The organism is Amycolatopsis anabasis (assembly GCF_009765355.1).
Classification (GTDB): Bacteria; Actinomycetota; Actinomycetes; order Mycobacteriales; family Pseudonocardiaceae; genus Amycolatopsis; species Amycolatopsis anabasis.
Genome location: NZ_VTHK01000021.1, coordinates 56,632 through 153,002, shown reverse-complemented (window position 1 = coordinate 153,002; position 96,371 = coordinate 56,632). Strand labels below are relative to the sequence as shown.

General features: G+C 69.6%; 92 protein-coding genes and 1 pseudogene (1 of these 93 running past the window's edge). 39 read left to right on the top strand and 54 right to left on the bottom strand.

Annotated elements, in window-relative coordinates; genetic code table 11:
- Window positions 1–213: 213 nt before the first annotated feature.
- From FXO23_RS26575 to FXO23_RS51110, 5 genes are all read right to left on the bottom strand, one after another.
- Window positions 214–402: a hypothetical protein gene (locus FXO23_RS26575; protein WP_158888156.1), complete on the bottom strand. Its 189-nt coding sequence runs from the start codon at window positions 400–402 to the stop codon at window positions 214–216.
- 34 nt (window positions 403–436) lie between these two features.
- A complete protein-coding gene (locus FXO23_RS26570; protein ID WP_158888155.1) occupies window positions 437–1,066 on the bottom strand; it encodes a DUF2267 domain-containing protein in 630 nt (209 codons plus the stop codon).
- Window positions 1,063–1,515 carry a PNPOx family protein gene (locus FXO23_RS26565; protein ID WP_179956878.1) on the bottom strand — a complete coding sequence of 151 codons (453 nt, stop codon included), beginning with the start codon at window positions 1,513–1,515 and terminating at the stop codon, window positions 1,063–1,065. The genes FXO23_RS26570 and FXO23_RS26565 overlap by 4 nt, the downstream gene beginning before the upstream one ends.
- A 111-nt stretch (window positions 1,516–1,626) precedes the next feature.
- On the bottom strand, window positions 1,627–1,956 hold the full coding sequence (locus tag FXO23_RS26560; protein WP_158888154.1) for an acyl carrier protein: 330 nt from the start codon (window positions 1,954–1,956) through the stop codon (window positions 1,627–1,629).
- A 12-nt stretch (window positions 1,957–1,968) separates the two neighbouring features.
- Window positions 1,969–2,247: a hypothetical protein gene (locus FXO23_RS51110; protein ID WP_158888153.1), complete on the bottom strand. Its 279-nt coding sequence runs from the start codon at window positions 2,245–2,247 to the stop codon at window positions 1,969–1,971.
- Between the two features lie 182 nt (window positions 2,248–2,429).
- On the opposite strand from FXO23_RS51110, the gene FXO23_RS26550 reads away from it, so the two are divergent.
- From FXO23_RS26550 to FXO23_RS26535, 4 genes are read left to right on the top strand one after another with little or no spacing between them, the layout of a single operon-like run.
- Window positions 2,430–3,536, top strand: coding sequence for a 4Fe-4S dicluster domain-containing protein (locus FXO23_RS26550; protein ID WP_158888152.1), 1,107 nt, complete (start codon window positions 2,430–2,432; stop codon window positions 3,534–3,536).
- Window positions 3,533–3,973 (top strand): Crp/Fnr family transcriptional regulator, encoded by a 441-nt coding sequence (locus FXO23_RS26545; protein WP_158888151.1) that lies wholly within the window; start codon window positions 3,533–3,535, stop codon window positions 3,971–3,973. Before FXO23_RS26550 ends, FXO23_RS26545 begins: the two co-directional genes overlap by 4 nt.
- Window positions 3,970–4,650: a hypothetical protein gene (locus tag FXO23_RS26540; RefSeq protein ID WP_158888150.1), complete on the top strand. Its 681-nt coding sequence runs from the start codon at window positions 3,970–3,972 to the stop codon at window positions 4,648–4,650. Before FXO23_RS26545 ends, FXO23_RS26540 begins: the two co-directional genes overlap by 4 nt.
- Window positions 4,650–5,183, top strand: a complete 534-nt coding sequence (locus FXO23_RS26535) for a flavodoxin family protein (protein ID WP_158888149.1) — start codon at window positions 4,650–4,652, stop codon at window positions 5,181–5,183. Before FXO23_RS26540 ends, FXO23_RS26535 begins: the two co-directional genes overlap by 1 nt.
- On the opposite strand, the gene hypE is transcribed toward FXO23_RS26535, so the two are convergent.
- From hypE to hypF, 4 genes are read right to left on the bottom strand one after another with little or no spacing between them, the layout of a single operon-like run.
- Window positions 5,166–6,218: a hydrogenase expression/formation protein HypE gene (hypE, locus tag FXO23_RS26530; protein ID WP_158888148.1), complete on the bottom strand. Its 1,053-nt coding sequence runs from the start codon at window positions 6,216–6,218 to the stop codon at window positions 5,166–5,168. The genes FXO23_RS26535 and hypE overlap by 18 nt on opposite strands.
- Window positions 6,215–7,330: a hydrogenase formation protein HypD gene (gene hypD, locus FXO23_RS26525; protein ID WP_158888147.1), complete on the bottom strand. Its 1,116-nt coding sequence runs from the start codon at window positions 7,328–7,330 to the stop codon at window positions 6,215–6,217. Before hypD ends, hypE begins: the two co-directional genes overlap by 4 nt.
- Entirely contained in the window at window positions 7,327–7,590 is a 264-nt protein-coding gene (locus tag FXO23_RS26520) for a HypC/HybG/HupF family hydrogenase formation chaperone (RefSeq protein ID WP_246257838.1), read from the bottom strand. The genes hypD and FXO23_RS26520 overlap by 4 nt, the downstream gene beginning before the upstream one ends.
- Window positions 7,591–7,607: 17 nt before the next feature.
- On the bottom strand, window positions 7,608–9,917 hold the full coding sequence (gene hypF / locus FXO23_RS26515) for a carbamoyltransferase HypF (protein WP_158888145.1): 2,310 nt from the start codon (window positions 9,915–9,917) through the stop codon (window positions 7,608–7,610).
- Window positions 9,918–10,111: 194 nt separating this feature from the next.
- Here hypF and FXO23_RS26510 point away from each other — a divergent pair, with 194 nt between their 5' ends.
- Genes FXO23_RS26510 through FXO23_RS26500 form a run of 3 tightly spaced genes read left to right on the top strand, consistent with a single transcriptional unit; the run spans window position 10,112 to window position 12,812 of the window.
- A complete protein-coding gene (locus tag FXO23_RS26510; protein WP_158888144.1) occupies window positions 10,112–11,404 on the top strand; it encodes a Ni/Fe hydrogenase subunit alpha in 1,293 nt (430 codons plus the stop codon).
- Complete coding sequence (locus tag FXO23_RS26505; protein ID WP_158888143.1) at window positions 11,401–11,883, top strand: hydrogenase maturation protease; 483 nt, start codon at window positions 11,401–11,403, stop codon at window positions 11,881–11,883. Before FXO23_RS26510 ends, FXO23_RS26505 begins: the two co-directional genes overlap by 4 nt.
- A 5-nt stretch (window positions 11,884–11,888) precedes the next feature.
- Window positions 11,889–12,812, top strand: a complete 924-nt coding sequence (locus FXO23_RS26500; protein WP_158888142.1) for a universal stress protein — start codon at window positions 11,889–11,891, stop codon at window positions 12,810–12,812.
- Here FXO23_RS26500 and FXO23_RS26495 read toward each other — a convergent pair.
- Window positions 12,802–13,035 (bottom strand): SHOCT domain-containing protein, encoded by a 234-nt coding sequence (locus tag FXO23_RS26495; protein ID WP_158888141.1) that lies wholly within the window; start codon window positions 13,033–13,035, stop codon window positions 12,802–12,804. The two genes, FXO23_RS26500 and FXO23_RS26495, sit on opposite strands and share 11 nt — an antisense overlap.
- 182 nt (window positions 13,036–13,217) lie before the next feature.
- Here FXO23_RS26495 and FXO23_RS26490 point away from each other — a divergent pair.
- A pseudogene (locus tag FXO23_RS26490) lies at window positions 13,218–14,246 on the top strand (acyltransferase family protein); the annotation flags it as partial.
- Window positions 14,247–14,297: 51 nt separating this feature from the next.
- On the opposite strand, the gene FXO23_RS26485 reads toward FXO23_RS26490, so the two are convergent.
- The 4 genes from FXO23_RS26485 to gap form a co-directional block, all read right to left on the bottom strand.
- On the bottom strand, window positions 14,298–15,044 hold the full coding sequence (locus tag FXO23_RS26485; protein ID WP_158888140.1) for a CPBP family intramembrane glutamic endopeptidase: 747 nt from the start codon (window positions 15,042–15,044) through the stop codon (window positions 14,298–14,300).
- A 137-nt stretch (window positions 15,045–15,181) separates the two neighbouring features.
- Window positions 15,182–16,330: a site-2 protease family protein gene (locus tag FXO23_RS26480; RefSeq protein WP_158888139.1), complete on the bottom strand. Its 1,149-nt coding sequence runs from the start codon at window positions 16,328–16,330 to the stop codon at window positions 15,182–15,184.
- A 16-nt stretch (window positions 16,331–16,346) separates the two neighbouring features.
- Entirely contained in the window at window positions 16,347–17,465 is a 1,119-nt protein-coding gene (gene fbp, locus FXO23_RS26475) for a fructose-1,6-bisphosphate aldolase/phosphatase (protein ID WP_158888138.1), read from the bottom strand.
- Window positions 17,466–17,480: 15 nt separating this feature from the next.
- Complete coding sequence (gap, locus tag FXO23_RS26470; RefSeq protein WP_158888137.1) at window positions 17,481–18,488, bottom strand: type I glyceraldehyde-3-phosphate dehydrogenase; 1,008 nt, start codon at window positions 18,486–18,488, stop codon at window positions 17,481–17,483.
- 203 nt (window positions 18,489–18,691) lie between these two features.
- Between gap and FXO23_RS26465 the strand changes: the two genes are divergently transcribed.
- Complete coding sequence (locus FXO23_RS26465) at window positions 18,692–19,291, top strand: Rv1733c family protein (protein ID WP_158888136.1); 600 nt, start codon at window positions 18,692–18,694, stop codon at window positions 19,289–19,291.
- A 13-nt stretch (window positions 19,292–19,304) separates the two neighbouring features.
- Complete coding sequence (locus FXO23_RS26460) at window positions 19,305–19,637, top strand: OsmC family protein (RefSeq protein WP_158888135.1); 333 nt, start codon at window positions 19,305–19,307, stop codon at window positions 19,635–19,637.
- A 111-nt stretch (window positions 19,638–19,748) separates the two neighbouring features.
- Here FXO23_RS26460 and FXO23_RS26455 read toward each other — a convergent pair whose 3' ends face one another.
- From FXO23_RS26455 to FXO23_RS26445, 3 genes are all read right to left on the bottom strand, one after another.
- Entirely contained in the window at window positions 19,749–20,537 is a 789-nt protein-coding gene (locus tag FXO23_RS26455) for a hypothetical protein (protein ID WP_158888134.1), read from the bottom strand.
- Window positions 20,534–20,935, bottom strand: a complete 402-nt coding sequence (locus FXO23_RS26450; protein WP_246257836.1) for a nitroreductase/quinone reductase family protein — start codon at window positions 20,933–20,935, stop codon at window positions 20,534–20,536. Before FXO23_RS26450 ends, FXO23_RS26455 begins: the two co-directional genes overlap by 4 nt.
- A gap of 156 nt (window positions 20,936–21,091) precedes the next feature.
- The gene (locus FXO23_RS26445) at window positions 21,092–22,084 is read right to left on the bottom strand and encodes an Acg family FMN-binding oxidoreductase (protein WP_158888133.1); all 993 of its coding nucleotides are present in this window, start codon (window positions 22,082–22,084) and stop codon (window positions 21,092–21,094) included.
- A gap of 166 nt (window positions 22,085–22,250) precedes the next feature.
- Between FXO23_RS26445 and FXO23_RS26440 the strand changes: the two genes are divergently transcribed.
- From FXO23_RS26440 to FXO23_RS26415, 6 genes are all read left to right on the top strand, one after another.
- Window positions 22,251–23,138: a universal stress protein gene (locus FXO23_RS26440; protein WP_246257834.1), complete on the top strand. Its 888-nt coding sequence runs from the start codon at window positions 22,251–22,253 to the stop codon at window positions 23,136–23,138.
- Between the two features lie 305 nt (window positions 23,139–23,443).
- Entirely contained in the window at window positions 23,444–24,319 is an 876-nt protein-coding gene (locus FXO23_RS26435; protein ID WP_158888132.1) for a universal stress protein, read from the top strand.
- Entirely contained in the window at window positions 24,316–26,682 is a 2,367-nt protein-coding gene (locus tag FXO23_RS26430) for a phosphoketolase family protein (protein WP_158888131.1), read from the top strand. The genes FXO23_RS26435 and FXO23_RS26430 overlap by 4 nt, the downstream gene beginning before the upstream one ends.
- A gap of 7 nt (window positions 26,683–26,689) precedes the next feature.
- The gene (locus FXO23_RS26425) at window positions 26,690–27,787 is read left to right on the top strand and encodes an acetate/propionate family kinase (protein ID WP_158888130.1); all 1,098 of its coding nucleotides are present in this window, start codon (window positions 26,690–26,692) and stop codon (window positions 27,785–27,787) included.
- 20 nt (window positions 27,788–27,807) lie between these two features.
- On the top strand, window positions 27,808–28,437 hold the full coding sequence (locus FXO23_RS26420; protein WP_158888129.1) for a CBS domain-containing protein: 630 nt from the start codon (window positions 27,808–27,810) through the stop codon (window positions 28,435–28,437).
- The gene (locus FXO23_RS26415) at window positions 28,434–29,306 is read left to right on the top strand and encodes a universal stress protein (protein ID WP_246257833.1); all 873 of its coding nucleotides are present in this window, start codon (window positions 28,434–28,436) and stop codon (window positions 29,304–29,306) included. The genes FXO23_RS26420 and FXO23_RS26415 overlap by 4 nt, the downstream gene beginning before the upstream one ends.
- Window positions 29,307–29,310: 4 nt before the next feature.
- Here the strand turns inward: FXO23_RS26415 and FXO23_RS26410 are convergent, their stop codons facing one another.
- Window positions 29,311–29,958 carry a response regulator gene (locus FXO23_RS26410; RefSeq protein WP_158888128.1) on the bottom strand — a complete coding sequence of 216 codons (648 nt, stop codon included), beginning with the start codon at window positions 29,956–29,958 and terminating at the stop codon, window positions 29,311–29,313.
- A gap of 226 nt (window positions 29,959–30,184) precedes the next feature.
- Between FXO23_RS26410 and FXO23_RS26405 the strand changes: the two genes are divergently transcribed.
- Window positions 30,185–30,556, top strand: coding sequence for a hypothetical protein (locus FXO23_RS26405; RefSeq protein WP_158888169.1), 372 nt, complete (start codon window positions 30,185–30,187; stop codon window positions 30,554–30,556).
- Here the strand turns inward: FXO23_RS26405 and FXO23_RS26400 are convergent.
- Complete coding sequence (locus FXO23_RS26400) at window positions 30,540–30,785, bottom strand: hypothetical protein (RefSeq protein WP_425484908.1); 246 nt, start codon at window positions 30,783–30,785, stop codon at window positions 30,540–30,542. The genes FXO23_RS26405 and FXO23_RS26400 overlap by 17 nt on opposite strands.
- Window positions 30,786–31,238: 453 nt before the next feature.
- Between FXO23_RS26400 and FXO23_RS26395 the strand changes: the two genes are divergently transcribed.
- Together FXO23_RS26395 and FXO23_RS26390 are read left to right on the top strand one after the other, a co-directional pair.
- Window positions 31,239–31,442, top strand: a complete 204-nt coding sequence (locus FXO23_RS26395; RefSeq protein WP_158888127.1) for a hypothetical protein — start codon at window positions 31,239–31,241, stop codon at window positions 31,440–31,442.
- On the top strand, window positions 31,442–31,843 hold the full coding sequence (locus FXO23_RS26390) for a pyridoxamine 5'-phosphate oxidase family protein (protein ID WP_158888126.1): 402 nt from the start codon (window positions 31,442–31,444) through the stop codon (window positions 31,841–31,843). The genes FXO23_RS26395 and FXO23_RS26390 overlap by 1 nt, the downstream gene beginning before the upstream one ends.
- Window positions 31,844–31,848: 5 nt before the next feature.
- On the opposite strand, the gene FXO23_RS26385 is transcribed toward FXO23_RS26390, so the two are convergent.
- Window positions 31,849–33,555: a sensor histidine kinase gene (locus FXO23_RS26385; protein WP_179956877.1), complete on the bottom strand. Its 1,707-nt coding sequence runs from the start codon at window positions 33,553–33,555 to the stop codon at window positions 31,849–31,851.
- 152 nt (window positions 33,556–33,707) lie between these two features.
- Here FXO23_RS26385 and FXO23_RS26380 point away from each other — a divergent pair, with 152 nt between their 5' ends.
- From FXO23_RS26380 to FXO23_RS26370, 3 genes are read left to right on the top strand one after another with little or no spacing between them, the layout of a single operon-like run.
- Window positions 33,708–34,703, top strand: a complete 996-nt coding sequence (locus tag FXO23_RS26380; protein WP_158888125.1) for an Acg family FMN-binding oxidoreductase — start codon at window positions 33,708–33,710, stop codon at window positions 34,701–34,703.
- A complete protein-coding gene (locus FXO23_RS26375; RefSeq protein ID WP_158888124.1) occupies window positions 34,700–35,653 on the top strand; it encodes an Acg family FMN-binding oxidoreductase in 954 nt (317 codons plus the stop codon). Before FXO23_RS26380 ends, FXO23_RS26375 begins: the two co-directional genes overlap by 4 nt.
- Complete coding sequence (locus FXO23_RS26370) at window positions 35,650–36,543, top strand: universal stress protein (protein WP_158888123.1); 894 nt, start codon at window positions 35,650–35,652, stop codon at window positions 36,541–36,543. The genes FXO23_RS26375 and FXO23_RS26370 overlap by 4 nt, the downstream gene beginning before the upstream one ends.
- Window positions 36,544–36,598: 55 nt before the next feature.
- On the opposite strand, the gene FXO23_RS26365 is transcribed toward FXO23_RS26370, so the two are convergent.
- Window positions 36,599–37,861 (bottom strand): NAD(P)/FAD-dependent oxidoreductase, encoded by a 1,263-nt coding sequence (locus FXO23_RS26365; RefSeq protein WP_158888122.1) that lies wholly within the window; start codon window positions 37,859–37,861, stop codon window positions 36,599–36,601.
- Window positions 37,862–38,049: 188 nt separating this feature from the next.
- Between FXO23_RS26365 and FXO23_RS26360 the strand changes: the two genes are divergently transcribed.
- Genes FXO23_RS26360 through FXO23_RS26335 form a run of 6 tightly spaced genes read left to right on the top strand, consistent with a single transcriptional unit; the run spans window position 38,050 to window position 46,155 of the window.
- A complete protein-coding gene (locus FXO23_RS26360) occupies window positions 38,050–39,423 on the top strand; it encodes an amino acid permease (RefSeq protein WP_158888121.1) in 1,374 nt (457 codons plus the stop codon).
- Window positions 39,420–40,625 carry an arginine deiminase gene (locus tag FXO23_RS26355; RefSeq protein WP_158888120.1) on the top strand — a complete coding sequence of 402 codons (1,206 nt, stop codon included), beginning with the start codon at window positions 39,420–39,422 and terminating at the stop codon, window positions 40,623–40,625. Before FXO23_RS26360 ends, FXO23_RS26355 begins: the two co-directional genes overlap by 4 nt.
- Window positions 40,626–40,638: 13 nt before the next feature.
- Entirely contained in the window at window positions 40,639–41,574 is a 936-nt protein-coding gene (argF, locus tag FXO23_RS26350; protein WP_158888119.1) for an ornithine carbamoyltransferase, read from the top strand.
- A 5-nt stretch (window positions 41,575–41,579) separates the two neighbouring features.
- Complete coding sequence (locus FXO23_RS26345) at window positions 41,580–42,497, top strand: carbamate kinase (protein WP_158888118.1); 918 nt, start codon at window positions 41,580–41,582, stop codon at window positions 42,495–42,497.
- A complete protein-coding gene (locus FXO23_RS26340; protein WP_158888117.1) occupies window positions 42,494–45,148 on the top strand; it encodes a bifunctional acetate--CoA ligase family protein/GNAT family N-acetyltransferase in 2,655 nt (884 codons plus the stop codon). The genes FXO23_RS26345 and FXO23_RS26340 overlap by 4 nt, the downstream gene beginning before the upstream one ends.
- Before the next feature lie 14 nt (window positions 45,149–45,162).
- The gene (locus tag FXO23_RS26335; protein ID WP_246257829.1) at window positions 45,163–46,155 is read left to right on the top strand and encodes a universal stress protein; all 993 of its coding nucleotides are present in this window, start codon (window positions 45,163–45,165) and stop codon (window positions 46,153–46,155) included.
- Here FXO23_RS26335 and FXO23_RS26330 read toward each other — a convergent pair.
- From FXO23_RS26330 to FXO23_RS26315, 4 genes are all read right to left on the bottom strand, one after another.
- Window positions 46,152–46,340, bottom strand: coding sequence for a KOW motif-containing protein (locus FXO23_RS26330; RefSeq protein ID WP_158888116.1), 189 nt, complete (start codon window positions 46,338–46,340; stop codon window positions 46,152–46,154). The two genes, FXO23_RS26335 and FXO23_RS26330, sit on opposite strands and share 4 nt — an antisense overlap.
- A 145-nt stretch (window positions 46,341–46,485) precedes the next feature.
- Window positions 46,486–48,717: a phosphoenolpyruvate synthase gene (gene ppsA, locus FXO23_RS26325; RefSeq protein ID WP_158888115.1), complete on the bottom strand. Its 2,232-nt coding sequence runs from the start codon at window positions 48,715–48,717 to the stop codon at window positions 46,486–46,488.
- A complete protein-coding gene (locus FXO23_RS26320) occupies window positions 48,714–49,334 on the bottom strand; it encodes a hypothetical protein (protein ID WP_158888114.1) in 621 nt (206 codons plus the stop codon). The genes ppsA and FXO23_RS26320 overlap by 4 nt, the downstream gene beginning before the upstream one ends.
- A gap of 75 nt (window positions 49,335–49,409) precedes the next feature.
- Window positions 49,410–49,835 (bottom strand): Hsp20/alpha crystallin family protein, encoded by a 426-nt coding sequence (locus tag FXO23_RS26315; RefSeq protein WP_158888113.1) that lies wholly within the window; start codon window positions 49,833–49,835, stop codon window positions 49,410–49,412.
- A gap of 198 nt (window positions 49,836–50,033) precedes the next feature.
- On the opposite strand from FXO23_RS26315, the gene FXO23_RS26310 reads away from it, so the two are divergent.
- Genes FXO23_RS26310 through FXO23_RS26295 form a run of 4 tightly spaced genes read left to right on the top strand, consistent with a single transcriptional unit; the run spans window position 50,034 to window position 51,962 of the window.
- The gene (locus tag FXO23_RS26310; RefSeq protein WP_158888112.1) at window positions 50,034–50,630 is read left to right on the top strand and encodes an Rv1733c family protein; all 597 of its coding nucleotides are present in this window, start codon (window positions 50,034–50,036) and stop codon (window positions 50,628–50,630) included.
- A gap of 10 nt (window positions 50,631–50,640) precedes the next feature.
- Entirely contained in the window at window positions 50,641–50,898 is a 258-nt protein-coding gene (locus tag FXO23_RS26305; RefSeq protein WP_158888111.1) for a DUF1918 domain-containing protein, read from the top strand.
- Between the two features lie 21 nt (window positions 50,899–50,919).
- Window positions 50,920–51,486, top strand: coding sequence for a CBS domain-containing protein (locus FXO23_RS26300; protein WP_158888110.1), 567 nt, complete (start codon window positions 50,920–50,922; stop codon window positions 51,484–51,486).
- A complete protein-coding gene (locus FXO23_RS26295; RefSeq protein WP_158888109.1) occupies window positions 51,483–51,962 on the top strand; it encodes a universal stress protein in 480 nt (159 codons plus the stop codon). The genes FXO23_RS26300 and FXO23_RS26295 overlap by 4 nt, the downstream gene beginning before the upstream one ends.
- 171 nt (window positions 51,963–52,133) lie before the next feature.
- Here FXO23_RS26295 and FXO23_RS26290 read toward each other — a convergent pair whose 3' ends face one another.
- The 6 genes from FXO23_RS26290 to FXO23_RS26265 form a co-directional block, all read right to left on the bottom strand.
- On the bottom strand, window positions 52,134–54,740 hold the full coding sequence (locus FXO23_RS26290; RefSeq protein ID WP_158888108.1) for a cation-translocating P-type ATPase: 2,607 nt from the start codon (window positions 54,738–54,740) through the stop codon (window positions 52,134–52,136).
- 87 nt (window positions 54,741–54,827) lie between these two features.
- The gene (locus tag FXO23_RS26285) at window positions 54,828–55,439 is read right to left on the bottom strand and encodes a DoxX family protein (protein ID WP_158888107.1); all 612 of its coding nucleotides are present in this window, start codon (window positions 55,437–55,439) and stop codon (window positions 54,828–54,830) included.
- Window positions 55,440–55,595: 156 nt separating this feature from the next.
- Window positions 55,596–56,495 carry a hypothetical protein gene (locus FXO23_RS26280; RefSeq protein WP_484476994.1) on the bottom strand — a complete coding sequence of 300 codons (900 nt, stop codon included), beginning with the start codon at window positions 56,493–56,495 and terminating at the stop codon, window positions 55,596–55,598.
- Window positions 56,492–57,943, bottom strand: coding sequence for a bifunctional aminoglycoside phosphotransferase/ATP-binding protein (locus tag FXO23_RS26275; protein WP_158888106.1), 1,452 nt, complete (start codon window positions 57,941–57,943; stop codon window positions 56,492–56,494). Before FXO23_RS26275 ends, FXO23_RS26280 begins: the two co-directional genes overlap by 4 nt.
- A gap of 3 nt (window positions 57,944–57,946) precedes the next feature.
- Window positions 57,947–58,633: a CBS domain-containing protein gene (locus FXO23_RS26270; RefSeq protein WP_158888105.1), complete on the bottom strand. Its 687-nt coding sequence runs from the start codon at window positions 58,631–58,633 to the stop codon at window positions 57,947–57,949.
- A complete protein-coding gene (locus FXO23_RS26265; protein ID WP_158888104.1) occupies window positions 58,630–59,535 on the bottom strand; it encodes a universal stress protein in 906 nt (301 codons plus the stop codon). Before FXO23_RS26265 ends, FXO23_RS26270 begins: the two co-directional genes overlap by 4 nt.
- Before the next feature lie 164 nt (window positions 59,536–59,699).
- Between FXO23_RS26265 and FXO23_RS26260 the strand changes: the two genes are divergently transcribed.
- Together FXO23_RS26260 and FXO23_RS26255 are read left to right on the top strand one after the other, a co-directional pair.
- Window positions 59,700–60,974 carry a SulP family inorganic anion transporter gene (locus FXO23_RS26260; RefSeq protein ID WP_158888103.1) on the top strand — a complete coding sequence of 425 codons (1,275 nt, stop codon included), beginning with the start codon at window positions 59,700–59,702 and terminating at the stop codon, window positions 60,972–60,974.
- 612 nt (window positions 60,975–61,586) lie between these two features.
- Window positions 61,587–62,048 carry a hypothetical protein gene (locus FXO23_RS26255; protein WP_158888102.1) on the top strand — a complete coding sequence of 154 codons (462 nt, stop codon included), beginning with the start codon at window positions 61,587–61,589 and terminating at the stop codon, window positions 62,046–62,048.
- 421 nt (window positions 62,049–62,469) lie between these two features.
- Here FXO23_RS26255 and FXO23_RS50810 read toward each other — a convergent pair whose 3' ends face one another.
- Window positions 62,470–62,700, bottom strand: coding sequence for a hypothetical protein (locus FXO23_RS50810; RefSeq protein WP_179956876.1), 231 nt, complete (start codon window positions 62,698–62,700; stop codon window positions 62,470–62,472).
- A 433-nt stretch (window positions 62,701–63,133) separates the two neighbouring features.
- Between FXO23_RS50810 and FXO23_RS26250 the strand changes: the two genes are divergently transcribed.
- The gene (locus FXO23_RS26250; protein WP_246257821.1) at window positions 63,134–65,677 is read left to right on the top strand and encodes a BTAD domain-containing putative transcriptional regulator; all 2,544 of its coding nucleotides are present in this window, start codon (window positions 63,134–63,136) and stop codon (window positions 65,675–65,677) included.
- Between the two features lie 369 nt (window positions 65,678–66,046).
- Here the strand turns inward: FXO23_RS26250 and FXO23_RS26245 are convergent, their stop codons facing one another.
- The 6 genes from FXO23_RS26245 to FXO23_RS26220 form a co-directional block, all read right to left on the bottom strand.
- Window positions 66,047–67,099: an alpha/beta hydrolase gene (locus tag FXO23_RS26245; protein WP_158888101.1), complete on the bottom strand. Its 1,053-nt coding sequence runs from the start codon at window positions 67,097–67,099 to the stop codon at window positions 66,047–66,049.
- The gene (locus tag FXO23_RS26240) at window positions 67,099–68,661 is read right to left on the bottom strand and encodes a flavin-containing monooxygenase (RefSeq protein ID WP_158888166.1); all 1,563 of its coding nucleotides are present in this window, start codon (window positions 68,659–68,661) and stop codon (window positions 67,099–67,101) included. The genes FXO23_RS26245 and FXO23_RS26240 overlap by 1 nt, the downstream gene beginning before the upstream one ends.
- 154 nt (window positions 68,662–68,815) lie before the next feature.
- Window positions 68,816–70,021 carry a PucR family transcriptional regulator gene (locus tag FXO23_RS26235; RefSeq protein WP_246257819.1) on the bottom strand — a complete coding sequence of 402 codons (1,206 nt, stop codon included), beginning with the start codon at window positions 70,019–70,021 and terminating at the stop codon, window positions 68,816–68,818.
- 158 nt (window positions 70,022–70,179) lie between these two features.
- Window positions 70,180–70,992: a phytanoyl-CoA dioxygenase family protein gene (locus FXO23_RS26230; protein WP_218952166.1), complete on the bottom strand. Its 813-nt coding sequence runs from the start codon at window positions 70,990–70,992 to the stop codon at window positions 70,180–70,182.
- Between the two features lie 370 nt (window positions 70,993–71,362).
- On the bottom strand, window positions 71,363–73,372 hold the full coding sequence (locus FXO23_RS26225; RefSeq protein WP_158888098.1) for an oxidoreductase: 2,010 nt from the start codon (window positions 73,370–73,372) through the stop codon (window positions 71,363–71,365).
- Window positions 73,373–73,770: 398 nt separating this feature from the next.
- Complete coding sequence (locus tag FXO23_RS26220) at window positions 73,771–75,237, bottom strand: MFS transporter (RefSeq protein WP_158888097.1); 1,467 nt, start codon at window positions 75,235–75,237, stop codon at window positions 73,771–73,773.
- Between the two features lie 464 nt (window positions 75,238–75,701).
- Here FXO23_RS26220 and FXO23_RS26215 point away from each other — a divergent pair, with 464 nt between their 5' ends.
- A complete protein-coding gene (locus FXO23_RS26215; RefSeq protein WP_218952165.1) occupies window positions 75,702–76,865 on the top strand; it encodes a PucR family transcriptional regulator in 1,164 nt (387 codons plus the stop codon).
- Window positions 76,866–76,989: 124 nt separating this feature from the next.
- Here the strand turns inward: FXO23_RS26215 and FXO23_RS26210 are convergent, their stop codons facing one another.
- The 11 genes from FXO23_RS26210 to FXO23_RS26160 all read right to left on the bottom strand — a co-directional run bounded on the left by FXO23_RS26210 (window position 76,990) and on the right by FXO23_RS26160 (window position 88,811).
- Window positions 76,990–78,522, bottom strand: a complete 1,533-nt coding sequence (locus FXO23_RS26210; RefSeq protein ID WP_158888095.1) for a class I adenylate-forming enzyme family protein — start codon at window positions 78,520–78,522, stop codon at window positions 76,990–76,992.
- Window positions 78,523–78,580: 58 nt separating this feature from the next.
- Entirely contained in the window at window positions 78,581–80,068 is a 1,488-nt protein-coding gene (locus FXO23_RS26205; RefSeq protein ID WP_158888094.1) for an aldehyde dehydrogenase family protein, read from the bottom strand.
- Between the two features lie 46 nt (window positions 80,069–80,114).
- Window positions 80,115–81,572 carry an APC family permease gene (locus tag FXO23_RS26200; protein ID WP_218952164.1) on the bottom strand — a complete coding sequence of 486 codons (1,458 nt, stop codon included), beginning with the start codon at window positions 81,570–81,572 and terminating at the stop codon, window positions 80,115–80,117.
- Between the two features lie 62 nt (window positions 81,573–81,634).
- The gene (locus FXO23_RS26195; RefSeq protein WP_158888092.1) at window positions 81,635–82,828 is read right to left on the bottom strand and encodes an NAD(P)/FAD-dependent oxidoreductase; all 1,194 of its coding nucleotides are present in this window, start codon (window positions 82,826–82,828) and stop codon (window positions 81,635–81,637) included.
- A 34-nt stretch (window positions 82,829–82,862) separates the two neighbouring features.
- Entirely contained in the window at window positions 82,863–83,966 is a 1,104-nt protein-coding gene (locus FXO23_RS26190) for a Zn-dependent alcohol dehydrogenase (protein ID WP_158888091.1), read from the bottom strand.
- Between the two features lie 24 nt (window positions 83,967–83,990).
- The gene (locus FXO23_RS26185) at window positions 83,991–84,368 is read right to left on the bottom strand and encodes a hypothetical protein (protein WP_158888090.1); all 378 of its coding nucleotides are present in this window, start codon (window positions 84,366–84,368) and stop codon (window positions 83,991–83,993) included.
- A gap of 31 nt (window positions 84,369–84,399) precedes the next feature.
- A complete protein-coding gene (locus tag FXO23_RS26180; RefSeq protein ID WP_158888089.1) occupies window positions 84,400–85,203 on the bottom strand; it encodes an SDR family NAD(P)-dependent oxidoreductase in 804 nt (267 codons plus the stop codon).
- 36 nt (window positions 85,204–85,239) lie between these two features.
- A complete protein-coding gene (locus FXO23_RS26175; RefSeq protein ID WP_158888088.1) occupies window positions 85,240–85,995 on the bottom strand; it encodes an enoyl-CoA hydratase/isomerase family protein in 756 nt (251 codons plus the stop codon).
- A gap of 93 nt (window positions 85,996–86,088) precedes the next feature.
- Window positions 86,089–86,991, bottom strand: coding sequence for an NAD(P)-dependent oxidoreductase (locus FXO23_RS26170; RefSeq protein WP_158888087.1), 903 nt, complete (start codon window positions 86,989–86,991; stop codon window positions 86,089–86,091).
- A gap of 1,232 nt (window positions 86,992–88,223) precedes the next feature.
- On the bottom strand, window positions 88,224–88,502 hold the full coding sequence (locus FXO23_RS26165) for a hypothetical protein (RefSeq protein WP_158888086.1): 279 nt from the start codon (window positions 88,500–88,502) through the stop codon (window positions 88,224–88,226).
- Window positions 88,503–88,553: 51 nt separating this feature from the next.
- Window positions 88,554–88,811 carry a hypothetical protein gene (locus tag FXO23_RS26160; RefSeq protein WP_218952163.1) on the bottom strand — a complete coding sequence of 86 codons (258 nt, stop codon included), beginning with the start codon at window positions 88,809–88,811 and terminating at the stop codon, window positions 88,554–88,556.
- Between the two features lie 438 nt (window positions 88,812–89,249).
- On the opposite strand from FXO23_RS26160, the gene FXO23_RS26155 reads away from it, so the two are divergent.
- Entirely contained in the window at window positions 89,250–91,262 is a 2,013-nt protein-coding gene (locus FXO23_RS26155; protein ID WP_246257818.1) for a DUF6461 domain-containing protein, read from the top strand.
- 157 nt (window positions 91,263–91,419) lie between these two features.
- Entirely contained in the window at window positions 91,420–92,313 is an 894-nt protein-coding gene (locus FXO23_RS26150) for an aminoglycoside phosphotransferase family protein (RefSeq protein WP_246257816.1), read from the top strand.
- A gap of 77 nt (window positions 92,314–92,390) precedes the next feature.
- Here FXO23_RS26150 and FXO23_RS26145 read toward each other — a convergent pair whose 3' ends face one another.
- Together FXO23_RS26145 and FXO23_RS26140 are read right to left on the bottom strand one after the other, a co-directional pair.
- Window positions 92,391–93,365: an NAD-dependent epimerase/dehydratase family protein gene (locus FXO23_RS26145; protein WP_158888084.1), complete on the bottom strand. Its 975-nt coding sequence runs from the start codon at window positions 93,363–93,365 to the stop codon at window positions 92,391–92,393.
- Window positions 93,366–93,576: 211 nt separating this feature from the next.
- Window positions 93,577–94,284: a DUF6545 domain-containing protein gene (locus FXO23_RS26140; RefSeq protein ID WP_158888083.1), complete on the bottom strand. Its 708-nt coding sequence runs from the start codon at window positions 94,282–94,284 to the stop codon at window positions 93,577–93,579.
- A gap of 167 nt (window positions 94,285–94,451) precedes the next feature.
- On the opposite strand from FXO23_RS26140, the gene FXO23_RS26135 reads away from it, so the two are divergent.
- A complete protein-coding gene (locus tag FXO23_RS26135; protein WP_158888082.1) occupies window positions 94,452–94,715 on the top strand; it encodes a hypothetical protein in 264 nt (87 codons plus the stop codon).
- Here the strand turns inward: FXO23_RS26135 and FXO23_RS26130 are convergent.
- The 3 genes from FXO23_RS26130 to FXO23_RS26120 all read right to left on the bottom strand — a co-directional run.
- Complete coding sequence (locus tag FXO23_RS26130) at window positions 94,693–95,349, bottom strand: ImmA/IrrE family metallo-endopeptidase (protein ID WP_158888081.1); 657 nt, start codon at window positions 95,347–95,349, stop codon at window positions 94,693–94,695. The two genes, FXO23_RS26135 and FXO23_RS26130, sit on opposite strands and share 23 nt — an antisense overlap.
- Window positions 95,350–95,515: 166 nt before the next feature.
- Window positions 95,516–96,052 carry a helix-turn-helix domain-containing protein gene (locus FXO23_RS26125; protein WP_158888080.1) on the bottom strand — a complete coding sequence of 179 codons (537 nt, stop codon included), beginning with the start codon at window positions 96,050–96,052 and terminating at the stop codon, window positions 95,516–95,518.
- A gap of 164 nt (window positions 96,053–96,216) precedes the next feature.
- Window positions 96,217–96,371, bottom strand: partial view of an NAD(P)H-binding protein gene (locus FXO23_RS26120; protein ID WP_158888079.1) — the 3' portion only. 682 nt of this gene lie beyond the right edge of the window; only the last 155 of its 837 coding nucleotides appear in the window; its start codon lies off the right edge, out of view — the gene reads right to left on this strand; its stop codon occupies window positions 96,217–96,219.

The window sequence follows — 96,371 nt, the reverse complement described above, 5'->3', positions numbered from 1 at the left end:
GGGGGCCCTCCGACGTCCCCGGCCCGGTGACGCCGGATGCCCCGCCCCCACCCCCCGGCGGTGAAGCACCGTGCCGGACGGAACGTATAACCGTGGTGACAGTTGTCGTGGCTGCGTGACCGGCTATCTGTGCGTTCCTTGTACGCCTTGACTTTCGGTGGCGTGTTGATCCTTGCCGGCCGATGGCACGGGGAGCTGAAGACTTGCCATCGGTCAGCACGGCGGGACGCTCGAGGAGTGCCGCCGCGAGGCGCGGGGCATCTCACGACCTCCCGCGATGGCGGCGACCACCGCGCGGATCTGTTCACGGGTAACCCGTTGCTCGAGGGCGAGGAACGCCGCGTCGAGCGGCGACAACTTTTCCACGCCGGTGGTGTCGTGCCGGGGAACCATGGCGCTCATCCCTTCCCAGCTGCCGGTCGCGGCGGCACGACCGTCAGGAGGCTTCGCGTGCCAGCAGAATCCGGTGCACCGCGCGGGCCGCTTCGGCCCCGCGCCGGTTGCCGGGTTCGTCGGTCGGGATTTCCTCCAGGCCGCGCGCGAGGGTGGCGATCGCGTCGGCAAGCAGGCCCAGCTCTCCCTTGAGCTGGTGCACCTGTGCGGACAGGCGTCGCTCGGCGGATTTGTCCTGGACCGGTGCGGGCGCTCCCGCGTCGGTCAGTGCGTCGCGCAGGTGTTTCGGGAGAAGCGTGAGTGCGTGGTCGAGTTGGCCCGGCGAGAACAGTTCGCGCAAGGATTCGGAGATCGCGCTGGCGGTCATGGGCACTTCGGCCGAGCCGATGCCTGCTTCGGCGGCGAAGCGGTGGATGAATTCGTCGGCGTCGTAGCGGATCGGTACGCGGCTTGGTTTCCAGCCGTCGAAGAAGGTGCCCCGGAGCAGTTCCGGGAGTTGTGCCGCCAGATGCGCGGCGGCGTCCACGGTGAGGCGGTCCCGGACCAGGTGCAGCCAGGCGCGCAGCGATCGGTAGGTGTAGCGGTGGTCGTCGGTGCCCAGCCGGTTGGCGATCGCCGACAGCCATTCGTGTGCGGAATGTTGCGCGGGGGCGAGGGGGTCGGTGTGTGTCATGGCTCCTCCGAGAAGGTGAATCCACTTCCTCCAGCATCGGCGTGGTCCGCGGCCCAGCACAGGGTCCAAAGATGTCGGCCAAGGGCCGTTGGCCCCCGCGTCGGGAAGGCATCCGGCGGACCGTTCGGGCTCGCGCCTTCGGGTTCAGGAGTCCGCCAACCGGAGCTTGTGGTCGCCAGGCCCGACGCGAGCACATCTCGCAGCCAGTTGACCCCCGTGCCGTAGGGAAGGGGAACGATGAAGCCATCCCCGGCCCGAACCGCCACGACCGGCGTGGCGTACTCCTTGCCGGTGCGGCGTCCGGTGTGCCGGATCGCGGCCGCGTACCAGTGCCGCCGCCCGGCCAGCCGCATCATCACCGGGTTGAGGACACATTCGTTGGACGCGCGCATCGCGTTGTTGAGCGGGCGCGTCTGGTTTCCTGCTCGGGGACGGTTCTCAGTGGACACCGGTGGCCTCCGTGATAGCGCTTGACGTTGACTCGCATTCCGGCTCAGGCTCCGGAACAAATCACGTTCCGGGTGATCTCGAAGCGGAGGCGACACTCGGGCTTCCCGATCTCACCTTCCGTGGTTGGTCAGGAATGCGATGCCGGATTCGATGGTCGCAAGCCGGTCGTAGTCGTCCTCGTCGATGCGTTGCCCGAGGCCGGCGGAGAGCCGCTCGATGAAGGTCAGGAAGTCGAGCGAGTCCAACTCCAGCGTTTCACGCAGGTTCTCGTCGGGCGCGAGTGCGCCCAGTTCGTTGTCGGTGGCGAACCCGCGCAGGGCGTTGAGGAAGCGCGCGCCGGTGGCGCCGAGGTTGGTCACGGTGATCGTGGCGGAGGTCAGTTCCGAGGAGCGGAGGCTGCCGGAACGGGTCCGGGACACCAGGTCGCGTAGCCGCCGCATGGTCTCCGCCGGTTAGAGCTGGTCCGCGTCCTTGAGCGCGAGGGCGACCAGCCCGCCGCCGCGCAGCGACACGGCCACGCCGACGTGGATTCCGTCGCCCGGGGAGAACCCGTCGTCGATCCGGTTGGTCCGCTCGGCCAGTTCCGCGTAAGTGAGGTCGCGGACCATCGGTTCGGCGTGCGCGCCCCAGCCGAAGGTCAGGCCCCGCACCGCGATCCCGGTCGTCGCCGGTTCCGCGATTTCGCCGATCCGCTTCGCGGCGGTACCCGGAATCGCATCGCTAGGGACCACCGTGCTCGGCCGGGGCGAGGATCAGCAGGGCTGGAAGTCATCCGTTCCGATGGCCAGAAGTCCCCAGAGCCGGCCACCGCGCGGAGTGAGGCAGTCGGTCGGTTCCCGCGGGGACGTTCGGCCCTAGGAGTGCTGGTCGCGTGGCGGCCAGAGTGGTGAGCCGATGCGGAGGTGACGCCACGATGAGCGAAGAACGGGCCGCGGTTCTGGATCGGGTGGGCTTGGATCGGTTGTTCGAGGTGCTCGTCGAGGACGGGTACCGGGTGGTGGGTCCGACCGTGCGCGACGAGGCGATCGTGCTGGAGGAGCTGGACTCGGCGGCCTGGTTGCCCGCGGGCTGGGGTGTGGACACCGCGCCGGGGCGGTATCGGCTGCGGCGACGGGAGGACGCGGCGGTGTTCGGGCATTCCGCCGGGCCGCAGTCGTGGAAGAAGTATCTGCACCCGGCGCGTCGGCAGCTCTGGTCGACTGGCGACGACGGCGAATTCCGGTCCGTGGCCGACGAACCACGCCGGTATGCGTTCTTCGGTGTCCGCGGGTGCGATCTGGCCTCGATCGCCGTCCTGGGCAGGGTGCTCGGTGATGGCGGGCATCCGGACGGAGCGTTCGCCCGCAGATGTCGTGGGTTGTTCGTCGTGGCGGCGAACTGCACCGAGCCGGGGGAGGTGTGCTTCTGCGCTTCGATGGGTACCGGTCCGGAGGCAGGGCCGGGGTACGACCTGAGTCTCACCGAGCGGATCGACGGTGCTGGGCATCGGTTCCTGGTCGAGATCGGCTCTGCGGAGGGTGCGCGGATCCTCGCCCGGGTCGGCTGCCGCGATGCCGCGGAGGAGGAGATCTCTTCGGCTCGTGCCGAGGTCGCCGCGGCGGCGGGACGGATGCGCCGGACCATGCCGGACGGCTTGCCCGCGCTGATGCGGGGTTCGTACGACTCGCCGGTGTGGGCCGCGGTCGCGAGCCGGTGTCTGACCTGCGCGAACTGCACGATGGTGTGCCCGACCTGTTTCTGCACCACGACCGAGGACGTCACCGATCTCACCGGGGAGCACGCGGAACGCTGGCAGCACTGGGCTTCCTGTTTCGAGCTGGATTTCTCCTATCTGCACGGCGGCAGTGTGCGTACGTCCGGTGCGAGCCGGTACCGGCAGTGGATGACGCACAAGCTGGGCACCTGGCACGACCAGTTCGGCGGTTCCGGCTGCGTGGGGTGCGGGCGGTGCATCGCCTGGTGCCCGGCCGGGATCGACATCACCGAGGAAGCGGCGAAACTGGCCGGGGAGCGGCCATGAACGATGACGGCGTGCTCGGGCGACTAGGACCTCAGGAGCGTGCGCTCGTCTCCCGCGCGGCGCGAAAGGTGCGGTTGGACGCGGGGACCAGGCTGTTCACCGACGGCGAGCGCGCACGAGGCTGCTGGGTGATCCGGACCGGCCACATCGCGCTCGATCTGAGCGTTCCGGGGCGTGGCCAGGTGGTGGTGCAGACACTCGGCGGCGGTGACGTGCTGGGCTGGTCGTGGCTGGTGCCGCCGTTCCGCTGGGAGTTCGGTGCGGTGGCCGTGACGGAGACGACCGCGGTGGAGCTGGACACCGACCGGTTGCACGCCCTCGCCGGGCAGAATCCGCGGTTCGGCTACGCGCTGACCCGCGCCCTGTTCGAGGCGCTCGCGCGGCGACTGCACGCGACCCGGGCGCGACTCCTCGATTTGTACGGGGTCCCGAAATGAGCGTCGACCCGATGGTGCCGGTGCCGTACCGGGTGATCCGCCGGACGATCGAGACCCACGACTCGGCCACCTTGGCGCTGGAGCCGGTGCGATCGGCCGGGTGTTCCGCACCTTCAACGCCGCCGCGCCGGGCTTCGAACCGGGTGGCGACCGGCGGTGACCAGGGCCAAGGTCCCCGGGGAAGGGGACCGGCGACCCCAGCCCGGTCGTGGTCGAACCCGGATCGTGAAGACATGAACGGAATCGACTGGAAGACCGCCTGGCGGAACCCGCCACGCACCACGCGCAGGCGTCCCTGGCTGGCTGCGGGCACCGGGATCATCGCGGTGAACGCGCTCGCCGCCGCGGCGGGTCTGCTCTTCGGCGGCCTCGACTTCGGAACCGCGATCGACGCGGACCTGCCCTGGCGCAGCAAGCCCCTGGCCGGGCTGGCCCTCGCCGTAGTCGTCGGGCTGCCGATGACCACGACCACGGTACTCGCCGCGAAGGGCTCCCGATGGACCGCGATGGCAGCCACCCTGTCCGGCGCGCTGCTGCTCGGCTGGATCGTGGTGCAACTCGGGTTTCTCGGCCCGGTGAGCTGGATGCAGCCGGTCACCGCGTTCGCCGGTCTGGCGGTGATGGTGGCCGGGCTCCGTGACTTCCCCCGGATCCCCCGCGCGATGAGGAGGTCGTGATGCGGTCATTGGTGGTCTACGAATCGATGTTCGGCAACACCGAACTTGTCGCCCGCGCGATCGCCGAGGGGTTGTCGCCCTTCGCCGAAGTCGAGATATCCAATGTGGACAACGCGCCGGGCGATCTGAACGGTGGGGTGGACTTGCTGGTGATCGGCGGGCCGACCCACGCGCACGGGATGAGCCGGAAAGCGACGCGCGCGGATGCGGCGCGGCAGGTGAACGGCGCGGTGCGATCCCGGCGCCGGGGAATCCGCGAGTGGCTCGAGGAGTTCTCCTGCACACCCGCTGGTATCGCAGTGTTCGACACCCGGGTCAAGGCGGCTTCGTGGCTCGTGGGGTCGGCCGCGCGCGGCGCGGCCAAGCTGTTGCGCCACAACGGGATCCACCTGGTCACCGAACCGGAGAGCTTCTTCGTCGACGGCGGATCGGCCCCGGGCGAACTGCTGACCGGCGAGCTGAACCGGGCCCGTGGCTGGGGCGAGAAACTCGGCGAGCTGATGCGTGCCGCGCGGTCAGCAAATGCGGGGTAGTTGTTCGCCGACGAGCATGTCGACCACTCGGGTGGCGCCGACCAGGGTGCGTGCGGTGACGCGCCCGGCCGGGCCATCGGTGATCGTGCCGATGACGCGGGCCTCTCGTCCGGCCGGGGTGCTGCGCATCGCGGTGAGGGTGGCTTCGGCCGCTTCCGGGGCGACGAAGGCGACCAGGCAGCCTTCGTTGGCCACGTGCAGGGGGTCCAGGCCGAGTAGTTCGCAGGCGGCGGCGACCTGGGGCGGTATCGGGAGGTCGGCTTCGGTGAGTTCGACGGCGACGTGCGAGGCGGTGGCGAGTTCGTTCAGCGCGCTGGCCAGGCCGCCGCGGGTGGCGTCCCGCAGGGTGTGCACGGCGGTTCCGGCCGCTTCGATCATGGCGGCCACGAGTTCGTGCAGCGGTTTGCTGTCGGATTGGATCTCGGCGTCGAAGCCGAGGTCTTCGCGGGCGCTGAGGATGGCGGTGCCGTGCGCGCCGATTGGCCCGGATACCAGTACGACGTCTCCGGGGACGGCGTTGCTCGCCGAGGGGCGGGCGTGGGGGAGGCGGATGCCGATGCCGGTGGTGGTGAGGTAGATCCCGTCGGCGGCCCCGCGGCCGACGACCTTGGTGTCCCCGGTGACTACCCGGATGCCGCATTCCCGGGCGGCGGTCGCGACCGAGGCGGTGATTGCCCGCAACTCGGCCAGCGGCAGTCCTTCTTCGAGGACGTAGGCCAGCGCGAGCGCGACCGGGCGGGCGCCGCGCATGGCGAGGTCGTTCACGGTGCCGTACACGGCGAGCGAGCCGATGTCGCCGCCGGGGAAGAACCGGGGGGTGACCACGAAGCTGTCGGTGCTGAACACGACCTTGGTGCGGTCCAGGTCGACGACGGCCGCATCTTCCAATGGTCCGGTTTCCCCCAGTTCGTTCCCGATCACCTGGTCGAGCAGTTCGGCCATGAGCTGCCCGCCGGATCCGTGGCCGAGCAGCACCCGCTCGGTCTCGGCGCGCGGGACCGGGCAGGTGGCGCGCAGCGGATCGATGGTGGTCATCGTGGTTCCTCCAGAGTGGACAGTGCGGGGCGGCGGCCCGCGTTGTGGAAGGCGGCGCAGGTTCCCTCGGCCGAGACCATCGGCGCCCCGAGCGGGGTGCGCGGGGTGCAGCGGGTGCCGTAGGCCGCGCAGTCGGTGGGCAGTTTGGTGCCCTGCAGGATGGCGCCGGCGATGCAGTCGGGGTTCTCCTCGGCTCGGATGGAACCGGTCGAGAATCGGGTCTCGGCGTCGTGGCTGGTGAACTCCGGGGCGAGGGTGAGGCCGCTGGCCGGGATCGGTCCGATGCCGCGCCAGGCGCGTTCGGTGACCTGGAAGACGCGGCGCACGGCATCCTGTGCCGCGGTGTTGCCGGTGCGCCGGACCGCTCGGGCGTACTGGTTCTCCACCTCGGCCCGGCCTGCTTCGAGCTGGCGCACGGCGAGCATGATGCCTTCGAGCAGGTCTAGGGGTTCGAAGCCGGTGACGACGATCGGCACCCGGTAGCGGGCGGCGATCGGTTCGTATTCGGTCCAGCCCATGACCGCGCAGACGTGCCCGGCGGCGAGGAAGGCTTGCACCTGGTTGTCGGGTGCGTCGAGGATGGCGGTGATCGCGGGCGGTACGAGGACGTGGCTGACCAGCACGCTGAAGTTGGTGATGCCCGCGTTGGCGGCGTGCAGGACGGCCATCGCGTTGGCGGGTGCGGTGGTTTCGAAGCCGACCGCGAAGAAGACCACCTGGTGGCCGGGGTTCTCCCGGGCGATGCGCACGGCGTCCAGCGGGGTGTAGACGACCCGGACGTCGCCGCCGCGGGCTTTCACCCCGAGCAGGTCGCCGGTGCTGCCGGGGACCCGGAGCATGTCGCCGTAGCTGGTGAAGATCACTCCGGGGCGGGCGGCGATGGCCACCGCCTTGTCGATCATCTCCAGCGGGGTGACGCAGACCGGGCAGCCGGGGCCGTGGATCATCCGGACTCCGGCCGGGAGCAGTTCGTCGATGCCTTGGCGCACCAGGGTGTGCGTTTGCCCGCCGCAGACTTCCATGATCGCCCAGGGCCGGGTGGCGGTGGCGCGTAGTTCGGCCAGCAACCGGCGGGCCAGGGCCGGGTCGCGGTACTCGTCGAGGTATTTCATCCTGCTGCCTCCGCATCGGGGCCGAGTTCGGTGGCGAGCGCGTCCGGTATCGCCCGGATGATTTCGAGGGTCTTGGCGGCCTCGATCTCGTCGACCTGGCTGATCGCGAAGCCGACGTGCACGATCACGTAGTCGCCCACCCCGGCCGCGGGTGTGTAGGCCAGGCACACCGGCCGCCGCACGCCGTCGAAGTCGACCGTGCCCATGCGAAGATCGGCCGGGTTCTCGTTCCGCGGCAAGGAAACAATCCGGCCGGGCACGCCAAGACACATGCGAATCAACTCCCGTTCATCCGGGCGGCGGCGATTGCCGCTTGGCCGTAGCTGATGCCGCCGTCGTTCATCGGGATCCGCTCCCCGGCGAAGGGGCGCAGCCCCGCGTCGAGCAGTCCGCTGGTCACCTCGGTGGTGAGCAGGGCGTTCTGGAAGACCCCGCCGCCGAGGCAGACCACGTCGGTGCCCAGTTCCGACGCGGCCTTCGCGGCGAGCGCGACCACGACCTCGGCGATCGTGCGGTGGAACCGCGCCGCGACCGCACCGGCGGGACTGCCGGCGGCCGTCTCCAGCGCGTCGCGCAGCGTCGAGGACGGGTCGTAGACCCACAGCCCGTCCCGGTGCCGCAGTTCCCAGCGCAGCGGCGCCGGCGAGGAATGTCCTGCGGCGGCCGCCTCCAGCAATACCGCCGCCTCGCCCTCGTAGCCGTTGTCGTCGCACAGGCCGAGCAGGGCCGCCAGCGCGTCGAACAGCCGCCCGGCGCTGGACGCCTTCGGGCAGTTCACCTCGCGGTGGATCATCGCGCGGATCACCGAGACCTCCCGTGCCGGTATCCGCTCCAGCAGGGCACGAGCGAGTTCTTCGGGCACGGGCTCCGCGCCGAACCGCTCCGCGCCGAACAGGTAGCCCAGCGCCATCCGGGCCGGGCGCCGCACGGCCGCGGCCCCGCCGGGGAGCGGGGCGGTGGCGAACCGGCCGAAGCGGAGGTAGCCGCGGTAGGTGGCCAGCAGGACTTCACCGCCCCAGAACGTGCCGTCGGCACCGAGGCCGAGCCCGTCCAGGGCGATGCCCACGAAGGGTTCGTCGATCCCGTGCTCCGCGGCGGTCGCGGCCACGTGCGCGTGATGGTGCTGCACACCGATGCGACGCGCGGCAGGCCAATTCCGGGAGTACTGAGTGGACAGATAGCCCGGATGCAGGTCGTGGGCGCAGAACTCCGCACGGGCGTCGTGCAACCGGCACAGGTCGCGTGCGGCGCGGTCGAACGCGTCGAAGGTCCGCGCGTCGTCCAGGTCGCCGGTGTGCGGTCCGACGATCGCGGTCGCGCCGAGCGCCAGCGCGCTGGTGTGCTTCAACTGGGCGCCCAGCGCCAGCACCGGCTCCGGTACGGACGCGGGCAACGGCAGCGGGGCGGGGGCGTAACCGCGGGCCCTGCGCACCGTGGTGGCCGTGCCGTGAGCTGCGCGGACCACCGAATCGTCGTAGCGGGACCAGATGGGGCGGTTGTGGCCGAGGATCCCGTCGACGATCGGGCCCAACTCGGTGCGGGCCGTGGTGTCGTCGATGGTGATCGGCGCTCCCGCGCGGTTGCCGCTGGTGACCACCAGCGGGCGCGCGAGTTCGGCGAGCAGCAGGTGGTGCAGCGGGGTGTAGGGCAGGAACACGCCCACCTCGGTCAGCCCCGGCGCGATCCCCTCGGCGAGCGGCGCTTCCCGGCGGCGGGGGAGGAGCACGATCGGGGCGGCGCTGGAGGACAGCAGTTCCGCGGTGTGATCGTCTACTGTGGACAGTCTGTGGACTGCGGCGAGGTCGGGGGCCATCACCGCCAGCGGTTTGGAAGGCCGGGGTTTCGCCTCGCGCAGCCGGGCCACGGCGGCTTCGTCGGCCGCGTCGCACACCAGCTGGTAGCCGCCGACGCCTTTCACCGCGACGATTCCGCCGTCTGCGATCACCTGGCACGCGGTGGTGAGGGCCTCCTCGGAGTGGGCGTTCGCGGACTCCGAGGAGGCGGGATACCACGCGAGCTGGGGGCCGCAGTCCGGGCAGGCGATCGGTTCGGCGTGGAAGCGGCGGTTGGCGGGGTCGTGGTATTCGGCCGAGCAGGCTGGGCACAGCGGGAAGGTCCGCATCGCGGTGCTGGACCGGTCGTAGGGGAGATCCTGGATGATCGTCGCCCTCGGCCCGCAGTTCGTGCAGTTGAGGAACGGGTACCGGTAGCGCCGGTCGCCGGGGTCGAACAGCTCCCGGACGCAGTCCGCGCAGGTCGCGAGGTCCGGGGGAACCTCCGGGGTAACTGGGTGGCCGCAGACGCTGTCCACCACCCGGAAATCGGGCGGCAGCGCGGTGTCCTGCGGCAGCCGGTGCACCGCGACGCCGCGGACCTTCGCCTGCGGTGGCGCGGACGTGCTCAGCCGGGCGAGGAATTCGGCCAGCGATCCGACCGGCGCATCCGCGCGGATCACGACATAGCCGCCCGCGTTGCACACGTCGCCGGATACGCCCAGTTCGGTGGCCAGCCGGTAGACGAACGGGCGGAACCCGACCCCCTGCACGGTGCCGTGCACCTCGATCCGAACCGGCCCGCGAACGTCCATGCCCTCTCCCCGATGTGGTTGATCAGCACCCTGCCGTCGGTGCGGGCGCCGGGGATAGGGCTGGAGGTACCCGCTGTGGGGCCTTTGGTCCCTGGCGAAGTATTCGGACCGTCCGGCGGATGACCTTCGGCCCTATGGACACCCGCGTCACGGCGGTTGAGTGGGCTGCGAGCACGGCCAGGGAAGGGGCAGGGGTGAGTCATCGCAGCAGGCAGTTGAAGGTCAGCTCGCTGGCCCGGGTCGAGGGCGAGGGCGCGCTGCGGGTGAGCGTCGTCGACGGCCGGGTGGAACGCGCGGAGCTGAACATCTACGAACCGCCGCGGTTCTTCGAGGCGTTCCTGTGCGGCCGGGCGCATACCGAGCCCCCGGACATCACCGCGCGGATCTGCGGGATCTGCCCGGTGGCCTACCAGATCAGCGCCTGCAACGCGATCGAGCAGGCATGCGGGGTGGCGGTGGGCGAGCAGATCGGGGACCTGCGCAGGCTGCTCTACTGCGGCGAGTGGATCTCCAGCCACGCCCTGCACATCTACCTGCTGCACGCCCCCGACTTCCTCGGCTACCCCGACGCGATCAGCCTCGCCAAGGACCACCGGGACATCGTCGAACGCGGCCTGGCGTTGAAAAAGGCGGGCAACGAGCTGATGACCCTGGTCGGCGGCCGAGCCATCCACCCGATCAACGTGCGGATCGGCGGCTTCTACTCCGCGCCCGCCCGGGCCGAACTGACCGCCCTGGCCGAACGGCTGCGCCGGGCACTGGACGACGCCCTGGACACGGTGCGCTGGGCCGCCGGTTTCGAGTTCCCGGACCTCCGGCTCGACCACGAATTCCTCGCCGCCACCGAACCGGGCCGCTACGCCATCGCCGACGGCACGCTCCGCTCCAGTGGTGGCCTGTCGTTCCCCGCCGACGAGTTCGGCGAGCACGTCGTCGAGGAGCAGGTGCCGCATTCCACCGCGCTGCACGCCCGGCTGGACGGCAGGCGCTACCTCACCGGGCCGCTGGCGCGCTACACGCTGAACTCCGCGGCGCTGTCCACCATCGCCCGGCAGGCCGCCGCGGAAGCCGGGCTCGGGCCGGAATGCCGCGACCCCTTCCGCAGCGTGCTGGTACGCGGGGTCGAACTCGTCTACGCGCTGGACGAGGCATTGCGCCTGATCGAGGAGTACCGCGAGCCGGAACCACCGGCCGTGGCGGTGCCGCCCCGGGCGGGTGCCGGGCACGGGGTCAGCGAGGCACCCCGCGGAACGCTGTACCACCGCTACGAACTGGACACCGACGGCCTGATCCGGTCCGCGACGATCGTCCCGCCGACCGCGCAGAACCAGGCCGCGATCGAGGACGACCTGCGCCAGGTCGTCTCGGCCAATCTGAGCCTGGACGACCCGGCACTGACCGAACTGTGCGAACGCACGATCCGCAACTACGACCCGTGCATCTCCTGCGCCGCGCACTTCCTCGAACTCACCGTGGACCGCGGATGAACACCGCACGCGCCGTGGTCATCGGCGTCGGCAACGAGTACCGGCACGACGACGGCATCGGCATCGCCGTGGTCGACGAACTGCGCGAGCGCGACCTGCCCGGTGTCCGGGTGCTGGTCTCCGACGGGGAACCGGCCGCGCTGCTGGACGCCTGGACCGGCGTCGAACTCGCGATCGTGGTGGACGCCGTGCTGTGCGAACCGTCCACCCCCGGGCGGATCTGGCGGTCCATAGTGGACGGTCTCACACCCAGCGCGGGTGCGGCCAGCTCGCACGCGCTCGGCATCCCGGACGCCCTGCGCCTCGGCGAGGCACTGGGCCGGGTGCCGGGCGAACTGGTCGTGTTCGCCGTCGAGGCGGCGGACCTCGACCTCGGCGTCGGCCTGTCGCCGCCGGTGTCCGCCGCCCTGCCCGAGGTGATCCGCGCCGTGCTCGCCGAACTCGGCCGAACAACCGATCCCGCCACGACAGGAGTGTGATCACCATGTCCACCAGCCCCAGCAGTCCCAGCAGCCCGATCGTCGTCGGAGTCGACGGCTCCGAAGCCGCCTTGGGCGCAGTCCGGTGGGCGGCGGTCGAGGCGCGGCACCGGCGCTGCGGGCTGCGCCTGGTGCACGCGATCGACGACCCCGCCCTGAGCTTTCCGGCCGCGATGCCGCTCCGGGAAGAACCCCGGCGATTCCTGCGGATCCGGGGGGCACGGTTGCTCGCGGCCGCGCGGGAGGCGGCGAAGGAGGTCGCACCGGAACTGGAGCTGGAAACCGAGCTGAGTGAGCGCAGTGTCACTCCGGTGCTGCTGGCCGCCGCCGAATCGGCGTCCCTGCTCGTCCTGGGCACTTGGGGGCTGCGGCCGCTCGGGCGGGCGCTGGCCGGATCCGTCTCGATCGCGCTGGCCGCGCACGCGCGGTGCCCGGTCGCTCTCATCCGTCCGCACGTGGCAGAGGAGGCGCCGCCCGCCGACGGTCCGGTGGTGGTCGGCGTCGAGGACTCCCCGGCCAGCGCCGCCGCCATCCCGATCGCCTTCGAGGAGGCGTCCTGGCGCGGTGGCCGGTTGATCGCGCTGCACTGCGTGAACACCCCGTTCCTGGCCGCCGTGTTCGAGGAAACCCATGTGCACCTCGACCAGCCCGCGCTGGAAACCCAGGCGCGGGAAGTGCTCACCGACCGGCTCGGCGACTGGCCGCAGCGCTACCCGGGCGTCACCGTGGAGCGGCTGGTGACGCGGGGGCATCCCACCGAGGAACTGCTCGGGATGGCCGACCGGGCGCAACTGCTGGTGGTGGGCAGCCGGGGCCGCGGCGGGCTGGCCGGGATGCTGCTGGGCTCGACCAGCCAGGCGGTGATGTCGTACGCGCTGTGCCCGGTCATCGTCGCCCGGAATCCGGGCGATCACGGAGCTAGGGCTTGAGCGTGGCGCGCCGTTGCTCGTATTCGTCCAGGTCGATCTCCCCGCGGGCGAAGCGTTCGTCGAGGATGCGCAGGGCCTCGTTCCGGGGCTGTGGTGGGTGTGCGTAGCGGCGGAGCACGATGATCACGATGGTGATCAGGCCGCCCCACAGCAGGATCATCGAGATGAGCATGAACAGGCCGCCGAACCAGGTGCCGTTCCCGTCGTAGTACCAGTGCGGCATGACGTCCTCCTCGGTTTCGGAGATTCGGGATGGTCTCTCCGAATCTCCGTCCGCGCACCCGGTCGGCGTTAGGGTCGGAAGGCACTTCTCCCGGGGACCTTCCAGGTGGCTTCCGGCCGTCGCCCGCACGGTCGTACGCGGGCACGCTTTTCGTGGCGGCTGCTGTCGGCGGGAGGTGAGCCATGAACGCACCAGCGCGGCGCGAGCCGTACGTGGACTGGCTGCGGGCGGGCAGCCTGATCGTCGTGGTGCTCTGGCACTGGGCGTTCACCATCCTGCGCTGGACCCCGACAGGCCCGCAGCCGACCAATCCGCTCGGGTTCTTCTCCGGGCTGTGGATCTTCACCTGGCTGCTGCAGGTGATGCCGGTGTTCTTCTACGTCGGCGGGTACGTGCACCTGGTGTCCTGGGAACGCGCCCGAGCCCGCGGGGACCACCTCGGCCGGTACGTCTGGGGACACATCCGGCAGCTCGTGCTGCCCGCGACCGTCCTGATGGCGGTGTGGGCCGCGGCGGGGGTTGTGCTGGGCGCGGTGTTCGATTGGGCCTGGATCGGCAACGCGGTCATGCTGGTGATCAGTCCACTGTGGTTCCTCGGCGTATATGTGGCACTACTTGCGCTGCTGCCGGTGAGTTTGTGGCTGCACCGCAGGTTCGACTTCCTGGCACTGGTGTGGCTGGGCGGCCTGGCGATGCTGGTGGACGTACTGCGGTTCCGGTTCGGGCTGGACCGGATCGGCTGGATCAACATGGCGCTGGTGTGGGGACTGGCGCATCAAGCGGGGTTCTACTACCGCCGGGTGGTGGAGGCGCCGCGCCGCGTGGACTTCTCGTTGCTGTCGGCCGGGTTGTTCACCTTGATGGGCCTGGTGTTCTCCGGCCTGTACCCGGGTTCGATGGTCGGGGTCCCCGGCGACCGGTGGTCGAACATGGCTCCGCCGACGTTCGTGATCGTGGCGCTGCTCGTCTTCCAGATCGGGCTGGCCGAGTGCACGCGGCCGGTGGTGGAACGGTTGCTCCAGCGGCGGCGGTGGCGGTGGTTCAGCGAACTGGTCACCCGGTTCGCGCTGCCGCTGTTCCTGTTCCACACCACCGGGATGGCACTGGCCAGGGCGGTGGACTACTTCGTCTTCGAGGGCCGGATCGTCGACGACCGCGCGCCCGATCTGATCTGGTGGGCCGAACGGCCGCTCGCGGTGCTGGGCCCGCTGCTGTTCACCGTGCCGCTGATCGCGCTGTTCGGCCGGGCGCGGAGGAAGAAGTCAACGCAGGGCGAGGGCCCACCAGGCGATGACGAGGCCGCCCGAGTTGGTCGCCAGATGGACGAGCATCGGAGTGAGCAGCCCGCGCCCGGTGTGCCGCCACCAGTGCAGGAACACCCCGGCACCGGCGGCGGCGACCATCGCGAGGACCGAGACGACCGCGAGCGGCAGGCCGCCGAACGTGGCGTGCACGGCCGCGTTCCGCACCAGCGCGAGCGAGGGCAGCAGATGCCACAGCCCGAACAGGCCCGCGGCGCCCAGCACCGGAGCCCAGCGCCAGCGCTCCCCGGCGCCGAGCAGCGCGGGGAGCACACCTCGGAAGGCGACCTCTTCGACCAGCACGGTGCCGAGCGGGATGCGGATCGCCGCCAGCCAGAGCAGCTGCCCGAAGCCGGGGCTGCCGATGCGCCCGTCCTGGAACAGGACGCGCAGCGACGGCACGGCTAGCGCGATGCCGAAACCGAGCCCGACCAGGCCGAGTCCGATCAGCCCGACGACCGTGGACCGGCGCAGGTGCCGCCGGGCCAGCCCGAGGGCGCTCCAGCGTAGCCCGGACAGCCGGGCGAGCGTGATCAGCGCGGCGACGGTGACCACACCACACACCGGGTACGCCCAGCCGGGCAGCACGCGGTTGGCCAGCGTGGTCGCCGCGGCCAGCACCAGGACCGCGGCCAGAGCGGCCGGAACGCGCTGGCGCAACGAAACTTGAGGAGGGAATGCGGGTGCGGGGGCGGTGACCGTGTTCATCGTACTTCCAAGTATGCGCCTTCGCGGGCGATGATCGCCGCCGCTGACGCGTCCTGAGACAGTAAGTCTATTGTGGACAGAACCGCGCGCGGAGATCGTGCGGGAGATGCTGATCCGGGCACTTCGCCTTCGTGACGTTAGTTCGCCGGATCGGGCACGTGGCAGCCGAGGGCGGCGAGTTCCAGCACCCGGGCGACGTCTCCGGCGGCGATCACGCCGACGAGCGTGTCGTCGTCGACGACGAGGATGAGGTCCTTCCCCGCGCGCGGTGCGGACTTGGTGACGACATCCACGAGCCGGTCGTCGCTGCGGGCCGTGACGATTTCGGGAACCCTGCGGCAGACTTCGGCGACTCGGGTGGTCATCCGGTCCTGAATGGACATTCGGGTGAGGTCTTCCAGGCTGACCACGCCGAGGGGTGCGCCCTCGAACGCGAGGACCGGGAACACCCGGTGGCGGGCGAAGACGGCGATCCGGTCGAGGAAGGCCTGGACGGTCATCCAGCCCGGCGCGATGACCGGGTCGAGGGCCATCACCGATCGGACCGGGACGTCGCCGAGCCGTTCCCGCAGGGTGTTCCCGGCGAGTTCGAGTTGGGCGGCGGCGATCAGGAACCAGCCGACGACAGCGGTCCAGAGGCCGGAGAGCTGGCCGAGCAGCAGCGCTTGGGCGAGGCCGAAGGCGATCAGCCCGCCGCCGAGTGCCTGCCCGGTCCGGGTGGCCGTGGCGGCGGCGCGCGCCCGGTCGCCGGTGCGCTTCCACAGCGCGGCGCGCAGGATGCGGCCGCCGTCCAGGGGCGCGCCGGGGAGCAGGTTGAACGCCGCGAGCAGGCCGTTGGTGAAGCCGAGCCACACCAGCCCGGCGCTGGCGACCGCGGGTAGCAAGCCGCCGAGCAGTACGGCCAGGCCCCAGCAGGCGCCGCCGATGAGCGCGCTGGCCGCCGGCCCGGCCACGGCGATGGCGAAGTCCGCTTTCGGCGTGGCCGGTTCATCCTCGAGTTCGGCGGCGCCGCCGAGCATCCACAAGGTGATCCGCTTGACCCGGACGCCGTGGCGGCGGGCGGTGACGGCGTGGGCGAGTTCGTGGGCGAGCAGCGAGGCGACGAAGCAGAGTGCGGTGACGGTCGCGGTGAACCAGTGCCAGACCCGGCTCGTGTCCGGCACCGTGCCGGGCAGTACCGTCACCGCGAGCACCTGGGCGATCAACACGACCACGACCACTACCGACCAGTGCGCCCCCACCGGGATGCCACCGAATCGCCCGAGCGGGACGGTATTCCGGAACATCGCTGCCCTCCGGTTCCTACGTGGGGGCCGGAACCGGGAGGTCCGGCATCGGCTGCCACCGGTCGGCCAGGCGTTCCTCGAGGGTGCGCATGGTGGTGTATTCGAGGTCTTCCAGCGGCCACCGGTGGGGTTCGAACGGCCCGTGCCGCCGCAGGTAGTCCATGACCACGTTGGCCTGGTCGCGGGCGCGGTCGAACGACGGGTCGTCGAACAGGTCGCGCGGGCCGATCAGCTTGCCGTCCTTGATCTGGAAGCCGAGCGCGACCGCTCGCGGCGGGCCGTCGAACCGCGCCGGATGTGCCTGGCCCAGCGACACCGGCAGGAGCGGCGCGTGGTGCGAGCCGCGCATGCACCCGGCCACGGAGTACGGGAAGGCGAACGGTTCGAGGACCTCGCCGACGGCGGGCAGGCCGGACTGGCAGCGCACGATCATCACCGGATCGTCCTTGCCCACGTACTTGCCCGCGATCAGCGAGAGTCGCTGGGTCGAGGTCGCCGCGGCCTGCTCGTCCAGCGTCTTGGACGCCACGGCGTGCACGACGTAGCGGGCGGGGGCGCCGACGTACATGAGCAGGTCGTAGAGCTGTTCGGGGCAGTCGAAGGTGATGCGCTTCTCCTGGTACAGGTCGTAGACCTCGAACCGGAATCCGGCGTGCATCTTGGCGTCGATCACCAGTCCGGCGGTGTTGAACGGGTCGGCGAACATCTTGTACAGCGGCAGGTTCCACGCGCCGGGCTCGGTCTTGTCGGCGAGGAAGCAGATCACCGGTTCGCTGGGCCGTTCGGTGAATTCGAGTTCGGCGTAGCCGGGACCCATTCCGCGCAGGTTTCCGCTGAACGCGTCGGAGAGCAGATCCTGCCCGGCGCCGTAGAGGCCGAGCCGTTTGGCGATCTCGGTGGTGGCCAGGAAAAGGTCCCACGCGAACCGGTGCACGTCTTCGTTGTCCGGTCCGTGTTCGTGGGTCATGATCAGGGAAACGTCGTCCCCGCAACTGGCGGCGTGCCCGTCGATCAGCAGCCCGTCGCCGATCGCGGTCCGCAGCGCGTCCTGGGCGGCCGCGAGCATGTCGGGGTGGACCGCGGAATGCCCGACGAAACCGCCGGTGTCGGCTTTGATGATGCTCAGCGTGGTCATCGTGACCGCTCCTTCCTAAAGGTGCCGGGCGATGAGTTCGACCAGGTCGAGGGTGCGGTGGGCGTATCCCCATTCGTTGTCGTACCAGCCGAAGACCTTGACCAGATGGTCTTCGGTCTTGGTCAGGCTCGCGTCGAACACGCAGGAGGCGGGATCGCCGACGATGTCGCGGGAGACGATCGGGGCCTCGGTGTAGCGCAGGATCCCCTTGAGGCTTCCCGCGGCCGCTTCGGCGAAGGCGTGGTTCACCTGGCCCGCGGTCACCGGCATATCGAGTTCGACCGCCAGGTCGGTCAGCGATCCGTCTTCGACCGGGACGCGCACGGCGACCCCGTCGAGCTTTCCGGCGAGTTCGGGTATGACCTCGCCGATCGCGCGTGCCGCGCCGGTGCTGGTGGGGATCAGGTTCACCGCCGCCGAGCGGGCCCGCCGCAGGTCCTTGTGCGGTCCGTCCAGCAACGCTTGGTCGTTGGTGTAGCTGTGGATCGTGGTCATCAGTCCACGTCGGACACCGAAAGCCTGGTGCAGCACCTTGACCATCGGCGCGACGCAGTTGGTGGTGCAGGAGGCGTTGGAGATGACGTGGTGGGCACGGGGGTCGTAGTCGTCCTCGTTGACGCCGAGCACGATCGTCGCGTCGACTCCCTTGCCCGGCGCTGAGATCACGACCTTGCGCGCGCCCGCGTCCAGGTGCTCGGCGGCGGCTTCCCGGGTGCGGAAGCGCCCGGTGGACTCGATCACCACATCGACGTCCGATGCCGACCAGTCGAGCTGGCGGGGTTCGGCGGCGCTGGTGACGCGGATGTGTTTGCCGCCAACGTCGATCGCGTGCTCGTGCGCGGTGACCGGAACGCCGAGCCCGCCATAGGTGGAGTCGTACTGCAGGAGGTGGGCCAGGGTTTCCGGGGTGGTGACGTCGTTGACCGCGACCACGTCGACGGGCCCGTCAGGGCGTTCGAGCGCGCATCGCAGAAGGTCGCGGCCGATTCTGCCGAAACCGTTGATTCCCAGCCGTACCGTCATCACTGCTCCTCGTCCACGGGGTCCGTGCGGTCGATGCTGGCCCGGGCACGGGCGGTGCCGTAGGGCCGAAGTACCCCGGTGCCGGGGACGAACGCCCACGATCAGGGACATCTCGTTCGGTGACCATGTCCCCTTCGCCGTTCCGGTTCCCCGGACGATGCTCAAAGCGTCGGTATCGCCCGTTCGCGAGGAGGTCAGCGGTCATGTCCAGGTCCCACTCGGCGGTCGCCAGGCTCTGGCGGCGCTGTGTTCCCTGCCGGAACCCGTTGGCGCGCCGGAGCGATCGGCTTCTCGGGGGACTGCTGATCCTGCTGACGCTGCTCGCGCTGGCCGCGGTCCCCTTCGCATTGGCGCTGGGATCGGCGACCTACGCCGACGGGCGGCGAGTGGCCGACTACGAAGTGGCCACCAGGCACCAGACGCAGGCGACCCTGCTCGCCGACGCTCCGCCCGCCGGCCCGGGTGCGCACGGCTCCGCCGACAAGAAGACCGCGCCGACGCGGGCCCGGTGGACCGTGCGGGACGGGTCGGCGCGGATCGGTGACGTGCCCGCCGAGTCGGGCATGGTGGCGGGAACCGGGTTGACGATCTGGCTGGACGAGGCCGGAAATCCGGTGGACGCGCCGAGCACCCCCACCAAGGCCGCGGTCAACGGGGTCAGCTTCGGCTTCCTCGTCTGGCTGGGGGTGCTCTTCGGCTGCGCCATCACCTACGGGATCGCCCGCGGCACGGCGAACCGGGCGCAGTACGCGCGGTGGGAACGCGAATGGGCCCGCGTGGAACGCGACTGGACCCGGCACTGAACGGAGAAGAACCATGGCAACCGTGACGGTCGCTCATCTCGCCGACGAGAAGTTCCGCGTCGAGACACGGGATCATCTGGTCCTCGTCGACCAGCCCTCGGACGACGGCACCGAGATCGGCCCGACGCCGGTCGAACTGCTGGTGATGGCGCTCTCGGCCTGCGCCGCGCATTACGGGGTCGCCCACCTCCGCTCGGCGGGACTTCCGGCGGACGGGCTGGCCGTGCGGGGCCGCTGGTCGATGCGCTCGGACCCGCCGCGGGTGGGGCGGGTCGAACTGACCGTCGTGCTGCCCGCACCGCTGGAGCCCGAGCAGCAGGCCCGGCTACGGGCGGGCACAAGGTGATCGCCGAAGGGATCGCGGAAGCCGTGGTCCGGCTGGCGCCCCAGCCGGGAACGACGGTGGGACCGCGGCTCGGAGCTGGGCTCGCGGCCCCGCCATCGTCGTGAAAGGGCGTCAGCCGAGCAATCGGGCGTTGTCCCAGCCCCAGTCGTGGTAGATCGGTGCGAACACCCCTTGACCGGTCGTCCACTGCACCAGTTCGGTGTCGAAGCGGACCGAGACGAACGAATCCGCGAGCCCGTCGGGGCCGAGCAGCCGGACGTTACCCCAACCCGCCATGGTCTGGTATCCCAGCGCCCACCAGGGTTCCGTCGGGTTCGGGTGGGGGATCGTCCACGACCAGAGTTCGCCGTTGGTCTTGATCTCCACGAACCTGTTCTGCCCGGAGCCGGTGATCTGCCTGGCGTTCTGCCATCCCCAGCTGCGGACGCCGGCGTTCACGAAGCCGGTGCCCCGCCCCAGCCAGAGCATCAGTTCACCCGCCGTGTTGACCTCCACGAAATCCGGGACGGCATCGCCATTGACGTCCCCGGCCCCGGTGATCAGCCGCGCGTTCTCCCAGCCGTGCATCACGTCCGCGACGAACGCGAGTTCGTGGTTCGCCAGGTTCAGGTGCCAGAGGCGAAGAGCGCCGTCCTTGACCTCGGCGAGCAGGCCCCGGGGATCGACGAGCGCGACCAGGGAGGTGCGGTCCCAACCGGCGCCCAGCCAGTACCCCACGAATCCGAAATCCGTGTGTTCGTAGTACCAAAGCCCACCGTCGTACCTGACCTCGACAAAACCGGGCCTGGCTTCGGCCGCGGTGGAAGTCGGCGCCCCACCGGACCACAACACCGCCAATACCGCTGCGGCGACGATCGCGAAAAGCCTGGATCTTCGCTTGACATTTCTCACCGGTTTCATGTTCTCTCCTCACCTGATTCGAAATCGTCTCTAGGGTTCTTCTCAGTCACCGGAATGTCCGTGGAGAGTCGGAAGACCGGGAATTGCGGTGCGATCCGCTCGAAGTCTTCGAGCGCGGCGCGCTGGTCCACCGGAAGGTGGGGCCGGGCGCCCGGCGCGCAGGTCAGGTAGTGACGCAGAATCGGCGCACTGTCCCCAGGATCGACTTCTTCGAGTTGGACGGTTTCCCGGCGGCCACGCCTCAGTACCCCCCGATTTCCGTTCGCGTGGACGTTGCGCACCCAATGGGTGTCCGCGCCCAGTATCGCCACGAGATAGCGTTCCCCCTCGTGCTCGGCGAGGGCCAAGGGGACCGCGGTGGTGCGCCTGGTGCGGCGGCCGGGCACTTCGAGCGTCACCAGCCGGTTCGGCCGGATCCCGGCGGAATGAAGGCGGGCCCAGATCCGGTTGAGCAGCCGAGCCGGGCGGTTCGGCCGCCCATTCCGGTACAGCCATCGGTGGATCGAAGTGATCACAGGGTGCCATCTCCATTGCCTTCGGGCTGCCTGGAAGCGTTACTGCGTCGCGAGGTGGGACACGACGTCGTCGAGCGGGCGCCGGGGTGTGGCGGGGAGCGGGTCGGCGTTCACCGCGGCCCAGCCGATTCTGAACACCATCTGGGGGCAGCTTCCGCCGTCGAGGACCTGGTCGCGGACCTGGTGCCGGGTGTCGCGAAGGTCGAGGGGTTCGGTGAGCGGGCAGCTGGCGAGGCCGAGGTCGGTCGCGGTGAGCAGGACGGCGCTGGTCGCCTCGCCCGCGCGCAGCCGGGACAGCCGGTCGTCGGATGCGGTGCCGAGCACGAGCAGGACCGATTCGTCGGTCTCGTCCAGGGATCCGGTCGGTTGCCGGAGCCGGGGATCGGCGAACTGGCGCATGGCCACCGCGCCGTGGGGATCGGCGGCTGGGGCGTTCGCGGCGGGTACCCCGTCAGGGGAGCCGTGCCGTCCGCTCCACGCGGCGAGTTCGACCTGGTAGGCGGGATTGGTGGCGTGGGCACTGGCTGCTTCGGTGATCGCTTGGGTCAGGTGGTAGCGCGGTTGCGGCCCGGTGACCGCCTTGAGCACGGTGCCTTCGGCGGCGGCCCGTTCGGTCAGGGCGGCGATCCGGTTCCCCGGTACGGGCCAGGAGCTGTATCGGCGGCGATCCGTTCTGCGGCGTGGAATCGCCGCCGCGAGTGCGATTTCCTCCGGCGTGGGATCGTGGCGGTGCAGTTCCACCGACGCCAGGTGGTCGGGGTCGTCGGGGATGGGCAGCCGGTGCACCTCGGCGCGCCAGCCCAGGGCGGCGAAGGCGATACGGAGGTGGTGCAGGGTGGCGCCGCAGGACAGCAGCAGGTCGTGCCCGTCCGGGTCGGTTTCGCGCAGCCGGAGTCCGGGGTCGGCGTAGAGGTGCAGCGAGCGGTCACCGATCCGCCACTGCCAGGGCTGGGAATTGTGCACCGAAGGCGCGCGCACGGCCAGCGCGAGCGCGACGCGCACGGTGTAGTCGTCGGGAAGTCCGCGGTCCATGGGGGTGCCTCCGAGGAAGTCGTGTGGTGGTGCCGATGCTCCGCCGAGTAAGCGACGTGAAGGGAGGGTCGAAGTGCCTCGAGGACGAGGGCTTACGTCCGTTGTCCCGGCAGCGGATGATTTCCGACCCTGAACACAGGAAACCTGGAACTGAAGGAGAACTCCTGTGATCGGCAAGCGGGTGGACCAGATCGTGGTCGGGATAGACGGATCGTCGTCGGCGGTGGACGCCGCGCTGTGGGCCGCGGCCGAGGCGGAACGGCATCGTGCCGGGCTGCGTTTGGTGCACGCGTTCGTGGTGCCGAGGCAGATATATCCCGAATTCGTCGTTCTGGAGAGTGAAGTGCGGTCCGGAATGAAGGCCCAGGGCGAGCAGTGGCTGCGGGCAGCGGTTGACGCGGTCGCCGAGGCACAGCCCGAGGTCCGGGTGGAAACCGAGTTGGCCGAAGGCGACGCGATCCGGATTCTGCTGCGTGAGTCGGTGAAAGCGCGGCTGATGGTGCTCGGCTCTCGTGGGTTGGGCGGTTTCACCGGGATGCTGATCGGTTCGACCGCAGTCGCGCTCGCCGCCCACGGCAAGTGCCCGACCGTGGTGGTCCGCGGCCAGGCGGCGGTGTCGGGCCCGGTGTTGGTCGGGTGCGACGGTTCACCGGCCAGCGAGGCGGCGGTGGCCATGGCATTCGAGGAAGCGTCGGTGCGCGGCGCGCCGTTGGTCGCGGTGCACGCGTGGACCGACCCCGTCGCGGAGGGCGCGTGGCGGCTCTACCCGTTGTCGATCAGCCCGTCCGAGCTCGAAGAGGACGAACGCCGGGCACTGTCCGAGCAACTGGCCGGATGGCAGGAGAAGTATCCCGACGTGAAGGTGCAACGCATTGTGGCCCAGGGCCGAGCGGTGCGGACCCTGCTCAAGTTCGCCGCGGACGCCCAACTGATCGTGGTCGGCAGCCGCGGCCGTGGTGGTTTCGCCGGTATGGTGCTGGGCTCGGTCAGCCAGGCTCTCGTGTACCACGCCCCGTGCCCGGTGGTCGTGACGCGTCCGTCCAACGCCAGTTGACGAACATCGGTGGCCCTGCTCACCTACCGAAACGGGGAACTCGGTGTACCGAAACGGGGAACTCGCACGTCCGGAACGGGGGACTCGCGCCAGCGGGTCCCCGCCCGACGCGAGTCCCGTTCGAGGCTCGTCATCGCTCGGCATGATCTCTCCTTCGGCTGTCGGTCTGTGCTCGCGGGCATGCGCGGGCGGGAATCGAGCCAAATAGGGCCGGAGGTCCCTTTGGTCGACGACGAATGCCAACAGCGCCGCCGGAAGCCACGTTCCTAGCGTGGAAACCACCTACGAAGGAGCGGGAGAGGCTGATGAACCAGGCGATTGTCGCCGCTGTGGACGGATCGGTAACGTCGACGCGGGCACTTCGGTGGGCCGCCGAATTCGCGGCAAGCCGGAATCTGCCGCTGCACATCGTGCACGCATTCGGGTTGATCGGCAGCTACTACGGCGCGGGACTGCCCGCACCGCAGGAGGTTTTCGACGCGCTGGAGCAAGAATCGAAGGACATCCTGCGCGAAGCGGCCGAGGCGGCGCGTACGGTGTCCGACCAGCTGACGGTCACCACATCGATGCCGGTGCAGCCGCCGATTCCGCTGCTGCTGGAGCTGTCCCGCTCGGCGCGGATGGTGGTGCTCGGTTCATCGGGGCGCGGTGGCTTCGCCGGGATGCGGATCGGGTCGACGGCGATCGCGGTGGCCAGCCACGCGCGCTGCCCGGTCGCGGTGATCCGGGGAGATGAGGCGGGAAGCGGTCCGGTCGTGGTGGGGGTGGACGGCAGCTCGGTCAGCGAGCGGGCGATCGCGGTGGCCTTCGAGGAGGCGTCCTGGCGGGGCGCGCCGCTGGCCGCGGTGCACGCGTGGAGCGACCTCGACTGGGAGAGCGCGTACGGCACCTCACGTTTGTTCGTCGACTGGGACACCCTGGCCGCCGATGAGGAGCGGTTGCTGGCGCAGCGGCTGGCGGGCTGGCAGGAGAAGTATCCGGAAGTTCCGGTGGAGCGGGTGGTGGTCCGCGACAATCCGCGGCACCAACTGCTGCAGTGGTCGGAGAAGGCGCGGTTGGTGGTCACCGGTAGCCGGGGCCGCGGGGGATTCCGCGGGCTGCTGCTCGGCTCGACCGGCCAGGCGCTGATCCAGCACGCGGCCTGCCCGGTGCTGATCGTGCACCCGGAGCGTGCCGAATGACCGCCACCATCGTCGCCAGGGCCGCGCTGAACGAGGCCGAACTGTCTCAAGTGGACGCTTTGTGGCGAGCGGCGAACTACCTGTCCGCCGGGCAGATCTACCTGCTGGACAACCCACTGCTGACTGAACCGCTGCGCCCCGAGCACGTCAAACCCCGGCTGCTTGGACACTGGGGCACCTCGCCCGGACTGAACTTCCTCTACGCGCACCTCAATCGCGTGATCGGAGCGCACGGCCTCAACGTGCTGTTCGTGACCGGCCCGGGACACGGTGGGCCCGCGCTGCTGGCCAACACCTGGCTGGAAGGCAGCTATCCCGAAGTGGCGCCGGAAGTGCCGCAGGACGCGGCGGGCATGAAGACGCTGTTCCGCCAGTTCTCCTTTCCCGGCGGGGTCCCCAGCCACGTGGCCCCCGAGGTTCCCGGTTCGATCCACGAGGGTGGGGAGCTGGGCTACTCGCTCGCGCACGCCTACGGCGCCGCGTTCGACAATCCCGGGCTGCTGGTGGCCTGCGTGGTGGGTGACGGGGAGGCGGAGACCGGCCCGCTGGCGGCCAGCTGGCATGCCAACAAGTTTCTCGATCCGGAACGCGACGGTGCGGTGCTGCCGATCCTGCACCTCAACGGTTACAAGATCGCCAACCCTACGGTGCTGTCCCGGATCCCGCACGAGGAACTGGATGATCTGCTGCGGGGCTACGGTTACGCGCCGCGGTACGTGGTGGGCAGCGAGCCTGCCGAGATGCATCAGGCGATGGCCGCCGCGCTCGACGACGTGGTCACCGAGATTCGCCGCATCCAGCGGAACTCGGGAGGGGACCGGCCACATTGGCCGATGATCGTGCTGCGCAGCCCGAAAGGCTGGACCGGACCACCCACTGTGGATGGCGTGCCGGTGGAGGGAACCTGGCGGGCGCACCAGGTCCCGTTGCCCGCGGTGCGGGAGAACCCGGAGCATCTGGCCGCGTTGGAGGCGTGGCTGCGGTCCTACCGCCCCGAGGAGTTGTTCGACGGCCAGGGGCGTCCGACGGCCGCGGTCACCGCGTTGATCCCGCGAGCGGAACGGCGGATGGGGGCGAACCCGCACGCCAACGGCGGGCTCCTGCTGCGCCCGCTCCGCCTGCCCGCCGTGACCGGCCACGCCGTGGCGGTCCCGGAACCCGGTGCGACGAGCGCTGAGCCGACCCGGGTGCTCGGCCGCTACCTGCGCGAGGTGTTCGAGCACAACGCTGCGCAGCGGAACTTCCGGTTGTTTGGGCCGGACGAGACGGCGTCGAACCGGTTGGGCGAGGTCTACGACGTCACCGGCAAGGCGTGGCAGGCCGAGATGCTGCCGGTGGACGAGCACCTGGACCGGCACGGACGGGTGCTGGAGGTGCTGTCCGAGCACCTGTGCCAGGGCTGGCTGGAAGGATACCTGCTCACCGGTCGGCACGGGATGTTCTCGTGCTACGAGGCGTTCGTGCACATCGTGGACTCGATGCTCAACCAGCACGTCAAATGGCTCAAGGTGCACCGTGCGATTCCGTGGCGGCGGCCGGTGGCGTCGTTGAACTACCTGCTCACTTCGCACGTGTGGCGGCAGGATCACAACGGGTTCTCCCACCAGGACCCGGGATTCATTGACCACGTGGCGAACAAGAGCGCCGAGGTCGTGCGGGTCTACCTCCCGCCGGACGCGAACACGCTGCTCGCGGTCGCCGGGCACTGCCTGGCGAGCCGGGACTACGTCAACGTGATCGTCGCGGGCAAGAACGACACCCCGAACTGGCTCGACGCCGAACAGGCCGCGCTGCACTGCGCCCGCGGGGCGAGCATCTGGGAGTGGGCGGGCAGCGCCTCGGGCGGGGAGCCGGATGTGGTGCTGGCGTGCGCCGGGGACGCGCCGACGGTGGAGGTGCTCGCCGCGGCTTCCCTGTTGCGCGAGCACCTGCCACGCCTGGCCGTGCGGGTGGTGAACGTGGTCGACCTGATGCGCCTGCAGCCGGAGACCGAGCATCCGCACGGGATGAGCGATCACGAGTTCGACGCGCTGTTCACGACGGACAAACCGGTGCTGTTCGCTTACCACGGTTATCCGTGGCTGATCCACCGGCTGACCTACCGCCGGGCCAACCACCACAACCTGCACGTCCGCGGCTACAAGGAGCACGGCACCACCACGACCCCGTTCGACATGCTGGTGCTCAACGACATGGACCGCTTCCAGCTCGTGATCGACGTGATCGACCGAACCCCCGGGCTAGCCGTCACCGCGGGCGAAGTGCGCCAGGCGATGGTCGAAGCGCGGGAACGGCACCGTCGCTTCATCCGCGAGCACGGCGAGGATCTGCCCGAGATCCGCCACTGGACCTGGAACGGGTGAGGACGCCATGCGGGTGCTCACGCTGAACCCAGGGTCGGCCAGCTTCAAAGTCGGACTGGTCTCCTCGGGTGAAACTCTTGCCGCCGAAACGCGGGGCGCGACCTGCGGTCGCGAGGCGTTGCTCCAGGACGTGCTGGAGCGGTGGGGCGTGCCGGATGCGGTTGCGATCCGGTTCGTGCACGGGGGATCGCGGGACGGCCCGGTACTCCTGGATGACCAGGAGTTGCGGCGGCTGGAGCGGCTCGTGCCGCTGGCGCCGCTGCACCAGCCGGTTTCGCTCGAACTCGCCCGGTGCGTGCGTCGGCTGCTGCCGGACGTCCCGGTGGTGGCGGGTTTCGACACCGCGTTCCACGCCGGGCTGCCCGCGGCCGCCGCGCACTACGCGTTGCCGCGCGCGTGGACCCGGCAGAACCGATTGCGCCGCTACGGTTTCCACGGCCTGTCGTGCCAGTACGCGCTGGGCCGCGCCGCCGAACTGCTCGGCCGCGCGCCGGACGAACTTCGCCTGCTGGTGTGCCATGTCGGCTCCGGGGTCTCGGTGACCGCGGTGCGGTGCGGGGCGAGCGTGGACACCTCGATGGGTTTCACTCCGGTCGAGGGCGCGGTGATGGCCACCCGGTCCGGTTCGGTGGATCCCGGTCTGCTGCTGCACGTCCTCAAGACCGGCGCGATTGATGTCGACGAGCTGACCGATGCGCTGTACCACCGGTCCGGGCTCGCCGGAATGACCGGCACCAGCGGCGACGTCCGCGAGGTCCTCGCCGCTTGCGCCGCCGGGAACCGGGACGCCGAGCTCGCGATCCACGTGTATGTGCACCGCCTGCGCCGCGAGATCGGGGCGCAGGCGATGAGCCTGGACCGGCTGGACGCGGTCGTCTTCACCGGCGGCGTCGCCGAGCACCAGCCGGTGCTGATCGCCCGCCTCGCCGAGGGGCTGAGCATGCTCGGCCTGTGGACCGACCCCGCACGGCTGGCCGGGACCGGCGACCGGGAGATCAGCCCCGCCGGGGCCGCGGTTCCGCTGTTCCTGCTCACCGCCCGCGAGGACCTCGAACTGGCCCGCCAGGCCGAACTCGCGGTGCGACCGGCCGAAGTGACGAACTGACCAGCACCGAGGAGGATTCGATGCGAGCAAGAGACGTGATGAGCAAACCGGTGATCACGGTGACCGCGGACCGCACGGTGAAACACGCCGCCAGTCTGCTCGCGCACCACGGGTTCACCGCCCTGCCGGTGGTGGACGACGACGAGCGGCTGATCGGCATCGTGACCGAGGCCGATCTGGTGCGCGACCGGTTCCCGCGCGACGAGACATTCCTGGGAAGGCGGCCGGAGGAACCGGTACACGAGCGACCGGCGGCGACCGTGGGCGAGGTGATGAGCACCCCGGCCACCGCGATGGGCGCCGAAACCGACATCGTCGAGGTGGTGCGGGCGATGCTGGACACGCCGATCCGGAGCATGCCGATCGTCGACGGTTCGAAGGTGCGGGGCATCGTGACCCGCCGCGATCTCGTACGGGCGCTCGCCCGGGACGACGAGGCCCTGGCCCGCGACATCCGGCACCGGTTGGCGTTCTTCGGCGGCCCGAGCCGCTGGACCGTGTCGGTGCGCGACGGGGAGGCGGAGATCACCGACGCCTTCGACAGCGAGGTCGACCGGCGGGTCGCCGCCGTCCTGGCCGAAGGGGTGCCCGGGGTGATCCGCGCGCACTGCCGCCAGGTCGACGCCGAGCAGGCGGGGGAGACGGCGTGACCGCGCCGATCGTGATCGGAGTCGACGGCTCCCAGGCCGCGTTGCGCGCCGTCCGCTGGGCCACCGCCGAGGCCGCCCGGCGTCGAGTGCCACTGCGCCTGGTCCACGCCTACGGCATTCCGGATGCCTTTCCCGGGGAGACGATGCCGCCGAAGGACTGGCTGGACGCCGAACAAGCCCGGTCGAGGAATGTGCTCCGTCACGCCACCGAAGCCGCCTGGCTGGCGGATCCGAAGGTTTCGGTGGCGTCTGAGTCTGCTTTGGATGCGCCGGTTCCCCGGCTGCTCGAGGAGTCCCGGTCCGCGCGGATGCTGGTGCTGGGCGCCACCGGGGTGGGCGGCTTCTACGGCCTGCTGGTCGGTTCGGTGGCAGGTGCGGTCGCCGCGCACGCCCGGTGCCCGGTCGCGGTTGTCCGCGGCGAGCATCGTGCGGACCCGCCGGTGGTCGTCGGCATCGACGGCAGCCCACTGAGCGAAGCGGCGACCGCGCTCGCCTTCGAGGAGGCGGCACTGCGCGGTACCGAACTGGTGGCGGTGCACTCCTGGAGCGATGCGGACACCGCTCAGCTGTTCAGCGATTCGCGGTTCGAATTCGACTTCGAACCGTTGCGGGACACCGAGGAGCGCGCGCTCGCCGAGCGCCTCGCGGGCTGGCGCGAGAAGTACCCCGAGGTCGCCGTGCGGCGGGTGCTGGTCGAGGACAAACCGCGTCACCAGCTCCTCGAACAGAGCAGGCGGGCGAGCCTGCTCGTGGTCGGCAGCCGTGGCCGCGGCGGGCTTCGCGGGCTGCTGCTGGGCTCCACCAGCCAGGCACTGATCACCCACGCCGAATGCCCGGTGCTGATCGCCCGTTCCGGCGAGGACGGATAGTGGCCTACTCCGCGCGCGGAGAGTCTTTCCGGAGTCCGGCGGCGAACACGGCGGCCTGGGTGCGGCGTTCCATGCCGAGCTTGGTCAGCAGGCGGGACACGTAGTTCTTGACCGTCTTCTCGGCCAGGAACATCCGCTCGGCGATCTGCCGATTGGTCAGGCCCTCGCCGATCAAATCGAGCAGGAGGCGTTCCCGTTCGGACAGCCCGGCCAGCGGGCCGGATTTGTCGGCGTCGGCGCGCAGTTTGGCCATCAGCACGGCGGCGGCCCGGTTGTCCAGCAGCGAGCGGCCCGTTGCCACGTCCCGGACCGCGGTCACCAGTTGCAGTCCTTGGATGTCCTTGACGACGTACCCACTGGCCCCGGCGAGGATCGCGTCCAGCATCGCCTGCTCGTCGGTGAACGACGTGAGCATCAGGCAGTGCAGTTCGGGAAGCTGGGAGCGCAGGTCGCGGCACAGTTCGATGCCGTTGCCGTCGGGCAGGCGCACGTCGAGCACGGCCACATCGGGACGCAGCGCCGGGATGCGTGCCAGCGCGTGCGACACGGTCGACGCCTCGCCGACCACGGTCAGCTCGGGGTCGGCCTCCAGCAGGTCGGCCACTCCCCGGCGCACGACCTCGTGGTCGTCGACGAGAAACACCTTGATCATGCGACACCATCCGATTCGGTTCGAGCCACCGTCCAGGCTACGGCCGGGCACCGGGAAACACAGCTCCACAGGTCCCTGATCTTGAGGACCAAAGTCACCGGCTCCCGGGGCACCCGGCCCCTCCGGTGGCCCAAGGGGGGTGGTGAGACTGGTCGTTGAATGACCGGTGGAAGGAGGAGCAGTCGTGGGCCAGGTGGCGACCGCGGTCACGTTCGTGTGGCTGGGCATGGTGCTGGCGATCTCGTTCCTGGAGGCGCCGCTGAAGTTCCGCGCGCCGGGCGTGACGATCCCGCTGGGGCTGGGGGTCGGGCGGTTGGTGTTCCGGGCGTTGAACGCCGTGGAACTGGTGTGGGCTCTCGTCGTCGTGCTCGCGGCGGCCCTCGGCGCGCTCCCCATGGCGGGTTCGGTCCTCACCGGCGTGGTGGTCGCGGTCCTGATCGTGCAGTTCGTGGCCGTCCGGCCGCTGCTGACCCGCAGGTCCGATCGGGTGCTCGCCGGAGAGGACGCGCCCCGCTCCCGCGCGCACTACGCGTACGTGGTGCTCGAAGTGGTCAAGGTGGGCGTGCTGATCGCACTCGGGGTCATCCTGTTGCGGTGACGAAGTCCCGGTTGTCGAGCATGCCGGGGCCGAACATCTCGTATCGGATGCGTTCGGTGGGCATACCGCGGCGCAGCAACCCCGCCCGGACTTCGCGCATGAACGGCAGCGGACCGCACACGTAGGCGGTCGCGTCCGCGGGCACTGCGTGGTCGCCGGGATCGAGGACGGTGCCGCCCGCGGGCGGGCCGAGCAGCAGGGTGTCGTCCTCGGCCAGGTGGTTGGACACCGCTCCGGCGGGTGTGCCGTCGTGGGCGGGTATCCGGCGGACGGTGATCCGCCGAAGAGGACAGTTATGCCACTTCGAACGCTGTCACCCAGAGTGGTGTCGAGTGCGGAGACTCCGGCCGCGACCGGGCACAAGTCTGTGCACCAGCCTACCCGGCCAGTGTCTACATCGGACACCAAACGATTGATGGGGTGGACGCGAAGGGTCGGGTCGGTGACCGCTGGCCCGAAGGGCACCGGACGGGATGTCGTGCAGCCGTTCGTTTTCTTCGTCGACGCGGTAGGGGACCGGGGAAGAGTGCTCTACCCGGGCAGTGGTTCGGGTGTCCCGAGTTGCCGGTGACGATGGTCATGATCGTTGGGGACTTTGTTCCCTTCCCTGCCCTTCCCACACCGGACGAGCATGTCGCGCGGTAGGGCGTGGCTGATGCGGGCGCGGGTGAGGAGGGTCCGGGTGGGTAGGCGTAGCGCGGCGAGTACCGAGTTCGTGGTGGAGAGCTCGGGTGAGGTGCCGGACGGGGGGCGTGGCGACGTCCGGCGGCAGATCGAGGCGTTTGCTGGGCAGTTGCCCGGTCGGCTGGGTCGGGGGAGTGTGGTGTGTCTGCGCTACGACGGGCACTACGGGCTGGTCTCCGCGGTGGGCTTGCGGGTCCGGTGATGGAGGTTCGGCGGTTCAGCGAGCTGTCGCGTGCGGAGGCGCTGCGGCGGCTGGGCAGCGTCGGGGTGGGGCGGATCGTGTTCACCGAGGACGCGTTGCCCGCGATTCGCCCGGTCAACCACGTGGTGGACGGCGGTGCGGTGATCATCCGCAGCCACGCCGGGGCGGCGTTGCTGTCGGCCGTCGGCACGGTGGTCGCTTACGAGGCCGATGTGATCGAGGAGGACGATCGCATCGGCTGGAGTGTGATCGTCACCGGAGTGGCCCGCCAGGTGAGAGGCGCCGAGGCGCTCGCCCGCTACCACCGGATTCTGCATCCCTGGGTGGACCGGGACATGGAGTATGTGATCCGGATCGAGCCCGAGCTGGTGACCGGCTTCGCGCTGTCGAACGGACAGTGACTCGCTCAGGACACGGGAGCGGACCAGACCAGCCGGGTGCCGCCCTCGGGCGTGGCGTGCACGGTCAGCGTGCCCCCGGCCTCTTCGGCGCGCGTGGTGAGATTGTGCAGTCCGCTGCGCGCGACCGTGGCCGGGATGCCGATTCCGTCATCGGTGACATCGATGACCAGGTCGTCGGCGACGGAAACGGTGATGGTGACCGTGCTGGCCTGGGCGTGCCGGACGGCGTTGGACAGCGCTTCCCGCAGCACGGCTTCGGCGTGGTCGGCGAGTTCGGCCGAGACGACGCCGAGGGGGCCGGACATGCGCACCGTGGACCGCAGGGCGGTGTCGCCGGTCAGCTCGGCGACGATCTCGTGCAGCCGCTTGCGCAGCTGGGTGGTCCCTTCGTCCCTGCTGTGCAGGTCGAAGATGGCGGTGCGGATCTCCCCGATGATGCTTTGCGCTTCCACGACCATGTCGCCCAGCCGTTGCTGGATCTCGGGGGAGCGGGCTCGCAGTTGGGTGGACTGCATGGACAGGCCGAGGGCGAACAGGCGCTGGATGACGTGGTCGTGCAGGTCCCGGGCGATGCGGTCGCGGTCGGCGAGGACCTCGAATTCGCGCAGACGGCGCTGGTCGTCGGCGAGTTGGAGGGCGAGCGCGGCCTGATCGGCGAAGGACGCCGCCAAGGGAAGCTGCTCGGCGTCGAACGGTGCCTCACCGGCTTTGCGGACCACGACCAGCACCCCGGAGACCGACTCCGCCGAGGCCCGCAGCGGCAGTACGAGCGCGGGTCCGCTCTCGTCGGCCAGGTCACGGCCGAGGGTGGGAACCCGGCGGGGACTGGCCGCCCGGAACGACGCCCCGGAGACGGAATCGTCGACGGGGATGTGCTGTCCGGTGAGGCTGTCGGCGTCGAGTCCGGCGCAGACGGTGATGACGAGTTCGGTGACCTCGGGCGCTGTCAGTTCGGGATTGTCGGAGAGGGCGAGGAACGTGTAGTCGGCGCCGGTGAGTCCGAGTGCCCGGTTGGCGATCAGGTGCAGCACATCGGCGGGGTCGGTAGCGGCGAGGAGTTCGGCCCGGATCTCGCTGGTGGCCTCCTGCCAGCGCTGCCGCAGCCGGGTTTCCTCGTACAGGCGGGCGTTTTCCACCGCGATCCCCGCCGCCGCCGCGAGCGCGAGGACTACGACCTCGTCGTCCTCGGTGAAGGCCTGGCCGTTCTTCTTCTCCGCGAGGTAGAGGTTGCCGAACACTACGTCGCGGACCCGGACCGGCACGCCGAGGAAGGTCCGCATCGGTGGGTGGTGCTCGGGAAAGCCCACCGACGCCGGATGCTGCGACAGGTCGATGAGCCGGACGGGCTTGGGTTGATCGATGAGCAGGCCGAGCAGGCCATGTCCTTCGGGCAGGTCCCCGATCCGTTGCCGGGTTTCCTCGTCGATGCCTTCGTAGACGAATTCGGACAGCCGGTCGCCTTCGTCGTTCGGGTTGAGTACGCCGAGGGCGCCGTAGCGGCAGTCGACCAGGTCGATCGCGGCATGCACGATCCGCCGCAGCGTCGCGTCCAGCTCCAGTCCGGACGAAACGGCGAGCATCGCCTCCAGCAGCCCGTCCATCTGGTCCCGCGAATCGACCAGTTGCTCGATGCGATCTTGCACCTCGCGCAACAACTCGCGCAGGCGCAACTGCGACAGGGTCTCCCGCAACGGAGGTGGGTCCTCGGCCATGCGCACAGCGTGACATCAGCCGGAGGGAAACACCAGATTCGCCACAGGCGAGCGGGCCCAAAGACCCCGCAGGCGGTGACGCGTGCCCCTGACCGAGCGTGGCGGCCCGGAGCGACAGTGGAGGCAGAGCAACTCACACCTGGAGCCCAGAGATGACCACCATTCCGCTGCCGGCGACGAATGACCTGATTCGCGTCGCACTGGACGCCGCTATCCGCGCGCCGTCGCCGCACAACACCCAGCCGTGGCGTTTCGAGGTGACCGGGGATCGGATCGACGTGCTGCTCGACCGTGAGCGGGTGCTGGCGGTGGCCGACCGGGACGGCCGCGAGGCGCGGCTCTCCTGCGGGGCGGCGATCTTCAACATGCGCGCGGCCTTGTCCGGCAACGGCCATGCCGCGGCCGTCACCCTGTTGCCGGACCGCCGACGCGCCGACCTGCTGGCCACCCTCTCGATCAGCGGGACGCACCGGACGACGCCCGAGGACCAGGCACTGGCGCGGGCCATCGGGTTTCGGCGGAGCAATCGGCGGCCGTTCACCGACCGCCCGGTGCCGGTCGGGACCCGGCAGGCGCTCGTGCGGGCCGCCGCCGCGGAGGGTGCCGAGCTGGTGTTGCTCGAGCGGCCGGGTGATCTGGACGCGCTGGCCGCGTTGTTGCGGCACGCCGAGCATCTGCAGAGCGAAGATCCGGCTTTCCAGGCCGAGGTTCGGCGGTGGACCGTTGAGGATGGGGTGCGTGACGACGGAGTTCCGCTGTCCGCTGGTGGGCCTCGCCCGGAGCCGGACAGCCTGCTGACCCTGCGCCACTACGGCGTTCGGGAATCGGGACCGGCGCGCCCCTTTGAGCGCACCCCGCTGGTGGCGGTGCTCAGCTCCCACACCGACACGTCGCTCGGCCAGGTGCGAGCCGGGCAGGCGATGCAGCGGGTGCTGCTCACCGCCACCACCGCCGGATTGAGCGCCTCGTTCCTCTCCCAGCCGGTGGAGCTGGAATCCAGCCGTACGGCACTGCGCCGCTTGCTCGGCGGCCGCGGGTATCCGCAGACCGTGCTCCGCCTGGGATACGGCTTCGCCGCCCCGGCCACCCGGCGCCGGGCCGCCGACACCGTCACCTACCACCACGATCCGGGGGAGGCCCGGTCATGACCTGGTCGAGCGCGGAGGTCGGGGTGCTGGTGCGCGCGGTCAACCGGGCGCCTTCGGTGCACAACTCCCAGCCCTGGACCCTGGAAGCGCACGCGAACTCGGCCGACCTGTACGAGCGGTTCGAGTCGTCGCTGCCCCGGCACGACCCGACCGGGCGGGACCGGCTGGTCTCCTGTGGCGCCGCGCTCACGAATCTCGAACTCGCGGTGCGCGCCCTCGGCTGGGACGCGGTGGTGTCGCTGTTCCCCGAACCCGGCCACCCGGATCTCGTCGCCCGGGTGCGCGGAACCACGCGTAAGGAGGCCACCCTCGCCGAGGTCGACCGGTACTCGGCGATCTTCCAGCGCCGCAGCTACCGCCAGCCGTTCAGCCCGGCCCGGATCTCCCGGCGCCACCTGCGGCGGCTGGCCCGAGCGGTGACCGAACCCGGCACTCAAGCACGCGTGATCGAACCCCGCCGGGAATCCGAGCCGCTGGCCGACCTGCTCTGCCACGCCGCCACCGCCCTGCGCGGCGATCGCGCGTACCAGCGCGAACTGGCCGCCTGGCTCCCGCACTTCCAGGATCCGCACGACGACGGGTCCACGCTGCCGTGGGCGGGCCTGGTGCGGGCGAACACGCACCTGCCGGACCGCATCACGCTCACCGAACGGCTCGCCCGCGAGGGACTGCTGATCCTGCTCACCCCGGATGACGGCCGCCGCGATCACCTGCTCGCGGGCGCGGCCATGGAGCAGATCTGGCTCGCCGCCCTCACCGAAGGCCTGGTCGCCTCGGTGCTGACCCAGCCCCTGCACGTGCCCGAAGTGCGTGCCGGGCTCATCGAACACCTCGGGCTCGCCGGATTCCCCCAGACCATCCTGCGCGTCGGCTACCCCGTCGACTCCCCGACAACCGCGCCGCGCATCCCGGCCGCCGCGCTCCCCGCACATGAGGAGGAACCGGGATGAGCGACCTTGCGACGCGCCGGGTGGTTCTGGCCGGAGTGGACGGTTCGCCCTCGGCCATCCACGCCGTGCGCTGGGCGGCCCGCGAAGCCGCACGGCGGCAGGCGCCCCTCCGGCTGTTCCACGCATGCCCGCTGCCGCCCGCCACCGCGCACGTTCCGGTCGCGTTGCGGCACGACTACCGCGACACCCTGCTCGTGCGGGGGCACGAATGGTTGGCGGAAGCGGAATTCGCCGCGACCCAGGTGGCGCCGGGCATCACCGTCCGCCGGGACCTGCGGGTCGGTGCCGCGGCCGGGCAACTCGTCCGCGAATCCGCCTCGGCCGGGCTGGTCGTGGTCGGTTCGCGGGGGCTGGGCGGGTTCGGCGGTCTGGCGCTCGGTTCGGTCGCGGACGCCCTGGCCCAGCACGGACACTGCCCGGTCGTGGTCGTCCGGGGCCGCGCGGTGGGATCGGCGCCGCCGGACACCGGGCCGGTCGTGGTTGGCGTGGACGGCTCGCCGATCAGCGACGCCGCGGTCGAGTTCGCCTTCGACGCCGCCGCGGCCCGCGCCGTCCCGCTGGTCGCCGTGCACACCTGGAGCGACGTGATTCTGGGAGAGGCGTGGGTGCGGCGGGACTCCCAGGACACAGCCGAGGCCGAAGCGAGCCTGCTCAGCGAACGGCTGGCCACCTGGCGGGACAAGCATCCCGAGGTCGAGGTGATCGAGCGGGTGATTCAGGACCGGCCGGTCCGCGGACTGCTCAAAGAAGCCGAAGGCGCGCAGCTGATCGTGGTCGGCTCGCGCGGCCGCGGCGGCTTCACCGGCATGGGCCTCGGCTCCACCAGCCAGGCGCTGCTGCACCACAGCACCTGCCCGGTCGCCGTGATCCGGCCCGAACCCGCCCGCTGACCCGACCGGCACGCGAGTTCCGCGTTCCAGCACCCAGCAGGCGGGTGGCGATCGGTCAGCAGGCCAGGAAGCGGGCGCCGGCGCGGAGTCCGGTTTCCATGATTCGCCAGCCGGTTCCGGCGTGGAAGGGGAGTCCGGCGCGGAACCGGGCGGGGAGGTACACGCCGAGGGCCTTCTTGCCCAGCCGCCAGATCGGGCTGGTGCCGACCCGGTAGTCGTGTCCGGCCACCGCGTCGACGGCGACCGGCCTCGCCGGGTTGCCGGTCAGGGTGAGCGGCACCTGGGCGAAGGTGGCCTTGTCGAACATCTCCATCACGCACATGCTGGTCGGTTCGAATCCCGCGGCCGGGGTCGTGTGCTGGATTTCTCCGGCGATAGTTTCGGCCACCGCGTCGGCTTGCAGGAGCGCCAGGAACGCCTGTTTGACCGGGAAATCACCGGCGTCACCAGGAGCGAAGATCTCCGGATGCCCGGACACTGCTCGCGTGCCGGGCTCGCAGGTGAGGAATCCGCGGTCGTCGGTGGGCAGGCCCTCGTATTCGGTGGCCGCGACATAGGGCGGGAACGTGATCAGGACGTCGTACTTCCGGGAGCTGCCGTCGGTGAACACGACCTCCTGCTCGCTGATCTTGTCCACGACCAGGCCGGTGTGCCCGGTGATGTCGCGCTCGGCGAATTCCCCGACGACCACGTCGTGCAATCGGGGGCCGAAGGCCTGGATGAACGAGCCCTCGCAGGTGGCGAATTCGAGAGTCACCTGGTGCCGCACCTCGCGGCGGCGTAGCCAGGTGTCCAGCATGAACGCCAGTTCGTAGAGCGGGCCCGCGCACTTGTTCCCCGGTGGCACCAGGAACAGGACGCGCTGCTCGTGACCGTGGCGCGCGTTCTGCGCCACCCATTGCAGGTCTTCGCCGAGGCGGTGCATCTGGCCCGGGGTCCAGATCTGGCGCCCGTACTCGGCGAGGCCGGGGATCTCGGCGGGGCGCATGCCCGCGCCGGTGGCGATCACCAGGTGGTCGTAGGGAACCGGGTTTCCCCTCCTCGTGTGCACGGTGCCCCGGCCGGTGTCGATTCCGGTGACGGAGGCGACGCGGTGCCCGATCGCGCGTCGCCGGAACGGTTTGGCCAGGGGGATGTGCAGCCGGGCTTCGCCGGAGCCGAACGGCAGGTAGATGGTGTTCGGTTTGAACAGGAAATCGTCCCGGTCGGACACGACCGTGAGATCGACCTCCCGTTCGTTCAGCCGGGTACGCAGCAGGAAGGCGGTCTCCAGACCGGCGAAACCGCTGCCGAGCACCACCACGCGTGACGGGGACATGTCCTTGCTTCCTTTCGGCCGCCCGAAATTCCGCCTTTCACGGTGGCCCCGCGGGTTGCCCGGTGGCAGGGAAGGTCGCCACCGGAACCGGTGACCTTGGTCCTTCGAATCCGGTTCTCCGGCCTCCGGTGGTGGGGGGCTTGGTTGGGGTGTGCTGGAGGCCGGATCCGGATTTCCTGGGAGGGCAGATGACCGACGTCGCGGGAAGACCGCGCAGGCGTGGTCTGGGGTTGTGGGCGGCGACCGCGCTGGTGGTCGGGAACATGATCGGCTCCGGGGTGTTCCTGCTGCCGAGTTCGCTGGCTTCCTTCGGCGCCATCAGCGTGCTGGGCTGGCTGTTCACCTCGCTTGGTGCGGTGCTGCTCGCGCTGGTGTTCGCCCGGCTCGGCCGCTGTGATCCGCTCGTGGGCGGGCCGTATGCCTACACTCGGCGCGCTTTCGGGGATTTCCTCGGTTTCCAGACCGCCTGGGGGTACTGGATCGCGATCTGGGCGGGGAACGCCGCGATCGCGGTGGCGTTCGTCGGTTATCTCGCGCATTTCTTCCCGGTGCTGGCGAGCAACCGGCTGCTGGCGATGGCGGTGGCCCTGGTGGCGATCTGGGTGGTTACCGGGGTCAACGCGTTCGGGGTACGGCAGGGCGGGATCGTGCAGGTCGTCACCACGGTGCTCAAGCTCGTGCCGTTGCTCGCGGTGGCGTTGATCGTGCCGTTCTTCGCCGATCCGGCGAACTTCACGCCGTTCAACGCGAGCGAGCAGGGGAGCTTCAGCGCGGTGACCGCCACGGCGGCGCTCACCCTGTGGGCGTTCATCGGGATCGAATCGGCCACCGTCCCCGCCGGGGACGTGCGCGAGCCGCGCAGGACGATTCCGCGGGCCACGCTGATCGGCACGATCGTCACCGCCGTCGTGTACGTCCTGGGCACGGTGGCCGTGCTCGGAGTGGTGCCGCGGGACCGGCTCACCGAGTCCACGGCCCCGTTCGCGGACGCGGCGAGCGCGGTGTTCGGTGGCTGGGCCGGGAACGCGGTGGCCGCGGGGGCGGCGATCGCCGCGTTCGGCGCGTTGAACGGCTGGGTGTTGCTGCAGGGGCAGATCCCGCTTGCCGCGGCGCGCGACGGGCTGTTCCCGAAGGCGTTCGCGCGCACCAGCCGCGGCGGTGCCCCGGTGTTCGGGCTGGTCGCCTCCAGCGTCCTGGTGACCGTGCTGATGGCGATGAACTACACCGCGAGCCTGGTCAGCCAGTTCACCTTCGTCATCCTGCTCGCCACGCTGACCACGCTCGTGCCGTACGCGTATTCGGCGATGGCGCAGCTGATGCTGCTGGCCACCGATCGGGGCCGGTTCTCCCGGCGCCGGTTGCTGACCGATGGCGTGGTCGCGCTGCTCGCCTTCGCCTATTCGCTGTGGGCGATTGCCGGGGCCGGGTACGAGGTGATGGCCAAGGGGCTGCTGCTCCTGCTGGCCGGGATGCCTGTCTACGTGTGGATCGCCTACCGCCGGAAACGTGGCACGACCGCCGCTTTCCCGAAGAAATCCGACGAAGGCCGGGAGGCGGCGTGAACGCGTTCGGTGTGCACAGCGAGGTGGGCGGGCTCCGGCAGGTGATTCTGCATCGGCCGGATCTGGAACTGCTGCGGCTCACCCCGTCCAACAAGGACGAACTGCTCTTCGACGACGTGCTGTGGGTCCGCCGGGCCCGGCAGGAACACGACGTCTTCGCCGACACCCTGCGGGAGCGGGGCGTGGTGGTGCACCTGTTCGGAGATCTGCTCACCGAGGTCCTCACCGATGAGCAGGCGCGGAAATGGGTGCTGGGCCGGGTGCTCGACCGGGCGGGCGCCGGTCCCCTGCTGCACGAGGCATGCGCGGCGATGGACTCGGCGACGCTGGCCCGGACGCTGGTCGGCGGGATCACCCGACGCGAGCTGGAGACGTCCACGGTGGACAGTTTGCGGTTGCTGAGCGCGGCGCCGGACGACTTCCTGCTGCCGCCGCTGCCGAACCACCTGTTCGCCCGGGACTCGTCGTGCTGGGTCTTCGATGGCGTCACGATCAACCCGATGGCCAAGCCCGCCCGGCGCCGGGAGAGCGCGCACGTCAAGGCGGTGTACCGGTTCCACCCACTGTTCGCCGGAGCCGAGATACCCCGCTGGATCACCCCGGACGATACCCCGGTCAGCCTGGAAGGCGGCGATGTGCACGTGCTCGCCCCCGGGGTGCTGATGGTCGGGATGAGCGAGCGGACCACCCCGGAGGCCATCGAGCTGCTGGCGCACCGGCTGTTCACCGCGGGCACGGCGCACGCGGTGATCGCGGTCCTGCTGCCCCGGGCACGCGCCTTCATGCACCTGGACACGGTGCTGACCATGGTCGACGTCGACGCGTTCACCGCCTACCCCGGACTGGGCGACCTGCGGTCGTTCACCCTCCGGCCCGGCGACACCGGTGGCCGGGCGACCCCGCGGGTCCGGGAGAACGGCGAACTGTTCGCCACGATCGGAACCGAACTCGGCTTGGACAAGGTCCGGGTCCTGCGGGCGGAACAGGACGTCCGGGCGGCCGAGCGCGAGCAGTGGGACGACGGGAGCAACGTGCTCGCGATCCGCCCCGGCGTCGTCGTCGCCTACGAGCGCAACGTCACCACGAACACGATGTTGCGCAAGCACGGCATCGAGGTGATCACCATTCCCGGTGGCGAGCTGGGCCGGGGCCGCGGCGGTCCGCGCTGCATGAGCTGCCCGATCGAACGCGACCCGAGCTGATCCGGAGGTATCCGTGAAAGACCTGCTGACCACGGCGGATTTGACTCCCGCCGATTTCGCCGAGCTGATGCGCCTGACCGCGTGCTACGCGCAGGATCCCGACCACGATCCGATCTTCCTGCACCACGGCCTGGTGGCGCTGCACTTCACCAAGCCCTCGACCCGGACCCGGGTGTCCACCGAAGCCGCCGTGGTGCGCCTCGGTGGCACCCCCATCACGCTCTCCGCGGCCGAGCTGCAGCTCGGCCGCGGAGAGACCATCGAAGACACCGCGCGCGTGCTCTCCAGCTATGTTTCGGCCCTGGTCATCCGCAGTTCGTCGGACGCGGAACTCGCGCGGTTCGCCGGGGCGGCGACCGTTCCGGTGATCAACGCGCTGACCGACGGCCACCACCCGCTGCAGAGCCTGACCGATCTGTTCACGCTGGGGCAGCTGTTCGCGGATCTGCCCGGCCGCCGGATCGCCTACGTCGGCGCGGGCAACAACGTGGCGGTGAGCCTGGCCCAGGCCGCCGCACTGTCCGGAGTGGACATCGCCCTCGCCACCCCGGACGCCTACCCGCCGGACGCCGGGGGCATCCGGGCGGCCGAGCAGATCGCGGCCGCCACGGGTTCCACCGTGACGTGCACCAGAGACCCTGCGGAGGCGGTCCGCGGGGCGAGCGCGGTGTACACCGACGTGTGGTTGTCCATGGGCGACCCACCGCACGAGGCCGCGGACCGGCGCGCCGCGCTGGCGCCGTACCGGGTCGACTCCGCGCTGATGGACCGGGCGCTGCCGGAAGCGGTGTTCCTGCACTGCCTCCCGGCACATCGCGGTGAAGAAGTGACCGCGGACGTGATCGACGGCCCGCGCTCGGTGGTGTTCCGGCAGGCCGCCAACCGGGAACCGGCCGCGCAGGCCGTGCTCTACGCGCTGTTGCGCCGCAAGCTCCAGGGCCGGGGGTGAGGCCGGTGAGGTTGGTGATCGGGCTGGGCGGGAACGCGCTGCTGCGCCGTGGCGAACGCGCGGACTTCGCCGTCCAGCAACGAAACCTCGCCACCGCGACCGACACGCTGGCGGCGGTGGCGCGGGAGCACGAGGCCGTGATCGTGCACGGCAACGGTCCACAGGTCGGCCTGCTGGCCCTGGAAAGCGCGGCCGATCGGCGGCTGGAGCGGCCGTACCCGCTGGACGCGCTGGTGGCCGAGACCCAGGGCATGATCGGCTACTGGCTCGCCGGGGCGCTCGGCACCGCGTTGCCGGGCCGCGAAGTCGTCGCAGTGCTCACCCGGACCCGCGTGGATGCCGACGATCCCGCCTTCGCGCGGCCCGCCAAGTTCATCGGTTCCGGCTACGACCGGACCCGGGCCGATCGGCTGGCCGCCGACCGAGGCTGGGCCCTGCACCAGGACGGCCACCGCTGGCGCCGGGTCGTGCCGTCGCCCGAACCCCGCGAAGTCCTGGAACTCGCGAGCGTGCGCCTGCTGCTGGACAGCGGCGCGATCGTGATCGCCGCCGGCGGGGGCGGAATCCCGGTCACCGCGAACGGCCATCCGCACGGCGTTGAAGCGGTCGTGGACAAGGACCTGGTGGCCGCGTTGCTGGCCACCGAACTCGGCGCGGACACCCTGCTCCTGCTCACCGATGTCCCGGCGGTGCAGCGCGACTTCGGCACCCCACGGGCGACCCCGATCACCGAAGCCACCGCCCAGGAACTGGCCGCCCTCGGACTTCCGGACGGTTCGATGGGACCGAAAGTCGAAGCGTGCCGCCGGTTCCTCGCCCACGGCGGCAGGCTCGCCGCGATCGGCGCGCTGGACGAAGCGGCCGCAGTGCTCACCGGCCGCGCCGGAACCAGGATCCTCGCGGCGAAAGAGAGGACGCCATGAGTTCCACGATCGACCTGCCGGGAAACCGCTCGGTGCTGACCGACGGGCGGGTCGTGCTGGTGCGCCCGCTGACGCCCGCCGACGCGCCCGAGGTGCTGGCGCTGCACCGGAGACTCAGCGAACGAGACGGCTACCTCCGGTTCTTCGGCCCGGTACCGTCGCGTTTGGACGAACTCGCGGAGCGGTTCGCCGCCGAGACTTCGGACAGGCACGCTGGGGTCGGAGCGTTCCTTGCCGACCGGCTCATCGGTGTCGGCAACTACGAAGTCATGGGTGGTACCCGCGAGGCGGAACTGGCCCTGGTAGTCGACGGGGAAGTTCAGGCCGGTGGCGTGGGCACACTGCTGCTCGAACACCTGGTCTCGGTCGCGAGGCAGCAGGGGATCCGGTGCTTCGTGGCGGTTGTGCTCGCGGAGAACGTCCGTATGACGCGGGTGTTCCGGGACCTGGGCCTGCCGTTCACGATCACCGGCTGCGGTCCGGAGCGCGGCGTCGAACTGCGCCTCGATGCGGGGGAGACCTATCTCGACGCGGTCGCGGCCCGGGAGCGGGTGGCCGATGTGGCTAGCCTACGCCACGTCCTCGAACCCCGATCGATCGCCGTCATCGGTGCGGGGCGGACCCCGGAGAGCGTTGGCCATGCCGTGCTGCGCAACCTGCTCGACGGCGGTTTCACCGGCGACCTCATGGCGGTCAATCCCCATGCCGACGCGGTGCTCGGTGTCCGCTGCTTCCCGTCCGTCGCCGCCCTGCCCACACCCCCGGAGTTGGCGGTCGTCTGCGTCCCAGCGGCCGTGGTGCCCGGGGTGTTGGAGGAATGCGGCCACGCCGGGGTTCCCGCGGTCGTGGTGATCACCTCCGGACCGGGCGGAACCGACCTCGCCGCGGTGCGGCGCCATGGCATGCGGTTGGTGGGCCCCAACTGCATCGGCGTCGCCAACACCGATCCGGCGGTCCGGATGAACGCCACCTTCCTGCCCGGCGCGGTCCGCCCGGGAGACATCGGGGTGATGACCCAGTCCGGTGGCATCGCGATCGCGCTGGCCGAACTGCTCGCCGCCACCGGGCTGGGTATTTCCAGTTTGGTGTCCGCGGGCGACAAGTACGACGTGAGCGGCAACGACCTGCTGCTGTGGTGGCAGCAGGATCCGCGGACCTCGATCGCCGTGCTGTACCTGGAATCCTTCGGGAACCCACGCAAATTCGGACGCCTCGCGCGAACGCTCGCCCGCGAGAAGCCGGTCCTCGCGGTGCGCGGCGGCAGCACCCCCGCCGCCCAGCGCGCCGCCGCGTCCCACACCGCGGCCGCCGCCACCCCCGCGGTCACCCGGGACGCGTTGTTCGAACAGGCCGGGATCATCGCGGTCGACTCGATCAGCGAACTGCTGGACGTGCTCGCGGCGTTGCAGTGGCAGTCGCTGCCCGCCGGGAACCGAGTGGCGGTGCTCAGCAACGCCGGTGGCGCCGGCGTGCTCACCGCCGACGCGTGCGCCCGGCACGGACTGGAACTGCCGGACCTGAGCGAGATCACCACCGACCGGTTGCGCGACGTGCTGCCCGCGCAGGCGAGCGTGCGCAACCCGGTGGACACCACCGCCGTGGTGCACCCGGCCGCGTTCGGCGCCGCCGTGGACGTGCTCGTCAACGAAGACGGGATCGACGCGGTCCTGGTGGCCGTGTTGCCGACCGCCCTCGGAGACCCCGGAACCGCGCTGGCGCAACGGGTCGCCCTGCGCGGTAAGCCGGTGATCCTGGTGCGCCCCGGCCAGCCCGAGCCGGTCCGGGCGCTGAAGGGCCTCGGCGGCAGGCCGGTGACCGCCAGCTACGCCGACCCCGAACAGGCCGCCGCGGCGCTGGGGCACCTTGCCCGATACTCCCGGTGGTTGCACGAACCGGCAGGAGAGGTGCCCGAGCTCTCCGGCATCGACTTGCCCCGCGCGCGGGAGCAGGTCGCCCGATGGCTGGACGACCATCCCGCGGGTGGCTGGCTCGGGCCGGTGGAGGTGACCGGGTTGTTGCGCGCCTTCGGAATCCCGGTGATCGCGACCGAGTTCGCGGCGGACGAAGATGCCGCGCTCGCGCTGTCCGAACGGTTCGGGCGACCGGTCGCGATCAAAGCCGACGCGGCGGGCGTGCTGCACAAGGCCGACCGCGGCGGGGTCGTCCTGGACGTGCGGGAGGCATCCGGTGTCCGCGCCGCCGTTTCCGGCTTCCGGGAGCGGTTCGGTGCGGAGTTGCGCGGGGTGGTCGTGCAACCGATGGCCGCGGCGGGGCGGGAACTGCTGGTCGGCATCCACTCGGACGAGATGTTCGGGCCGCTCGTCGTGTTCGGGCTCGGCGGAACGGACACCGACCTCATCGCCGACCGCGCCGCCCGCCTCGCCCCGCTGACCGACGCCGGGGCGGACCGGCTCGTGCACGCGTTGCGCTGCTCGCCGGTTTTGTTCGGTGCGGACACCCCACTGAACACCGACGCCGTGCGCGAGGTGCTGCTGCGCGTCGGCAGGCTCACCGAGCTGATCCCGGAGATCGCCGAACTCGATCTCAATCCCGTGCTGACCACACCCGAGGGCTGCCTGGTGCTGGACGGCCGGATCCAGTTGCGCCGCCGACCGGTGGCTGATCCCTATCTGCGTTACCTCAAGCATTGAGAGGAGTGCCGGACATGAAGGACACCGAACGGGCCATGCGGGGCTATTTGGCCTCGTCGCTCTACACCGAAACCCACCCCGGCGGCGAACCCGGGCCACATCCGTCCGTTGTGGACGAACGAGTTGTCCTGGCCGGGATAGACGGCTCGGAGTTCGCGGTACGAGCAGCGCGGTGGGCGGCCCGCGAGGCGGCCCGCCGCAGCATCCCGTTACGGCTGGTACACGTGTGCGCCCCGCTCTACCCGGGGATGGTCTCCTCGGGGTCCGCACCGGCCAAGCCCGAGGACATCCTGGTGCGGCAGGGCAGGAACTTCCTGCGCGCCGCGGCCGCCGCCTCGGTGGCCGCGGAACCCGCGGTGCGGGTCCGCGAAGAGGTGCTGATCGGTTCCCCGGCGAAGACCCTCATCGAGCAAACCGCCTCCGCCGAACTGGCCGTACTGGGCTCGCGAGGACGAGTCGGACTCGACCGGCTGCTGACCGGTTCGGTCGCTGACGCGGTGGCCACGCACGGGCGATGCCCGATCGCGGTGATCCGCACCGAACCGGACCCCGGTGAATCGCGGCCCGTGGTCGTCGGCGTGGACGACTCGGCTGACGGCGAGGCCGCGCTGGCTTACGCCTTCGAAGAGTGCGCCGCGACCAAGGCACCCCTGATCGCGGTCCGGTCCTGGCGCGATCCCTCAGCCGACGACGCCTGGTCGGGGATTCCGTCAACGATCGACCTCGAGCAAATCGAAGCCGGCGAAGAACGCGGCCTGAACGCGATCCTGGATGCCTGGCGGAAGCGATACCCCGAGGTGACGGTGACCTCGACGGTCGTGCGATCAAACCGGCCCGCCGACGCCGTCCTGCGGGCGGCGAAGAACGCCCGGCTGATCGTGGTCGGCTCGCATGGCCGCGGAGTCTTCACCCGGGCATTGCTGGGCTCGACGAGCCGGACGGTGCTGCACCACGCCGAATCCCCGGTCGTCGTCGCGCACCCAGCGGTCGAGTCTGCTCATTCCTAGCGACGGACCGTGGCCCGGTGCGCGAGCTTGAGTTCGCGTACCGGACGGCGGTGCCCGCTGGTGTGTTCCAGCCACACCCACACGCAGCCGGTGGTGCGCAGATCGACCGGGCCGTCGACGATCCTGCCGTGGTCGCCCCGATACACCCCGTCGATCACGACCACTTCGTCACCGATCTTGAACACCGGAAAGCGCCCCCTTCCCTCGCGGATCATGACGTTAGGCCGATCGGCCGCCTCGGTATACCGCCGACACGGGATCTTCACGATGGCGCGAGCGGGCCACCAGGCAACCCTGCGCATCACGGCTGCGCCGTTCGGCGGACGCCGGTCAGCTACGGCAGGAGTCCAGCAGGAGGCGGCGTTCGGCGGCAGCGATCGCCGTGCGAGCGGCGGGGACACTGTCGGCGTTGACCGAGATCGAGGTGATCCCAGCTCGTACCAGGTGCTCGGCGAACGCGGGACGGGCCGAGGGCGCCTGCCCGCACAGCGACGAGGTGATGCCCGCGTCCCGGCAGGCTTGGACGATCCGGGTGATCGCGTCAAGGACCGCCGGATCGGCCTCGTCGAACAGCGGGGCGCAAATCTGGGAGTCACGGTCGACGCCGAGCATCAGCTGGGTGAGGTCGTTGCTGCCGATGGAAACCCCGTCGATGCCGAGGTGCGCGTATTCGGGGATCCAGTAGACGATCGAGGGAACCTCGGCCATGACCCAGCGGTGCAGGCCACGCTGGCGGCCGAGCGGGCTGGCGTCGACGAGTTCGAGGCAGGCTTCGAGTTCCCATTTGGTGCGCACGAACGGAAGCATCAGGTGCAGGTTCGGGGTTTGTTCCCGAACCTTGGCGAGCGCGCGCAGTTCGAGCCGGAACAGGTCCGGATCGTCGAGGTAGCGGTAGCAGCCGCGGTAGCCGATCATCGGGTTGTGCTCGACGGGTTCGAACTCGTCGCCGCCGGTGAGGTCGCGGAATTCGTTGGTACGGAAGTCGGTGGCCCGGTAGACGACCGGGCGGGCGCCGAAGGCTCGGGTGATCTTCAGCAGGGACGCGGACATCGCGGTGACGAACCGGTCGGCGCCGTGTTCGGCGAGGAACGCGCGCGGGTGCTGGTTGGCGAGCGCCTCGGTGAGCATGAACTCGGCGCGCAGCAGGCCGACCCCGTCGACCGGGAGCGCGGCGACGCGTTCGGCCTGGTCCGGCAGTGCGAGGTTGACGTACAGCGTGGTGCCCAGCGCTTCGGGTGCGGCGATCGGTGCCGGGTCGGTGGTGGCCGTTTGGGTGGTGACCCGGGTGCCTGCCCGGACGGTGCCCGCGGCGCCGTCGACGGTGACGAGTTGGCCGTCGTGCAGGTCCCGGGTGGCCGAGCGGGTGCCGACCACGCAGGGGACGCCGAGTTCGCGGGCGACGATGGCGGCGTGGCAGGTCATCCCGCCCTGGTCGGTGACCAGCGCCGCGGCGCGGCGGATCGCGGGTACCCAGTCCGGGTTGGTCATCTCGGCCACCAGGATCTCGCCCTCGCCCAGCCGATCGCTCTCGGCCGGGGAGCGCAGCACGCGCACGACGCCGGTCGCGACGCCGGGCGCGGCGGACAGCCCGGAGGCGAGCACGGTGTCTGCGGGTGCGGCGGTGTGCTCGGCCAGCGTAGTGATCGGGCGGGTCTGCACCAGCCAGGTCCTGCCTTCGGCGATGACCCATTCGATGTCCTGCGGAGTGCCGTAGAGGTGCTCGACCCGCATCGCGAGCCGGGCGAGTTCGGTGGCCTCGGCCGGGCTCAGCACCGCGGGGCGTCCCTCATCGCCGAGGTCCACCCGTTGCTCGTCGCCGTTCGGCCCGTGGGTGATCTTGTGGGTCTGCCGCCCGATCCGGGTCCGCAGTACGGTCGCGTCCGGTTTGGACAGAATGTAGGTGTCCGGTTCGACGGCGCCGCTAACCAGGACCTCCCCGAAGCCAAAGACCGCTTCCACCACGATTCGGTCGCGGTCGCCGGTGGAGGGGTCGGCGGTGAAGATCACCCCGGCCTTGTCGGCGTCGGCCATGCGTTGCACGACGACGGCGATCGCGGGTTCGCCGGTGATGCCTTGTTCCGCGCGGTAGGCCAAGGATCGGGCGCCGAACAGGGATTCCCAGCAGGCGACGACGCTTTCGACGACCTTGTCCGCGCCGACGACGTTGGTGATGGTGCGGTTCATCCCGGCGAAGGACGCCCCGGCACTGTCCTCCGCGGTCGCCGACGAGCGCACCGCGACCGCGGTGCTGGCGCCCAACATGCGGTAAGTCTCCCGGATCGCGGCGTCCAGCGAAGGGGTGACCCCGGCCTTGCGCACCAGCGCCCGCAGCCGTTCGTCGCTCGCGGCGGGGGCCGATCCGGCCTGGGCGACAGCGTCCCGCAGTTCGGCGCGTATCCCGGCCGCCTCCATGCAGTCCAGGTAGGCGGGTGCGGTGATCACGAATCCGGGCGGTACGGGCATTGAGGCGGCGGAGAGCTCCCCGAGGTTGGCGCCCTTCCCACCGACCACCGCCGTGTCGTTGGAGTCCACTTCGGACAGCCAGAGAATGTCGCGAGTCATGTGATTTCCTTCAGGTCAGCGGGGGCGGGAGCCAAGTCCCGGTGCGGGTGCAGGGCGGCCGACTCGACAGCGCAGAGCAGCGCGGCTTGGAATCGCCCGATAAGGGGGCCGGCCAGCGGCCAGATGCGGCGGAAGCGGACCCAGCTCGCCGGATCGTCGAGCAGCACACGAACGTCAACGGTGACCAGCGAGCGGCGGCGGCCGTAGGGGCGGACCGAGAGGCTCACCACGAGCTTGCCGTACCCGGGCTCGGCGAAGTCGGCGAAATCCCGCGGTTCCAGTCGGCGCCAGTCACCTCCGGGACGCCAGAACTGTCCGGCGACGCCGAAGACGATCTCTTCCCCGGGCAATTCACCGAGAACGGTCCAGGGCGAGCGCGTCTCCAGTTCGTCCAGAGTGAGCGGCGCGGGGCAGGCCCGGACACACAACCGGCGCAATACATCGAAGAGAGGACGGCGGATCTGCGCCAGGTCGAGCGCGTGCGCGGCCGCGTAGACCTCGTCCGGTGCGGCGTCGACGATCCGGTGCCGGGCACGTTCGAACTGGTAGTGCGGCGCGAACTGATCGGCCAGCAGCAGCGGGCTGCGGGGTTTGCGCTGGGGCAAGGCGATCGCCATGATCGTGCGCCTTCCTGGACGCCCGCTGGAGCGGGGTGGTGGCGGCCCGAGGGGGAGTGACGGGCCGCCACCAGGTCACTTGGCTCGTACCTTGATCTGCTTCGCCGGGGACTCCGGCTCGCCGACCTGAGCCGTCACGGTGAGGATTCCGTCGGCGTATTCGGCGTTGATGGTGTCTTCCTTCGCGCCGGCGGGGAGCGAGACGGTGCGGGCGAACGAGCCGTAGCGGAACTCCGACCGGTTCTTGTCCGCCTTGTCCTCCGACCGTTCGGCCCGGATGGTGAGCAGCCCGTCGTGCACGGTGACCTCGAGGTCCTTCTCGGCGTCGATTCCCGGGAGCTCGGCGCGCACGGTGTAGCGGCCCTCCGCGAGCTGGTCCTCCAGGCGGATAGCGTGCGGGTCGATCAGCGGGCGCATCCCGGCGAAGGGTTGGAACGCGTCGAACAGCTCGGGCAGGTCGGACAGCAGCGCGTGGGCGCGTCTGCGAATCGGCAGATTCATCGCGGTGGCCTTTCGGGGGAGGGAATGCCTTCGCCTGCGATTCCACTCCGCGGACGGGTGCGGGCGTAGGGCCGTCGGGCACCGATCATGGTGACCTCCACCAGGACCCAGGGCACAACGGGCGGGGACCAACGCCCCTTACTCCGGACAAGTCCCGACGGGGAGCCTTCTCCTGAGCAGGTGAGGAGGTCGTTCCCGATGAACCGGTTACCGATGACGATCGCCCGGTCGTGGCGTCTGGTGCGCGCCGGGCGCAATCCCCTCGCCCGGGGCTGGGAGCGGCTGGAGGCCGGGCTGCTGATCGGCGCTGCCCTGTGCGCGCTGCTGGCCCTGCCGCTCGCCGTCCTCCAGGGCGCGCAAGCCTACGCCGACCAGCTCGAGCTGTCGGATCGGCAGCGCGCGGAACGACACCCCGCCACCGCCGTCACCCTGAGCAACGCACCCGACCCAGCGGCACGCCCCGACGGCACGCCGACCCCGGGCACCGCACAGGTACCGGCCCGGTGGACCGTGATCGGCTCGGAGCGCCGCGGGAACGTGACCGTGAACGAGGGCACGGCCGCCGGGGCGGCGGTGCCGATCTGGCTTGACCCGCGAGGTGATCTGGTGGCCGCGCCGGTGACCGCCGCCGAAGCCGCGGCCACCGGCATCGGTGTCGGGACGGCGATCTGGCTGTCCGCCATCACCGTGCTCGGCGGGCTGTACTGGGTCGGCCGCAAGGCCCTCGACCGCTCGCGAGCGGCGGAGTGGGAACGGGAATGGTCCCGGATCGCCCCCGACTGGACCCGGCACTGAGGGAGGAGCCATGCGGGCACAGGCAGGGGACTGGCTGGTGATCAAAGAAACCTACGTGGACAGGCCCGACCAACGCGGCCGCATCCTGGAAGTCCGCGGCGCCGACGGCGCCCCGCCCTACCTGGTGAAGTGGCTGCGCGACGACCGCGAATCGCTCTACTTCCCCGGACCCGACGCCCAATTGGTCACCGCCGAACAACAGTCCGAAATAGACGAAGAAGAGCGTCGCCGCCTCGCCACCACCCGCGCCGCCATCCACCACCGCTAGCCATCGAAACAGGAGTTTCCCATGCGTGCGAACGAGATCATGAGCAGTCCCGTGGTGAGCATCACCACGGACACCACGATCCGGGAGGCCATCGCCCTGCTGACCGAGCGCGGATTCGCCGGGCTGCCAGTGGTCGACCAGGACAACAAGGTCATCGGGGTCTTCACCGAAACCGACGCCCTGCGGGGCGGTGCCGCGCACCGCACGGTCGCCGAAACGATGACCACCCCGGTCGAAGTCGCCGGGCCGGACACCGAAGTCGCCGACATCGGGCGGCGCATGCTGACCGACCGGCTGCGCTGCATCCCGGTCGTCGACAACGGCACGCTGGTCGGCGTGGTCAGCAGGCGCGACCTGCTCCGCCCGATGATCCGGCGCGACGACGCGATCGCCGCGCACGTCCGCGCCCTGCTCACCGACTACTCCGGACACCGCAACCGCTGGACCGTCGCGGTCACCGGCGGCGTGGTCACCCTCACCGGGGAATTCGCGGACAACGCCGAACGCGGCGTGCTCGGCGCGCTGGCCCGCACGGTCCCGGGGGTCGTGCACACCGAATTCGTCACCAACCGGCAGCCGACCCCATGAACTCCGCACCATCGATCGTGGTCGGCGTGGACGGCTCCGCGGCCGGACAGCAAGCCCTGCAGTGGGCGCTGCGCGAAGGCGACCTGCGCCACAGCACGGTGCGGGCCGTGCACTCCTGGACGGTCGGCCAGGTGGCCGACTTCACCTGGCGCACCCCGCGGCAGCTGAGAGCCGATTCCCGATCATTGCTGCGGCATGCCCTCGAGCACGCGCGGCAGATGACCAACGTCCGCGCGCCGGTCGAGTCCATCAGCGTCCAGGGCCCCGCCGCATCCACCCTGACCGAGACCGCACGCGGGGCCGCGCTGCTCGTGCTCGGCGCCTACCGCGTCGGCCCCGGCGGTCAGGGCCGACTGGGCTCGGTAGCCACCCGATGCGCCGCACTGACCTCGACACCGATCGTCGTGGTGCCGCAAAGCGGACCGGTCGAGACCCTGGAAACCCTTCCACCACAGGGACTTGCCCATTCCCGATGAGCGTGGGGCTGGCTATGGCATCCGGTCGAGTCTGCCGATATGGCCACCGTCACCCCGTACCTTACTGGCGCGTACAGTCACCGGAAGTCAGTGCCACCAAAGTCCACCCGAAAGCGCTGTCGTCGGCACGAGCGCGTATCGGCGGGAAGATCCGTCCGTCTTTTCTGGACCTCAGCGCGCCGGGTTCGAAGACATCTGTCCCTGGTGGCGCTTCCCGTGTGCCCGCACTCCTTTCTGCATCCCGTCGGCCAGGAGCACCAGCGGGATCGCCAGGGCCGCGAGTCCCCAGCCCAGGGCGTTCGGCATGTTTCCGCCGAGCAGCGCTGGCAGGGGCGGCATGAGCAGGAAGACGAACAGCATCGCCAGTTCGAAGCCGATGGCGTAGAGCAGCAGGTGGTTCGTCCAGGGTCGCATCCGGCCGATCCAGCGGGATTCGCTGCGGCATGCGAACGCGTTCGCGAGTTGGCCGAGCACGACCGCGGTGAACGCGGTGCCCGACGCGGTGGCCAGCAGGGCGGGGGGAGGGGCGGTGCCGAAGGACCAGCCGCCCGCGAACAGCACGGCCAGGAATGCCGCCATTGCGGTGATCGCCTCGGCGGGGCCGAGGACTCCGAAGGCCCGGACGAGGACGGTGCGGTTGATCAGGTTCCCGAGTCGCAGCTTGCCCCGCATGGTGCGCGGGTTGGGTTCTTCGGCGCCGAGGGCGAGCGCGGGCAGGAGGTCGGTGCCGATGTCGAGGGCGAGGACCTGCAGCACGGTGATCGCGGCCGGGATGGTGCCGCCGGACAGCGCCCAGACGACGAAGGGGGTGAGTTCGGCGACGTTGTCGGTGAGGTGGTAGGTGAGGAAGCGTCGGATGTTGGCGAAGGTGGCGCGGCCCAGTTCGATCGCGGACACGATGGTGGCGAAGTGGTCGTCGAGCAGCACGAGGTCGGCGGCTTCGCGGGCGACGTCGGTGCCCGAGGCGCCCATGGCCACGCCGATGTCGGCGGTGCGCAGCGCGGGCCCGTCGTTCACCCCGTCGCCGGTCATCGCGACGATGTGCCCGCGTGCCTGCAATGCCTTGGCGATGCGGAGTTTCTGTTCGGGCTCGACTCTGGCCAGCACGATGCCGTCGTGGTCGAGCAGTTCGCCCAGTGCGGTGTCGTCGGCGGGCAACTCGGCCCCGGTCAGCACGCGAGTTTGCGGCCCGGTGAGCCCGACTTCGCGGGCGATGGCGGCGGCGGTGCCGGGGTGGTCCCCGGTGACCATCGCGATCTTGATGCCTGCTCGGCGGCAGGACGCGATGGCCGCGGCGACATCGGCGCGCGGCGGATCCTGCAAGCCGATCAGGCCGAGCAGCTCGAGATCACGCTCCGAAGCGTCCACATCGGACACCGCGGACCGCCGAGCCACGGCGAGCACGCGCAAGCCGCGGTCCGCCATCGCCGTCAGCGCGGTGTGCGCGTCAGCGGGGAGGCCGGGGCATAGTGGCATGATCGAGTCCGGTGCGCCCGAGACGTGCATGCCGTCTTCGTCGATGACCGAGGATCGGCGGCGACGAGGGTCGAACGCGTGCCGGACCAGCGGGGACGGAGGCGCTGGTACCCCGGTGCGGGCGGCCAGGACGTGCAGAGCCACCTCCATCGGATCGCCGACGGCAACCCATTTGCCGTCGGCGAACTGGGCGCGGGAATCGGGGGAGCACCGGGCCCCGCTGTCCGCGGCCGCAGTGGCCAGGCGTATCGCCTCGCCCGGGCCGGTGAGTTCGCCGGTCGGTTCGTACCCGGTTCCGGAGACCGTGACCGTTCCGGCCGAGGTCCAGACGGTGACCGCGGCCATTTCGTTGCGGGTCAGGGTTCCGGTCTTGTCGGTGCAGATGAAGGTGGTGGCCCCGAGGGTCTCCACGGATTCGAGTTTGCGGACCAGGGCGTGCCGTCCGGCCATCTGCTGGGCCGCCCGGGCAAGGGAAAGGGTGACCGTGGGCAGCAGTCCTTCGGGAACCAGCGCGACGGTGACCCCGATCGCGAACAGCAGGCTTTCCGCGCTGGGCCGCCCGAGCATCAGTCCCACCAGGAAGAAACCGATCCCCACGGTGACCGCGATTCCGGCGATGGCGGTGACCACGCGATGCAACTGGGTGGCCAGCGGGCTGCGCGGACGTTTGGCCTGTTCGGTGACCGAGGCGATCCCGGCCAGGCGGGTCCGGGCGCCGGTCGCGGTGACCACCGCGGTGCCGTGGCCTTCCACGACGTACGTCCCCGCGTGCAGGGGTGCATCCGGTTCGCAGCGCACCGGGGCGCTCTCCCCGGTCAGCAGCGACTCGTTCACCGACAGCCTCGCCCCCGCGAGCAGGGTCGCGTCGGCTGAGACCCGGTCCCCGGCCTCCAGGATCACGATGTCCCCGACGACGAGTTCGGCCGCGTCGACCACCAGGGCGACCCCGTCCCTGCGTACGGTCGCCCGTACCGGCAGGAGATCGCGCAGGCGGTCGGCGGCCTTGTCGGCGCGGTATTCCTGGACGAACGAGAAGGCCCCGTTGAGCAGGACCACGACGACGATCGCGATGGCCATCGCGGGCATCCCGGCCAGCAGCGCCAGCCCCGCCGCCACCCACAGCATGATCGCGAAGAAATGCACCAACTGCGCTGCCAGTACCCGCAACGGACGCGGGCTCCGGGGCGGGGGCAGTGCGTTGCGGCCGTCGCGCCGCAGCCGTGCGGCCGCGTCCGCCCCGGACAACCCGGTGCTTCCTGGCGCCACGAGATCGGCCGACACGATGCTCGAATCCTTGTCCATCAACATTCCCTCACTCGGCGAGAGGCAACGCGGGCTTTCCGGACACCGGGGGCCACGCAACGGGTGCGCGGCCCCGGGTCCGCGTGGTCAGAGGAGCCAGCGGTTGCGTTCGACGAAGTGGCGGTCGGCCCAGCGACGGCCCAAGCCCCATGTGTTTCCCGCGTACACGGCGGCGAGCACGATCAGCACGATCGCGTAAATGATGTGGTATTCGATGATCGGGTTGGTGGACATCGATGGTTTCCCGTCGGCGGTGGCGCGGTCGGGGGGCCATTCGGCGACCCACATCAGCAGCATCATCACCGTTCCGGTGACCGCGGCTAGGCGCAGGCCGATGCCGAGCAGCAGGGCGGAGCCGATGCCGAGCAGACCGAGCATGAACAGCCAGTCGGCCCACCAGGCCCCGGCCCAGGAGTGCAGGGTGTCCTGGAACGGGCCGACGTGGACCTTGCTGAGGAATCCTTTGGTGGGGGAGCCGCCGTTGACCCAGGCGTTCTGCGAGGTGGTGGCGTAGCCCCAGCCGAAGGCCTTGTCCGCGAACGCCCACAGGAACAGGAAACCCATCGCGATCCGCAGGACCGCGATGACCTTTCCGGCGATGGGGGTCATCACCGCGCCGTGCTCGGGTGCGGTTTCGGCCGCGTCCTGTGCGGGGATCTGCATCTCGCTGGTGAGCCGTGGCGCTGATTCGATCGACATGAGCGGTCTCCTTCTCGCGAGGGTGAGGCGAGTCGAGTGTCCTGCCACCGGGGATGCCGTGACCGGGGTCCAAAGTCGTTTCTCCCAGGGAAATCGTCACCAGAAGGCAAGGACCTCCGCTTCCACGTTGTCCCCAGTAGACGGTGGAGGCGCGGTTCACCGGTCGTCAGGTTCGGCGAGCGCGAAGTAGGCCTGCTCTTCTTGCTCGAAGTGCGGGGTGAGTACCGCCTCCAGGCCGTACTGAGTGGCGCGCAGGTCGTCGAGCTGGGCCGGTCGTAGCGGAGCGGGGCCGGACAGGTGCCGCTGGAGCCGGGCGGCGAGCGGTTCGGTCTCGGCATGCCCGCGCCGCTGCCGACCAGAGGTCCGAGTGCCGGATACAGTTCGTGTTCCTCGGCTCGCTCGTGCGGCAGCAGCCGTTCGGCGACCAGACGCCCGGCGGTCCTCGCGGCCGCTTCGGCATGCGGCCCGAGCCCTTCGGACAGGGCGTCGGCGGCATCGCGCACCGCCGCTCGCGCCTCGGCCAGGCCGGAGTGCTCGGCGCGGAACCGGGTGATCAGCCTGGACGCCTCCGGTGACGGGGTCGCGGTGACCAGGACCGCGACCGCGGTGACCGGGATTCCGGACCACCACCACGCGGCCGCGGCGAGGACCAGAGCGACGGCAGGAACACGACCGCGAACCGGTCCGCAAACCTTGCGACCGGAGCCGCTTCGGCCGGATCCGCATGACGCGGGGTGCGGGGTCGGCGAGCGCGTCGAGGTCCCGGTGCGCCCGGCGCCGGGCATAGCCCTCCAGCACCTGACCAGTCGCGAGCATCAGCGCGATCAGCATTCCCGCGAGGTACTCGCCGACGAGGAGCGTCCCGGCCAGGGCCAGGGTGGCGAGCACGTCGGTACCGATTCGTTTGTGGACGAGATCGGCGAGCACCATCGACACCGAGTACGCCAGGCCGAGCACGATCGCGCCGATCCAGGCCCAGTCGGTTGCGAAACCGGCGATTCCGGCGGCCGCGACCACACCGAGCAGAATGAGCTGGACCGCCCACTGCTGTTTCACGGTGTGTTCGGTGGATCGATCGCGGCCATCGCCCGCGTGAGCGTGTCGTCGGGGCTGCCGGTCGTCGGCAGTGTGACGGAGTTCGGCCAGGGTTGGCTGTCGGCGGCCATCGCGGCGGCGATGACCGGATCCGCATCGGAGAAACTGCCATCCCGTTCACGGAGCCGCCGGATGGTGATCTCGATCGGCGCGGTACACCGCAATGCGACTAGTTCACTGCTGGTGTGTCGTGCGATTTCGGTCGCGTGCTCGCGGGCGCGTGCCCGGTTCCAGGATGCGTCGAGCACTACTGTTTCGCCCTGTTCGAGGAGTTCGCCCGCGCGACGCACCAGTTCGACATAGGTGCGCTGAGTGTGTTCCGGTGTGTAGATGCCGGTGTTGTAGGGAGCTGCGGCAGGGTCGTGCGGGGATCGGTCGGCCAGTTCTTTGCGCAGCCGGTCGCTGGAGAGCAGCACTCCGCCGAGCCGGTCGGCGAGCAGACCAGCCACAGTGGACTTCCCAGTCCCCGGTAGCCCGCCGACCAGGATCAGCCGGGGCTGCCCGGCGCGCAAGTGCTGGAGCGCGAGGGCGGCGTACTCGCGGGCGGATTCGGCGGCGGAGGCCTCGCCCTGACCGGCCCGCAGGCAGCCGACTTTGGCCCGGACGAAGGCGCGGTAGGCGAGGTAGTGGTGCCGCAGCGAGGACGGTGCCGGGTCGGCGGCGAACTCGGCGTACCGGTCGAGGAGGTGTTCGGCGAGTTTCTCGGCGCCGAGGTGTTCCAGGTCCATGGCCAGGAACGCGATGTCGTCGAGGCCGTCCACCCAGCGCAGGCGATCGTCGAATTCCAGGCAGTCGAGCACTCGGGGGCCGTCGTCGAGGCAGAAGATGTCGTCGGCGAGCAGATCACCGTGGCCGTCGACGATCCGCCCGGTGGCGATCCGGCGATCGAACAGCGCCCTCCGCCCGGCGAGGAAGTCCAAGGCGAGCCGTTCGATCCGCTCGGCGACCGCGGGCTCGAGCACCCCGAGCGGGCGCACCTGGTCGAAGCTCGCGGTCCAGCGGTCCCGGAGGGCATCCCGACCGCCCTCGGCGGAGATCTCCTTCCTTCGGTCGGCCGAGGCGTGAAATGCCGCGATCAGCCGGGCCAGCCGTTCGATCACGTCGATCGTGGACACGCCCGCGCGGACCAAGGCAGACAGTCGCCGGTCGTCCGGCATGCGCCGCATCACCAGCAGCGGCTCATCCGGGCAACCGTCCACACCGGACAGTTCGGCGATGCCGAGGTACACATCGGGGGCGAGCCGCCGATTGAGTTCCAGCTCGCGGCGGCACGCGGCCAGGCGCCGTTCCGGGGTGCGGAAGTCCAGGAATCCCAGCTCTACTGGCTTTTTCAGTTTGTAGGCGCGGTCGCCGACCAGGAAGACGACCCCGGAGTGGGTTTCCCGGACGGCCGCGAATTCCGTGGGCATCGGTCAGCGATCCACGGCGGCCGGGTGCGGGCCGTGGGCGTCCTGGTCGTCCCAGACGAAGTCGAGCCGGTTGCGCACGGCCACGACCCCGGGGACCCGGGCGGTCAGCAGTCCGGCCCGGTCGCATTCGCTGCGGCTGTCCAGCCTGCCGACCAGGGTGGCCACTCCGTCCTCGACGCTCACCCGCGCCTGGGCGGCATCCGCCCACAAGGCGCGGCGGAGCACGTCCCGTTCGATTTCCGCGCGGATCTGGTCGTCGGGGCGCCGGTACACCTGCAGCAGGTCACCGCGGGACAGGACCCCCACGAGCCTGCCGCGCTCGACCACGAACAAGCGCCGGAAGCCGGAACGACCCAGTTGCGCCGCCGCGGCCGCGAGGGTCTCGTCGGGTGAGACGGTCTCGATCGGCATGGTCATCAGATCGCGTGCGACCAATCCGCGGGATTTGGCCCATTCCCGGCGGGCGTGGCCGCCGGCGAGCAACCCGGGTGGCGTGCTGTCCGCGGACCGTCGCATCCGGGGCAGCAGATCGGCCTCGGACACCACGCCGACCGGTGCGCCGCGGTGGTTCACCACCGGAACCGCGCTGATGTGGTGGGCGGTGAGGAGTTCGGCGATCCGCTTGTACGGGGTGTCCAGATCCACCGTGATCGGGTCAGGAGTCATGACCGCGGCGACAGTGGGGTTCATTGATTTCCTCCATCGATGTTCGGGCGGGCGATCATCACCGGGCAGTCCGCGCGGTGCAGCAGCGCCTGGCTGGTGGAACCGAGCAGCAGACCGCCGAATCCGCCGCGGCCCCGGCTGCCGACCACCACCAACTGCGCGCTCTTGCTCCGGGTGAGCAGTTCGTGCCGAGGCCGGTCGCGCACGACCACCCGCTCCACCGGAACGTCGGGGTACTTCTCCGACCAGCCCGCGAGGCGTTCGGCCAGCAGCCGCCGTTCGGAATCGCCCAGCGGCTCCCACTCGAAATACAGCTCCGCCTCGGCGAAAACACTCGCGAAGTCCCCGTCACCCCAGGCATGCACGGCAACCAGCCCGACATCCCGCGCGGAGGCCTCGGCGAACGCGTATTCGATCGCCGGTTCGCTCGCCGGACTGCCATCGATCCCCACGACGACCGGACGATCACCGCGCGCCTCCTCCCAGCCCTCGCCGCGGACCGCCACCACCGGGCAGTGCGCGTGCGCGGCCAGGTTCACCGTGATCGATCCGGCGAGCAGACCGGTGAACTGGCCACGGCCCGACGCGCCGAGCACCAGCATCCGGGCCGACTTCGACGCCTCGACGAAATACGGCGCCGGCAGGTCCGGAACCACCTCGGTATGCAGATCGACCGTGGCCACCGATTCGGCCAGCCGCCTGGCCTCGCGCAGCAGCTTCCACCCCCGGGCCCGCAACAGGTCCTTGACACCGGGCGGCGGGGGAACCGCAGCACCGACGAAGAGATCAGGGAAGGCGGCCGCGTGCACGAGACGCAACGGCGCCCGATGCCGGGCCGCGGAGAGCGCGGCCCAACGCACCGCGTGCAGCGCCCGATCGGAACCATCCACACCCACGACGATCGCCGGGTTGCCGGTACTGGCCATGACACACTCCCGTTCCGTTCGGCAGGTCGCCCCCGACGCTATGGCGCATGCCCCGCGCGCCGCCGTGGTCGTTGGGCCTCGATCCCCGGGACTTCGGCCCTCAGCTGCGGTTGTGGTGACTTTCGCCCCTGTGTTGCGTTTCCCTGCCCGGGAAACCTCAGCTCATGAACTGGTCGGTCCGATTCCCGCGTACTGTCCGGCGCTACCGGCGGGCCTGGTTGCGCGGTGACCTGATCGGCGGGATCACGGTGGCGGCCTATCTGGTGCCGCAGGTCATGGCCTATGCCGAAGTAGCCGGCCTGCCCCCGGTGGCCGGGCTGTGGGCGATCACCGGCCCGCTGGCCGTCTATCCCTTCCTCGGGTCGTCGCGGCAGCTCTCGATCGGCCCGGAATCCACCACCGCGTTGATGACCGCCGTCGTGCTCGCGCCACTGGCCGCCGGTGACCCCGGCAGATACGCCACGCTCGCGGCCGTGCTGGCCCTGCTGGTCGGCGGGCTGTGCCTGCTCGGCTGGCTGATCCGCGTGGGCTTCCTCGCCGACCTGCTGTCCAAACCGGTGCTCGTCGGCTACATGGCCGGAATCGCGGTCCTGATGACCGCGGGCCAGCTGGGCACGACGACCGGCGTACCGATCAGCGGGGAGTCCTTCGCTGCCCAGGTCGGCTCGTTCGCCTCCGGGGCCGGCAATCCACACTGGCCCACGGTGGCACTGGCCGCCGCCGTGCTCGCGCTGCTCTTCACAGGTGACCGGTTCTGGCCGCGCGCGCCGGGCGCGCTGGTCGCCATTCTCCTCGCGACCGCGGTCGTTGCCATGTTCTCACTGCGGGAAAAAGGAATCCAGGTCGTGGGGGAGATCCCGTCCGGGCTGCCGGAACCGGCCCTGCCCGACGTCCATGCCGGAGACCTCCCAGAGCTGTTGCTGCCCGCGACCGGCATCGCGCTGGTCTCCTTCTCCGACAACGTCCTCACCGCTCGCGCCTTCGGGAGCCGCCACGGCGAGGACGTCGACGCGGGGCGGGAACTGCGGGCACTCGGTGCGGCCAACCTGACCGCCGGGTTCCTGCGTGGTTTTCCGGTGAGCTCCAGCGGCAGCCGGACCGCGCTGGCGGATGCCGCGGGAAGCAGAACGCAGCTGTACTCACTGGTCGCGCTGGCCGGGGTACTCGTCACCCTGGCGTTCGCCGGGCCGATCCTGGCTGGTTTCCCGAAGGCCGCGCTGGGCGCATTGGTGATCTACGCCGCGACCCGGCTCGTCAACCTCGGCGAATTCCACCGGATCGCGCGATTCCGGCGCAGCGAATTCCTGTTGACCCTGCTCACCACGGCGGCCGTGCTGGGCCTCGTCGGTGTCGCGTCAGGGGCGCTTCGGCGATGTCAGAGCCCGGTTTTGTGCCCGTGCCGAGTATTCCAATCTGGACGAATGGGCTTACGCCGTTGAGATGGTAGGCCTTGTGGACGCCGGATGAGCCACCGAGCGTTGTGGTGCCGGCAGAAGCGCGGACCGCCATCTGTTCCCCTCCCGTGCTGGTGTGGTAGGGGATCCGGGAAAGGCGCCCTACCCGGCAACCGCCTCCCGGACCGCGCGGCATGTCCAGACCCAGACGCAGGCTCGCCCTGGTGCTGCCTACTCATGTCTCCTACCTGATGACCTATCGACTGACGAGTTATACTGTATCGGCACTCTATCCGATAGGTGACGTACTGTCAGTAGATAGGGGATGAGTCATCTATCTAACTCCTACTCGGAACCATTCGCTCACCTGTCGGGAGACATCCACTCAGTTTTGACACACGCTCTCTCAGTTGCGCGACGACCTGCGTGAGAACCGGCTCGTCCAGTGTCCTGAGGAACGCGAATCACTCTGCCAACGCTAACCAAACCCTCCTCAGACCTCGGCGAGACCACGATCAGTCCTGGGACTCTTCCCGGTCCGGCAGCGGTTCCTGAAGCGACGCGGCAACGCCCTGAACGAGACCTGGAACAGGCCACGCCCGTTTCGGGTCTCGTCACAGACCTGGAGCAGACCCGAAGTGGTCAAGCAATGGGCAGATGCGAGCCCTCAAATGCACCACAGCAGTGCCAAATCGGTCATATTGTTGCGGCCCGGGCGACGAACTTGGCCTCCAGGTCGGCGATGCGGCGGTCTTGGAAGCGCAGGTTCGAGCGGGCGGCCGTCAGGGGCTCCTCCACGTTGCGGTTGTCGGTGGTGAGCTGGCGGAGGCGTTGCTTGAGCGTGGTGTTCTCCGTGGTGATCCGCTGGATGGCTTCCTCGGTCCATTCGGCTTGCAGGTCGCGGATTTGGGCGAGGAGTTCGCCGATGCGGGTGCGCTGGGTGAGGATCTCGACGTTGGCGGCTTTGAGGGCGTCCTCGGCGTGAGTGCCCGCTCCCGCCAGGTGGCGTGCTGGTCATCCAGGTCAGCCAGCGCCTGGCCGCGCCGCTCGTCGGCGTCCACGATGGCCGCGGCGACCGCGCTGCGCGCCTCGGGGTTGCTGGAGAGAAACGTCCCGTAAGATACCGGCACGACGGCCGACGGCAGCGATGCTGACCGGGGTCTTTTCCCGGCGTAGCCGGGAAATCGCGTCGTGGGCGCGGTCGAGGGCGGCCTGCGTGTTGCTGTTGCGGGCGGCCGCGCCGGCGGTGGCCAGGGCCTCCATCTGTGGTGTGGTCAGCTGGAGCCGGTGGGCGAGGTCGCCGACGCCGTTGCCGTCATGCTCAGCACCAAGGTGGAGAGCGCTCAACCGCGCCGGGTCTCGATTGGAACGTGCGGGGCTCAATGGAGATTCGCCGGGACCGGTTGCACCGACGGTCGGTTCACGTCCTGAGCGTCTCGCACTGACGCGTGCGTAGGCCGACAGCGGTGCAGCAGTTACTTGCGGAACGAGGCCACCTCGGGGTGCGAGCGCCTGGCCGACCCACCCGAACACATCACGGTCATTCACCTGCGTCGGCTGCAAGCCGACGCAGCCAGGCCAACGTCTCCTTGTCTGTTCGTACAACGCCAATGTCCGGTTTGTGGGGAAGTGTTGGGCCCTTCTGCGCCAACTTGAGTGTCGCGCGAGCGTTGCGGCGTTGCGCCTCCCGCTCACCGAGCAGTCCCGCGACCCGCGCGAACACCACGTTCCAGCGGAACAATTGGTCGTTGAAGGCCAGGCCTCGCTTCAACGCCGCGTCCAGGCTGACCGGCGACCTCGTGCTCTGGCTGGTCGTGGCGGTGGCGTGGGCCGGCTGGTTCTTGCTGACTCTTTCCGTCGTGGTCGAGTTGATTCGCCAGACGGGGCACGGTGTCCGTACCGCCCGCGGTCTGCTGCGCCGGGTGCCGCGTGGCCGATGGATCGCCGGACTGGTGACCGCCGTTCTCGTAGCCACCTCCGCCGGTACCGCAGGGGCATCGACAGCCCCGGCAACACCGGTTGCGGCCACCGCGCCGCCATGGCCCCACGAACATCCCGTCACGGCAGCCCGGGTCTCCGCAGCGGACACCGCGACCGACCAGACTGCGGGGACCGTCGGCGCCCCGAGCACATCGTCTCCCGCAGCAGCGGGAACGGACGACGCCGTGCCTTACACAGTGGTGCACGGCGACACCTTGTGGGACTTGGCTGAACGCCACCTCGGCCGCGGCACCCGCTACCACGAGATCGTGCGGCTCAACCCCGGCCTGCTCGCCGACAGCCCCGGCGACCTGGAACCGGGATGGACGCTGCTGTTCCCGCCGGACGCCGTCGCCTTGCCTCGTCCCGCGGACATCGCCACAGCGAGCGGGCGCACCGTCACCGTCGAGCCCACCGACACGCTCTCGGCCATCGCTGAACGCGAACTCGGCAACCCGGACGCCTGGCCCGCGATCTTCGACCTCAACGCCGGCCGCACCCAACCCGACGGCCGCGCGCTGCGCCACCCCGACCAGATCCTGCCCGGCTGGCACCTCGTCCTGCCCGCCCAGGGGGCACCACCACCCGCGCAGCCACCAGAGCAGCCCGCGACGCCACCGAACAGCCCGACACCCGCGCCCGCCCCAGAAGGCCCGGCTACCTCCGCCGAGCAGCCCGCCCCGCCGCACACACCTCGAGGAGAACAGCCGTACATGCCCGAGGCACAGCCCGGAACCGGTATCGCACTGCCGACCGGCGCGTTCGTCGGCCTCGGACTGGCTGCTCCGATCACCCTCGCGATGATCACCGTCCGACTCCGGCACCGCCGCTGGTACCACCCCGGCGCACGCGACGACGCTGACCCCGCTGGCCTCCCGGTCGTCCGCGCACTGCGCATCGCCCACGACACCACCGCGCCCCAGCAGGCCGACGACGACCCGGCCGCTGCGCCAGCACCACCCGGACACGTGCTACCGGCCGACATCCACGCCCGCAACCGAGCCCAGGCCACGGTCCGTGCTGTGCTCCCGGGACCCCAGGACACCTCGCTCGGCGTACGCGACGGGCACGCCATCGCGCTCGACCTCGCCAACACGCGGGGACTGGGACTCACCGGTCCCGGTGCCCACGCCGCCGCACGGGCCTTGATCATGACCCTGCTCGCGCAGGCCACCAGCGACGGCCTCGACGCCATGATCGTGATGCCCGCCGACGACGCCCGCGCGCTCTTCGGACACGACCTGGCGGATCCCGTCCCGGACCGGCTGCGCATCGTCGATGACCTGCCCGCAGCGCTGGCGACGTTGGAAGCCGAGCTGGTCGCCCGCACCGACACCGGCGACCTCGCGCGGGACGACCCACCAGCGAACACGGCGCACCCGCACAACGTCATAGGGCCTGCCGTGGTGGTGGCCACGCCAAACGCGGACACGAACCGGCGCGCGCACGCCGTCCTCGACAACGGCTCCCACCTCGGTCTGGCTGGCGTGTTCCTCGGCCCCTGGCACCCCGGCGGCACCGTGCGCGTGCGCGACGACGGCACCGTCGAAGCGACCAGCCCCACCCTGAGCGAAGACCTGGCCGGCGCTCGACTGTTCACATTGCCGGACGCCGATGCCCGTGCCCTGCTCACACTCCTGCACGCGGCCGAGCCCGGCAGCGACGACCCGATCCGAGACCGCACCGTCGCCAGCAGCGCCGCGGAACCAGGCACACAGCGGCAAAGCCGGGCCGAGAGCACGACGGCGAATGCCGAGGCACTCGCATTCGAGTACGAGTTCACTACGGCACCCGACGCCGCAGCCGCGACCCCACAGACGGAGACCGCCAGCGACAACCGCGGCGAGTACCCGACGACTGGACCGTCCGGACAGGCTGAATCAGAAACGACCGAGCCATCCCCGACGGAGGTCAGCAACCACCCGCGCCCCTCGGCCGCCCGGCGGGACGACAACCCCACGACCGCGCCGCGCCCGGCCACAGATCCGGCCCCGGCCCCGCCGCTGCATCTGCAGGTGCTCGGCCGGCTGCACCTGACCAGAGTCGACCCCGAACTCCGTGACCTCATCGACGGCCTCGCTCCGCGGCAACGCGAGATCCTGGTCTACCTGGCGCTACACCGTGACGGGTGCCGACGCGAAACCCTCAGCGCCGCGCTCTGGCCGGACGCGCCCGGCGAACGTCCCTACAACAGCTTCCACGCGACCCTGTCCCAGCTACGCCGCGGCCTTCGCCGGGCAAGCAACGACGACACCCTCGACCTCATCGTCAACCAGGACAGCCACTACCGGCTCGACCAGACGATCCTGACCACCGACCTCTGGCGGATCCAGGACGCCATCACCGCCAGCCGCCAAGCCCCGGCAACAGAGGCCGTCGCGGCGGCGAATCGCGTCACCGAGCTGTACCGCGGAGACCTCGCCGAAGGCATCACCGCGGACTGGATCGACGGGCCCCGCGAGGCACTCCGGCGCGACGTCCTCGACGCGCTCAGCACCCTGATCCGCAAGATCAGAACCGATAGCCCCGAACAGGCACTCGCTCTGCCGGAACAAGCCCGCCACCTCGACCCCTACAACGAGGCGATCTACCGCGACCTCATGCGCCTGCAAGCGCGACTCGGCCGGCACGACAGCATCCCGCGCACGCTGCACCTGCTCACCACATCGCTGGCCGATCTCGACCAACGCCCCGCCCCAAGCACGCTCAGCCTCACGGACGCCCTGCAACAGCCGAGAAAGCACATCTCCAACCGGCAAGCCAGCTAACGAACCCAGCGTCTCACACAGGAGAGTGCCGCGATTTTCATTGCGGCCGAGCAGTTTCCAAAGGTCAGCTCGGAAAGTTGCCCTTCACGAGCCGACCTGGCTATGCCGGGCTAATTCCTCGCAAATACTTGAACGTAGTGACAAGACTCTATCCGTGTATCCCGGCAAGAAGCGGTGGCAGCCGAGCAGGAGATCCGCAGCAGGACTTGAGGTCGATGCTCTTCCGCGTGTGCAATAGGAACGGGTCGGCAGCAGGAGCCGGTTGACCTCTCGCCTGTAGGGTTTCACCGCGGCGTGTTGGTCTTGTTTCACCTGGTGGTGTTTCGGACGGCGGAGGCGGTACCGGCTCCGGTGAGTGCGGTTCGACGCTCACGACGTCCCGGCTGTTTGCAGTGCCTTGCCGATGGTCCGAGCAATGCGCTCGACGGCGAGCTTGCTCGTTCTGCTGATGGCGGTGAACGAGATGAATCCGTGCACAAGCCCGCCCTCGCGCAAAACCTCGGCCGATACTCCGGCGCGGAGAAGGGCCGCGGCGTACTCTTCGCCCTCGTCGCGCAGCGGGTCGAACCCTGCTACGACGATTACGGCCGGGGCGACGCCCGCTAGGCCCGCCGCCAGCAGCGGCGACACGCGGGGGTCCGACCGGTCGGATTTTGAAGCCAGATAGTGATGGGTGAACCACTCGAGCTGTTTCGCCGTCAGGGCCGGCGAACTCTCGAACTCGTCGTGCGAGGGGCGGCGGGTCGAGACGTCGACGACGGGGTAAATCAGGACCTGCAGCAGCGGCTCGATCTTCCGGCCGCGCAGGTGCTGGCTGAGCACTGCGGCGATATTTCCTCCCGCGCTGTCGCCGGCCACCACGATGCGGCGGGGGTCGATGCCCCATTGAGGTGCTTGGGCCACTGCGTATTCCCACGCCGCGAGTGCGTCCTCGTGCGCTGCGGGGAAGGGGTGTTCGGGCGCGAGCCGGTATTCGACGGACAGCACCTCGGCGCCCGATTCGAGGGCGAGGAGCTTCGCCGGCGTCTCGTAGCTCGCCCGGCTGCCGAGCACGAACCCGCCGCCGTGGAAGAACAGGATCAGGCCGCGTGCCTCGCGGCCTGCCCGGTACCGGGTGCCGAGCAGGCCGTCGGCCAAGACGACCTCTTCCTCGACCTCGAACGCGCCGAGGCGTTCCGCGAACAGGATCGATTCGGTCTCGACCGCGGCGCGGGCGTCCGCCGGTGCGAGGTCGCTGTAGTCGTCCGCTTTCGCTGTCGCGCTCATGAGCAGGGCTATCTCGGGCGCCATTTCCTCGCCTGCGGTGTTCACCGGTGGCTTGGCAATACGGCGAAGGAGGGTGTGCGGAACCCGGCCGAGGCCGATGGCGAGTGTGCGTTGCATCCGTTGGGAGACGGTGAATCGCGTCGTCGGGTTGGTCATTACTGCGCTCCGACCGAGCGGTCCGCGTCGGTCCGCTGCTGTCCGTTCGGGCTGTGCGGCGGACTCGGCACGCGTGCGGCGGAGTTCGTGAAGCGCAGTCCTTCGTCGAACAGTTTCCCCTTGAGCGCCTTCGTGTCCAGCCTGAAGGCGGTCAGCATGCGCCAGGGCCATTTCGTGCCCTGGCGCGGGAACTCGTCCTGGGAGCGCAGCACGTAGTTCGACGAGAGGTCGAGCAGGTGCTCGGTGCGGAGCCCGGCGGGGAATTCCGGCACGACGACGTCGTGGCCTTGCTCGTCCATATGCCGCATGAGATCGCGGAGGTAACGGCAGAGTAACCCGATCCGCAAGGTCCACGACTGCTTCGTGTAGCCCAGCAGCACGGCCCAGTTCGGGATGCCGGAGAAGAGAACTCCCCGGTATGTCACGGAATCGGCAAGTGACACCTGCTCGCCGTCGACCGTCAGCGGAATTCCGCCGAAGAAGCGCAGGTTGAATCCCGTCGCCGTCACGATGACGTCGGCCTCGAGTTCCTGGCCGGACTCCAGGAGGATGCCTTTCGGGGTGAACCGCACAATCCGGTCGGTCACGACGGAAGCGCGGCCGTCGCTGATCGCCTCGAAGAATTCGTTGTCCGGGGTCACGCACAAGCGCTGGTCCCACGGGTTGTACGGCGGGTTGAAGTGCGTGTCGACGTCGAAACCCTGGGGCAGCGCCTTGCGGGTGTAGTACCGGATGAGTGCGCGGCCGGCGCGGGGGAAGGCGCGCACCGACCGAACGATCGCTTGGTCGAGCCAGATGTTCTTGCGGCGCGTCGCCGCGTAGCCGCGGTCGGCGCCGAGCACGCGGGTCAGCCGCAGCGCGAGCGCGTCCTTGCGGGGCAACGACATGACGTAGCTGGGAGTCCGCTGCAGCATCGTGACGTGTGCGGCCGCTCCCGAGCCGAGGGTCATGGCCGGTGTCATCGTGACCGCGGTGGCCCCGCTGCCGATGATGACGACCTTCTTCCCGGAGTAGTCGTAGTTCTCGGGCCAGTGCTGCGGGTGCAGGACGTCGCCGGCGAAGTCGTCGCGACCTTCGAACTGTGGCGTGTAGCCCTGGTCGTAGCGGTAGTAGCCGGTCGCGCCGATCACCCACCGGGCCTTGACCGCGATGCGCGAGGTCGTCCCGTCGTCGGCTGTGACGTCGACCTGGAGCGTCCAGCGCGCCTCGGCGCTCGACCAGTCGGCCGCGACCACCTGGTGGCGCAGCCGGATCACCCGTCCGAGGTCGAACTCGTCGACGGTCTCCTGGAGATAGTCGCGGATCAGATAGCCTTCGGCGATCGCGCTCTCGTGCCGCCACGGCTTGAACTCGTAGCCGTACGTGTGGAGATCGGAGTCCGAACGGATGCCGGGGTAACGGAACAGGTCCCAGGTTCCGCCGATGCGTTCCCTGCCCTCGAACACCAGAACCGTCTTGCCCGGAAATGCCTCGGTCAGGTATCGCGCGGCGCCGATTCCCGAGATGCCGGCGCCGACGATGGCTACGTCGACGACTTCTTCATCCTGTTCAGTGCTCTTCATAACCGCGCTTCCTTGCCTGGTCGGTGAGGACTGAGCAGCTATCGTGCAGTCGCCGCCGTATTGCTTTCCAGACACTTCTGGCCCAGGAAATCGTCCCGGACGGTGCATGATGCACCACTGGCCGGCTGCCGATTCCGGCACTGCCGGAATCGGCCTACTCGACGGCCGGGTGGTCCTCGCGGAGTTCGACGAGCCGGAGCGCCGTCGCGACGCTGGCGGCGTCGTCGGAGAGGGGGCGCGGCAGCAGCGCCTTGGCTCGGACGAGCCTGCGGTCGATCGTGTTGCGGTGCGCGAAGAGCCGGTCGGCCGTGTTCGAGACGTTGAATCCCTCGTCGACGTAGGTCCGCAGCGCGTGCCGGAGGGAGGCGTCCGCGGCGGCCAGTTCGCCCAGCGTCGCAGACACGAACCGGTCGGCCTGCGCGGTATCGGTCGTGAGGAGATCGAGCAGGTGGACGTCTTCGTAACGCACGACCCGGCGTGGCGACCGCACTCGCGCGAGGAGCCGCTGAGCGGCGGCGGCGTCGAGGTGGCTCGAACGGAACCCGGTGACGTCGGCCTGCGGCCTGCCCAATGCGACACGCACTCCGGGCAGGCCCTTGAGAACGTCGAGGATTGGAGCGACGGCGGGAACTTCCGGGACCGGGAGCCACAACCAGAGCGCGGCGGTGCTGGCAACCAGGGTCAGACGGCGCGTGGCGCCCGCGACCCTCATGACGTACTCCGCGGCCCGCTCCAGGTGGTGCGCGTCGTCGTTCGCGTCCGTCCAGGCGATGGCCGCTACATGTGGTCCGGTAAGGGCGTAGCCCAGCTGAGCTTCGGCCCGGGCGCGGTCCAGCGGAGCGCCTTCGATGAGAAGCTGGACTGTGGAGTGCCGCTCCGCCTGCATTCCTGATGCGAGTTCTGCCCGGACCTCGTCGGCGTAGGTGAGAACGGCGGCAATGGAGTCGTCGACGTACTGCGTGAGCGACGTCGCTGAGATTTCGACCAGTTCGCGGAGCTCCGCGGGATCCGACGTCGCGGCGAAGCAAGCGTCAAGCCAGATTTCCCACGCGGCGCGCTGCGAGGCTCGCCATCCTTCCAATTCGTCCGCGTCCAGCCCGCGCAGGACAAGGTCCCGGGCATAGATGAGCATTTCGGTGTCTTTGGCGGGCGGAACCCGGCGGCCCGGGGACTGGAAGTTGGACATGAGCCATTGCGTGAGGCCCGAGGCGTTGAGCCGCCGGTCCGCTTGGGCCAGCACCGGATCGTCCACGTACTCGTGCTGGCGAGCGCCGCTCAGCGATGCCGCCCAGAGTTTGTCGATCACGTCGTCGCGCACCGGGAGGAGCTGCTCCGCGAGATCACGGATCAGTTCGCTCACCCGGGAGGACGGCGGTGGCCACAACTCGTTCATGGCGTCGTCAGCATAGACCGTCGGCCGGCCGTTCCCGGACGTTCGGCGGGCGTCGGCGTCGTTTTCGGCGGGGTTCGCCCGGCGGGACCACGTCGGGAACCGTCCGCTTCCCGCCGGGCGTGCGCTCACAGGCCGAGGTAGTCGGCGAGTTCGCTGTAGTCCACCTGCCACAGTCCGGGCGAGCCGGTCGGGTACTGCGACCGGAAGCCGATGAGGCTTTGCACCCGCGGCGAGAGCGATGCGGCACGCTCGCGGTCGATCAGGAACGGATGCGCCTCCTCGCCGACGAGGTAGCCGGGATTGAGCGCGAAGCTCAGCGCTCGGCGGTACTCGTCGGTTGTCCGGTTGGCGCCGCCGCCGTGGGCCGTCTTGCCGCTGAAGAACAGGGCGTCGCCGGGCTCCATCTCGGCGGGGACGGTCTGCTCGGGTGTCCCGCGGTCCTCGAAGTCCGGCCACCGGTGGCTCCCCGGGATGACCCGGGTGGCGCCGTTGCTGTCGGTGAAGTCGGTGAGAGCGATGAGGAAGTTGATGATGACCTCGGGCCCCGACGGTCCCATGCCGACGAACGGGAACCAGTTCTCGAGATCGCGGTGCAGCATCTGCGCGGTGTTTCCGGGACCGATTTCGATCACCTGCGCGGTCGTGAGCCAGTAGGTGCCCGACTCCTCCAGGAAGACGGCGTCCGCCAAGGCGTGCACGAGGTCGTGGTCGACCACCTCGCGTGCGAACGTGTCACTGCGGGTCACCAGGTTGGTGAGCCGCTTCGTGTTCCTTCCGTGGAACTCCGCGACCAGTTCGTCCTCGTGCCTGGACCCGGGAGCCAGCGCCTGGAGGTCCGATTCGATCTCCCCGTTGAAGCGATCGACCTGCTCGGGGTTGAGCAGCCCTTTGATGATGACTCCGCCGTCTTCGCGGAACACCGAGAGGATCTCTTCCACAGGCGCCGAGCGGGGGACGCTACGCAATTTGGCAATTTCTGTCGTCGACAATGTGCACTCCTTGAAATAGGCGACGCCGACTCGGAAGCCGCGACAGCGACTTCGCTGCGTCGTGTGATCCGCGTCTCTACGGTGCGCCGACGCAGGGGTGTACTTCTACGGCACAGCGCCCCGCGATCCGCGCAGTGCCGGTGCACGGTGCACCACCGCGGAGCGCCAGGTCTCCTGTTTGGACGACGAAGTGCACCGTGGCCGATGCGCGAGGCAGCGACCGGCACCATGCTCCGGCCACACCAGACCGACCTCCCGGCTCCTCGTGGACGTTTCGCCCGGGACGGACGAGCGCCTTGTGCGCCACCGCGGCAGCGGACTACAGGGTCACGGCAAGATCGAACGCGCCATGGACCGCTCCCTCGATGCGGTGGGGATGCAGCACGTCGCCGACGACGCGGACGTCGACCTGGGCCGCCAGCTCGTCCAGGAGTTCTGCTCGCGGTTCTGTCCAGGTGTGGACCACGTGGTCCGCTGGGACGGCGAGAGTCTCCTGCGCCACGCGGGCAGCGGCGGCGTCACCGCGCTGGTTGAACGTCATGGTCGTCAGTTCCGCATCACGGCAGAGCAGCTGGCCCGCCGCCGGGTCCCACCGCACGGCGCGGAGCGACGGCCTGATGGACACGCCGGCGTCGCGCAGCCGGACGAGAAGGTCGTGCCGGACCTCCGGCTCGACCAGCTCGCCCGGCCCGGGCCGCGCGGTCAGGAGCTGAACCTGACACCCCTGCCCGGCAGCCGCGAGCGCGGCGGACATTCCCTCGGTGCGATCGGAGTCGTCGACGACGACCACCGTCCCGGCGAGTCGCGGACGACCGGCGACGACGTCCGCGGCCCCGAGAACCCGAGGGTCGTCCTCGCCGGCCCACGGCGGCGTCGCCTCGGACGCACCCGTCGCGAGCACGACGACCGACGGCTCGAACTTCAGCACGGCCCGCGCGTCCGCCATCTGGCGAAGGCGCACGTCGACGCCGAGCCTCCGAACCTCGTTGCCCAGCCAGTCGACCGCGTCGACCAGGCCCTCCCTGCCGTCGGTCCGCGCGGCCACGCGGACGGCCCCGCCCAGCTCGGCGCGTTCGTCGAGCAAGGTCACGTCGTGTCCGCGCAGCGCGCTGACCCGCGCCGCTTCGAGACCCGCCGGTCCGCCGCCGACCACCACGACGCGGCGGGGAGCGTCGCTGGGGCGGGTGTCCAGGTCGCGCGCGACCCGTTCGCGTCCGGTGACCGCGTTGTACACGCATTTGACGTTGCGGTGGCGTTCCAGTTCTCCGAGGCACATCTGGACGCATCCGATGCACGGCCTGATCTCGTCAGTCCGTCCTTCGAGGATCTTCCGGACGAGGGCGGGGTCGGCGATGTGCGCCCTGGTCATTCCGACGAGGTCGGCGTCGCCGTCCGCCACCGCTTGAGCGGCCATTGCCGGATCTGTGATGCGGCCGACCCCGCACACCGGCAGATCGACGGCTGCGCGGACCGCCCGGGCGTAGGGCAGGTAGCACCCGCGGGGCGCGGCCATCGTGGGGACGACCGAGCCGCCGAAGTTCGCCGAGACGTTCAGCAGGTCGGCGAGTCCCGTCTCGGCGATGCGCTGGTCGATGTCCAGCCACATCCGCTGGGTCAGCGAACCGGGCGCCTCGTCCGACCCGTTGACCCGGACCGCCACCAGGCCGCGCGGGACGGCCTCGCGCACGGCCTCGAGCACCTCCCGGCAGAAGCGGAAACGTCCGTCGTCGTCGCGCCCGTAGGCGTCGTCGCGCTGGTTGGTCAGGGGCGAGAGGAACTGGTTGAGCAGAAGTCCGTGCCCGGCCGAGATCTCGACGCCGTCGAACCCGGAAGCCATCGCCCGGCCTGCCGCGCTCTTGAAGGCGTCCACGATCGTCCGGATCTCGGCGGCGCTCATCGCGTGCGGCATGCTGCCCCACGAGTGATGGGAGACCTGGGACGCCGACCAGGCCGGGCCGGTCCCGCCGTCGGTGCGCGCGCCCATGTGCCCCAGCTGGGCCAGGACGAGACCGCCGTTCTCGTGGACCGCGGCGGCCAGGGCTTCGTACCGCGGGCGGATGCGGTCGTCGAAGTTCCGGTAGATCCCGTACGGCGTCGGCGACGACGGATGCACCGCGGCGAGCCCCATCGTGATCATCGCGGCCCCGCCGCGGGCCCGCTCCGCGTGATAGGCGACGTCGTCGTCGGTGGGATGCCCGAGGCGGTCGATGTTGTGCGTCGTGTGGGCTGTGACGACGATGCGGTTGCGCAAGGTCGCCGCCCCGATTCGGAGCGGCGTCAGCACGGGAGCGAAGGCGGACGGGGCGCGACCGGTGATTGGCGACGGCATGACTGACTCCTGGACATGGACGATGCGCACGCAAGGCCGCCGCGAACCCGCGGTCGGCGAAACCGATCCGCGGTCCGGATCGCTGCGGTGCGGGCTCCGGTACTCTGCCGATCTACCGTGCAATCCGAGCCCCGCAAGCCTCTACGGCAACACAGCCCACTATTCGGGTCACGCCGGTGCACAATGCCTCGTGCAAGGCCCTCGGCAATCGCGATGCCCCAACGGGATTTCGCAACTGCGGCGTGCCTGCACGAGCGCCTGGCCCGGTTCCCGGGTCGGCCGCGCCGGGTCCGCCGAGCTGCCGTCCGAGCGCGCCGCGCCTCGGGAATCGGCACATCAGCCGACTGCGGCAAGCTCCGCCGCCGCGTCACCAGCCGCGGCGGCGGAGCTTGCGTGCCTTAGTTCGGCAGAGCAGCCGGGCTCTGCGACATCAGGGCCTTGAAGGCGCCCGGGTGGCGCGCCGAGGACACCATGGCCGCGAGGACGATTCCCGCGGTGAAGACGGCGGTGATCAGGTACCCCACTGTGTAGAGGGAGCGCTGGGGCACCCCGTCGAAGTGCGGAACGGACGCGAGCGAGAGTGTCATGGTGGTGACGGCGGTCCCGAGGCCGGCGCCGATCATCATGACCGTCGACGGGATGCCCGCGGCCATCCCGGCTTTGTCCTCGGAGACCAGAAGCTGGGGGATGGCGTAGGACCCGCTGTATCCGGCTCGGCTGCCGAGGCCGACGAGGGCGGAGCCGACCAGGTACTGCCAGGTGTGGTCGTGGGCGAACGCGAGCCACACCAGGCCGAGCCCGCACATCGCCGCGCCGGCGACGAGGATGACGCCGGGGCGTCCCTGCTGCACCAGCCGTTCGGCGGCTCGGCCGCTGATGAACATGGTCAAGGCGAAGGGCAGGAGCATGAGGCTGGTTCCCAGTGCGTCGGTTCCCAGGCCATACCCCACTTCAGCGGGCGTCTGGGTGTAGTAGGCGACCAGCAGCACGAAACCGCCGTCGATGGCGCCGAACAGAAACGCCGCCACGCAGGCCGTCGAAGCGAATGGCTTCTTCAGCATGCTCAGATCGAAGACGGCGGTGGCTGACTTGCGTTCGACCGCCACCCAGGCGACGCCGCCCAGCAGCCCGACGGCGAGGATCAGGTAGCACAGGTTCCCCCAGACATTCACCTGCGCCAAGGCGAGCAGGACGACGGCGACCCAAGCGATCATCCAGACCGTTCCGGGCACGCCGATCCGGTCCGAGGACGCGGGGTGCCAGCGGGGAACGACGACCAGGAGAGCCGCGGTGGTCGCCGCGAACGCCGCGGCGAGGATGTAGAAGAACGTGGGCAGCGACAGGTACTTCACCGACAGGCCGCCGCCGACCTGGCCCACGACCACTGCGGTTCCGGTGGCCATGATGAGCACCATGACGGCGGTGGCGATCGAGCCGCCGGAAAGGTGGCGGCGCAGGAAACCGAGCGGGAGCACCGACGCCGCGCTGCCGAACCCGAGCAGCGCGGCCCCGACCAGCAGCCCCGGATACGCGTCGCTGACCGCGGCGATCAAGGCGCCCGCCGTGAGGACGATTCCCGACCACAGCAGGATCGCGCGGTCCCCGACGACGTCTTGCAGGCGCGGGACCAGCACGAAGCCGGCGCCGCTGGCCAAGGCCATTGCGGTGAAGATCCACGTCGTTTCCACCACGTCGAGAGCGAAGTGGCCCTGAATCACGGGCAGGAGGGGCGTCAGCATGTAGAGGATGGCTTGACTCACGGTGGAGAGAACCGCGGCGACCGCGATCAGCGGCCCTCGCTTGCGCGCCGCTTCTCCGCGGACGCCCGTCGCTGCCTCCAAGACCGCGTCGTTTGCTGGTGCCATGGTGATTCACTCCCGTTCCAAGTCGACGCGGCGCTCCTGGCCGCCCGCACCGACGATTCCGGCGTGTGATGGGGGTCTCAACGGTGCGCCCGGGGACGTTCCGTCGGCTACGACAGCGCCGACCAAGATGCGCACCGCCACGGTGCACCGTGCACCACTCGGGTCGCCGGGCACTCGGATCCGGCCTCCGTTGAGGCGGCTACGTCCCGATTGACCCGTGTGGGCGAGACCGGAGTCCGACCCGATGTCGCGCGGCCGAATCGCCGCGCTCGCTGCCCGGAAGCCGCCGGCGGTGCCCGGGCTCAGGCCGCGCGGCACGGTGCGTAGCCGGCTGGGGACCATCGGGCACCGGGCTCGGAAATCCGGGTTCTGGCCTACGCTTTCGGCGCATGGAGACGTTGTGGCCTGACCCGTCGGAACGGGTCTGCGAACTGATCAAGCGGATCGCCGAGAGTCAGCTGCCGGTGTCCGACGAGGTCGCCGACCGGGTATGGCGTGCTTCGCAAAGCGGGTCGCGGCAACGGGAATACGTCGAGGACCCGGTGCTGTCGGAGGCGGACCGGCGGCTCAACAAGGCCAACATGACGCACTGGCTGGTGTGCAATCTGCAGCAGCCGGGGCGTCGGGTGCCACCGGCGAAAGGCACCGAGATGTTGATCTACGCCCGCGACCTCGTGCTGCGCGGAATGGACATGAACGAGGTCGATTCCTGGCGTGCGGCGCAGCGGGTGGGATGGAGCCGGTGGCTCGACGACTGCTTCGCCGTCACCTCGGATCCAGCCGAGTTGCGCGAGCTGGTCGAGGTTGCCGCCAACTCACTGACGACCTACGTCGACGACTCGATCGCCGCCGTCGGAACCTACGTCGACGAGATCCGCGGCGAACTCGGCGTCGGCGCCCAGGCACAACGGCACACCACGGTGCAGCTGCTGCTCCAAGGCGCCCGCATCAGCCGCGCCCGCGCGGAGGAGCAACTCGGCTATCCGCTGACCGGACACCACGTCGCGGCGATCCTGTGGGCCGATTCCCCCGAGGACAGCCATGGACTCGAGCGGGTCGCCGAGTGCCTCATGCGGGTCTTCGGCGCGGCCCGCCGCCTGACGCTTCCTCCCAGTACGGCGGCGCTGTGGCTCTGGGTCCCCGCCTCCGAGGTTCCGCCCGTCGCGGCATTGGCGAGGGTGCTGGACGACGCTCCTCGCGTCCGCGTGGCGCTCGGCTGTCCCGGAGCCGACCTCACCGGGTTCCGGCGGAGCCACCTCGATGCGGCCGCCGCCCAGCGCCTCCTCGCCCGGATCGGGTCGCCACGACGCGTCGTGCGCTACGAAGACGTGCACCTCGCCGACCTGATCACCGCCGATCCGGCCCGCGCCGAGCAATTCGTCGCCGACACGCTGGGCGAACTGGCGACAGCCGACCCGGTTCTGCAGCGCACGATCCGGACGTACATCACCGAAGGGTTCAATGCCTCCAACGCCGCCGACCGGCTGTTCGCGCACCGCAACACCGTCGACAGGCGCCTCGCCAAAGCCCGTGCGCTGCTGCCGAGGCGGCTCGAAGACGATCCGACCAGCGTGTCCGCCGCCATCATGCTCCTCGAACTGCAGCACGAGCCGACGCAAGAAAGCTGATCGGATTCTCGAGCGGGCACGCCAGGCCGCGGGAAATCCCGGCAGCACTGCCGATCACTGCTCACGGGTTTTCGATTCCGTGTTCAGCCGGGCTTTTCGCCCGGGCCCGGAACAGTCGCGGCACTCATCGGTGTTCAGCACGCTCGCGCAGTTTGAACTTCTGTATCTTGCCCGTCGGGGTGGTGGGGAAGGCGTCGACGACGTGGACTTCGTCGGGGACCATGAATTTCGGAGCCCGGGCGGCGACATGGTCTCTGATCTGCGCGGCCGTGGTCGAGGCACCGGGCCGCAGCTGCACGTACGCGACGACATCCTGTTCGGTGGCACTGGACGCGACCCCGACCACCGCGCACTCGACGACGTCAGGATGCGAGCGGATCTCCGATTCCACTTCGAACGAGGAAATGTTCTCGCCGCGTTTCCGCAAAGCGTCCTTGAGCCGGTCGACGAAATGGAAGTTTCCCTGCTCGTCGAACTTGACGATGTCGCCGCTGCGATGCCAGCCGTCCACGACGAGGCTGTCGGTCGCGGCCGCGTCCTCGTGGTAACGCAGCAGCAGCACGCCCGCGGACTTGTGGCGTACCCATAATTCGCCCGGTTCGCCCGCGCTTGCTTCCGTGCCGTCCTTGCGCACGACGCGCACGGTGAATCCGTCGCACGGTCGCCCCAGGCCCGCCGACTTCCGCAGATTCCGGCCGCTCGGCGGCGCCAGCGGCAGATTCACTTCGGTCGAGGCGTAGCAGGTCGACACCGCGACCCCGAATCTCCGCTGGAACGCGTCGATTTCGTCGATCAACGGCACGACGATCGCCCGCCGCACCGTGTTGTCGCGAGAGGACGCGTCGTCGGCCGAACGGTAAAGGAACTGCGCCATCGCGCCGAGCAGAAAGGTCTTCGTGGCCGCCGCTTCCCGGCAGTCCGGCCAGAACCGCGAGACGCTGAACCGGGGCACCAGTACACAGGTCGCGCCGCGCTGCAAGCACGCGTAGAACGCCGCCCACAACCCGGCGATGTGGAACAACGGCAGCGGAGCATAGTAGACATCCTCTTCCGACAATTCGAGGATGTCCGCGACTCTGCGCGCGTATTCGAATGCGTGAAGATGGGAAACCACTCCGCCTTTCGCTCGTCCGGTCGTGCCCGAGGTGTACATGATGGCGATCTCGTCGAGTTCGGATGCGGCGGCCGGACGACCGGGCTCGCCCAGCCGAACCGGGGCGATGTCCACGCCGTCGTCGCTCGAGCGCCGCTCGGCGTCGATCACCAGGACCGCCCGCAGCGAGGGGGGCCGCACCTCCAGGACGCGGTCGAGGTACTTCTCGGACGTGACGATTGCCTCGGCGCCCGAATGGCCCACGATGTGGCGGAGCGTGTCGCCCCGGTACTCGGTGTTGACCGGAACCGACACGATCCCGCCGAGCGCGGCGCCGACCGCCACGGCCGGAAACTGAAGGCCGTTGTCCAGCATGACGAGCAACGCGTCCCCTTTGCCCAGTCCGGCGCGGTGAAACTGGCCGAGGAACTGGAGCGCCGTCGCATGCAATTCGCGGAAGGTCATTGCGCTGCCGTCGAATCGCACCGCGGCCTTGTCGGGCCAGGTGTGGGCGGCGCGGGTGGCGGTCGCGCCGAGCGTGCGGGATGAAACTGCTTGTGTCATCGGTTCTCTCCTCGGTGCTGCCCGCGCGGGCAGCGAGGTTTCCGGCCGCGGCAAGGGATCAGTCGGCTGTACCGTCCATCGGAAGGAGCACGTGCTTGGTGCGGGTGTAGTCCTCGAGCGCATAGGTCGAGTTGTCGCGCCCGTATCCGGACTGGCCGAACCCCGCCCACGGCATCTCGGTGGCGAACGCCAGGTGGGTGTTGGCCCACACGGTGCCGAAGTCGAGCTGGTCCACGATCCGCAGTGCCCGCCGCTGGTCCGCGGTCCACACCGACGCGGCGAGACCGTAGTCGACGTCGTTCGCCTTCGCGATGCCCTCGGACTCGTCGGTGAACGTTTCGACCGAGATCACCGGTCCGAACACTTCGTCGCGAGCCATCTGCGTGCCGGCGGCGACATCGGTCAGCACGGTCGCCGGATAGAAAAATCCGCTGCGATCCGGGATCTCTCCGCCGGTCGCGATCTTCGCGCCGTCACTGCACGCCTGCTCCACCATGGCCGCGATGCGGTTCCGGTGCGCGGCGCTGATCACCGGGCCGAGCTGGACGCGGTCGTCGGCACCCGGGTCTCCCATCACCAGCGACTCCGCGCCCGCGACGAGTTTCTCGACGACGGTGTCGTGGACGTCGCGGTGACACACCACCCGGGTGGCGGCTCCGCAGTCCTGGCCGGCGTTGGTGTACCCGGTGGCGACGAGCGTCTCGACAAGGGCGTCCAGGTCTGCGTCCGGGAACACGAGCAGCGGCGCTTTTCCTCCGAGTTCGAGGTGCACGCGCTTGATGCCGTCGGCGGCCTGCCGTGCCACTGCCCGGCCGGAGGCGAGGCTGCCGGTCAGCGCCATCATGTCGATGCCGGGGTGTTTGCTCAGCGCGTCGCCGATCTGGGAGCCGCGTCCCAGAACGACGTTGAGCAGGCCGGGGGGAAGCACGTCAGCCGTCATTTCCAGGAGGAGGAGAACGGACAGCGGCGTCAGCTGGGACGGTTTGAGCACCAAGGTGTTTCCCGCGGCCAGGATGGGAGCGATCTTCCAAGCGGCCATCATCAGCGGAAAGTTCCATGGCGTCACCGCGCCGATGACGCCTACCGGCTCGCGCTTGATGCACGAGAGCAATCCCGGCAGGTACTGGCCGGCGGCGGGCGTCTGGGCCGAGCGGGCGGCACCGGCCATGAAGCGGAGACAGTCCGACACCACGGCGATTTCTTCGGCAGCCGCAGCGAGCGGTTTGCCGACGTTGATCGACTCGACAGCGGCGAGGAGCCCGGCGTTGGCGTCGACGACGTCGGCGACCGCGAAAAGCGTTTCCGCGCGGGCTCCGGGCGTGCGGCGGCTCCAGTCCGGCAGCGCCGAGCGGGCTGCCGCCACCGCGGCGTCCACGTCGGCGCTGGTGCCGTTGGGGATGGTTCCCAGGGACTGCCCGGTCGCGGGGTTGGTGACCGAGATCGCCTCTGTGCTGCTCGTGCTGGCGAACCGGCCGCCGATGAAATGCTGTCGCCGCACAGTGCGGAGGCGCTCGTGCGCAACGGGAATGATCTCAAGCGGGTTCATGGGCGTTTTCTCCTCAACGATGGGGCAACTTTCGAGGTGTAGAAGGTCAGGCAGCGTCGACGACGGATGTCGCGGACCGCGCTCGCGCCGCTCGCATCTCCGCGGCGACCTCCAGTGCGTCGCCCGCCGGTGCGTCCGATTTGCCCCACGGTCGCGCGATCGCCATGTACAGCAGCCCGGAACCGACCACGACGACCAGCCCGGCGACCACGATCCAGCGGTCGAGGAAACCCAGGTCCGAGCTGCCCGGACGGGTGAGGATGACCATCGCGGTCACGCCCCACGCCAGCGCGATGACGTTGACCGCGAGCCCGGCGCGCCCGAGGTTCCAGTCGCCGGCAGGACGCCAGCCTTTGAGCCGCATGCGCAGTGCGGCGAAGGTGACCATGTGGAAGCAGAGATAGATGCCGCACACCGCGAACGCGGTGAACCGGGGAAGGCTGTCGGGCGCGATCAGGACGACGATGGACAACACCACCGGCGCGGCGCACGCGAACAGCATCGCCGTACGCGGGGTGGCGGCTTTCGACAGCGTCGCAAGGTATTTGCTGCCGGGGAGCATGCGGTCGCGGGCGAATGCGAAAACCAGCCGGCTCAGGGCCGCCTCGAGGGACATCACACAGGAGATGAACGCGGTCAGCGCGATCGCCAGGAAGATCTTCGTCCCCGCCGGACCGACCGCGCTGTCGAGAATGGCCGAGATCGGGTCGGTGGTGATTTTCCCGTCGACGATCGCCTGCAGATCCGGCGAGGCGAGGATGAACCCGACGAAGGCCATGCCCGCGGACACCAGCCCGCACACCACGGTGAGGATCATCGCCCGCGGAATGCTCCGCCCTGGACGTTCGACTTCTTCGGCCACGTCGCCGCAGGCTTCGAAGCCGTAGAACAGGAAGAGGCCGGTCAGCGCCGCCAGCAGGAACGTTTGGGTGTACGGCGCGCCGCCCCCGGTGCCCATCGCGTCGAAGAACACCGCGAAAGAGTTGTTCCGCTTGAAGAACAGCAGATACAGGCCGTACCCGATCACGCCGACGAGTTCGGCGTAGAAGCCGATGCGCGCGACGGCTCCGAGGGTTTTGGTGCCCGCCATGTTCAGCGCGAGAGCGAGCAAGAGCAGCCCGATCACGATGAGGAATCCCTGTGTGTTCGACGGGTGGAAGCCGAACAGGCTGCCGACGTAGGGGATCGAGAACTGGGTGAACGAGGTGATCGTGACGATCAAGGCGCACAAGTAGATCCAGGCCGCCAGCCACGCGTAGCGCTTGCCCCACAACCGCCGCGCCCACGGGTAGATGCCGCCGGTGATGGGGTACTGCGACACGATCTCGCCGAACACCAGCGCGACGATCAGCTGTCCCGCGGCGGCGATCACCAGCCACCAGGTCGACGGCGGGCCGGCCGTCGTGAGCCCGAGCGGAAGCAGCGCCGCGATCGCGCCCAGCGGGGACATGTAGGTGAAGCCCAGCGACAAGGTCTCCACCACGCCCATCCGGGTGAAACGCACCGGTTCTCCGCCGATCGGGCCGGCCTGACTGGATCCCCGGGCTGCTGTTTCCCTGTTCTGCTTCATAGTTCAGTACCACCTTGACGGTTCGAACCGGCGTGGGACGGGGCCGCCAGCCTCGCCGGGTCCCAGGCGGACCCGGGGCCGGCGAAGGCGGGACGCGCTCCGTCGAGACAGTCGAGGACAGTGCGTCCGATGGCTGGGGCCAACTGGATTCCGTTGCCACCGGCGCCGAGTGCGCAGATGACGCGCTCGTTGCTCCAATGCGGCCCGACGACCGGATGGGAGTCGGCTGACATGGGGAACAGCCCTGCCCAGCCTTGGCCCAGCCGGGCGGAATCGTGGCCAGTGAAGCGTTGCGCGAGAGACTCGGCGATCTCCTCGACGAACGCCGGGTCGACTGCCCCGGACCAGTCGTCCGGGTTCGTTTCGCCGGGCAGCGCCTCCTCCGAATGCAGGCCGGCGAAGAATTTCGTCTGCCCTTCGGGGCGTAAGTACAACCCGGGGCGTCCGCTGCCGGGCACATAGTCCATGACCGACGGCACGAGCCGGCCCAGCGGCCTGTCCAGGATCACCGTCACCGCCTGATGCCGTTGCGGCCTCACGGTGACGGGTGCGCCGAGGATGTCGCCGACCTCGCCGGCCCAGGCACCGGCCGCGTTGACCACATAGTCGGCGGCGACCTCGCCGCGGTCGGTGGCGAGCACCGCTGCCCCGCCGGGTTCCCACGAAGCTCCCCGGAGCCTCGTTCTCTGATTGACCTGGACGCCGTTGCGGCGGGCGAGATCTCCCATGAGGTTGGTGAACAGATGGCCGTCGACGAAACCGTCGCTCGGGCCGAACAGCCCGCCGGCCCGGCCGGACATGTCGATGAACGGCACCAGCTTCTCGACCTCGCCGCTGGTGAGCACCCGGGCGTCGGGAATCCCGTGCTCTCGCTGGCGTTCCACGCTCAACTCGAACGACTCCACCGTCTCCTCGGAGTCGGCGAGCCGGAGGTAGCCGTTCGCGGTCAGCCGCAATCCCGCGTCCCGCGCGAGACGCTGCGCGAAACGCAGGCCGAACGCCCTGACCGCGATGTCGAATTCGTCGACGTACTGGGTCTCGATGATCCCGACCGACCGGCTCGACGAACCCTCCGCGACGTGCTGCCGTTCCAGGACTGTCACGGCGTAGCGCCCCGTTTCGGACAGCTGAAGCGCCGTCGCTAGGCCGACTGCCCCGGCCCCCACCACGACCACGCGGACCTTCTCCATGTGCCTGACCCTGCTTCCGGGGAACCCACTCCGATCAGTGGACGATGATCGTTCGGCCCGCCTCTCGCCGGCCCATGGCGGCGAACGCGTCATTGATGTCGTGGATCGTGCCCCGGCCCGAGATCAGCTGGTCCAGGTCGAGCTTGCCCTTCATGTACAGCTCGACCAGCCGCGGGAAATCCCGGGCGGGATGGCAGGAGCCGTAGTTGCTGCCGATCAGGGACTTCTCCCGGTCGGACATCAGCATCGGATCGAGTTCGATCCGCACTCCTTCCGCGGACTGTCCGACGACCACGGCGGTCCCGCCCGGCTTGACGAGGGCGTAGGCCGTTTCGAGAGTCTCCTTGAGCCCGATCACCTCGAACGCCCAGTCGACGCCGTCCTCGCCCACCAGTTCGCGGACCCGGTCGGGGACTGACTCGCGACCCGCGTTGATCGTCGCGGTGGCACCCAGCGCCGTTGCCCGGTCCAGCGCGTCGTCGTTGAGATCGACAGCGATGATCTCCGCGGCGGAAACCAGCGCCGCGCCCATCACCGCCGACAGCCCGACCCCGCCGCACCCGACGATGAGCACGCTGTCGCCGGGCCGCACGTTGGCGGTGTTCGTCACGGCTCCCACTCCGGTGGCGACGGCGCAGCCGATCAGCGCTACCCGGTCGAGCGGAGCGTCTTTGCGGACGCGCACCGCCCCGGTCGCGGGAACGACCACCCGGTCGGCGAACGACCCGGCGGTGAGGTAGCTGTACACGGTGCCCTCGGCACGGGACAGCCGCGAAGTGCCGTCCGCCATCACGTTTTCGTACGCCGTCTGCTGAACCTGCTGGCACAGCCCGGGTCGCCCGGCGAGGCAGTACTCGCAGCGGCCGCAGTAGGGAACCCAGGACAGCACGACGTGATCGCCTGCTTCGACATGGGTAACGCCCGGGCCGACCTGTTCGACGACCCCGGCGCCCTCGTGCCCCAGCACGAGCGGGCCGGTCGCCGCCCACTCGCCCTTCACCACGTGGTAGTCGCTGTGGCACACGCCGCTGGCGGCCAGGCGGACCAGCACCTCGCCTGCTTTGGGTTCTTCGAGTTCGAGTTCCTGGACGACGAGATCCTGGCCGACGCCCTCGAAGACTGCCGCTGTCACCTTCATGATTCGCCTCTCCTGTCTCTCTGCTCAGACGCCGGTGTCCGGCAGGCCGTGCGGGTACTGCTTGAACCAGTCGGACGGGGTCAAGGCGTAGAAGGCGCGGGTGCCCGGAGCGCCTTCGTAGACGACCGTGGCTCCCTTCGGGAGGGTCGCCATTTCACCTGCCGGGACCACGACGGGGTCGACGCCGTCGGCGTGGAGAACCAGTTCGCCCTCGATGACGCCGACGATTTCCTCGTACGGCAACCGCCACGGTTCCGTCTTGCCGCCGTCGTCGAACCGGATGATGCCGCCGCCCAGATGGGAGAGGCCCTTTCCTCCGGTTCGCAGTTCGACGAGCATCGGCCCGTTGTCGAACGTGTACTTCGGCGCGGCAGGCGCGAGGCGCACGGTCGGTTCCGCCATGTGTTCCTCCTGGAGTCGGGTTCAGAGATCGCTACTGGGTGGTGTATCCGCCGTCGACCACCAAGGCTTGGCCGGTCATGAAGTCGGAAGCTCGCGAAGACAGGAACACCGCGCTGCCGACGAAGTCGGTCGTCTCGCCCCAGCGGCCCATCGGGGTCTGCCTGGTCACCCACCGGCTGCCCGTTTCGTCGGCATGCATGTGGGTGGTCATGTCGGTGACGACGAACCCCGGGCACAGGGCGTTGACCTGCACACCCTTGCGGGCCCATTCCACGGCCAGTGCCTTCGTCAGGCCGATGATCGCGTGCTTCGACATGACGTATGCGGTGTTGTCGCGCACGCCGACGGTGCCCATCACAGACGCGACATTGATGACTTTTCCGTACCCGCCCGACTCGCGCAGATACGGACCGGCGGCCTTGGAAAGCAACCACACCGACCTGGCGTTGAGGTCGACGACCCGCTGCCAGGTCTCCAGCGACGTGTCTTCGATCGGCGAATCGTGGTCGTCGGCCGCGTTGTTCACCAGCACGTCCAGCCCGCCCAATTCCGCGGTCACCGAATCGACCGTTTGCTGAATGGCGCTGGAGTCGCGCAAGTCCGCCGAACGCACCGCGGCCTCCGGTCCTCCCGCGGCGCTGATCAGTTCCGCGGTTTCGGCGAGCCCCTTCTCGTTGCGCGCCACGCAGGCGACCCGCGCGCCGAAGGCGGCCAGGCCCACGGCAAGCTCGCGGCCGAGCCCCTTCGAGGCCCCGGTCACCAGGATCCGCCGCCCGGCGAGGTCGAAAATCCCGCGGCCGATGTCGGACGCGGCGAGGGCATTGCTGACTGGCATCGGTTCTTGTTCTCCGATCAGTAGTGGGTGAAAAGCTCAGTCGCCGGCGAATTCGGTGGCGCCGTGCGCGGCGTCCGGGCCGAGTTCCGCCTCGATCGCCGCGCCGATCTCGAATTCGATGGACGACTCGAAGCTCGCCTGCAGCCCCTGGTTGACGAGTGTCTTCCCCGCGCCCAAGGCCCAAGCGGACTTCCCGCGCAATTCCGCGACGGCTTCCTCGACCGCGTTGTCGAGGCGGTCGAGCGGGTGAACCTCGGTGAGCAGCCCCCAGTCCAGCGCTTCCGGCGCCGGAAGCGGCCGTCCGAGCAGCAGCAGTTGTTTGGCGCGCACGGGTCCGACGGTCCGCGGCAGGAGATTCGTGAATCCATTGGTCACCACGCGTCCCACCGCGGCCTCGGTGAACTGGAACACCGCATCGTTGGACGCGACGACGATGTCGCCGCTCAACGCGATCTCGGCGCCGCCGCCGATCGCGTACCCTCGCACCTGCGTGATGATCGGCGTCCGGCAGTCGCGCATCGCGGTCGCGACGCGTTGCATGCGCTCGGCGACAGCACGCGCGGTGACCGTGTTGAGCGGGCCCGCCGACGCGGCGGCCTTCAGATCGTGACCGCTGCAGAACGCACGCCCTTCGCCGCGGATGACGATCGCGACAGCATTAGCGGGAACCGCCAGGATCCGCTCGTGCAACGAGTCGAGCATCGCGTCGCTAAGCGCGTTGAGTCGATGCGGGCGATTCAACGTCAGTCGGTACACGCCGTCGGCGAAGCAGTGGAGAAGATCAGAAGTCATGGCAAAACCTTCCGGCAGGACACCGCCACACGGCGGCGTGGGATTCGGGTTCCGCGGCAGGTGCGGGCCGTGCGGCTCCGGCGACCCGCCGGGTCAGCGGACGGAGCAACTGTCCGAAGAGGACTGGTACCTGGCGCACAATTGGTCATACACGGCGGAAACAGCCAAGTCGCCCTTACCCGCAACGAGAAGCGGCTCCAGCAGCTCGCAGAACGCGGACATCACGAGCCCTTGGTGGCCGACCTCGTCGACGGACGCGCACACTGCTTGAGCCGCTTCGAAGAATGTCTTCGCCGATGCCTGCTCGGTCGCGTGATCTCCGGCTTCGATCTGTTCGACCGCATCCACCAGCGCCCGGCGGCAGACGTCGATCCGGTCGATCAGCAACTCCATGACATCGCGCGGACTCACCTGGAACTCGTGAGCATAAGCCGCGCCCTCGAGGAAGCCGCCGACAGCACCGCCGAGGAACGGGACCACGGCGCTGCCGAGAGCATTGGGCCAGGCCGGATCGGCACCTCCGTATCGGGGCTCCGCCATCAGCGACAGCAACGGCTCGCACACGTCGAACACGGCGCGTTCTCCCGCATAGAGAATCACCGACCGGCCCGTGCCCATTTCAGACGGATAGTCGAGAATTGCTCCGTCGAGGTACTGCGCTCCGCCCTCGACGACCCACGAACGCAGGTCCCAGGCTTCCTCCGGCGTGCCCCACGTCAGATTGACAATGGTCCGTCCAGCCAAAACGCCGCGACTTTTCGGCTCGGACAAGAGGTTCTTGACCTGCGCGTAGCGATCGACGCACACGATGCTGGTGGGATTCGCCTGCACGGCTGCCCCCGCGGTCGGCGCGACCCGCGCGCCGAGTTCCGCCAGTGGCACGGTCTTGGCAGCGGTGCGATTCCACACCGTCGCCGCGCAGCCGCGTTCGACGAAAAGCCGTGCCAGCGCGGAGCCCATGCGGCCAAGCCCCAGCAGGGAAACAGCATTCTGCATCGGAGGACAACCTCACCAACTTGTGAATCCGACAGATACCGGGCGGTTTGGCACGTCTCGAACTCCGCGTTCAAGTCCGCACCGCCCCGCCCGACGCGACCGGCTGATGGCTCGGGCCGGCGCTTGCTCGCTCGCCGACCGGAAGGGCCTCCACCGTGCGCTCCGAAGCATGCGACGTTCCACATCAATTCCCATCACGATTCACGGAAAAGCGGTGCATGTTGCACAGGCCGAGCCCGTCTCGCATGCCGAGGCGAGCCGGCCGAGTGTCCGGAGTGCCCAGGAAGGCGACCGCTGCCCCGAAGAATCGCCGGTGCACTGTGCACCAGTTCGGCCCCGAACACGCCGCATCGCGTTGTGGAATCAAGCCCGCTCGGTGTCGCACTGTGGCCGAAGCCCGATCACCGACACCGCCCGAAGGGGGGCAACGAGCATGCTCGCCCTTGAACGACTGGGTGGCCCGTCCCGAGCCCAGATCCTGTCAAGGAATACGCGACGCAGGGCCGATGCGGCGGCGAACCAGTATCACGAGCAGGGGCTGCGACGCCAGAGCAGCACGAAATGTGCCGTCGTCTGGTCGGTGGTCGCACGCTGTCGTACGTTGCCGGCCCATAATTCGCGGGCAGTCCCGGCGTCCGGCACGTCGACAACCCGCCGGTCGCCCGGCCTGCCTTCCTCAGCACTGAAAGTCCTGCCTTCATGAACCCGTCTTCACGCTGGCAAGCCATGCAAGACGCAATCGCCCAAGCACGACAGCGCCCGGCCGAAGTGGCTGAAACGGTATCTTCGTGCTCGAGCCGGTTCGACGCCGCAACAGCACTGGCAACCCTGCTCGGCATCGACCCAGCGATATCCGATCAGCTACTCGACTTGCACCTCTCCGACTTCATCGCCCGCTCCTCACAATCGGAACGCTAGGGCGCTGAAACTACGACGCTCAACTGGAGGACCTTCACCCAGGCACCCGGTGCGACCCGCGCGATTGCAGCACGCCGATGGGCATGAAGAGGGCCGTGTTGGGGTGGTGGCGCGGACCCAGTACTCGAATACGGCCATCGTTAAACCCATTACCGCGCTACACCTGGTCGGGTTGTCGCTCAGCGGTGGCTCAACTTCCGGAGCGTTCGGCGAAACTGCTGACAGGGACAGGAGTGTCCGACCAGTTACCCGGTGGCGACAGGCAGACCACGAGCCCGCAACGTCAACTCCTTCTCAGGTGATCTGGCGGATTTCTAGAGCGATTGAACGTGCGCTTGCCAGTCCTCGATCGACGGGCAGGCGTAGCCGCATGCGCACCCATCAGCAGCTGACCAAGTTTCGTGACCTGGCATGGCGGTCGTCAGATCTCCGGCGCTGATCGCCGCGCCGACTACCGGCTGGCCAGGTAGCGCTTCACCAAGGTGTGAGCGTCCGAACCAGCATTGGCAGACGGTCGCCACTTCGTTGCCTGTCGCGTCGTAGGTCGTCATCACGTGCAATGTCGCTCCTCGTTCGTTCTCGCGGTTGCTCATCGCGCTGACCTCCCGATCGCCGTGCCCGCCACATACGTTGAGAACGTGCCACTACACCGCCAGGTCGCGTGAGGACGCGCACTTCGTCTGCGAAGCGACAGTGTGCGCGGCCCGGCCCGGCTGCCACAGCGCGGCCTGCACGAGGCGACCTTGCGTCAACACCGCGGCGACGAAGTCCTCGCGACCCCGGGTGGTGTCGGTCCGCACCACCTTGTCGTCGCGCTCGACATGTCGGTAGGCGGCATCGCCCTCGCCCTCGCCCTCGACCTCGACCTCGAACACCAGATCGGCCGCCTCCAGCGCGGTCATCGCATCCTCGTGCGTCAGCTCTATCTCCGGCAGGTACAACACCCGCCACCGGGTACGCGGATCGGTCGGGGCGAGCGGTTCGGCGCATCAGACGGTCCCTCGATGTCGGATACGTTGGGCCTCCTAGAGTGCGTAACGGGGGAGGTACGAAGTATGAGCGATCACGGCCGGATCGTGCGTCGGGTGTCCGAGGTTGCCGGCGGCGTCGGTGGATCGGAGGTCCCGGTGGAGGAGGCGCGCGTGGAGTTGCCGGCTGGGTTGGTGGATGCGGTGGCGGGGGCGGTTGCCGGGGTGTTTCCGGTGGTGCTTGAGCGGGTTCCGTATGGTCCTGCGGCCGCGCTGGGCAGGCTGGGTGCTCCGGAAGCTGTCGCGGATCGGTTCGATGCTGGGTTCGGTCCGGTCCCGGCTCGGCCGTGGCGGGAGCCGGGGGAGTCGGTGGTGGTCAGTCATCTGCGGTGGCTGGGGGAGGTCCGTGCCGAACGACTCCTCGGGGCGCTTGAGCTGACCGTGCCGGTGCTGCCGTTGGACATTCCGCAGGTGATGCGGGACTACGTCGGCCCGGAAGAGAACCCGCATGGGTTCAGCCTGGTCATGATGGGTGGTTCGGGTGGGGAGACGCTGCATGCGGTGAGCACGCTCGACCGGTTGCGTCCGGGGATCACCGGGGTGATCGCCGCGCTGGTCGCGGAGTTGGCCCGGCATGAGGTGGTGGCCCCGTTGCTGAAGGCCCCGGTGCCGGAACTCGGCGATGAGGCCGCGATCGCGGCGCGGCATGGGGCGGTGCATCTCGCGTTGGCTGTGGTGACCGCGGCGGTGGTGTTGCGGCAGGTTCAGGTGCCGTTGCTGGGGGCCGAGCCGCCGGTGGTGGTCGGCGCCGCGCTGGGTGCGGCTGTGGCGCTGTTGCGCGGGTTGCCGATGCCACCGGCTTATGCAGGCGCGTTGCTGGCCAAGCGTCGGGCGGAGTACCTGTTGCCGCGGTCGTCGGCGGGTTCGGTTGCCGTGACTGATCACCGGTTCGCGTTGGTCGAGGGCGCGTTCCCCGGTGTGGTGGAGTTCTCCCGTAACGGGCTGGTCGAGGTGGTGCCCGGTGGGGTGGTGGTCCGCACCGGTGTGGCGGAGGGGCACCTTGCGGTGCACGTGCGGGTGCTGGCTGACCCGCCGGACACCGTGGAGTTGGAGTGGTGGGACGAGGTGGTCGAGGTCAGCTGGACCGCGGCACAGGGTTTCGCCTCGGTCCGCGGGCCCGGCGAGGCTGTCACTGGTTCCTTGCGTGAGCTAACCCCGCCCTGGCCTGGTGATTATCGGGTGCGGGTGCACGCGTGTGGCCGGGATGGTGAGGAGGATGAGCGCTACGAACTGGTGGTGTGGGCCGCACCCGCGGGGCCGGAGGTCGTGCACAAGCGCGGTGACCGGTTGGGGCACCGCCTGCGCGGGGAACCCGTGCCCGCGACCGACATCCCGCCGCAGGTGGGCTATCGGTGGGTTCGCAAGAGTTGGCTTTCGGACGCGGCGACGGTCACCGCTGTCGCGGCGGGCTCGCCTGAGGAGGTGCTGCGTGGGTTCGGCGCCGATCCGGCCGTCCCGGTGTCCGCGCGGGAGTTGGCCGAGCAGATGGATATCGATCCGTGGGTGTCCGTGCTGCGTGTCGGGGACAAGGTGCTCGCGGTGGAGTTCAACGGCTACCAGGGGTCGTACCGGCCGGTGCTGGAACCGTTGTCGCGGCTGGGGCGGACGGCGAGCATGTTTTGGAACGTCAACGCCGTGACCCGGCTGTCCTTCGCTCGCGACGGTGCCGTTCTGGCTGGGTTCGAGCTCGGGCAGGACGAACCCGTCGACGATCCCGAGGTGCGGGCGGCGCTTGATGGGCTCGATCTGGGCAACTACCGCGATCGGGTGGAAAAGGGCCTGGTGGCCGTGGAGCGGTTCACTGGGCTGCGCCTGCGCCCAGAAGACTTGGACCGGCTTGTGGAGGCCGATGTGGGTTACCGGATCCTGCCCTACTTGCCCGAACTGTACCCCGAGGCGCGGCTGCCGGATGGTGCTCGGCGATTCGCCGGGCACGGACCGCTCGGCGAAGACACCGACCTGCTCGCGTTCCTGCCCGAGCAGGCCCTGCGGGAGTTGGCCTGGCAGGCCGCGACCGAGGCCGCCGTCCACGTCGGGCTTGCCGAGAATCCCGCGGTCACGGACAGCCTCGCCGCTCGTCGGCTGGGGCCGGAGGCGGACACCCTGGCCCGCACTTCCCAGTTGCGCGGGCACGGGCAACACCACTGGATGTGGATGACCCTGCACCGCGCCACCAATCCCGACCCGCTGGCCGCGGCCATCGGGGCGCTCGACGCGGCCCGCTACGCCCTCGGCGGCAACGCCGCAGACCTACTCGACCGCGCACGCGCCACCCTCCGCGCACAGACACCCAACCAGCACTTGTCTGATCGCCGAGAAGATTGACCGAGAAGGAGACAGGGGGCACCGGTTTGGGCGGCTGTCCGAGACCGACACGCATACGATGTGGATTTGGTAGCTCGGCCCTGAGCTCAGCACAGGCCCATTTGCCATCGCGCTGGCATCTTGTCTCTTGTGCCGTATCTCGGTTGACGGCCTGCGGATGATCGTCACCGTGAGGATGCATGCGGACGAGGTGGACATCGACGAGGCGCTCGTGGGCCGGTTGGTGGCCGGACAGTTCCCGGCCTGGGCCGACTTGCCGATCGAGCCGATGGCGTCGTCGGGCACGGACAACGCGATGTTCCGGCTGGGGGCCGAGTTGGCTGTGCGGCTTCCCCGCATCCCGGGTGCGGCGAAAGGTGTTGCGGCGGAACAGAAGTGGGTGCCGCTGCTGGCGCCGCACCTGCCGGTCGCGATGCCGACGCCGGTCGCGTGCGGCGGGCCGGGGGAGGGCTATCCGTACCCGTGGACGGTATGCCGGTGGCTGCCGGGCGCCAACCCGGCCGTGGACGACCTCGCCTCACCCGAGCAACTGGCCGCGGATCTCGCGGCCTTCATCACCGCGCTGCGGCGGGTCGACCCGGCCGGTGCCCCGTCATCAAGCCGTGGTGTGCCGCTGGCCACGCGCGACAAGCCGACCAGGGCGGCGATTGCCGCGTCGGAGGGGCTCATCGACACCGCCGCGGTGACCGCGGTGTGGCAGGACGCATTGCGCCTTCCAGCGTGGTCCGGTCGGCGCGCCTGGACGCACGCGGACCTGTCGCCCGGCAACCTGCTGGTCCACGACGGCCGCCTCACTGCCGTGATCGACTGGAGCATTGCTGGCGTCGGCGACCCCACCGTGGACCTCATCGTCGCGTGGAACCTGCTGCCCGCGTTCGCCCGCCCGGCATTCCGCGAGGCACTGGGAGCCGACGACGACACCTGGCACCGCGGCCGAGGTTGGGCCCTGTCGATCTCGCTGATCCAGCTGCCGTACTACCAGCACACGAACCCGGCACTGGCCGCCAACTCCCGCCACGTCATCGCCGAGATCCTCACCGACAGCGTGTGAAAGTACCTGCGCCGGAACGAATCTCAACACGATGTCATGCAGGACATCTCCACGACATCGCGCGTGAGACCATGACATCAGCTTAGCTCCGTGGTGGCTTGTGATGTCGGCGCGGCGTGTCTGAGGGCCAGATCAAGGTCGTCAGGTTTGATGCCCAGTTCCGTGCGGGCGATGTCCGGGTCGAGGGCCATTGCGCTGGTGTGCAGATTGCTCCATTGCGTTGGGTCGAAACCGATGCTGAGCCCTCGTCGGCGTTGGCGGAGGTCTTCCATGCGGATCAGTAGCTTGACGGCTCGGGGGTGGAGCCTCCAGATGCGTTTGGGAGCGCGGCCTGTCGCGGATGCGAGGCGGGTAAGCAGGTCCGCCCATGGAACGTTCGTGGTGACGATCGGGTAGTTGCCGTTGGCGCGACGGTCCAGCGCCGCGACGGCGGCTTGTGCGGCCTGTGTGACAGTGACGACGGCTGTGGTGCCGGGGTAGGCCAACAGCCCGATGTTACCGACGGTCATGCTGTGCAGCAGAGGCTCGAGAGGTGACTGCCGACCTGGAGTTGTGCCCGCGACGTAGGGGAGTTCGAGGACGGCCACGGAGATTTCTGCGCCGGCTGCGTCGCGCGCGTTTTCGGCTTGTTCGATTCTGCTCGCAATGTAAGGACTGAGTTCGGCGAGGCGGAGTGCCGGGTGTTCGCGTTGCAGTGTGGCGTAGAAGCTGCCGAGGATCACGGCGCGGTCGCAGTGCGCGCGACGCCCGGCGGCCAGCAGCCTGGCGACCGGGGCGACGTTGGCGTTGTGGAAGAACGTGGTGATATTCGTGTCGCGTGGTGCGTACACGGCGGCGGCCGATGCGACGACGATGCCCTTGTGATCAGCAACGATCGCATCGAGTCTCTCCTCGGACAGGTCGTTGAGGTCGCCGGTGTGCACGGTTACTGCGGCGGGGAGGTTTGTGGGCGTGGTGCGGACCAGCACCGTGACGTTGTGCTCGTGTGCCAGCAACTCACGGACGATGTGGTGTCCGATGAACCCGGTTCCGCCCACTACCAGGACCTTCATGGGGCTGTCGTTCCCTCCTTCGCCGTTGCGGATGCCCGCTGAGGCGTCGTAGCGTGATCACTTGCGTGGATTGTGTGGTCGAGCACCTCGGCGACGATGGGCGAGGTGAAGTATGCCTGGGCAACCCGTAGCCACCATCGAGCCTCGTTGGCCATGTCAACGTCGGCATGACCGAGCGTCGGCGCAGCATATGGTGTCGACGTCGCCTTGTTCATCTGATGAAATGGCATCCCACTGCGAGCGCTGCTGCCTCAGTCACCGCTGCGAGATCGTCGGGGGCCAGACCTCGCTCGTAACACAGCGAGCTAGACAGATTGTCCACATCTGCCGGGGTGAACACGCGCAATGATCGCTGGAAGTCACGAAGCTCGATCAGGCGCTGGTAGAGGTGGTAAGTCGCCCGTACCCGCAGCGCGTCGGTCATCCGGGATCTAGGTGGGTAGGGAGCGTTGGCGGGCAGCACCTGCCGAAGTGCTCTCCACAGCCGGTATAGGCGGCGATCGGTGCGGTAGTACTGCCACCACAGCTGGGCGCGGCGACCCGTGTCCCGCACCTGTTGCAGACGGGGACTGTTGGCCAACAGCGAGTACAGCCCGGTCGCCGCGAGGCCGGTCATCGTGAACGCCCCCGCGACGCTCAGGGGCCAGGTCTCCACGATCGCCTGCGGCCAGGGCGGCGGTCCCAGGCCGGGCACGAGGAGCGCGAGCTGGTAGGCGATTACGTGCAGCTCGACCATGAGCGAGATCAGTGCGCCGGATGAATACACGCGCAGGGCGATGGACAGCCAGCGGATAGACGAGGCCTTCCGTGCCCATCTCAGGTTGGTTCGTACCAAGGCCTGCAACGGGTACAGCTGGTAGACGCCCTGGAACAGCCAGGTCAGCGGGCCGAGGAGGCTGTCCGCCGGACCGCCCGCCATAATACCTGTCCTGCGGGCTGTAGCTGAAGTCCCGCGCATATTCCGGCTGTGCCAGAAAGAAGAGGGTGGTCAACACGATGAGCGCGACGACCAGCACCGCTCGGTGCCGGGCTATCTGCCGCGCGGACTTGTCTCCGTCGTCGAGCGTGTAGTGGACCATGCACAGCATGAAGTACATGCACAGCCAGCCGAGGACGATCGTGGCCAGCCAGGTCAGGTCGATTCCGTCGACGACCAGCAGGGCTGAGACGACGGGGAGGCGTATCGTCGAAGACAGCAGTGCCAGGAACGCCCCGGCCGTGAAGGCGTGCAATGCCCGAGTCTGTCCCCGCTGGATGACTTTGTGCAGATTGATGATCACCGCGATCAACGCGGTCAGGGCGCTGAGGAGGAGCGGTACGAACCAGTTCATCGGCCGCGCCTTGGCGTAGGGCCCAGCGTCGAGGTGAACCGGTCGATGACCGCGCGGTCGGACGGTGCGATTGGCCGGACCGGGTGAATCAAGTCCGCCGACGAGGCGCGCAAGGCCAGTTCAGTCGCGAACTCTTCGGCTTCGCGTTCCTGGGCAGGTGCGTAGCTGTCCTGGCCGCCACAGGTGGATCGGCAGAGTCCGGCTCGAATAGTGGCGCGGATGAATTCGGGATCGAGATCCGGCAGCATTCGACACATCAGGCGGAACTGGACCTCCTCAAGATCGCCCTCCGACAGATGGCCCAACAGCATGTGCCCGAGTTCATGAAACACCGAATGTCGCTGAGTCATCGGTGCGGCCGTGTCGTCGTAGACGACGCAGTCGAAGCTTGGCGCCTTGACCCACAAACCCGAAAACGTCGGTACATCGTCGGGCAGGACCGCACGGAACGGGACTAGTACCACTGAACGCCGGCGCCAATCAGCCACCCGAGCCATGAATGCGGTCAGATCGGCGTCTATGGGCACACTGGCCAGCAAACCTCTCACGGCCGTCGTCACGCGGCGGCGTGAAGTGAAAGGCATCTCGATCTCCTTGGGCTTTTCCAGCGCACCTGGGCAGCCGATGCGAGTCTCCGGAGAGGCGCCCACCATCTACTCGATCCGACCATTTCACGCCTGCAGCGGCGTGACACGACACCGCGGTGGCTCGGTGGGTTGTGCGCGGGCCGCCAGAATAGGACCGTCACGGTGCGTTCGGCACAGCTGTGCCGAGGCCAAGACACCCCGGCCCACGTGCTCGATACGAGATTCGACGTAGTCACGAGCGGTGCTCCGCAGACGTGGAGCCGTCACCGGGGCGCCGGTCGGCCCGATCGGCTTCGTGCTGTCGCACATGGCGGAAGATCGACGCCATCATCCGCAGTGAGGAGTCACCATCCAGCACCGGCGACGACAAGCCACCGCGCGCGGCGATCGGTAGCCACTCGTCGAGGAAGGCTAACTGTTCGTCGATCCGAGCGACGAGCGCCGGATCGTTGCCGGTCAGATAATCGGCAGGTACCCGGAAGAATGCGGCTAAAGACTGTAGCAACTTGACTCCGGGATCGTCCTCGATGCCCTCGCGTACCCGGTGGATCTGGTCGGCGGCTACCCCGATGATGGCGGCGACCTCCGCAGTGGTGTAAGGCGGAGCACCCGGAGTCGGACGTACTCGCTGGAACAGGGTGTTGAGCCGATCTGCGACGCTGGGCTGATCGAGAAGGTATTGCGGAAGATCGTCGACAGGGATCTCGTCCTTGGCCAGGTAGGTCACATCAACCTTGAAGAAGTCAGCCAGCCGCTGGACGAGCTTCAAACCAGGGTTGTCCTTCTGCCGCTACGGTCCGGTGATCGATGCGTTGAACGACATTCAGCGGCTGAAGGAGGAGAAGGACTGGTCGCCGATCACGCGGCAATCGTATCGGCGCCGGTGCGCACCGCTCGCACGGCCGGGTGCGCACCGGGATCGCCACCGTCTGATCAGCGGAACTGGTCCACGTTGGCCTCGGCCCACTGCGCGTAGGTTCGCGCCGTGCGGCCCAGGACGCGCTCGACCGTCGGCGTCGTGTGCTCGGGGTGGTCGACCGCGGCGGCGAACCCGCCGACGAGCCATTCCGCCGTGTCCTCGCCGAGAC

Bases quoted from the DNA above. Each gene is read 5' to 3' on its own strand.
- FXO23_RS26575 (WP_158888156.1), bottom strand. From the start codon at position 402: ATGAGCGCCATGGTTCCCCGGCACGACACCACCGGCGTGGAAAAGTTG.
- FXO23_RS26570 (WP_158888155.1), bottom strand. From the start codon at position 1,066: ATGACACACACCGACCCCCTCGCCCCCGCGCAACATTCCGCACACGAA.
- FXO23_RS26560 (WP_158888154.1), bottom strand. From the start codon at position 1,956: ATGCGGCGGCTACGCGACCTGGTGTCCCGGACCCGTTCCGGCAGCCTC.
- FXO23_RS26550 (WP_158888152.1), top strand. From the start codon at position 2,430: ATGAGCGAAGAACGGGCCGCGGTTCTGGATCGGGTGGGCTTGGATCGG.
- FXO23_RS26545 (WP_158888151.1), top strand. From the start codon at position 3,533: ATGAACGATGACGGCGTGCTCGGGCGACTAGGACCTCAGGAGCGTGCG.
- FXO23_RS26540 (WP_158888150.1), top strand. From the start codon at position 3,970: ATGAGCGTCGACCCGATGGTGCCGGTGCCGTACCGGGTGATCCGCCGG.
- FXO23_RS26535 (WP_158888149.1), top strand. From the start codon at position 4,650: ATGCGGTCATTGGTGGTCTACGAATCGATGTTCGGCAACACCGAACTT.
- hypE (WP_158888148.1), bottom strand. From the start codon at position 6,218: ATGACCACCATCGATCCGCTGCGCGCCACCTGCCCGGTCCCGCGCGCC.
- hypD (WP_158888147.1), bottom strand. From the start codon at position 7,330: ATGAAATACCTCGACGAGTACCGCGACCCGGCCCTGGCCCGCCGGTTG.
- hypF (WP_158888145.1), bottom strand. From the start codon at position 9,917: ATGGACGTTCGCGGGCCGGTTCGGATCGAGGTGCACGGCACCGTGCAG.
- FXO23_RS26505 (WP_158888143.1), top strand. From the start codon at position 11,401: ATGAACACCGCACGCGCCGTGGTCATCGGCGTCGGCAACGAGTACCGG.
- FXO23_RS26500 (WP_158888142.1), top strand. From the start codon at position 11,889: ATGTCCACCAGCCCCAGCAGTCCCAGCAGCCCGATCGTCGTCGGAGTC.
- FXO23_RS26495 (WP_158888141.1), bottom strand. From the start codon at position 13,035: ATGCCGCACTGGTACTACGACGGGAACGGCACCTGGTTCGGCGGCCTG.
- FXO23_RS26485 (WP_158888140.1), bottom strand. From the start codon at position 15,044: ATGAACACGGTCACCGCCCCCGCACCCGCATTCCCTCCTCAAGTTTCG.
- FXO23_RS26480 (WP_158888139.1), bottom strand. From the start codon at position 16,330: ATGTTCCGGAATACCGTCCCGCTCGGGCGATTCGGTGGCATCCCGGTG.
- fbp (WP_158888138.1), bottom strand. From the start codon at position 17,465: ATGACCACGCTGAGCATCATCAAAGCCGACACCGGCGGTTTCGTCGGG.
- gap (WP_158888137.1), bottom strand. From the start codon at position 18,488: ATGACGGTACGGCTGGGAATCAACGGTTTCGGCAGAATCGGCCGCGAC.
- FXO23_RS26465 (WP_158888136.1), top strand. From the start codon at position 18,692: ATGTCCAGGTCCCACTCGGCGGTCGCCAGGCTCTGGCGGCGCTGTGTT.
- FXO23_RS26460 (WP_158888135.1), top strand. From the start codon at position 19,305: ATGGCAACCGTGACGGTCGCTCATCTCGCCGACGAGAAGTTCCGCGTC.
- FXO23_RS26455 (WP_158888134.1), bottom strand. From the start codon at position 20,537: ATGAAACCGGTGAGAAATGTCAAGCGAAGATCCAGGCTTTTCGCGATC.
- FXO23_RS26445 (WP_158888133.1), bottom strand. From the start codon at position 22,084: ATGGACCGCGGACTTCCCGACGACTACACCGTGCGCGTCGCGCTCGCG.
- FXO23_RS26435 (WP_158888132.1), top strand. From the start codon at position 23,444: ATGAACCAGGCGATTGTCGCCGCTGTGGACGGATCGGTAACGTCGACG.
- FXO23_RS26430 (WP_158888131.1), top strand. From the start codon at position 24,316: ATGACCGCCACCATCGTCGCCAGGGCCGCGCTGAACGAGGCCGAACTG.
- FXO23_RS26425 (WP_158888130.1), top strand. From the start codon at position 26,690: ATGCGGGTGCTCACGCTGAACCCAGGGTCGGCCAGCTTCAAAGTCGGA.
- FXO23_RS26420 (WP_158888129.1), top strand. From the start codon at position 27,808: ATGCGAGCAAGAGACGTGATGAGCAAACCGGTGATCACGGTGACCGCG.
- FXO23_RS26410 (WP_158888128.1), bottom strand. From the start codon at position 29,958: ATGATCAAGGTGTTTCTCGTCGACGACCACGAGGTCGTGCGCCGGGGA.
- FXO23_RS26405 (WP_158888169.1), top strand. From the start codon at position 30,185: ATGGTGCTGGCGATCTCGTTCCTGGAGGCGCCGCTGAAGTTCCGCGCG.
- FXO23_RS26390 (WP_158888126.1), top strand. From the start codon at position 31,442: ATGGAGGTTCGGCGGTTCAGCGAGCTGTCGCGTGCGGAGGCGCTGCGG.
- FXO23_RS26385 (WP_179956877.1), bottom strand. From the start codon at position 33,555: ATGGCCGAGGACCCACCTCCGTTGCGGGAGACCCTGTCGCAGTTGCGC.
- FXO23_RS26380 (WP_158888125.1), top strand. From the start codon at position 33,708: ATGACCACCATTCCGCTGCCGGCGACGAATGACCTGATTCGCGTCGCA.
- FXO23_RS26375 (WP_158888124.1), top strand. From the start codon at position 34,700: ATGACCTGGTCGAGCGCGGAGGTCGGGGTGCTGGTGCGCGCGGTCAAC.
- FXO23_RS26370 (WP_158888123.1), top strand. From the start codon at position 35,650: ATGAGCGACCTTGCGACGCGCCGGGTGGTTCTGGCCGGAGTGGACGGT.
- FXO23_RS26365 (WP_158888122.1), bottom strand. From the start codon at position 37,861: ATGTCCCCGTCACGCGTGGTGGTGCTCGGCAGCGGTTTCGCCGGTCTG.
- FXO23_RS26360 (WP_158888121.1), top strand. From the start codon at position 38,050: ATGACCGACGTCGCGGGAAGACCGCGCAGGCGTGGTCTGGGGTTGTGG.
- FXO23_RS26340 (WP_158888117.1), top strand. From the start codon at position 42,494: ATGAGTTCCACGATCGACCTGCCGGGAAACCGCTCGGTGCTGACCGAC.
- FXO23_RS26335 (WP_246257829.1), top strand. From the start codon at position 45,163: ATGAAGGACACCGAACGGGCCATGCGGGGCTATTTGGCCTCGTCGCTC.
- ppsA (WP_158888115.1), bottom strand. From the start codon at position 48,717: ATGACTCGCGACATTCTCTGGCTGTCCGAAGTGGACTCCAACGACACG.
- FXO23_RS26320 (WP_158888114.1), bottom strand. From the start codon at position 49,334: ATGGCGATCGCCTTGCCCCAGCGCAAACCCCGCAGCCCGCTGCTGCTG.
- FXO23_RS26315 (WP_158888113.1), bottom strand. From the start codon at position 49,835: ATGAATCTGCCGATTCGCAGACGCGCCCACGCGCTGCTGTCCGACCTG.
- FXO23_RS26310 (WP_158888112.1), top strand. From the start codon at position 50,034: ATGAACCGGTTACCGATGACGATCGCCCGGTCGTGGCGTCTGGTGCGC.
- FXO23_RS26305 (WP_158888111.1), top strand. From the start codon at position 50,641: ATGCGGGCACAGGCAGGGGACTGGCTGGTGATCAAAGAAACCTACGTG.
- FXO23_RS26300 (WP_158888110.1), top strand. From the start codon at position 50,920: ATGCGTGCGAACGAGATCATGAGCAGTCCCGTGGTGAGCATCACCACG.
- FXO23_RS26295 (WP_158888109.1), top strand. From the start codon at position 51,483: ATGAACTCCGCACCATCGATCGTGGTCGGCGTGGACGGCTCCGCGGCC.
- FXO23_RS26290 (WP_158888108.1), bottom strand. From the start codon at position 54,740: ATGGACAAGGATTCGAGCATCGTGTCGGCCGATCTCGTGGCGCCAGGA.
- FXO23_RS26285 (WP_158888107.1), bottom strand. From the start codon at position 55,439: ATGTCGATCGAATCAGCGCCACGGCTCACCAGCGAGATGCAGATCCCC.
- FXO23_RS26275 (WP_158888106.1), bottom strand. From the start codon at position 57,943: ATGCCCACGGAATTCGCGGCCGTCCGGGAAACCCACTCCGGGGTCGTC.
- FXO23_RS26270 (WP_158888105.1), bottom strand. From the start codon at position 58,633: ATGAACCCCACTGTCGCCGCGGTCATGACTCCTGACCCGATCACGGTG.
- FXO23_RS26265 (WP_158888104.1), bottom strand. From the start codon at position 59,535: ATGGCCAGTACCGGCAACCCGGCGATCGTCGTGGGTGTGGATGGTTCC.
- FXO23_RS26260 (WP_158888103.1), top strand. From the start codon at position 59,700: ATGAACTGGTCGGTCCGATTCCCGCGTACTGTCCGGCGCTACCGGCGG.
- FXO23_RS26255 (WP_158888102.1), top strand. From the start codon at position 61,587: ATGCGAGCCCTCAAATGCACCACAGCAGTGCCAAATCGGTCATATTGT.
- FXO23_RS26245 (WP_158888101.1), bottom strand. From the start codon at position 67,099: ATGACCAACCCGACGACGCGATTCACCGTCTCCCAACGGATGCAACGC.
- FXO23_RS26240 (WP_158888166.1), bottom strand. From the start codon at position 68,661: ATGAAGAGCACTGAACAGGATGAAGAAGTCGTCGACGTAGCCATCGTC.
- FXO23_RS26225 (WP_158888098.1), bottom strand. From the start codon at position 73,372: ATGCCGTCGCCAATCACCGGTCGCGCCCCGTCCGCCTTCGCTCCCGTG.
- FXO23_RS26220 (WP_158888097.1), bottom strand. From the start codon at position 75,237: ATGGCACCAGCAAACGACGCGGTCTTGGAGGCAGCGACGGGCGTCCGC.
- FXO23_RS26210 (WP_158888095.1), bottom strand. From the start codon at position 78,522: ATGACACAAGCAGTTTCATCCCGCACGCTCGGCGCGACCGCCACCCGC.
- FXO23_RS26205 (WP_158888094.1), bottom strand. From the start codon at position 80,068: ATGAACCCGCTTGAGATCATTCCCGTTGCGCACGAGCGCCTCCGCACT.
- FXO23_RS26195 (WP_158888092.1), bottom strand. From the start codon at position 82,828: ATGGAGAAGGTCCGCGTGGTCGTGGTGGGGGCCGGGGCAGTCGGCCTA.
- FXO23_RS26190 (WP_158888091.1), bottom strand. From the start codon at position 83,966: ATGAAGGTGACAGCGGCAGTCTTCGAGGGCGTCGGCCAGGATCTCGTC.
- FXO23_RS26185 (WP_158888090.1), bottom strand. From the start codon at position 84,368: ATGGCGGAACCGACCGTGCGCCTCGCGCCTGCCGCGCCGAAGTACACG.
- FXO23_RS26180 (WP_158888089.1), bottom strand. From the start codon at position 85,203: ATGCCAGTCAGCAATGCCCTCGCCGCGTCCGACATCGGCCGCGGGATT.
- FXO23_RS26175 (WP_158888088.1), bottom strand. From the start codon at position 85,995: ATGACTTCTGATCTTCTCCACTGCTTCGCCGACGGCGTGTACCGACTG.
- FXO23_RS26170 (WP_158888087.1), bottom strand. From the start codon at position 86,991: ATGCAGAATGCTGTTTCCCTGCTGGGGCTTGGCCGCATGGGCTCCGCG.
- FXO23_RS26165 (WP_158888086.1), bottom strand. From the start codon at position 88,502: ATGAGCAACCGCGAGAACGAACGAGGAGCGACATTGCACGTGATGACG.
- FXO23_RS26160 (WP_218952163.1), bottom strand. From the start codon at position 88,811: ATGACCGCGCTGGAGGCGGCCGATCTGGTGTTCGAGGTCGAGGTCGAG.
- FXO23_RS26150 (WP_246257816.1), top strand. From the start codon at position 91,420: ATGATCGTCACCGTGAGGATGCATGCGGACGAGGTGGACATCGACGAG.
- FXO23_RS26145 (WP_158888084.1), bottom strand. From the start codon at position 93,365: ATGAAGGTCCTGGTAGTGGGCGGAACCGGGTTCATCGGACACCACATC.
- FXO23_RS26140 (WP_158888083.1), bottom strand. From the start codon at position 94,284: ATGGCGGGCGGTCCGGCGGACAGCCTCCTCGGCCCGCTGACCTGGCTG.
- FXO23_RS26135 (WP_158888082.1), top strand. From the start codon at position 94,452: ATGAAGTACATGCACAGCCAGCCGAGGACGATCGTGGCCAGCCAGGTC.
- FXO23_RS26130 (WP_158888081.1), bottom strand. From the start codon at position 95,349: ATGGTGGGCGCCTCTCCGGAGACTCGCATCGGCTGCCCAGGTGCGCTG.